Source organism: Streptomyces sp. Ncost-T10-10d, assembly GCF_900091955.1.
Classification (GTDB): domain Bacteria; phylum Actinomycetota; class Actinomycetes; order Streptomycetales; family Streptomycetaceae; genus Streptomyces.
Map to the genome: position 1 here is coordinate 1 of NZ_FMDF01000133.1, position 110,416 is coordinate 110,416.

The window sequence follows — 110,416 nt, forward strand, 5'->3', positions numbered from 1 at the left end:
TTGTTCTGGCTCCAGTTCATGGAGTTGTTCTGACTCCAGGGTCGGGGCGCAGGGGGCGCGCATCGGTGTGATTCATGCCCCTGTAGCAAGGTGATTCGGCCCCACACCGCGGCCACGGAACTGGTCGCTGCGATCCGAAGAGGGCACGTCGAGGACCTGCCGACCGCCCCACTGGCGAACGTCGCCGCCTGCGGGGCAGCGGGCCCGGACGTTGATGGCCTTTCAGTGCTGGATCAGGCCGCCGACCGGGACGGCAGCGACGTGGCCGGATGCCGGAAGCGTCTGTGCCAGGGCGAGGCCGATGTCGACCAGCGATGACCGGCGCAGGCAGGCTACGCCGGGAATCGGAGTCCAGACCGACCCGGGCGCCCCCCGTCGATCCTTGGTGGCGGGCCGTGGCTGCCCCGATCGCACACCCCTGGCGCCGTACCGAGCCGACGGACGTTGCTCCGGACAGCCTCGATCTCGGCCTCGATCTTGCAGGCGAACGGTGACGCGGGACAGGGACGAGAAATCACGAAGTCCTGATACCGGGCCCCACTCCTTCGGCTCAACGTGCGGGGTGGGGCTCCATGTGTCCGGACCCGCGCCATGAGTGCGCGTCGTACTGGTGGGCAGTATGACCGGGCCGCGTCGGGCTCACCGAGATCCGGCGGGAGCCGTGGCGCCGCAGGCACGGGGAGCGGCTCCGGGCGAGCGGCCCGCCCGCCCCCGGTCGACACCCCGCCGAGGGCAGGGCAGCATGTAGGGGCGGGCGCCTTCCGGCCTCCGGACTGCCGCCTGTGTGACGCGGTGGCCGGAGTTGAGGATCTTGAGTTGCCCGCCCGCCCGCCCGCCCCGCACGCCGCCGCGCAGTGCTCGCGGCGATGAGCGCCGACGCCACTGCGGTCGGCTGTTCCACGCCTCTCCGATGGGAGCACCATCATGCATCTGCACCCTCGACGCGCCGTGGTTTCTCTGCTCGCGTCCTCACTCGCACTGTCCGGCGCGATCGTCTTCGCGCCGACCGCCGGCGCAGTGCCTGCTGCGAGTTGCACGGTCACGCCCGCGGCAAACGGGACGTTCGTCACCATCTCCGGTGAGGGCTTCACCGCTCCGCGGAACCTCAACGACGGTGAGTCCACCGAGCCCTTGAACGTCGACGCGAACGGAAACTTCTTGCTGAAGCGCTTCCAGAAGAACGTCGACTACACCGTTCTCGCCGTCAACGAGGACCAGAGCAACATCTTCGTGAACTGCAGGATGGTCCAGCCCGACACCGGGACGGCCCAGCCCAGTTCGACCACGGGGACGGGCGACAGGAACGACCGGGTGCAGGGCCGCATAGCAGGAGACCTGGCCGGCCGCGACGCGGCCGAGACGAGCTGCAGCGAGCGGCCCATGCCGGACCGGAGCCAGAATCACACCGACGCCTACTGGGAAGCGTGGGTGCAGGCAGCGGATCGCGCCTTCGACAGGGCCTGCGCATAGGTTGAGCGTCGGTATGGCTCTGCAACAGGCCGGGTGAGTGGCGGCAAGGGCAGATCGATCGCCTCATTTGCCGCAGGCGCCCTCCTCGGAGCCGGCCTCCGGAGACGGTGAGGCCGGCTCCGAGTCTTGTACGGAGTCGGACGGCTCGGCCCATCCGGCAGGACCGGACGGGCCGAGCCGTTCCGTGTGTTCAGGGGTTCGCCCCTGTAGGCCGTTCGGGTGTTCGTCGACCAGGTGCGAATGCGAAGTAATCGGTCTCTCGTGCGAGAGGTCATACCAGAGCGGGACGGATGGCGGGCAAGTTCGACAACTGCCCGTCGCTCCTGCGTGATGGACGACTACTGTGTGTGTCCGGTGATCAACGGTGGGTTCATGTCTTTCGAGCCTGCCCGACCGAGAAACCGAGCCTGACCGACCACCGTAGGTGCCACCGCATGAACGCCGATTCCTGGTGCCCCACGTACCGAGGACACTGATGTCTCAACTTCGCGCACCCGAAGCGCGACCGGAACGCCGAGAGGGCGGACGGCACGGCCGACCGGGTGCCCGTTCCCACTCGGCCACGGCCAGGCCGCGCGCCGCCCAGCCATCCCCCGAGGCGCGTATTCGCCCCCAACTCCTGCGCGCCGCGATGCTGCCGACCGTTGCCGCGGTGCTGAGCGGAGCCGCAGCGGTCATCTTCACCGTCCGCTCCACCGGAGCCCGGCCGTCCACCGAACTGTGGACGGCACTGGGCGGGGCCGGTGCACTGGCCGTCGCCGCCGTGCTGGCCGCGTACTTGGCCGCCAACCGAGTCGCCACCACCGTCTTCCTCCGCTGCCTGGCGCTCCGCCGCACCAGCGCACTGGGCCGGGCCGAACTTCAGCGGGTGGTGGAACAGCTCCGCAACGGCGAACCCGTGCCCGCACGCAGACCCGCGCAGCCCGCCCCGCCCGGCAGCGACGCCTTCGAGCTGCTCGCGCAGGAACTCGGCCGCCAGCAGGAAGTCGCCCTGGTCGCGGTCATGGAGGCGTCCCGGCTCTCCGACCACACCGGCGAGGATCAGAAGGTCGAAGTTTTCGTCAATCTCGCCCGCCGACTGCAGTCGCTCGTACACCGCGAGATCCAACTGCTCGACGAGCTGGAGCACGAGGTCGAGGACCCCGATCTGCTCAAAGGCCTCTTCCATGTCGACCATCTCGCCACCCGCATCCGCAGGCATGCGGAGAACCTCGCCGTCCTCGGTGGCGCCGTCTCGCGGCGCCAGTGGAGCAATCCGGTCAGCATGACGGAGGTGCTGCGCTCGGCGATCGCCGAGGTGGAACAGTACCCGCGGGTCAAACTGGTCCCGCCGATCGACGGCACGCTGCGCGGACACGCCGTGGCCGACGTGATCCATCTTCTGGCCGAACTCGTGGAGAACGCCACCGTGTTCTCCGCCCCGCACACCCAAGTGCTGCTCCGTGCCCAGCAGGTCGCTGCGGGGCTGGCCCTGGAGGTCGAGGACCGGGGCCTGGGCATGCCGGGCAACGAGCAGAAGCGGATGAACGCCCTGCTCGCCGACCCCGACCAGGTCAATGTGTCCCATCTCCTGCAGGACGGGCGGATCGGCCTGTTCGTCGTCGCGTCACTCGCCCGACGGCACGGCATCGCGGTCAGGCTGCAGAGCAACATCTATGGAGGCACGCAGGCCGTACTCGTTCTCCCGCAGTCCCTGCTGGGCGTGGGCGGGGACGCTCCGGCCGAGGCCGACGCGGCTCCGGTCCCGCCCCCGGGGCCCGTACACCGTCCGCCGGCCGAGGGCGAAACCGGAAGCCACCGCAAGCCGAACCCGCCCCTGAATTCCGGACCGGGCGCCGGTCCGGGCCCGTCACCGGCCCCGCGGGCGAGCGCCAACCGGCAGCCGTACGTACCCACTCAACCGCTCCGCCTGCATCAACCGAGCCAGCAGGCGGGACGCGAGGGCGAAGCACCACCGCTCCCACTGCGCGCCGAGCGCCTCGACCGCCCCACTCCGGCCGATGCCCGTCCGGGAATCCGGCGCCCGGATGAAACCGCTACGGCGCTCCACTCCGAGCCCGGAGTCGTACGCGGCACCATGGGCAGGCCCCAACTCCCCAGGCGTGCCAACCAGGAGCACCTGGTTCCGCAGCTCAGGGAGGCACCGGCCCCGCGCACCGAGGACGAACAAGCCCTGCACGACCCGGGACTCATGGCAGCCTTCCGCCGGGGCATCGAACTCGCGGAGGCCCGTAGCGAATCCGAGGCGGACACCGAACGGGGCCCGGACACGAGCCGTGGAACGGCGGTCCCGCAGACCTGGCAGGCCCGGACCCCGCGCGGACCGCTGCCGGTCCGCGGATTCATCGCGACCGTCGCATCGCACCATCCGGTCCCGGATCCGGCCCTGGATCCGGCCCCGGATCAGGACGCGGCCCCGGCCACCGACACCCTCGAAGCGAATACCTCCAAGGAGTAGATGCACCATGGCGACCGATATGTCGTCCGGTCAGGTCTCGGATCTCGACTGGCTGCTGAGCGGACTGGTCCAGCGCGTGCCGTACACACGCAGCGCAGTCCTCCTCTCCGCCGACGGGCTGGTGAAATCCCTCCATGGCATGGACGCCGACAGCGCCGACCACATGGCGGCACTGGCCGCCGGCCTGTACTCGCTCGGCCGCAGTGCCGGCGCGCGATTCGGCGACAGCGGCGACGTAAGACAGGTGGTGGTCGAGCTCGACTCCACACTGCTGTTCGTCTCCACCGCCGGGTCGGGCACCTGCCTCGCCGTTCTCGCCGGCCGCGAGGCGGACGCGGCGGTGCTCGGCTACGAGATGACCATGCTGGTCAAGAGCGTCCGGCCCTATCTGACGACTCCGGCGAGACAAGCGGCCGGGACACCGAGCGTCACGGGGTTGTGAGGGTGTCGGGTCCGCAGGACGGGCCGTTGCTCGACGACGCGGCAGGTCGGCTCATCCGCCCGTACACCGTGAGCAACGGCCGTACCCGTCCGACGACCGTGCTCGACCTGCTCTCCCTGGTGATGGCCACCGGGACCGAGCCGCAGATCCATCTCGGTCCCGAGCACTCCGTCGCGCTGGGGCTGTGCGGTGGCCCCACCTCGGTGGCCGAGATCGCCGCCCATCTGCGGCTGCCCGCAGTCGTCACCAAGGTGCTCGTCTCCGATCTGGTGGACTGCGGGGCAGTCACCGCGCACCCGCCCGCCTTCCATGACATGCCCACCGACCGATCTCTGCTGGAGGCAGTGCTCGATGGCTTACGACGACAGCTCTGACGGCTTCGGCAGCTCCGCCGCGTACGAGAACAGCGCAAGCCCCGAAGGCTTCGGAAGCCACGCAAGCCGCGCAAGGCATGGCCGTCCGGAAGGCTACGGAGACCCCGGTGGCGCCTATGACTCCGGCGACACCTATGGCTCCGGTGGCTCCGAAGGTTTTCCCGTCGCGCTCAAAGTGCTGGTTGCAGGCGGGTTCGGCGTCGGCAAGACGACCTTCGTCGGCGCGGTCAGCGAAATCGCACCGCTGAGCACGGAAGAGCTGCTGACCCAGGTCAGCGCCGCCACCGACAGCCTCGACGGCATCGAGTCCAAGACCTCCACCACCGTGGCGATGGACTTCGGCCGCATCACGCTCGACGAGCAGCATGTGCTCTATCTGTTCGGCACCCCGGGCCAGGAACGCTTCTGGTTCATGTGGGACGAGCTCTCCCAGGGGGCGCTCGGAGCGGTCGTGATCGCGGACACCCGCAGGCTCGCGGAGTGCTTCGCCGCCGTCGACTTCTTCGAGCGGCGCGGCATCGGATTCATCGTCGCAGTGAACGAGTTCGACGGCGCCTACCGCTACGCACCCGAGGAGGTACGGGCCGCGCTCGACCTGGGGCCGGACGTACCGGTCGTGCTCTGCGACGCCCGGATCGCCAGCTCCGGCACCGGGACACTGGTCACACTGGTCCAGCACCTGATCAATGCCACCTCCGCCCCGGCCCCGTTGTCCGGCTTCGGAGCACACCCGTGACCCCGCATGCCGGCGGCCGGATGCTGCTCACGCCTGTCGACCGGGACGCGTTTGTGCGTACCGAGCGGCTACGGACCCTGGGCCTCGGGGAACGTGCCGATGCCTCGTTCGACAACTTCGACGCCTTCGCCGACCGGGTGGCCGAAGTGACCGGGGTGCCCTTCTCGATGGTCAACTTCATCGACGGCAACCGGCAGTTCCACGCCGGACTGCACATGCCGGCCGGCCCGCACAAGGGCTTCGACCTGGGCGCCACGGCCGCGGGCAGCGGCCGCGGCGGCCGGTATGTGGCCCTCGACCGCGGCTACTGCCCGCATGTCGTCGTACGGCGCAAGGCGCTCGTCCTGGAGGACGTCTGCGACTACCCACGGTTCGCCGGGAATCCGGTAGTCGACGAAATAGGCATCCGCTCCTACCTCGGTGCGCCCCTCATCGATCGCACGGGCATCGCCCTGGGCGCCGTCTGTGCGATCGACACCGTGCCCCGCCCGTGGGGCAGGGCAGGGCTCGACACGATCAAGTCCCTCGCGCAGGAACTCGTCGGCCACATTCATCGGCGGGAGGACAACAGCATCGGGATCTGACCGGGCGGCCCACGGCGGCCCGGTCCGTGAAGAGTCCTCGGCCGCGACCAGGCCTTGACCACGATGTGACCTCGACCGTCTTCAGGCCTCGACCGTCTTCAGATCTCGACCGTCTTCAGATCTCGACCGTCGTACTGTCCAAGAACGTCAGTACCACCGAGTCCGCACCTGCTCGCACCCGCACCGAGTCGCGCAGCGCCTCCGGATGAACGGTGTCCTGGGAGAGGGCGACGAGCGATACATGGATGCTCTGCCCGCCCGGGTGCGGTCGGCTGCGCAGATAGGGGATCGCGGAACGCGGTCCGTATGCATTGGACTGGACGTCACGCGCGACAGCGGCCCCCTCGGCACCGCCGTCCCAGCCGTACAGTGCGATCAGGGCGCTGCTCAGACCGTCGGCCGTACGGGCGAGCGCCCAGTCGGGACCCGACAGGGCGAACGGGCTCTCCGCATGAGCGACCGCGTGACCGCCCTCCCGCACCACCGCACCCTTGGGCGCTTCGACCCGGTGCACCCGGATCTCCCACGGGCCGTGCAGCACACTCGTCGTCTCGATCCGGTACGGGCGGTCGGCACCGGGCAGCCGGGCCGCGTACCAGGAGGCGGCGACGCGGTCCTCGCAGCGCAGCGGATGGATCCGGCGGCGCAGCGACGGCGTGCCGTCCGAGGCGACGAGTGCCAGATGGTTGTCGATAGAGCGTGTCACGGCGTGCGGGGCGGCTTCGGGGGCCGTCGCCGTCGAGTAGGCGAACTTCGCGTAGTGCGGATCGTCCGCACCCTCGGACGGGTCGGCCGCCTCGTCGTACGGCGGATTGTGGTCGCTGCCGTGATTGATGAGCCGCACGATGCCGTCGTCGCGGGTGCCGTGGAGCAGCCAGCCGGGTGCGGGCAGCGCGGTGTACTGGTCGGACTCCTCGACGGGCAGCGGGAGTTCCCGTGCCGTCCACACCGGATGGTCCGCCGGGAGCAGCAGCCCGAGGAAACCCTTGCTCGCCCAGTACGGTGAGGCGGGACCGGAGTACGGCTGGGTGCTCGGCAGGAACGTGTCGTACCAGCCGAGCGCCAGCAGCCCCCGCTCGTCCGGCACACCACGCTCCGCGAAGTGCCGCATCGTGCCCGAGGCGAGCCGGCGAGTGAGCCCCGGCGCGAGCGGGGTGCAGTCGGCCAGCGCCCCCATCCACACCGGTGCGAGTGCGGCGAACCGGTACGTCAGTGAACGGCCCTGGTGGACCGGCGCACCGTCGGAGCCGAAGAAGTGCGGGTAGTCCTCCAGGAACCGACTGAGCCGCTGCCGGTAGACCTCGGTCCTGCCCCCGTCGTCGGCGCCCGCGATCCGCGACCACAGCAGCGGGTACAGATGCATGGCCCAGCCGATGTAGTAGTCGAAGTTCCGGCCGTCGCCGTCGGTGTACCAGCCGTCGCCGACGTACCAGTCCTCGATCCTGTCCAGATTGCTCTCGATGTCGGAGCGGCTGTAGGGGGCGCCGACCGAGGCGAGGAACTGCTCGGACACCACCTGGAAGAGCCGCCAGTTGTTGTCCCAGGTACGCCCGCCGACGAACCCGGAGAACCAGTCGACGACCCGTTCCTGGACCCGGGCGTCCAGCCGGTCCCAGATCCACGGCCGGGTCTCGTGCAGTGCGACCGCGACCGACGCCGCCTCCACCATCTGCTGCGAACAGTCCGTCAGCCGCGGCCAGGACTCACCGCTGCGGGGGTCCGTGCCCGCCGCCAGGCCCGCTGTGTACCGCTCGATCAATGCGGGGTCGGCCGCCCCGCCCGCACCCGCGATCCGGCAGGCGGCGAGCAGGAACGACCGGGCGAATCCCTCGAGACCGTCCGAGACGACCCCCGACCAGCTGTTGCGGCCCGGCAGCCGGTACTGCGCGAAGCCGGGTGTCGCGTACGGCACCAGCGCGTCCAGCATCCGGTCGGCCGTCGCCTCCCAGTGGGCCCGGGTCCAGCCGGTACGGGAGGACAGGATCCGGTCGGGCGGCGGCAGTTGCAGATGCGGTGCGACGGACATGGTGGTGCTGCTCCTCGGAAGGGGTGCGAAGGGGTGGATTACTGGATGAGTTCGGCTCGGTGGGTGTGGCCGCGCGAGCCGCCGACGGCGACGGTGAGTACGGGCCTGCGGCCCGGTACGAGGCTCACCGTGTCATCGGTGTCCACCACCGACCGTACGTGGAACGGCAGCTCGACCGAGAGCGTGGTGAGCGTCCGGCCCGGGTCGGCGACCGCGACGGAGATGTGTCCGCCCCGGCGCTGCACGAGCACCGACGCCGGACCGGAGGCCGTGATCCCGGCCGCGGTCCCGGCGCCCCAGAAGTTCACCGCGGTCAGTCCTGCCCGGCGCACCTCCACGGCCTGCGCGGTGGCATCGTTGGCGACGATCCGGACCGGCCGGGAGTGCGACCAGACCGCGGTCGCCGCCGCCGATGCGCCGGGCAGCAGCACATAGGCGTACCGGGCGTCGGTGGGGGAGATGCCGTGATCGACCCGGAGCGTGAGATAGCGGCGGGTCACGGGATCGGTGCTGCCGCCCGTGTCGGCCCCGGTGTCGATGTCCCGCCAGGTGCCGGTGCGCTGCTCCCGCAGGGCATGCAGGGCGGTGTCTTCGGGGAAGACATAGCCGCCCACGCCGTCGACGTGTGCCCACCGTGCCCGGCCGAAGTCCTGGGACCAGCCCTGCTCGACGGGCTGACGGATCCCGTCGATCAGCAGCCGGTTGTCGCCGTCCGTGCCGAGATTGCGGTTCTCGACGATCGTCTCCACCGGCCGGCCGTCGCTCGCGGTGATGCCCGAGCCGAGCGCGATCACCGCGTTGTCCAGCAGGAACCAGGACTTCTTGGCCCGCAGGGTGGTGCCCTGGGGGCCGATCACCTCCATCGCGGCGGCCCCGTACCGGCCGTCCAGTACGGCCCCGCCCGCGACGGCGTTCGTCGGACGGTAGGTGGACGTACCGGCGCCCGTGCCGAGATCGGTCCGTTGCCGGGTGTCGACCGTGGTGCCGGGGAGCCGGTACGGATCGACGGTGGGCCAGAAGCCGTCGTTGAACTGCCCCAGGTCGTCGCCGTCGTACAGATACGTCATGCCGTCGCCGGTGTACCAGCCGTGCAGATTCTCGCCGTTGCCCGCCTCGTACGCCGAGATCTGCTTCGACGAGAGCGACAGCGCGCAGGCCCAGCCGGGACGGCGGTGCACGACGCGGTCCATGTCGGCGAAGACGAAGGTGCCGGTCGTACGAGCCCCGGCCTTCACGGTCCGGTCGTTCAGGACGGCTTTCGCCAGGGCGAGCTGGGGAAGCGTCGCGAGAGCCGTGAAGGGAGTGGTGCGATTACGGGTCAGCCAGCCCTTGACCAGCGCCCGCCAGCGCCCCGCGTACTCGGCGGGTGCGCCGGTCGCGAGGAGCAGGATCGCGGCGACGGCTGTCGCACCGTCGCGGTGGTCCCCGGCGCGCTCCCGGGAGATCGCCCGGCCGCGCACCGAGTCCATCATCAGCCCGTCGAAGATCACCGGAGCGAAGGTCCGCTCGACGGCCTCGTACATCACCGACACCTTCGGGTCGGCGACCGCCCACTCCGAGCCCGCCAGCAGCGCCAGCAGATAGGCCGTCCCGCCCAGCAGCACGACGCCGTACGAACCGGTGTACGCGACCACGTCGTGCTGGACGAACGAGCCGTCCTCGTAGAAACCGTCACCCGAACTCGTGTAACGGAAAAGGCTGTTGCGGCCCGAGTCGCGCACATCGGAGAGTGCGTCACGGGCGGAGGCCAGCTTGCCGGCGTCCTGCCCCAGCAGTCCGCGCAGCGCCACGATGACGGCCTTGTCGGTGCGGTTCGCGCCGGTCTCCGCGAGCGAGGGGGAGTTGGTACGACGGTCCGCGTCCGGGCAGAACCGGTCGACCACCGACAGATAGTCCGTCAGATCGGCTGCGGGAAGCCGGTCGCGGAGGATGACGGAGCAGTCCATCAGGGCACGCGGGGCGCCGATCTCCCAGAACCACCAGTTGCCGGTCTCGCGCTTCGCCGGGTTGTACGCGGTGTCGTACGTGAAGCGCAGCGCGGCCACGAGGGCGTCCGCCACCTCCGTGCTCCCGGCGAGGGAGGTGCCCGCGGTCGCCCAGGCGACCGCGATCGTGCGCAGCCGGGTGTAGCTCTGACCGAAGTTGCCCGGGTCGGTGAGCGGTGCGAGGTCGGGCCAGAGCGCGGTCCGTCCGGCGCCGCGGTCGAGGGCGTCCCAGAGCCCCTCGGCCGTGGTGGACAGGGCGGCGAGCGCCGCTGTGAAGTCGGTGTCGGCCGGGTCGAACTCGCCGCCGGTGAGCAGCGTTTCGGCGCGCCGGAGGAGGGTGTCGAAGTCGGCGGTCGCCGCGGCTTCGGCGGATGCGGCAGCGACGGGCCGCGCCTGCGCGGCGCCGGCCGATGTCATGAGCGTCGTCGCGGCCGTGACGGCCGTGGCGCCGCTCGCCGCGAGAAGGGTTCTTCTGCTGAGGTTCACAGTGGCTCCTTGTCGCCGGTGGTCAGTCCGACAGCGTGGACGGGTCGACGGAGGGCTTCGGCAGGTTCAGCGCGGCCAGCTCGGCCTTGCCGGTGGCGTCGACCGGGAACGCCCAGGTGTTCACGAAGAAGTCCGTGAGGTCGTAGCCGGCGACGCGGCTGGAGTAGGTGGCAAGGGCCCGGTAGCGCTTGTCGTTCTCGGTGTACTGGGACTGCGGGTTCTCCTCGCGCACCAGCTTGTGCAGCCGGGGCCAGAAGTCGTCGCCGAAGGCCAGCTCCAGCTGGCGCAGCGGGACGAGCTTCTCGTACGCGCCGAAGGACTTCTCGTAACTCAGCCCCGCCGTCCCGAACTTGCGCTGTGCGGACTGGAAGTAGGTGAGCCCCGTCGCCGCGTCGACCGTGAGGAGGTTGGACGGCTGCTTCAGGGTGCGCTGGGCGGCCAGCGAGTAGATGTTGACCGTGACCTCGGTCAGACCGCCGGGCTTGTAGGCGAACTGCTGGTGCAGATGACCGAGTTCGTGGTAAAGCCCCCAGCCGCGGGTCCGCAGCCCCTCGACGGTCGTGGCCCGGTCGAGATAGGCCCGCGGGAAGCCGTTGTAGCCGTGTGTGGCGTAAGCGCCGACACCGGCCGGCACCTTGCTGACCTCGGTGAAGTGGTACGGCCCCGCCTTGCGCCGGTGCACCGGCTTCGAGCCGTCGAGTCCGCTGATCCGGGCATGCGAGTCGATGATCGTCTCGACCAGCCCGAGCAGTGCGGCATGGTTCTCGCCGCGGTACAGCAGCGCACCCTCGCGGGTGAGCGTCATGATCGTGTGCGGCGCGTGGAGTTCGACATACGGCGAAGCGGTGAGCGTGTCCAGCTGCTGCTGGTAGTCGGCCTCCGAGGTTCGGCCCAGGGTGAAGACGGGCATGGGGACGGCGCCGGAGCGGACCAGCACACCGGCCCGCTCGCCACGGCCCGTCAGGGTGAGGTAGACCGGGCCGCCGTGCGGGTCCGTCACCGTGTTCGCGCCGGCGGTCAGCGGATAGCTGCGGGGCTCGGTGATCTCACCGTAGTAGTCCCACGCGCCGATCCAGAGGGTGGGCAGCAGATCGTCGTACGGCTGGACGGTGAGGGAGAGGGGCGTACCGGCCGGAACGTACAGGCCGGTGGGCTGGAACTCCGAGCCGCGCAGGGCCTGTCCGAGCCGCAGCCGTTCGGCCTCGGCAGCGGGCCGGGCGGTCAGCGTCAGGTGGACCGGGCGGGCCCCCTGCGAAACGGAGATGCCGGCCGTCGTGGCACGGGCCGTGCCGGTGCCCAGGGCGATCGCCGCTCCGGCTCCGGCCGCGGCGGCGAGAACGGAGCGCCGGCCGACGGGGGAGGAAGCGGAGGAAGGGGCGGTGGAGGGGCCGGCGGAGTCTGTGGGCATGCGCATGCGGAACTCTCCCTGCAGAAACGAGTGAGGGGCGGAAGCGTGCGGAACGGGTGTCTCGGCGCCAGCATGTAAGCGGTTGCTATTAAGCCGCAAGAGGAGTCAGGAAGTTACTGTGATTTTCTATGGCCAACTGTGGACAGGGGGGAAGTAACCGGTCACATCCGGGTGGGCCGGCCGGGCCGTGGGGCAACGGAATCGCGTACCACGATGTGGGTGCCGAGCCGCAGTGCACCCGTGGTCGGCTCGCGCCAGTCGTCCTCGTCCCCGCCGGTGACGGCCAGTCGTACCGCCTGCCGCCCCATCTCCTCCAGCGGCACATGGACGGTGGTCAGCCGCGGCCGCAGCTCCTGGGCCACCGGAATGTCGTCGTACCCCACCAGGGACACGTCCTTCGGTACCCGGACCCCGGCCTCCTCCAGGGCCTGCGCCGCGCCCGCCGCCACCATGTCGTTGGCGGCGAAGACGGCGGTGAAGTCCGCTCCCTCCCGCAGCAGTTCGGCCATCCTCCGGTATCCGAAGTTACGGCTGAAGGCACCGGGCTGGACCAGCTCGGGGTCCGGAGTGATGCCACGCAGCTCAAGGGCCCGCTGGTGCCCGGCCAGCCGGTCGCGGGTGGTGGAGAGCTTGGGCGGGCCGCCGAGGTAGAGGATCCGCTCGTGCCCCTGCATCAGCAGATGGTCGGTGATGGCGAAGGCGCCGCCCTCGTTGTCGTACTCGACCGCGACGGTCGGGGCCTGCTCGCCCAGCGGCGGCCTGCCGCACAGCACCAGCTTCGATCCGCCCGCGTCCAGCTCGCGCGCCCTGCGGGCCAGCTCGGTGGTGTAGCCGCGGTCCGCGAGGGAGCCACCGACCACGACCACCGCGTCCGCCCTGCGCTCATGCATCAGATCGATGAAGGCCAGCTCGCGCTGCGGGTCGCCCTGGGTGCAGCAGACCAGGCAGAGCCGTCCGCCGAGTGCCGCCTCCCGCTCCACGCCGCGCGCGATGTACGCGTAGAACGGGTCGATGACCTCGTTGACGATGATGCCGACGGTGCGGTTGGAGACGCCGGCCAGCGCACGGGCATGGGCGTTGACGACATAGCCGAGCTCGCGCATCGCGGACTCGACACGCTCCCGGGTCGCCTCGGCGACCGGGTAGTTGCGGTTCAGTACGCGGGAGACCGTGGCCGTCGAGACGCCCGCGCGCCGCGCGACATCGGTGACCGTCGCGCGCCGTTGTCCGTCCGCGGCTGTGCTCTGCCGGCGCATCCGGCTCACCCCCTGGTGGCTGTTGTGTGACGCCGAGCCTAGAGCCTGTGCCGGGGCGGACTTCATGCGATCCTCCCCAGGTCGGCCCGGTGCACCGGGTGGTCGAACGGTGTGCCCTGCGCGTACCGCGCCAGTTCGTCCACCGCGAGCGCACCGAGCCGTCCCACCTCGTTTCCCTGGGCGCCCGCGAGATGCGGGGTGAGGAAGACGTTCGGCAGGTCCCAGAGCGGGTGGTCGTCCGGCAGCGGCTCGGGCGATGTCACATCGAGGACGGCGTCCAGCCGCCCGCTGACCAGGTGCCCGGTCAGCGCCTCGGTGTCCACCAGCGGGCCGCGGGCCGTGTTGACGAGCAGGGTGCCGGGCCGCATCAGGCCGATCCGCCTGGCGTCGATGAGCCCGCGGGTCTCCGGCGTGTCGGGAGCATGGACGCTCACCACGTCGCTGGTCGCCACCAGGGTGTCCAGGTCGGTCGGGGTGACACCGAGCAGTTCCGCCTCGGCCGCGCTGACATATGGGTCGTACAGCAGTACCTCGGCATCGAGGACCCGGAGCAGCTCGATGACCCGGCGGCCGATCCGGGACGCCCCGACGATGCCGATGGTCAGGCCGTGCGTGCCGAGCCAGTGCTGGCGGTCGAGGTCGGCGCCGGTGCGGTGGGTGCGCCGGGTGCGGAAGAGCCCGGCCAGCGGAAAGACTCGTTTGGCGCCCAGGATGATCGCCGCCAGGGTGAACTCGGCGACCGGTACGGCATTGGCGGCGGCGGCCGAGGAGACGACGATCCCGCGGTCGAACGCGGCCGGGGACAGAAACGTTTTCACCGTGCCGGCCGCATGGATCACGGCGCGCAGCGCCGGTGCCCGGTCCAGCAGCGCCGCGTCGACGGGCGGGCAGCCCCAGCCGGTGAGCAGGACCTCGGCCGCATGCAGCGCCGCGGAGGCGTCCGGGGAGTCGAACTCGCTGATCACGAACGGGTCGATGAGGTCGGCGGTCTCCTCGAGACGAGCCCGCACCGGTGGCGGAAAGACGTCGTCGAGCAGTCCGGGGCTCATGGCCAGGACCGTGCGCGGCCGTCGCGGGGGCGGTGCCGCAGCATCGCTACCGGAATGAGCCGGTGCCTCTTCGGTGGTTCGCACCCTGCCTCCGGATAGTAATCGCGTTCTATGGAATGACCGGAACGCTAAGGAGCACGACGGTCGACCGTCAAGCTCACCGCCGCCCCAACTGTCCACTTGAGAAGTATTTTTGTTGATTCGTTGGGCTGGATTTGATGGCGGAGGACATCGGGTCTCAATGACATTTGCCCGGATCTCTTGACGCTTGGGTTAACCGCTTACTAACTTGCGGCCCCAGAAGGCTCACCATGCGCCACCCAGCCGAACAGGACGCACCATGGCTGAAACAGCACCCCCGTTGCCGCGGGAGAAGCGGCGGCAGAAGGCTGAAATACCCTCCCCGCCCGCTGCCCAGGCCGTTGTCGCACAGCACCGGCTGACGCTCTGGCAGCGGATCAAGCGGGACCGGGTGATGCTGCTGCTCACCCTGCCCGGCCTGCTGTACTTTGTCGTTTTCCACTACGTACCGCTGCTCGGCTATGTCGTGGCGTTCCAGGACTACCAGCCGTACCTCGGCTACATGCACAGCGTCTGGGTGGGGTTCGCCAACTTCTCGGCGGCGTTCGGTGAGCCGGCCTTCTGGTCCGCGACGTTCAACACCCTGGAGATCGCCCTCGTCCAACTGGTGTTCTTCTTCCCGATCCCGGTCGCCCTGGCCCTGCTGCTCAACAGCATCGCCAGCGACCGCATCAGGCGCTTCGTGCAGAGTGTCGTCTATCTGCCGCACTTCATCGGCTGGGTCATCATCGTCTCGATCTTCCAGCAGATCCTGGGCGGCGCCGGGCTCCTGCCCGACGTACTCGGCGGTCTGGGGCTGCCGCGCTACGACATGATGAGCGACCCCGACGCCTTCCCCTGGCTGCTGACTCTCCAGGTGGCCTGGAAGGACGCCGGCTGGGGCACGATCATCATCCTCGCCGCGCTGCTGAACATCGACAAGCAGCAGTACGAGGCCGCCGCGATCGACGGCGCGGGCCCGCGGCGCCGCCTCTGGCACGTGACCCTGCCGGGCATCGCCCCCGTACTCATCCTGCTGCTGATCCTCAACCTCGGGCAGATCCTCTCCGTCGGCTTCGAGCAGATCCTGCTCCAGCGCGACGCGGTCGGCCCGGACGCCGGTGAGGTCCTCGACACCTACGTCTACTACCACGGCATCAAGGACAACGACTGGGGCGTCGCCGCCGCCGTCGGGCTCGTCAAGGCGGTCATCGGCACCGCACTCGTCCTGGGCGCGAACAAGTTCGCCCACCGACTCGGCCACGAAGGGGTGTACCGCGGTGCTGACCGCTGAGAAGACGCGCGCCACATCGGAATCCACCGCACCGGCGCCCCGGCCCGCCACTGTCCGCAAGTCCGACGGCCGGCCCCCGTGGATGGAGCGGCCGACCCGTATCGGGCAGATCGCCAAGGCGGTCGCCGTCGTCGTGGTCGTCCTTGCCGTCGCCTACCCGCTGGTCGGCGTCATCGGCACGAGCTTCGCCTCGCAGACCGACATCATCAAGAGCTCCGGCCTCGTCCTGTGGCCGGACCACCCCACCCTGGACGCCTACCGCACCATCTTCACCGGCGGAGTCGTCACCCGCGCGCTGATCGTCTCCGTCGGCATCACGGTCCTCGGCACCCTCGCCAGCCTGCTCGTCACCGTCGGCATGGCGTACGGACTCTCCCGCCGTGACGTCACGGGCTCCCGCCTCATCCTGATGACGGCCCTTTTCACGATGCTCTTCAACGCGGGCATCATCCCGAACTTCCTCCTGGTCAAGGGGCTCGGGCTGTACGACACCTACGCGGCGCTCGTCATGCCCACCCTGGTCAGCGCCTTCAACCTGGTCGTCCTGCGATCCTTCTTCATGAACCTGCCGGAGGAGCTGTACGACGCCGCGAAGGTCGACGGAGCCGGAGACTTCCGCATCCTGGTGCGGATCGTCCTGCCGCTGTCCAAGGCCGTCCTCGCCGTGATCAGCCTCTTCTACGCGGTGACGTACTGGAACGCCTTCTTCAACTCGCTCCTGTACCTCAACGACTCCGACAAGTGGCCGCTGCCCATGGTGCTGCGCACCTATGTCCTGCAGGGCCAGAGCCTGAACGCCGCCTCGGCCGGCGAGGTGCTCGCACCGCAGCAGGCCGTACAGATGGCGGTTCTGGTGATCGCCGTCGTACCGATCCTCTGTGTCTACCCGTTCCTCCAGCGCTACTTCACCAAGGGCGTGCTCACAGGCGCCATCAAGGGCTGAGCGCAGCCACCGCCCCCCACTCCTTCCTTCCCCTCTCCCAAGGAGATTCAGGTGTCGAGCTCCACCCCCATCAACCGCAGAGCACTGTTCCGCATGGGCGCGGGCGTCGGTCTGGGACTGGCCGCCGCCCCGCTGCTCGCCGCCTGCGGCGACGGCGGCACGACCGCGAAGGCGGAGGCCAAGAGCGCCTCGCTGCTCCCCGACACCGCGGTCCGCAACATCGGCCTCAAGCCCGACCTGGCGGGCACCGCCGCCGGTGTTCCGCAGGGCTACTTCAGCTACCCGGCCAAGCCGCTGCGGGCCACGAAGGGCACGCCGCTCAAGGGAGCCGAGCCGATCAGCGCGACGATGGAGACCTTCTCCCCGCCGCCGCCCGCCCGCGGCAAGAACGCCGCCTGGCAGGAGATCGAGAAGCTCCTCGGCGGCCAGGTGGACATCACCGCCGTCCCCGCCGACGACTACGGCACCAAGTTCTCCACCATGGTCGCGAGCGACAGCCTGCCCGATCTCTTCATGTATCCCGAGGTCGGAGGCGTCGACAACAAGGCGGCCTTCCTCCAGGCCAAGTGCGCCGACCTGACTCCGTACCTCGCCGGGGACAGGATCAAGGACTACCCGAACCTGGCCGCGATCCCGAAGGGCGCCTGGCAGGCCGCCATCTTCGGCGGGAAGCTGTACGGCATCCCGATCGCGCGCACCGGCACCGGCGGCGCCGGCTTCTACCGCCATGACCTGTTCGAAGAAGTCGGTGTCACCAGTCTCGACCAGATCACAGACCTCGACAGGTTCGTCGAGGTCTGCAAGGAGCTGACCCGGCCCAAGAAGGACCAGTACGCGATCATCGCGGGCGCCACCACCATGCTTGCGATGTCCGCGGGCGCACCCTACTACTGGCGGCTCGACGCCAAGACGGGCAAGTTCACCACCGACCTGGAGACCCCGGAGTACCGCAAGGCAGTGGAGACGGCCCGGCTGCTGTACAAGGCGGGCTGTTTCTATCCGGGCACGCTTCAGATGTCCGGGGCGCAGAAGGCCCAGTACACGGACATGTTCAAGAACGGCAAGGGCGCCTACGTCTACGACGGCATGCCCACCTACCTGGCACCCGGCGTCGGCTACATCGCCTCCATGCAGGCGATCGACAAGAAGTACGACCCGCGCCCCTTCGTCCCGTTCGGCAAGGACGCCATCGCCTGGATGGACAACGTCAAGCTGGAGAACACCCATGTGAAGAAGGCGTCCGGGGACCGCGTCAAGGAGGTCCTGGCCCTGGCCGACTTCGCCGCCTCCCCGTTCGGCAGCGAGGAGTACACGCTCATCAACTACGGCGTCGAGGGCAAGGACTTCACCCGTGACGCCAAGGGCAACCCGGCCCTCACCAAGCAGGGCACCCAGGACGTCACCGTGCCGTGGAAGTTCATGGCCTCCGCCGTCCCCGCCATCTTCAGCGCCGACTCGGAACAGGGCGTCCGCCACGTCCACGACGCCTTCACCAAGATGATTCCGATCATGGAGCAGGACCCGACCCTGCAGTACTCGTCGCCCACCTGGGACTCGAAGGGATCCGGCAGCCTCTACACGTTCAAGCAGGACGCGCTCAAGGACATCATCTCCGGCCGCAAGCCCATGTCCGCCTACGACCAGCTCGTCAAGGACTACCTGGCCAAGGGCGGCGAGCAGGCCCGCGGCGAGTTCGAAGAGGCCTTCCAGAAGGGGAAGAAGTGACGACGCGACGCTCGGCCCTCAGACTCGGCGGCGCGGCGGTGGCAGCGGCCGTCGCCGTACCCGCTCTCGGCTCGACCGCCCTCGCACAGCCGCACGGCTTCGACCCGAAGCCCGGCTCCGACGGTGTCGGCGACCCGCTCTTCCCGACCCTCGGCAACGGTGGCTATCAGGTCGTCCACTACGACCTGACCTTCGACTTCACCCCGGTGACCTACGACTTCACTGCCCTCGTGAAGATCAACGCCAAGGCCATCCAGGACCTGTCCGCCTTCAACCTGGACACCGACGGTCACACCATCGACTCCGTCACCGTCGCCGGCCGCCCCGCCGACTGGGAGCTCTCGCCCGGCAAGAGCGGCCAGGAGCTCACCGTCACCCCCGCCCGACCGCTCCACAACGGGCAGGCGTTCACCGTCGAGGTGCGCTATCGGGGCAACGGCAAGGCGCCCAGACTCGGGCTGACCGGCTGGAAGTTCGGCACCGACGGCGGCTTCGCCTCCGCCGCCCAGTCGTCCCGCGCCGACACCTTCCTGCCCTGCAACGACACCCCGTCCGACAAGGCGACGTGGACCTTCCACATCAGCGCTCCGCAGGGCTATGTCGCCGCCGCGAACGGCGAACTGCTCCACAAGACCCCGCGCTCCGACGGCTCCACCGTCTGGCACTTCGCCCTGCGCGAGCGCATGGCGACCGAACTCATCGGCATCGCCGTCGTCAAGGGCACCTATCTGTACGGCACCAGCCACCGCGGACTGCCGCTGCGGCACATCGTCCCGCAGGGACAGGAGGACAAGTACGCTCCGATCGTCGCCCGTACCGCGGACCATCTGGCCTGGCTGGAGGCGAAGTTCGGCCGCTACCCGTTCTCCGTCTACGGAGTCCACATCTACGACGGCTACACCGACGCCCTGGAGAACCAGACCCTCTCCCTGTTCTCCACCAACTGGTTCAAGCTCAACGCCAACGGGCAGCCCGGCTACGAGACCACGATGGTCCACGAGCTCGTCCACCAGTGGTTCGGCGACTCCGTCACCCCGAACGACTGGCAGCAGGCCTGGCTCAACGAGGGCCCCGCCGTGTACTACGCAGGCCTGTACGGCGAGGAGCGTGGCTGGTCGCTCTTCGAGGACAAGATGAAGGCCACGTACGCGAAGCTCGACGCCATCCGCGCCACCGACGGCCCGCCCGGACTCCCGAAGGCGCTCGGCGGCACCAATATCTATGACGGTGGCGCGCTCGTCCTGTACGCCCTCAGTCTTCAGATCGGTCAGCGGCAGTTCGACCGGGTCATGCGTGAGTGGGTGAAGCGCTTCAAGGACTCCACCTACACCAGTGAGGCCTTCATCCGGCACACGGTCGACGTCACCGGCGACACGTCCCTCGACCCGTTCCTGCGCGACTGGCTCTTCGGAGCCGTGAACCCGCCCATGCCCGGCCACCCCGACTGGAAGGCCTCCGCGTGAACCGCCGCTCCCTGAACGTCGTACGAGGAACCGCCGCTGCCGCCACCGCCGCCTTCCTGGCCGCGCTCCTTGCCGCCCCGACCGCCCAGGCCGCACCCGGACCCCGCACCCTGTACGCGGCCCCGGACGGACACGGCACCTCCTGTACGGTCGCCCGCCCCTGTACCCCGGAAGGCGCCCGCGACCGGGCACGCACCGAGACCGGCCGCGACGTCCGCGTACTCCTGAAGAACGGTACGTACAAGCGCGACGAACCCCTGAAGCTCGGCGCCGCCGACTCCGGGAAGCACGGCCACACGGTCACCTGGACCGCGGCCCCCGGAGCCCGCCCCGTCCTCTCCGGCGGACAGGACATCACCGGCTGGCGGCAGAACGCCGAAGGCACCTGGACCGCCGACGTCCCGGCCGGTGTCTCCCCCCGCCAGCTCTTCGTCGACGGCAGGCGCGCGACCCGCGCCCGCGGCGCCGCCTGCGCGGCGAGCACCTGCGACGCCACCAGGACCGGCATGACCGGCGCCGTCGCCACCGGGATCGACCGGTGGCAGCGCCCCACCGACGCCGAAGCCGTCATCCGGGTCCGCTGGCGCAACTACCACTGCCGGATCACCGGCGTCAGCGGCGACGTCATGACGTTCGCCCAGCCCTGCTGGACCAACTCGGCGAGCGGCACCAATCGCACCGGACCCGCCTGGGACTCCACCGCGGTCGACTCCACCCGCTACAGCGGCGTCGCCTACTTCGAGAACGCCCGCGAACTGCTGGACGAACCGGGCGAGTTCGTGTGGAACTCGCAGGACCGCACCGTGACGTACCTGCCGCGCAAGGGCGAGAACATGCGCCGCGCGCAGGCCGTCACCCCGCACACCGAGCAGCTGCTCGTCGTCGACGGTGCCCATGACCTCACCATCAGCGGAATCGGATTCGCCTACGCGGCGTACCGCCAGCCGGACACCGACGAGGGCTACGCGGGTATGCAGGCCGGTCTCACCCTGACCGGAGCCACCGGCCCCGTCGACCATGCGGGCCGCTTCTACACCAAGCCGTCCGCCGCGGTCACCGTGCGCGGCGGACAGCACATCAGCATCGAGAACGCCCGGTTCAGCCGGCTCGGCGGGGCGGGCGCCATCCTGGAAGCGGGCACCAAGGACAGTTCCCTGACCCGCTCGTCCTTCACCGATCTGTCCTCGGGCGCGGTGTACGTGGGCGACACCGAGCCGATGCCCGGGGCGGCGCTCGCGGGGGAGCGGAACACGATCGCGTACAACACCATCACCCGCTCCGGCGTCGAGTACACCGACGCGGTGGGCATCTGGGCAGGTTACGAGGCGGAGCTGACCGTCGACCACAACAGCCTGGACCATCTTCCGTACTCCGGGATCTCGGTCGGCTGGGGCTGGAACCAGCCCGAGGCCCAGAAGTCCGTGCTGCGCGACAACAAGGTGACCGACAACCGCATCACCGATGTCATGGAGGTCGCCCAGGCGCAGCACGACGGCGGCGCGATCTACACCCAGGGCGCGCAGCCGGGCTCGGTCGTCTCCGGCAACTACATCAACCGCTCCGCCTTCGGGAACACCGAGCGCGACGGCAACGGTGTCTACCTCGACGAACAGTCCTCGCACATCCTCGTCGAGAAGAACGTCATCACCCGCATCGGCTACAAGTGGGTGTCGAACTGGGCGGACTACGGAATCCAGAACACCGCCCGGGGCAACTGGACCGACACCGCCGCGCCCGCCCTCGGCGGTACCGGCTCCGTCATGACGGACAACCTCACCGGCCTGGACCGGCTGCCGGCCGAGGCGGTGGCCGTCGCGAGCCGGGCAGGCGCCCACGGCGGCCCGGTCGAGCAGCTGCGTACCGACCTGGCCCGCACCGGCATTGCCACCCAGTCCTCCACCGAGGGCACGGCGGGCGCGGCACTCGCCCTGGACGGCGACACCAACACCGACACCCGCACCCTGTCCGAGGCGGGCGCCTGGTGGCAGGCCGATCTGGGCGGCGAGAAGCACATCCGCCAGATCGAGATCTGGAACAACTCCTCGTCCACGACCGCCGACTTCGACGTGGTCACGGACGACGGAACGATCCACGTCAGCGGGAAGGCACTGCGCCCGACTGTCCTGGACCTGGACAGCCGCACCCGCACGGTGAGGATCGTGACGTCCGGCACCGGACGTGTGGCGCTCTCCCAGGTGCTCGTCCACCCGTAGGGCCCGTACGCCCCCGATCCACCGGGCGGTCCCCGGGGACGCCGCCGGTCACACCCCGACCGGCGGCGTCGCCGTGCTCGCCCGCACCACCACCTCTCCCGCCACCCGTACCACCCGGGCCCGCCTCCCCGCGGACGGCTCCCGCAGCGCCAGCGCGATCACGTCCTCGCCCATCGAGGTCAGCGGCAGTGCCACCGTGGTGAGCGCCGGTGACAACTCGCGTACCAGCGGAATGTCGTCGAACCCGGCGAGCGAGACATCCTCCGGCACCCGCAGCCCCTCCTCCCGCAGCGCGGCGAGCGCCCCGACCGCCATCACATCGGTGACCGCGAACACACAGGTCGGCCGCGGCCGGCCGCAGGCCAGCAACCGCCGGGCCGCCGCATACCCGCCGTCGCGAGTGAACGAGCCCTCCACGACCCGGTCGAGCCCGATTCCCGACTCCGCGAGCCCTTCCCGGAAGCCGGTGAGCCGGTCGGAGACAGTGGTCAGCGCGGGCGGGCCGGTGAGCACCGCGAACGTGCGGTGCCCGAGCCCCACCAGCGTCCGGGCGAGCGCGGCCGCCCCGCCCGGTTCTCCGGCTGTACGGTGTCCACCCGCAGGCTGCGGTGCCTGCTGACGACGGCCACCCGCCCCCGCCCCTTACGTAAGGCTCCAGTTCGGCATTCAGGGCCCGCTCCCACGCCCGGTCCTGGAAGCCGGAGCCGATGAGCAGGATCGCCCGGGCGCGCTGAGCCCGCAGCATCGAGACGTAGGCGATCTCCCGGGCGGGTTCCCGGAAGGTGGAGGCCAGCATCACCAGCAGATCCTGCTCGGCCGCGGCGCGCATCACGCCACTCGACACGGCGGCGAAGTACGGATCACTGACGTCATGACAGATGACGCCCACCGTACGGTTGTTGGTCGAATTCGCGAGGGCCTGCGCATGGGCGTTGGGAATGTAATCGAGCCGCTCCGCCGCCGCCCGTACCCGCTCTCGCAAGTCATCGCGTACCCGGGTCGTGCCGTTGAGGGCGCGCGAGGCGGTGGCGGGGGACACCCCGGCCTCCCGGGCCACGGCGTCGAGCGTCACATGCGCCGCTGCGGGAAGGCCGCCGCGCGGCTCCGGTTGGTGCGATGTTCCCCGTTCACTCAACTCGACCCCCAAGGGCGCGGTGGTGGAAGGCCTCGAAACTTGTCGACGACCTATTGACCGTGCGTGCAGGCAGTCATTAGCGTGGCGAAAACCTTATCAGAAAGCGCTTTCTGAAAGCGCCTTCTCGTCATCGCAGGATCGCACAGCTCTCCACAACTGCACCCGAAGCGGCGGGAGTTCACAGTGAGCCAGAGCGCGTTGACCAAAAGTCCCCCTGAAGCGGAGGGAGTTGTCCGGCGGGCCGGTCCCTCGGCGGGGGAGCGGTTCGCGCAGGCGGCCGAGCAGAGCTGGCGGCCCGTCGCCCTGCTGCTGGCCTGTTTCGCCGTCTGGTGGGTGATTTCGGCGGCGGAGCTGGTGAAGCCGTATCTCGTGCCGTCACCCGGGGCGACCCTCGATGTCCTTACCGGCAAGGCCGGTTATCTCTGGCAGCACACCTGGGTGACCACATACGAAACGCTGCTCGGCTTCCTGATCGCCGTGGCCGTCGGTGTACTGGCGGCAGTCGTCATGGTGTACTCCTCGACCGTCGAGCGCACGCTCTATCCCGTTCTGTTGTTCGCCCAGGTCGTACCGAAGATCGCGATCGCGCCGCTGTTCGTCGTCTGGCTCGGCTTCGGTATCGAGCCGAAGATCCTCATCGCCGTGCTCATCGCCTTCTTCCCCGTCGTGATCTCCATGGTCACCGGCCTCAAGGCGGTCGACCCGGAGATGCTCCAGCTGTCGGCGACCATGGGCGCGGGGCCCTGGCAGACCTTTCTCAAGATCCGCTTTCCGGCCTCGCTCCCGCATCTCTTCTCCGGGCTCAAGGTCGCCGTCACCCTGGCGGTCACCGGAGCGGTCGTCGGCGAGTTCGTCGGCGCCAACGAGGGCCTGGGCTATGTGATCCTCCAGGCCAACGGCAACCTCGACACCCCGATGCTCTTCGCCGGGCTGCTCGTGATGTCACTCATCGGCGTCGTGCTCTTCGTCGCCGTGGAGATCGCCGAAATGCTGCTGCTCCCGTGGCACGCCAGCCGCCGGGACGCATCCGCCACCACCACGTACTGACTCCGTCATACCGACTTCGTCGCGAGAAGGGCCAGCCCATGCATGCGCGCAGACTCCTGATCGGTGTCGTACCCCTCGTCCTGGTGGCCACGGCCTGCGGTGGCAACGACGCGTCGACCACCACGAGCGACTCGGGCAAGAAGCTGGACAAGGTCACGCTGACGCTCAACTGGTATCCGTACGGCGAACACGCGCCGTTCTACTACGGCAAGCAGCAGAAGATCTTCGAGAAGCACGGCATCGACCTGAAGATCCAGGCGGGTCAGGGCTCGCAGAAGACGGTGCAGGCCACCGCCGCGGGCCAGACCGACTTCGGCTGGGCCGACACCCCGGCACTGCTCGCGGGTGTCGATCAGGGCGTTCAGGTGAAGAGCCTCGGAGTCTTCCTCCAGACCACCCCGGCGTCGGTGCAGTCCTTCGATGCCGAGGGCATCGAGTCGCCTGCGGACCTCAAGGGAAAGACCATTGCGGGGACCGCCGGTGACGCGCTCTCCAAGACCTTCCCGATCTTCCTGAAGAAGAACAACCTCGACGCGTCGGACGTCAAGGTCCAGAACACCGACCCGGCGGGCAAGATCGCCGCGGTGATCTCCGGGAAGACCGACGGACTTCTCGGCTACGCCAGCGACCAGGGCCCCACCATGCAGGACAAGGCCAAGAAGCAGGTCTCGTATCTGCGTTTCTCCGAGAACGGGCTGAACTTCTACTCCAACGGTCTGCTCGCCGGAGAGAAGATCCTCGCCACGAAGTCCGAACTCGCCGGACGCATGGTGCAGGCGGTCAGCGAGTCGTGGGCGGCCGCCGAAAAGGCCCCCGGGCCGGCGGTCGCGGCGATGGACGGAGCCTCGGAGCAGTTGCCGCCGACCACGGTCCTGGCCGAGCAGTTCAAGACGACGCTCACTCTGCTGCACACCTCGTCGACCGAGGGGAAGGCGCCCGGAGTGAACAACGAGGCCGACTGGCAGCAGACCATCGACGTCTTCGCCGAGGCGGGCCTGGTCAGCAAGCCGAAAGCCGTCGCGGAGTACTGGGACGAGAAGACGGCGCTGAAGGGATGACGATGCCGAAGCAGTACACGACGCGGACCGAGGCATCGGTTCCTGCCGCGGCGGCGGTCGGACTGTCCGATGTGGCGGTCCGGTTCCGCAGCAGGAAGCGCGATGTCACCGCGTTGCGCGAGGTCTCGCTCGATGTGGCGCCCGGTGAGTTCGTGGCGATCGTCGGACCGTCCGGATGCGGCAAGTCGACCCTGCTCAAGCTGGTCGCCGGACTGCTGAAGCCGTCCTCGGGCGAGGTCCGGCTCGGCGGCGAGCAGGTCGACGGGGTGCGGCACGACATCGGTTACGTGTTCCAGCGCGCCGCCCTCCTGGAGTGGCGCTCGGCGCGCCGCAACATCCTGCTGCAGGCCGAGATCCGGAAGATGCCTCCGGCGCAGGCGCGTGGCCGGACCGACGAACTGATCCGGATGACGGGCCTGGCCGGCTTCGAGGACGCGTATCCGCATGAACTGTCCGGCGGAATGCAGCAGCGTGTGGCGTTGTGCCGGGCGCTGCTGCACGAACCCCCGGTGCTCTTGATGGACGAGCCGTTCGGCGCGCTCGACGCGCTCACCCGCGAGCAGATGAACATGGAGCTGAACCGCATCTGGCGGGAGACCCGCACCACCGTCCTGCTGGTCACCCACTCCATCTCGGAGGCCGTCTATCTGGCCGACCGCGTGGTGGTGATGAGCCCGCGCCCCGGCACGATCTCCGAGATCATCGAGGTGGGTCTGGACGCGGAACGGGAGTACGGCGAGACGCTGGGCCGCCCGGAATTCCGGGACGCGGCCGCCCACATCCGTGACCTGCTGGGCGCGGTCTCCGCGCACGACTGACGGTGTCCTCGGCCCCCGGACGGGCTTGAGGGCCGAGCCCGTCCGGGGCGATGGAGGACAGAACGGCCGCTCTGCTCACTTCAGCCCGAACGCGTCCGCGAGCATCTCCGTCTGTGCGCCCAGCAACGTGGCGCCGCTGTGGCCCATGCCCACGTACTGCCCTGCGGCCTCCAGTCCCACCGAACCGTGCAGCTGTGCCCACGCCGGCACCGCACCCGCCCATGCCTGTGCCGACTTCCCGGTGTCCCCGGCCGCAGTCGGTGCGTACTCGGCCACCCATGCGCCCACAGCCTCGTCCGTGCACAGCCACGCGGTCATCTCCGCCACCACCGGAGCGACCTGGGCTCCCGGTGCCCCGTCGGCGAAGATCGTCAGGAAAGGCCCGAGAACGGCACGGGCCCGGTCCAGCGTGTCGTCCGGAGCGACATGGCCCGGCACGGGTGCGCCCTGGATCAGCAGATGGCGGTGCGGCTCCTCGAACGCCCAGGCCCGATAGGCATCGGCCGGCGTGTGCAGACACCCGCGAGCGCCCTGCGATACGGCCGACGCGCCGGTCGCCGCTGCCGCATCGTCGTAGGCATCCCGGATCAGTGCGCTCAGCAGATCGTCCCGGCCGGCGAAGTAGCGGTAGAGCGCCGGTCGTCGTCCCCAACCCCCTTGCCGACACATTGGTTTCGATGCTCGACCGGTACGGGGCGCTGCTCGCCGCCCACTGAACGCGCAGCGGCCCCGGGCTGCGGTACGCGCAACCCGGGGCCGCCGTGTGCACCTGCCCGCTCAGTACCGCAGCCGGGACAGATACGTGTAGCTCGCGAGCGCCGAGGCGAACGGATCAGCCGGCGCGTCGTGCTCCACCAGCCACTGCTTCACACCGCCCCGTCGTGCCGTGTCGAACATCGCCGGGAAGTCCAGCACCCCCGAACCGACGTCCGCGAAGTCCCCGTTGGGTGCCATGTCCTTCACATGGAGCGCCGGGAAGCGTCGCGGATGCCGTACGAAGAGCTCGCCGGGAGCCGAGGCTCCGCCGTTGGCCGCCCAGTACAGATCCAGCTCGAAGGCGACCAGCTCAGGGTCGGTCTCGGCGAGCAGAATGTCGTACAGGCTGACGCCGTCGACCACCTGATGGTCCGTCCCGTGATTGTGGTACAGCAGCTTCAGCCCGGACTCGCGCGCGGCGAGCCCCACCCGGTTGAACTCCCTGGCCACTTCGCGGTACCCGGCCGGACTGTGCAGCGAACCCGGCAGGCTGGGCACGACGATCCACTTGCCGCCCAGGGTGTGGATGTCCTCCAGGGCCTGGGGGAGCCCGGCCCCCTTCACGATGTCGTAGGCGACATGTTCGAGGACGGCCCGCAGCCGGGTCTCGTCGAGCATCCGCCGGATGTCGGCCGCGCTGTGGCCGTGCCGGCCGCTCACCCCGACCGTGGCATAGCCGATCTCCGCCAGCCGCTCCAGGGTGCCCCTGAAGTCCGTCGCCAACGGATTACGCATGGTGTACAGGTGCATGCCGATCCCCGACGGTGGGATGCGCCGGCGCCGGCGGGCCTCGGTGGCGGACACGGAGGTGGCGCCGAGCCCTGTGGCTGCGGCAACACCCACAGCCGTGCTCAGAAAGGTGCGTCGTGTGCGGTCCATGCGGGTCTGCCCTCTCAACTCACGTCGATGCGTACGGAACCGGTGGTGGTGTCGCCCTTGTCGTCGGTGACCGTCAGATGTGCGGTGTACGAGCCCTTTCGGTCGTAGATGTGCGTGGCCGTCTCACCCTCCGCCCTGGTGTTGTCACCGAAGTCCCAGTGGTACGAGGCGATCGTGCGCCCGGCAACCGGTTGGACCGCGCTGCTCAGCGTCACGGAGAGCGGAGCGGTGCCCGTCGTCGGAGCCGCCTTCACCGTGACTTTTGTCCCCGGTCGCTTCTCGACACCGGGACCGTTGAAGTGCAGCCAGTCGACAGCGAACAGGTCGGCCTTGTCGCTGCTCCACTCCGGGTTGCTGAACACCGCGTACAGCTTCACGCTGCCGCCGGGATCCGTCAGCGCCGTGGTCGGTGAGACGATCCTGCCCCAGTCACCGGTGTTCGGGACGGCCACCTTGCCGAGCAGGGGGCCCGTCGGCGAACCGGCCCGGAATTCGACACTCCCGCCGATCCCGCCGGAGGCCGCACCGACCGTCACCGAGCCGATGTTCTTCAGGTTCACCGGATCGAAGCTGATCCAGTCACCGTCCTCGATCTCGGTCAGCCGTTTACCGCCGGAGGCATCGGCCCTGCTCCCGATCACCGCACCGCCGTGCGTACCGCCGGTCGCCGTGAAGTGCTCCGCCTCACGGAACGCGGTGCGCAGAGTGAGCGAGGTGGAGCCGGTGAGCGCGGGTGCGCCAGGGGCGCCCTTGTCCTCGTACTGGGCGGTGATCCCGTAGTACAGGTTCTGTCCCGGGCCGTGGCTGTCCCCGGCGTCCGTGACGATCTCTCCCGCACAGCCGGTGTAGTTGTCGAGCGGATGCAGATGGGTGTCATGGCCGAGCTGTGACTGCACGACCACCCGTGAGCAGTCGATCGGTCCGCTCCGCCCGTCCTCCTTGTCCTTGACCTTGACGGTGAAGGGGATGGTGTCGCCGAAGCTGAACATCCCGCCGTTCGGGGGCTGCTTGATGGTGACCTCCGGACGGGTATTGCCGACGGTGATGTCCTGCACGGCCTGCGCCGTGAGACCGCCGGGCCCGGTGACCGTGAGCCGCGCGGTGACCAGTCCCTTCGTGCGATAGGTGTACGAGGGGTTCGCATCGGTCGAGTCGGTGGTGCCGTTCCCGTCGAAGTCCCATGCGTACGAGACCGGCCGGTCGCCGGGCAGTCCGGAACCGGCGCTGGAGAAGTCGACCGTCAGCGGCGCCGGACCGTTGTCCCGGCTTGCGGTGACCTTCGCATCGGGCAGCCGTCCGTCACCGACGTAGTCGATCCGGTAGATGCCGGCACCCTCGTTGCTGCCACCGCGGCCCGTACCGCTGCCGAGCCCGAAGTCGATGACGTACAGCGCCCCGTCGGGACCGAAGTCGGCATCGAAGGGCTGGTTCCACTGCATGTCCTGGAAGATGCCGTTGATGGACTGGAGTTCACCGGCCTTGACGGGAGTGAACCGCGGATCGTCGAACGACTGGTCCTTCTGCTGGAAGGAGAACGTTTTGAACCACCGGCGGGTCAGCTCGTAGTTGATCCACTTCCCCTCGAAGTACTCCGGGAATTTGGTGCGATAGGTGTTGTCCGGGTCGTAGTCGTAGACGGGACCGCTCATCGGGCCGCCGCCTCCGGTGCCGAGCTCCGGGAATTCGGCGGATGCGGAGTAGGCGTACCAGACGGTTGCGGGCTGGGCAGGTGGCAGTTCCCGCAGCCCGGTGTTGTTCGGTGAGTCATTGACGAGCGCCGCGCAGTCGAACTTCGGACCCGACTTCTTCGTCGTGAAGTCGTAGTCAGTGAAAGGAGTGTTGTTGCCTATGCAGTACGGCCAGCCGAAGTTCCCCGCCGCCGTGATACGGGTGTACTCGACGGTCCCCTCCGGCCCGCGATCGGCGACCGCCTCCTTGGCGTCCGGACCGTAGTCGGCGACCATCAGCGCGCCGCTCAGCGGATCGGTGGTGATCCGGAAGGGATTGCGCATCCCCATCGCGTAGATCTCCGGACGCGTCTTCTCCGTACCGGGCGCGAAGAGATTGCCCTCCGGAACGGTGTACGTACCGTCGTCCCTGGGGGTGATGCGCAGAATCTTGCCGCGCAGATCGTTCGTATTGCCCGCCGTGCCCTGGGCGTCCCAGGCGCGTCGGCCGGCGCCCTCGTCGATCGGGCTGAAGCCGTCCGAGGCGAACGGATCGGTGTTGTCCCCGGTCGCCGCGTACAGATTGCCTGCCTTGTCGAAGGCGAGCGAACCGGCCATATGGGAGTTGGCCCGGCCTTCGCCCCGCCAGGTCGGAATGGTCAACAGCCGCTTCTCCGACGCGGGATCGACTGTATTGCCGGTGACGGTGAACCGGGAGAGATTGAGTTGCTTCTCGGTCTTGTCGGAGTGCAGGAGATAGAGCCGGTTGTTCGTGGCGAAGCCCGGATCGAGGGCGAGGCCGAGCAGTCCGTCGGACTGACTGGTCATCTCCGGTGTGTACGCGAAGTCCAGCGCAGTCGACACCTTCATCGTCTGCTGGTCGATGACCTTCAGCTTCCCGGTGCGCTGGGCGAAGAACACCCGGCGGTCGGGGGCAACGGCCAGTTCGAACGGGTCGGCGAGGTCGCTGGTGGCCAGCGCGGTCCGCTGGAACGAACCGGTCCGCGTCGCGGTGCAGTCACCGGGCTTCGCACCCGCGGCCCATTCGATCCCGCCGAGAAGGTGCTGGACGAAGCCCTCCTCCTGGAACGCCGAGGACGCGTGCCCGCCCGCGGTGAACCAGGAGCGGCCGCCGTCGTAGTTCTGGCACCAGGACCACGGATGGTCCACGCCCTCGTCGAGCCCGGTGACGCCGTCGCGCACCTTGATCTGCGCGAGGGTGTGCACCTTGGAGGTGGGATTGGTGCGCCAGTTGTACCACTCCTCCGTACGCTCCCAGAGGTCCGGAAGGCCCTTGGTGGAGGGGTGCGCGTGATCGAGGACCTTGATCCGGCCGGTCTGCACGGCCGGGTGCTGGTCGAAGATGGCACCGACAAGACCCTCGTACCAGTCCCAGTCGCGCTCGCTGGCGGACGCGGCATGCAGACCGACCCAGCCGCCTCCCGCACGGATGTACTTCTGCAGGGCCTGGCGCTCGTCGGCGCTCAGCAAGTCACCTTTCTCCGGTGTGGAGTTGGTGTTGTTGAACACGACCGCCTGGAAACGGGCGAGATCGGTGTCATTGAAGACGGCGGAGTCTTCGGTCGCCTCGACCTCGAAGCCGTTCTCGGCGCCGAGCTTTTTGATCGCTTCGATCCCGGCGGGAATCGAGTCGTGAGGGAAGTTGGTGACCTCGGAGTAGACCAGGACCCGGAAGGAAGCCGCGTGGGCCCGGGGCGGCGAGGCCACCAGAAGACCGACGACCAACGCCAGCAGTGCGGTGACGGCGATGAGCGGCGACGGAAAGCGGTGACCTCGTAACGGGCGGCTTTGCAACGGGCGATGACTCATGGGCGCTCCCTGTGCGGTAGATGCCGACTGCGGGATGTAGAAAGCGCTTTCTGAAGTGCATCGCTCAGAGTAGGTTCAGGTCTTGATGGGGTCAATGGGCCGGGAGCGCACTCTGTGGCTTCGGGGTGACTTCGTGCTCCCGGCGCTGCCGGGGGAGAGCGCTTCCGAGGGCCACCGCACCGGTCATCGGCGGAGGAACCCGCCGATCCGCTCCCGCAGCCCCCGCGGATCCAGACCATGGGCGGCGAGGTGCTCGTCCATTTCCCCGTACTTGCGCAGCTCGGCCCGCCCCACCCCGAGGCCCAGCACGCGGTGCGGCAGCTCGGCGAGCGCGTCATTGGCCGCGGCCGTGGACGTGCCCGCCAGATACGGTTCGACGATCACCACATCGGCGGCCCCGTGATCACCGACCGCCCGCCGCAGCCCGGCCCCGTCGAAGGGGCGCACCGTCGTCGCGTACAGCACGGTCGCATCGAGGCCGTCGGTCGCCGCGAGGACATTGTCGAGCATCGGCCCGACCGCGATCACCACCCCGCCCTCACCCTCCCGCACCGTGGTGAAACCGGTCCCCGCGCCGACCGGCCGCGCCCGGTCGTTGGACTGCAGCGACAGCCGTACGTACACCCGGTCGTCCCCGGCCGCAGCCTGCCGCAGCAGCTCCTCGGCCTCGTCGGGGTGGCCCGGGACGTGCACCGTCCAGCCGTCGAGGGTGTCCATGAGGGCGACATCGCCCGGTGACATATGGGTGAAGCCGCCGGCCGGCCAGTCGTACGAGCCTCCGGCACTCACCAGCACCCCGCCCACTCCCTGATGGCCGAAGTCCAGCTTGACCTGCTCGAACGGCCGCTCGATCAGAAAGCTGGCGAAGGTGTGCACGATCGGCCGCAGGCCGGTGAGCGCCATCCCGGCGCCCGTCCCGATCAGCAGCTGTTCCCTGATTCCCACATTGATGACCCGGTCCGGATGGGCCCGTGCGGCCCGGTCGAAGCCGTCCCGGCTGATCTCGGCGAGCACCAGCGCGAGGCGGGGGTCCTCGTCCAGCAGCTGTGAGGTGGTCGAGATGAAGCGGTCACGCATCGTGTCCATGTGAAATGTCCCTCTCCGGTTTCGTTGCTTCTGTCTCTTCGGTTGTCGCCCGGTGCGTTCAGTTCTTGGGGGCGACACGGGCGACCACGGCCCGCGGCCGCCCGGGGTGTGGTGCCGTGAAGGCCGCGTACAAGGCCTCGTGGTCCCGTCCGTCGACGGAGTCGACCGACCAGCCCGCAGCCTCGAACCGGGCCGCGATGCCACCGGGCCGGCCGTAGGACGCCGACGCGTTGTCGATCACCACGGTGTGCAGCTGTTCCAGCCCGGCCGGGCCCGCGTAGGCGAGGGCCTCGTGATTGCTGCCCTCGTCCAGCTCGGCGTCCCCGATCAGCACCCATACCCTCGGGTCGTTCAGCCCCTGCGCCCGTAGACCGAGCACGCTCCCGACGGCCAGCGGCAGCCCGTGCCCCAGCGACCCGCTGCCGATCTCGATCCCCGGCGCCAGCGTCCGGTCCGGGTGATGCCCGAGCGGTGAGTCGTACGTCCCGAACCCGGAGAGCAGCTCCTCGCCGAAGAATCCGTGCGCGGCGAGGACCGCGTAGTACGCCATCGGACCGTGCCCCTTGGACAGCAGGAAACGGTCGCGGTCGGGTGCGTCGGCGGCGCCGGGTGTCACCCGCAGCACCCGGTCGTACAGCACCCAGAGGGCATCCAGCGTGGAGGTCGCGGCGGGGCCGTGCTTCTCGTCCCCTGTCATCAGGCTCATCAGCCGGTTCATGTCGCGGTAATCGCCCGTGGGGGCAGCAGCTGTGTTTGTCATGAACCCAGGGTTGAACATCAAGTTTGGTTGAGGTCAAGCCGGGAAAGGTGTTCGTGACCACCCGTCCAAGTGCGGTATTCTTCTCATGCGCGTTCGGCCAGGGGGAATCCCCAGGTCAGGCGAGTATCGGGACGTGGCGCAGCTTGGTAGCGCACTTGACTGGGGGTCAAGGGGTCGCAGGTTCAAATCCTGTCGTCCCGACTTTTAGGAGTCGCAGGTCAGAGGCCGTTTCAGAGCAATCTGAAACGGCCCTTTGGTCTTTTTTGGGAACTGGTTGGGGACCAATCTCCAACTCCCGAGACGCCTCTTGACCCGGCCAAGGTGCGCTCCAGGGCGCAAGTCGACAGCGCGGACGGAGCGCCCGCCGACCATGGCCAGGTGGATTCGGCCTCGTGGACAGCGGCGGCCTTGGCGTAGAGATTTCGAGGTCCGTCAGCACCGGGCCGATGGTCCTGAGCCGGCTCCCAGTTGTTCTCGGGAGGCGTCGCGCAGCGATTCCGCATCCAATGCCGAGCGGAGGCGATCGGCGAATGGAAGCTCTCCATGCCGGGTCAACCAGCAATCCGCCAGGCGCATCGCGTGGACTCTTTGGCTCGGGGAGAGTGCCGGGAGAGTGAGTAGATCCTCGATGACCAGACGTGCCTTTGGCAGCATGCCGTGCTCTTGGAGCCAGCGCAGGGAGGTGTCGATGGCGCGGGATCGCCGATCCTCGTCAAGGGCCGGATGGCGCAGGACACCGGAGAACACGGAGCGGACCTTCGTCGACCGGTCGGTGCTCAGACGGTTCAGAGCGATGTCGATGCCGATGCGTGCTTGTTCGACGGACAGGTCCGGGCGTGTGAGGAAGGAGGCGAGGACCGAGCGCTGGGCCTTGCCGCCGTGGCAGGCCAGCCACCGCAGGCTGGCGTCCGCGACGGACCGTGCTTGATCGCGCGTCAGCCCGTCGAGCTGGCTGAGCATGACGGCCATGAGCACGTGATCGTTCGGACGTGCGAGGAGCGCGGCACACCCGAGACGGATGGCACGCTGTAGCTGCGCGGACGGCAGGTCCGGCACGCGCAGGAGGGGCCCCAGCGCCGAACTGAACGCCTCGTGCTCCGGGTGGCTGTCAAGCCATGTGAAGGCGAGCGTGACGGCGGTCCGAGCCTGGTCCTGGGTGAGTTCCTCGTAGTGCATGAGCAGGCGGAGGAGTATGGCCGGGGCGGACTGGGCGTCAGGTTGCGACCTCAGCCGTTCCAGGAGGGGGGTGGCAGCGTCCGCCACGCTGTCGGCGGACAGCAGCGTGCCAATGACGCGGGAGAGTGCCGGGTGCTCGGCAGGACCCTCGGCGGCCCACGATCGGGCGACGGCGATCATCCTTGGACGCAGCTCCGGCGGGCACCCGTCCGTGGACAGGAGTCTGTGCAGGACCCGACCCGTGCTCGGGTACATCCGTCCCGCCTCCAGCCAATCCAGTGCGCTTCGGATCAGTGCTGCGCGGTCCGGGTCCGGGAGGCGGTCATGCTCGAGGAGAGCACACAGTTCCGGACCGACGTCCGAGCCCGGCCGTACATCGGCACGCAGCCACACGAGGCCGTGGTCCAGAAGTTTCCGGCAAGCGACCGCGTCGATGTCCGCACGCTGCAGAAATGCACGGATCACTGGTGCGACCCCGAGGGATCGGTACGGCGTGAGCCACGCCAATACGATCGCGACTACTTTCTGCAGCCGATGCCTGGAGTGGTCCATGCTGAGCAGGCGTTTCAACAGCGCAGGCGTATGACGCCAGTCGGGCCGGGGAGACACCCAGGCAAGGGTGCAGTCGACCACCAGGTCCTCGGCCTCCGGCGGAAGGTCGGGGCGCTCGAGCAGGGCGAGCAGAAGATACTCGGTGTCGGTCTGTCCGCCCCGGCGAACGAGCCACCCGACAGAAGCCTCGACAAGGCATGCGGGAGCAGGATCCATGCCTCTCAGGGCGGCGGTAAGGAACGGCCGAGCGGTGTGGTCGGCCTCGGCACGGGCGAGCCAGGGAGCAACGAGCGTGTTCCACACAGTGCGATCGAATCCTTGCCAGGGCCGGCTTGTCACCATCGTCAGCAGCGCCTGTCCGCCGTCATCACCGGCGTCCGCCAAAAGGTGTCCGAGCTGATCCGCCTGGGCCGTGAGCCATTCCTTGCAAAAGCGTTCCAGGGCAGCGAACCGATGAGTGGGGCCATGCGCTGCCATGTCGACAGCCAGCCGTCGGAGATGGCCGGTGAAAATGGAGAATGTACGCGCATGCTGCGTAAATGTGGCAAAGAGTGCACCGGCGGTGGCTGCGTCGATGCTCCATCCGGGAGAAGGCATCAGAGACTGCAGTAGGAGTTCGTCGGTGACGATGTCGTGGACCACGACCAGCTGACCGCCGACCTCATCGAGCCACCCGAGAGAGATCAGCGTGTCGACGACACGCCGCCCTCCGAACGGAACGGTCGACCCGCCGGCCATCGTGAGAAACGTGTCGATGGCCTGTTCGACGATCATCCGGGGCTGAGGGCTCGCTGCAACCGCCACGGTGAAGGCCAGCCGCTCGACGTCGGGGGAGGCGACATCCCAGGGGGAGGGGCTGAGCACGGGGTTCGCGGCGAGCGCGTCCCGCCGTATGCCCTCGCGCAGCCAGTCCAGCAGCTCGCCGGGCCGGATCGATGCCGCCACCCCCGGTGGGTGCTGGGCGAGCCCCTGCTCCTCGATCGCCCGCGCGATCAACAGTGCGATCACCGGGCGCCGCCCGCAGAGCTGGGACAGCGCCTCGTTCCCCCATAGGCGCACGGTTTCAGGTGCCGCGCGCCGAACCACTTGGGCGATGATCGCGGACTGGTGTGGCCAGTCCTCCCGGACATAGATCTCATCCAGCACTCGACCACTGCCGCGGAGCTGAACCGTGTGCAGAGACCCGGGCCGGACGGAGGCCAGGCACGTCACGGTCACACCACGCCGCTTGGCCTCCGGAATCAGCACTTCGGCGAGGACACGTAGGTCGACCTGTGGGCAGGCGTCGAGGTAGTCCAGTATCAGCAGCACGCGTCGGCGGCCGCAGGAGATGACGGATGTGGCGACATCGTCGACCGTCACAGCGCTGTCGGGCTGGACATGCAGGACTTGCCAGCCCGCGCGGTCTGCCCGGTGGGCGACCTCGAAGCATGTCCGCGTCTTGCCCGAGCCGGCTGGCCCGATCAGCAGCGCCCCTCGTGAGCGGGCGGTGCTGAGCCGGGCGAACAGGTGGTCCGGATGCGATGCGTGGTCCATCCCCGGATGGATGAAGGGAAGGTGCTCCTCGTCGAGATAACTGCGTCGTCCGAGCAGGCGCCGTACGACCTCGGCGTGGGTGAGTACGCGGTCGCGTACGGCTGGGTGGAGCGGAGGCGGCAGGAAGTCCCCCGCCGGCACTGGCTCCACCCCGTGCTCGGTCAGCAGGTGCGCGAATTCGGGATCGCGGGCTACCTGGGAGAGGCCAGTCGCGGTGAGGCTCGCTGCGCCGGACGGAACGTGGTGGCTCGTGCACACGCCAACGAGAACACCGTCGTGCGTGACGACCCCTGCCCCGGACACGCCCTTCCAGGGAGATCCGCTTGAATGCTGCGGCGCAGGGCTGCTGAGGGCCAGCTCCATCTCGTGGCCCCCCAGGAAGGAGCCCAGAAGGATCGCCCCGGTCAACTGACGCGTTGTCGGCACATCCTGACGCGACGCATAGTCGGGGAACCCGACCGCGATGAACGGTACCGACCCCACCGTTCGGGGCAGGATGCCCCACCGGGCGGGAGGGATGGCATGCCCGCCTTCCCCGAGAACCAGAAGGGCGAGGTCCACCTCTTTGATCCGGTGCCGCAACACCGTGGTGACCTGAACCTTCTGCGCCGACTGCCCTGGCAGTCTCACCTCATAGCTGTCACCGGGTCGGGTGAAGCCGTGGCCGGCGCAGATGGCCAGTCGTGAGGCGAGCATGAAACCGGAAGCGGCGAAACGAGGGACACCGTCGGATCCGCGGCGCACCACCATGGCCACGCGCTCCAGGGCCTGCTGCGCGGCGATCAGATCAGCCACGGCCGAGGCCACTTTCGTTGGACCGACTCATGATGACGTCAGTCCTCCAGAACGGCTCCACGTCCTGAATCCGTCAGGACCGAGCCGCCGTCGGCCGTCTCGGCCGCGAGTTCCAAAGACACGGTGTGTGTGGCGGAGGCGCCCCCGGTCGCCTTCCCGCCGGCGGACAGCACCCAGAACTTGACCCCGCCCTGGGTCTCTGCCGATGCCGTCACCGCGACCTGCACGTCCAGCTTCACCGACTGCACTCGAAGCCGGACCGGTTGGCCCTCGCCGTCCGCCATGGCCTGTGCCAACTCGCCACGCAGTGCCTTGATGGTCTCCGCCAGACCGATCTCCATCAGTCCCCCTCTTCCGGACCGCTGCCGCCACCATCGTGCCCGTGGGGTGATGGTGGTGGAGACGGCCTACGTGATCACCTGATCATGGTAAACGGTCGAGCCGAAGATGTTCGGGGGTCTGCGGCGATGTGGTCTGCGTCCGTATGCCGCCCTGGAATCCGCACCGGACAAGGCATTCGCGCGCCGCCACGACGAGGACATACGAGCCGAGGCGGGCCGAGGGGCCGCCCGGCGAACGAGCGGCCTGACCTTTCTGGGACCTGGCCATGGTGGGCCCGCGTGATGCCACGGTCCGGTACCGCAACCCCGCCAGGCGGCCCGTGCACCCGCACCGTCTCCACCGGGACTCACCTGGAACCCCCGGCTGCATCGACATCGACACCCTCCCCGTACGACGACTTCGGCGCCCAAGACCCCAACCGGGTCTTGGGCGCCGACGTCACGCCGGGCCCCGAATCGACCGACAGTGTCCGATTCTTGGAGAGGCCCTCACAAACTCAGGCGTGTCAGCTGTGGATGAACCACCAGTCGTCGGCCTGGTTCGGCTCGACGTAGTCCTGCCTCTCGCTGACGGTGACGTTGCCGGAGCAGCCGGCGCTCGAGTAACCGACCCAGTGCAGGTCCCACTTCCACCACCAGCCGCCGATGTAGTTGTCCTTGACGGGGGTGTTGAAGCAGGCGGTGGTGTACTGGCCGGCGTGGTTCCATCCGGCGACCTGGATGGAGTAGGTGCTGCCCTGGGTGTCGTAGAAGCGCAGCTGCTGGCCATTGGATCCGGCGAAGGCGGAGCCGGAGCCGAGCACCGCGAGGGCCGCGCCGGCGGCGGCTACGGTACCGATCCTGGCGAGCTTGGTCTTGATGGTCACGGGTTTTCCTTCCGGAGGCAGCCGTACGACATGACGAAGTGGTCGGCTTGGGGCGGGGTAACCATGCGTCGCCGAAGAGACGATGGAGGAGGAGCGACCGGTGGTGGGCTTCTCGCGGAAGCGTCTTACAGGCCGTTCCGGACGTAGTTGTCGCTGCCTTGGTTCCAGGGAACCAGGCGTCGTGGGTGCCATGGTCGGCGACCGGGCAGTCATCGGAGCGGGAGGGGGTGCAGCGGACGTCGCCCCACCACCAGCCGTCGAGGTTGTGTACTTTGTCGGTTCGGCATGCACGGTGAAGTCTTCAGCCGTATCGCGCATGATTCGGCCGATACGAGGGTCCATCACATCCTTCCGGCCCTCCAATTCCCCTTCTAGTGACCGGCCGTAGTGGCGAGGACATCGTCAACCGCTTTCATCTTCCTCTGATGCATCAGGTACAACTTGTCGAGGGTTTCGCGGTGTTGCCGGATCAGGGACTGTTGCTTCTCGGACTCGACGGACAGCCACACCTGGGGGAGCTGTACGGACTCCTTGCACGTGACGTCGGCGACCGCCGTTCGCTTCTCCAACGTGGAAATGGCAGGGCCGAGGAACCGTTGGTCAGCCATGGCGTCCATCGGGGTCGCATAGGAGAAGCCCGACGACTTCATGCAGGAGGACCACCGGGCGAAGACCGCCCGCACGCGCGCGTCCTGCGTCGATTCCCGGTTGGCGCGGCTGTTGATCAGGCTCGCGATCTCCGAGCCGGCGGGGTAGGTGAAGGGTGCGTGGATCCTGTCGTTCGCCTCCTTCGTGCAACCCCCCTTCGGAATCTGCCGTCCATGAAGAACAGGAAGGGGTGACGGGGGCGGCGCCGCTGTCCCCGCCGGCGCGTACGGAGTCGTCGTGCCATGGAGAACCAGCATGAGATCGTCGTCGATCCGCGTCCGCTTCTCCGGCGTCTTCCGAATCGGGAGATGGTAGCCCTCCGCCTCGGCCTCACGGCGCCTGATCAGGCCGTACCGCCGATCCGACGGTTGCTGTGCGGACGCGTCGTACACCGGTGCCTGGGCAACGATGCCGAACCTGCGGACGCACGCGTTGATCAGAGCGTCCTCGGCGGTCGAGATCCTGGCGTGCTGAGCCGCCGTGAAACTGTATGCCGCGAGCGGCAGACTGAAGGTCGGAGAGGGCGTTTCACGCGCTGCCGGGTTCTCCGGAGAAGCGGGCGCGACCGATGCCGAGCTCGTGGTTTCCCGAGGCACGGATCCGGATTCGGAGGTGCACGCGCTCATGCTGATGAGCGACAGGGCCGACAGCATGATCCGGAGGACTGGGGTCATCCTCACTGGAACTGGTAGCACGTTCCCGTGTAGGCCCACGTCATGGACGCGTTGTTGTTGTAGGTGTAGTGGAGCTGGTACGCCTTGGAGTTGGGGGCGATCGCGTCGCACGCCCCGCCGTAGTTGCTGTTGAAGTAGATGGTCGCCCACGTCTTGGAGGGCCACCCCATGGTGTTGGTGTAGCCGGAAGCCGCGTGGTTCTTGACGCTCTGCCCCAGGCCGGCGCCCGTGAGCCCGGGCCACTCGAACTTGTACGGCTCGAAGTTCGGAATGGGAGTGTCCCAGAACGTTTCGCCCGCGCCCCCGAAGTTGCTGTTGTAAAACAGGTTGAGGCAGTTGTGGTTGTATCCGTCATTGGGACACGCCGGCCCCACTCCCGCGGAAGCTGCCGGAGCAGCGGCGATGGTCCCCATCGTCACCGCGGCCACAGTGGTGAACAACGCAGCCGCACGCTTGATCCTACGCAAGATCTCCCCCTGATTTGATGTTGGTCGGAGCGATGGAACCGATCTTGCTCGTGCCCATTAACAGCTGTCTAACAGGGGTTGTTAGAGGCCGCCTGGCTGCGCGGACACCCGCCCGGAGCGCGTTCCCGATGGCGACCCCGCGCGCCTGCGGAGACCGCGCCGCTACGATGACGAGGTTCTTCGAGCGGGTCAACGGCATCGGTACGGCCGATGCCACACCGGCGGCCCAGAAGCAGGTCGCGGCGGACGTCATCGCGGCTTACGAACAGATCATCACCCGGACCCACGCGACGGGCATTCGGGTGTACGGAGCGACGTCGGCCCCGTTCGGAGCGCATACCCCTACGACGACCCGGACGGCTACCGGGAGGAGGTCCGGCAGACGGTCAACACCTGAGCACGAGCGGCCGCTTCGACAGCGTGCTCGACTTCGGAAAAGGTCGCACGCGATCCGCTCGATCCCCGCCGACTCAGGGCGTCGGCGACCATCTGTACCTCAACCGGTCGGGCTACCGGGCGCCGGCGGACGCGGTCCCGACCCGGCTGTTCTGGCCGGCACCGCTTCCCAGGTGCTTCGGCTGCAACCGACCCCGCGCCTTCGACGGCCCCGCCCGCGTACGGGCGCGGCCGTCGAAGGTTCTACCGGTCCGGTGTCCCGCGAGGCACCGCGCCCGGTGCCGGGGCGTAACCGGTGGCCCGAGTGGTGAACGTTCCCCGGCCCTGGGTCCGGCTGCGCAGCCGGGTCGCATAGCCGAACAGCTCGGCCAGCGGCACGGTCGCGGTGATCACGGACGTGCCGGCCCGCGCGGTCGAGCCCGAGACCCGGCCACGCCGTGCCGCCAGGTCACCGAGCACCCCGCCCACGGCGTCGTCGGGCACGGTGACCGTGACCTCCACCACCGGTTCCAGCAGCACCATCACGCTGTTGCGCAGCGCCTCACGGAGCGCGAGCCGGCCGGCCGTCCGGAACGCCATCTCCGACGAGTCCTTGGAGTGGGTGGCCCCGTCGGCCAGCGTGACCCGCAGTCCGGTCACCGGGTGTCCGCCGAGGGGCCCCTCCGCCAGGGCATCCCGGCAGCCGGCCTCCACCGCCCGGACGTACTCCTGCGGCACCCGGCCACCGGTGACGGTCGACCGGAACACGAAGTCCACTGCATCGCCAGTGCCGTTGTCTCCGGCGGCTTCCAGCGGCTCCACATCGAGGACGACATGAGCGAACTGGCCGGCACCTCCGTCCTGCTTGACGTGCCGGTACACCAGTCCGGACACCCCTCGGACGACCGTCTCCCGGTAGGCCACCTGCGGCCGGCCGACGCCGATCTCCAGCCCGTGAGCACGACGGATCTTCTCCACCGCGACCTCCAGATGCAGTTCCCCCATTCCGGACAGCACCGTCTGACCGGTCTCGGGATCGGTCCGGACCGCCAGCGAAGGATCCTCCTCGACCAATCGCGCCAGCGCCGACACCAAGCGTTCGGTGTCGATGCGTCTGCGGGCCTCGACCGCCACAGAGACGACCGGATCGGCAACGGAGGGCGGTTCGAGAACCAAGGGCGCCGCGGGTGTGCACAGGGTCGCCCCGGCACGGGCGGCCTTCAGCCCGATCACCGCGACGATGTCCCCGGCCACCGCCTGCTCCACGTCCGAGTGCTGTCCGGCCTGCACCCGCAGGATCCGGCCGATTCGCTCGTTGCGCCGCGCGCCCACGTCCAGCACCGCGTCCCCCTTCCGGATCGTTCCCGAATACACGCGCAGGTAGGTCAGCCGCCCCGTGGCCGTCGAGTTCACCTTGAACACCAGCGCGGCGAACGGTGCCGCCGGGTCGGCGGACCGCTCCTGCACCGCGCCGTCCAGGCTGCCGCGTACCGCCGGCACATCCAGTGGCGAGGGCAGGTAGGCCACGACGGCCTCCAGCAGCGGTTCGATCCCTCGGTTGCGGTAGGCCGAACCGCACAACACCACAACGCCCTCACCGGTACGGGTCAGGTCACGCAGGGCGGTGGACAGGGTCTGTGCGGAGACCGTCGACTCCGCACAGAACTCCTCCAACGCGACCGGATGGAGTTCCGCCACCGTCTCCTCGAGCAGTCGGCGGCGCCGGTGCGCCTCTTCCCACAGGGCGTCGGGCACCCGGCCCTCCTCGAACGTGCCGCGGCCGTCGGCCCAGACCAGCGACCGCATACGCAGCAGATCCACCACCCCGGTGAACCCGTCCTCCTTTCCGATCGGCAGCTGTGCCACCAGCGGGACCGTGTGAAGCCGCGCCCTTATCGACGCGACCGCCGTGTCGAGGTCGGCACCGGCACGGTCCAGCTTGTTGACGAACGCGATTCGCGGCACCCCGTGCCGATCGGCCTGCCGCCACACCGACTCGCTCTGCGGTTCGACCCCGGCGACAGCATCGAACACCGCGATCGCGCCGTCGAGCACCCGCAGCGAGCGCTCCACCTCGTCGGAGAAGTCGACATGGCCCGGGGTGTCGATCAGATTGATCCGGTGGCCGTCCCAGGCACAACTCACCGCAGCGGCAAAGATGGTGATCCCACGGTCGCGTTCCTGGGAATCGAAGTCGGTGACTGTCGTCCCGTCATGGACCTCGCCCCGCTTGTGGGTGGTGCCGGTGAGGTAGAGGATCCGTTCGGTGACGGTGGTCTTGCCGGCATCGACATGGGCGAGGATGCCCAGATTGCGAACGCCGGTCAGCGGACTGGTGAGATGACGGTGCAGGTCGGTACGCACGGCCCATGGCCTTTCGGGGTGATCCGGATCGGGTCGGCGCAATTCCCGGACGAACCGGCCTGTGGTCAGGCCCCGCAGAAACCCCTGATGCGGCGCACCGCATCGCGGCACAGCCGCCCGTGCGGCTCAACACCTGCAGGAATGGGGTCAGTTGTTCGTCACGGACATCCGATGCCAGCCGCGCAGCGGGCACCGGGCACACGAGGACACCAGGATCACCTCGTACCGCGACTGGGGGACGACAACAGCGGTGCGGTAACGCACGGCCGGTCTCCCCTCACTCGTCACGGTGCGCGCTGCGATGGTGTTGCAGCGTGCGATCGGTGGCGAGTGTAGTGAACCCGGTGCCGGCAGCTCACCGGGTTTTTCTGCCCGGCGCCGTGTCCGGCGACCCGCGCATCGGACCGGGTCGGCTTCTCCTGCCCGGCCATCGGCGGCTGGGAGATCCCGGACTCGGTCCCGGCGTGCAACCAGGTCGCCCTGATCCCTCATGTGACGTGCCCCGATCGGGCGTTGAAGGTCGCTGCGAATGATGAAACGATCCCGAGGAGCCGTCGGGGCAACGGAAGGACCACATCGATGAACGAAGACCACGGCCTCCCGGCCGCGCGGGTGTTCGATGCTCTGGGCGCCGAGTACGAGCGGGCGTTCGCCGGCTCGGCCACCCACCACGCCTCGCTGAAAAGGCTGTTGGAGCACATCGGACCGCACAGCCGGGTCCTGGACGTGGGCTGCGGAACAGGCCGGCCGACCGCGCAGACCCTGGTCGACGCCGGTCACGACGTGCTGGGTGTCGACGTCTCGCCCGTCATGGTGGACCTGGCGGCCCGACAAGTGCCCGGCGCATCCTTCGAGTGTGCCGATATTCGCGAACTTCCCCTGGACGAGGGGAGTTTCGATGCGGTCTGCGTGTACTTCTCGTTGCTGCAGATGTCCCGCGACGAGCAGTCCCGACTCCTGGGGAAGCTGGCGCGACTGCTGGTACCCGGAGGCCACCTGGTCGTCGCGACGGTGCCGCTGGACGTCGAGGACGTCGGCGTCGTCTTCATGGGACAGAAGGTGCGGGCGACCAGCTTCGGCGCCGACGAATTCGCCGAGCTGGTCGCCCGGGCCGGATTCACGGTCCTCTGGGAGCACAGCAGCCTGTTCACCCCGGCCTACGAAGCAGCGGTGGCCGAGCCCCAGTTGTTCCTGCACTGCCGACGGGCCTGACATACGGGGGCCTGCCCGGAGGACAGGCCCGTTGATCTGTCAGCGCTCGCGCAGCAGCACCCCGAGCCGTCGTGGGCGACGTACCCCGGGGCATCGCTGCACAAGAGCGCCCGGGCGCTTGCAGGCGTTCAGCGGGCCCTTCCAGCTGCGTAGCGCATGCCTGCCGCATCTGCGCCACTGCGCGGGCGAGACGGGTACGGGCTGCCCACCCCTGGTGACCATTGCGTTGACCGGCGTCATCGGATCCGTCGCCATGGTCTTGGCCAGCAGCACGCCGATCACCAGCGGGGCCAGGGTCACGGCCAGGGCCGTACCGGCGGTCGTGACGTGCTGCATGCGGGGGCGGGGCGGTGCGTCAGGAGCCATGGCCGTCATTCGACCAGCGATGGCCCGGTCAGGAATCGGACGACGTACTCAGTCCGGTCGTCCTTTCGTACTCACCGGTGCACGACGCCCGCCCCGCCGTCCTGATCGGGCGCAACGCTCCTACGCGGTGGTGCCGGGACCGGAGCCCGTTCCCGATGCGGCCTTGATGCCCTTGGTGATGTCGTCCATGACGGAGAGCTCCGGCGCCTTCGTGTTGATGTCGAAGCCGGAACGGACGACGATCAGCGTGTCCGTGGAGCGGGGGGACGGGAACGCCAGCGACTGGACGTACCCGTCGTCACCGCTCTTCGTCACCACTTTCCAGCGCACCAGATAGCCCCGCTCACCGGCCACGGTGACCGGCCCCGACTTGAGCTCCTGATGCGAGGTGATGCCTCCGTAGATCTTCTCGCCGTAGGACTCCGTCGCGTTGGCGGAGATGTCCTTCGTCGCCGTGGCCTTCGCCGTTGTGGTGTCGAGCTTCAGGGCCTTCGCCGGCATGGAGAACACCCCGCCGCGCACGCACTCCTGGGACGTGTCACCGGGACAGGCGTACTCGCCCGTGGTCACTCCCGCGCCCGCGATCCCCGACCTGCCCGTCCAGCCGTCGGGCACCGGGAGGCTGATCCCGCTGGCCAGGTCCGTGGCGAAGCCGTCCTCGGTCTGCGGTACCTGCTGCTCGGGTGCCCGGCTCTCACCGCCGCCCCCGGGAGCGCCCGGCCCGCGGCCGGGCGCACCGGAAGGTGCGGTGGACGGGGCAGTGGCCGCGTGCTCCTTCGAATCGCCGGAATCGTCCGACAGCAGAAAGAGGCCGCCCCCGATGGCGGCGAGTACCACCACACCTGCGGTGATGCCGATACGCAGCCGGCGGCGCCGGATCGCGGCGGGCGGCACGCGGAGATGGTCGGTCCACTGGTTGCCGTCCCACCAGCGTTCCTGAATGGGGCCAATTCCTGTATACCCGGGGTCTGGGTGCCAGCCGGGCGGGCTCATCTGGGTCACACGGCCCACCGTAGAACGGTTGCGTGAGAATCAGATGAATCCATGGGATCGGATGAACCGGGTGAATCGGGTGAACACGGTGGATCGCGCGAATCAGGTGAGGAAGCGCTCCGCCCACAGCCGCAGCATCTCGTCCCCGAACGCCGGGTCCTCGCGCAGCACGCTGGTGAGCGCCAGCCCTCGGTGCAGGACCAGCAGCGATTCGCAGAACATGGCGAAATCTTCGCGCGCCGCGACCTTCGGCCCGAAGATGTCTGAGATCACGGCGCGCTGAGCGGCGCCCACCTCCCGTTCCGCGGGCAGGAGAGCCGCTTTGAGGCCGGGATCGGTGCGGGCCGCGAGCCACAGCTCCAGACCCGCGAGAAAATGCGGTCCCGACATCGCGGTACGCAGCAGCGCGAGCCCGTGCTCCGGATGAGCGGCTCCCCCGTCCGTCTCGGCGCGGATGTGTGCGAGGCGCAACTCGGCGACATGGTGGGTCGCCGCCGCCAACAGGTCGGCCTTGGACGCGAAGTGGTGCAGCAGTGCACCCCGTGACACCCCGGCCCGTTCCTGCACCCGCTGAGTGGTCGTACCAGCGAAGCCGTGCTCCACCAGGCAGTCGATCGTGGCGTCGAGGAGCCGTTGCCGGGTCTCCTCCCTTCGCTGCTGCTGGGTGCGTCGGGTGGGCGGCGTGACGGCGGGCATGGCGCGAGCCTACGACACGGAAATGAACCAACAAACAGTCTGGACGGACTGTATGTGGCGGGTCTATGGTCCGGCACATGCTTGCTGCAGACCTGGTGCGCCGCGGTGCCGCGCGTTTCGCAGGACGTATCGCCGTGCATTTCGAAGACCGTTCCCTCACCTATGCGGAGGTGGACGAGGCCGCAAACCGCCTCGCCCATGTCCTGGCCGGACTCGGCGTCTCACGGGGCGACCGTGTCGGGCTGCTCCTGGGCAACGGGCTGTGGTCCGTCTCCGTCGACTTCGCCTGCCTCAAGGCCGGCGTCGCCCGCGTCCCCCTCAACGGCCGGCTCTCCGCTGCCGAACACACCCGTATGCTCCGGGACACTGGCGTCACACTGCTGGTGTACGGGCCCGAGCTCGCCGAGCGGGCGCTCGAACTGGGCTCGTCCGTGGCCGGGTTGAGGCTCGCCTGCCTGGGTGAGTCCAAGGATGCGGACCACCTCGACCTGATGGCCGCGATGCGCGGGGCGAGTGCCGCCGACCCGATGCTGCCCGCCGCGCCGGACGACGTCATCCTGATCCTCTACACCTCCGGCACCACCGGCACGCTCAAGGCGGCCCAGCACACCCAGGCGAGCTACGCCGCGATCACCGCGAACATCCTGTCCAATCTCGTCTCGCCGGGCCGGGACGATGTGATGCTGCATGCCGCGTCCCTCATCCACGCCAGTGGCACCTTCGTGTTGCCGTACTGGGTGCGGGGCGGCGCGTCCGTCGTCCTCGGTGGCTTCGACCCGGACGAGTACCTCGCCGCCATCCCCCGGTACGGGGTGACCGCCGTCAACCTCGTCCCCACCATGCTCGGCATGCTCTTCACCGAAGGGCGGGCCGAGCGCGCGGACCTCGCCCGGCTGTCCACCGTCGTCTACGGCGCGAGCCCGATGCCGCGCCCGCTCATCGAGCACGCACTGGACGCCTGGGGCCCCAGATTCGTCCAGTACTTCGGCCAGACCGAGGCACCGCTGTGCGTCACGGTGCTGGACAAGGACGATCACGCCGAGGGCGGCGCGCTGCTCGGTGCCGCCGGGCACCCCGCCGTCGATGTGCAGCTCGCCCTCACCGACGAGGGCGGCGCCCCGGTCGCGGCCGGTGAGATCGGCGAGGTGCGCGTCAAGGCCCCCTTCGCCATGACCGGTTACTACAACGAGCCCGGGCTGACCGCGCAGAGCCTCGGCCCCGACGGCTGGGTCCGCACCCGCGACCTCGCACGCTTCGACGACCGTGGCTATCTCCATCTCGTCGACCGCACCAGCGACATGATCATCACGGGTGGTTACAACGTCTACCCGCGAGAGGTCGAGGACGCGCTCGCGAGCCACCCCGCCGTCGCCCAGTGCGCCGTGGTCGGCGCCCCCGACCCCGTCTGGGTCGAGGCCGTCACCGCCTTCGTCACCCTGCGAGCGGGGGCCGAGGTCTCCGAAGCCGCCCTGCGCGAACATGTACGCGCCCGGCTGGCCGGGTACAAGGTTCCGAAGACCGTGCACTTCGTGGACACCATTCCGTACTCCCCGGTCGGCAAGATTCTCCGCCGGGCCCTGCGCGATCCCCTGTGGGAGGGCGAACGATGAGCGAGAATCCTGCAGTACGGATCGAGCGCGACGGCCCGGTGTTCACGGTGATCCTCAGCCGGCCCGAGGTCCGTAACGCCGTTGACGGTCCGACGGCGGACCGAATCGCCGATGCCTTCCGTCGGTTCGAGGCCGACCCGGAGGCGGCCGTCGCCGTGCTGTGGGGCGAGGGCGGCACGTTCTGTGCCGGCGCAGACCTGAAGGGAATCGGCACGGAACGCGGCAACAAGGTCCTGGCCGAGGGTGACGGGCCGATGGGTCCGACCCGGATGAGCCTGAGCAAGCCCGTCATCGCGGCGGTCGCGGGGCATGCGGTGGCCGGAGGGCTGGAGCTGGCCGTCTGGTGCGATCTGCGGGTGGCCGAGGACGATGCGGTGTTCGGGGTGTTCTGCCGCCGCTGGGGGGTGCCGCTGGTGGACGGCGGGACCGTGCGGCTGCCGCGTCTGATCGGCGAGAGCCGGGCCATGGACATGATCCTCACCGGGCGGCCGGTCCCGGCCGTCGAGGCGCACGCCATCGGGCTCGTCAACCGGATCGTCCCGCGGGGTGAGGCTCGCCGTGCCGCGGAGCAACTCGCCCGGGAGATCGCCGCGTTCCCGCAGCTGTGTCTGCGCCACGACCGGCTCTCGGTGCGCGAGCAGCACGGTCTGAGCGAGCCGGACGCCCTGGCCTCGGAGTACCGGCACGGCCTGGTGCCGCTGACCGCGGGGGAGACTCAGGCCGGTGCCGACCGCTTCGGGGGCGGAGCGGGCCGCCACGGATCCTTCACCGACTGAACGGCGGGTCGCGCCGCGCGACGAGGGCGGCCCGTGTGACCAGCACCTGGAAGACAAACCGACCGGGGCGGAAAATTCGACGGAGCCCGGGCGCTTCGGCACATACGCTCATCGGATGTCGACACACCTGTACCCCACCAAGCCTCGGCCCGGCGATCGTGTCGCCGTGCTGTCCCCGTCATGCGGTCTCCCCGGCATCCTGCCCCTGCCCTACGAGCTGGGACTGCGCAGACTGCGGGAGGAGTTCGGGCTGGATCCGGTGGAGTACCCGACGACGCGAAAGATGGGCTCCACCCCGCAGGAGCGGGCCGCCGACATCCACGCCGCCTTCGTCGACCCCGACATCAAGGCCGTGATCTCCAGCATCGGCGGCGACGACCAGATCACCGTCCTGCCGCACCTGGACCGCGACCTCCTGCGCGCCAACCCCAAGCCCTTCTTCGGATACAGCGACTGCACCAACCTGCTGGTGTTCCTGGGCAACCTGGGCATCGTCGGCTACCACGGCGGATCAGTGATGGTCGAGATGGGGCGCCCCGGCGCGATGCACCCCCTGACCGCCGACTCCCTGAGGGCGGCGCTCTTCACCCGTGGCGCCTTCGAGCTCACCCCGTCCAAGGAGACCAACGGGGCCGACGGCCGCTGGGAGGAGCCGCGTACCTTCGACTCCGAACCCGGGATGCTGCCCTGTGACGGCTGGATCTGGCACAACGCCGACGGCCGGGCCGTCCAGGGCGCGAGCTGGGGCGGCAACCTGGAGATCCTGTCCTGGCTGCTGATGGCCGACCGTGGGATCCAGCCGGTCGCCGCCTACGCGGGCCGGGTGCTGTTCCTCGAAACGTCCGAGGAGATGCCGTCCGCCGACGAGGTCTACCGGATTCTGCGGAACATGGGGGAGCGGGGGCTGCTGCGCCAGTTCCCCGCCCTCCTCATGGGGCGGGCCAAGAACTGGTCCTTCGACCGGCCCCTCGCCGTCGAGCAGGGGGAACGGTACCGCGAGGAGCAACGCAACGCGGTCATACGGGCGTTGAGCGAATACGCGCCCGAGACCATGGCCGTCTTCGACATCGACCTCGGACACACCGATCCGCAGCAGATCATCCCGTTCGGCGGGCACATCGACGTGGACGGAGTGGGCCGCCGCATCGTCGTCACATACTGAGAACGGACGTGTCGCGACGGCCGTCGGTGGCGGGTGCCGCACGACCGACCTTTGGTCCGACCATACGTGATGTGTGACATAGTTGGAGGTCGGCAGCAGGCATGACGGCAACCGGATGATTCCGGCCGAGGCAGGGGGTGACGGATGCCCGTCGAGTGGCAACCCGTACAGCAGTCCCGTACGCATGAACTCGTGCTCCAGAGCATCGAGCAGCGGGTGTTCGCCGGTGAGCTGAGGGCCGGCGACCGGCTGCCGCCCGAGCGTGAGCTCGCACCCGTTCTCGGGGTCAGCCGGTCCGCGCTGCGTGAGGCGCTGAGGGTGCTGGAGACCATCGGTGTGCTGGTCGCCCAGCCGGGCCGGGGGCCGGACGCCGGGGCGCGGATCGTACGCAACCCGGACGACGCCCTCGGCCGGCTGCTGCGTCTGCACTTCGCCCTCGGCAGCTACAGCCTTCATGACGTCCTGGAGGCGCGCGTCGTGCTGGAGAGGTCGAGCTTCGAGGCGGCCGCGCGGCACGCGTCGAAGGAGGACCTCGACGAGGCGCAGGCCCTGGTCGTGCGGATGGGGGAGCCGGGTGTCGGGGTTCCCGAGTTCAACGACCTGGACACCCGGTTCCATGTGCACATCGCCCGCAGCTCCGGCAATGAGCTGACCTCCACGCTCACCTCGGCAGTACGTGAGTCGGTGCGCCCGCTGATCCTGCGAGCTCTGGAGGAGGCCGAGGACTGGCCGGCCACGGCCGCCGCACTCAACGCGGAGCACACCGAACTCCTGCGGCTGATGCGCGCGGGTAAGGGTGCGAAGGCCGCCGACCTGGTCGAGCAGCACATCCGCAGCCTCCACGGCACGCTGGTCGACGAGAGCTCCGAGCGGCTGTAGGGGCGGTGAGTGGCGACGGGTTGGCGCGGGAAATTGTCAGGGGCATGACTAATCATGCCGCTCCCGGGCGTGCCGCATGGCGTGCCGCACCCTTCTCGTTCCGGACCGAGGCTAGTATGGTCGGACCATAAAAATGGAGAATCGATCGGAGAGACCCCATGCGCATCGGACTCTTCGCCACCTGTCTGGGAGACACGCTCTTCCCCGAGGCGGTGAAATCGACTGCGGTCCTGCTCGCCCGCCTGGGCCATGACGTGGTGTTCCCGCCGGGACAGACCTGCTGCGGTCAGATGCACGTCAACACCGGATACCAACGCGAACCTGTGCCCCTGGTGCGGAATTTCGCCGAGCAGTTCGGTGACGCGTCGATCGACGCCGTGGTCATGCCGTCCGGCTCGTGCGCGGGCTCGGTCCGCCATCAGCACGAGATCGTCGCCGAACGGTACGGGGACGCGGCGCTGCGCGCGGGTGTCGCCACCGTCAAGGCCAAGACGTACGAGCTGTCGGAATTCCTCGTCGACGTCCTGGACGTGACCCGGGTCGGGGCGTACTTCCCGCACCGGGTGACGTACCACCCCACCTGCCACTCCCTGCGCATGCTCCGGGTCGGCGAGAAGCCGCTGAAGCTGCTCCGCGCCGTCGACTCCATCGAGCTCGTCGAGCTCCCCGATTCCGACTCCTGCTGCGGATTCGGCGGCACATTCGCCGTCAAGAACGCCGAGACGTCCACGGCGATGCTCCAGGACAAGATGCGCAACATCGCCACCACAGGAGCCGATGTCTGCACCGCGGGCGACTCGTCCTGTCTGATGCATATCGGCGGCGGACTCTCCCGTATCGCCTCGGGCACCCGTACCCTGCACCTCGCACAGATCCTGTCCTCCACCCGCACCTCGCCGTACGTCCCGACGGAGGCCGCCCGATGAGCAGCACTTTCCTCGGCATGCCCGCGACCCCGCCACGTTCCCCGTACGGAACCGGAAATCTGCGCGGTGACCGGACGTTCCCCGAGGCCGCCCACGACGAACTGCGCAATGAACAACTGCGCCGCAATCTCGGCAGGGCCACTCACACGATCCGTGCCAAACGCCTGAATGTCACCGGCGAACTGCCCGACTGGGAAGAGCTGCGCGACGCCGGCTCGGCCATCAAGACCGACACCATGAACCGGCTTCCCGAACTCCTGGAACAACTGGAGCGCAAAGTCACCGAGCGGGGCGGCACCGTCCACTGGGCGCGCGACGGAGTCGAGGCCAACGAGATCGTCACCCGGCTGGTCAAGGCGACGGGCAGCGGCGACGTCATCAAGGTCAAGTCGATGGCCACCCAGGAGATCGGCCTCAACGAGCACCTCGAATCGGCCGGTATCACCCCGTACGAGACGGACCTGGCCGAACTGATCGTCCAGCTCGCGCACGACAAACCGTCGCACATCCTGGTGCCCGCGATCCACCGCAACCGCGACGAGATCCGGCAGATCTTCCTCAAGGAGATCCCGGGCGTCGACCCGGGCCTCGACAACGTACCCGCGCATCTCGCCGCCGCGGCCCGCGCCTATCTGCGCCAGAAGTTCATGACGACCAAGGTGGCGATCTCCGGCGCCAACTTCGGTATCGCCGAGACCGGCACCCTTTGTGTCGTCGAGTCCGAGGGCAACGGCCGCATGTGCCTGACCCTGCCCGACACCCTGATCACCGTCATGGGCATCGAGAAGGTGCTGCCGCGCCATCAGGACCTCGAAGTCTTCCTGCAGTTGCTGCCGCGTTCCTCCACAGGTGAGCGGATGAACCCGTACACCTCGATGTGGACCGGTGTGACACCCGGCGACGGGCCGCAGGACTTCCATCTGGTCCTGCTCGACAACGGACGCACCGCCGCGCTCGCCGACCGGATCGGGCGCGAGGCGCTCAACTGCATCCGCTGCTCGGCCTGTCTCAATGTCTGCCCGGTGTACGAACGGGCCGGAGGCCATGCGTACGGATCGACGTACCCCGGACCGATCGGCGCGGTCCTCACCCCGCAGCTCGCCGGTATGCACGCGGCCAAGGACGACCCCAACAGCTCTTTGCCGTACGCCTCCAGCCTCTGCGGTGCCTGCTTCGACGCCTGCCCGGTCAAGATCGACATTCCGTCGCTGCTGGTCGAGCTGCGCCACCAGCACACCGAGGAGTCCGGCACGACGGCGGAGAAGCTGGCCATGAAGGCCGCGGCCGGAGTGATGAAGAGGCCGAAGCTGTACACCGCCGCGCAGAAGGGTGCGGCGATCGGCCGCGTCATCGCCGGGCGGGACGGGAAGATCTCGCATCTGCCGCCGCCGTTCGACGGCTGGAGCGACAGCCGCGACACCGCCGCCCCGCCGAAGCAGACCTTCCGCTCCTGGCTGGCATCGGCCGAAGGTGCCGCGACGATGCGGGCCGCTGCCGACGAGCACGAGAAGAACCGGAAGAACCAGAAGGAGGAGGAGAAGTGACGACCGCTCGCGAAACGGTGCTGGGCAGGATCAGGGACGCCCTGGCTCTCGCCCCGATCCAGGACACCACCGTCCGCCGTGCCTACCGCACCGGTCGCACCCTCCCCGACGACGAGCGCCTGGCCCTCTTCACCGACCGGCTCGTCGACTACAAGGCACAGGTGCACACCTGCACCGCAGACCGCACGGCACAGGTCGTCGCCGAGGTGCTGCGGGAACGCGGCGCACGGCGGATCGGTGTGCCGGCCGGACTCGACGCGGCGTGGCTCAACGCGTACGGCGGTGAGGTCCAGCAGGACTCCGCCGACATTCCGGCGCCCCGGCTCGACGCATTGGACGGGGTCGTCACCGCCTCGGCCGTCAGCTGCGCGGAGACGGGCACGATCTTTCTGGACGGCTCACCCGACCAGGGGCGGCGGGCGCTGTCCCTGGTCCCCGATCTGCATGTGTGCGTCGTCGATCTGTCGACGGTCGAGACGGGGGTTCCGGAGGCGGTGGCCCGGCTGGTGCCGGAGCGGCCCACGACGCTGATCAGCGGTCCTTCGGCCACGTCCGACATCGAACTGGAGCGGGTGGAGGGCGTGCACGGTCCGCGCACACTGGCCGTGGTGATCAGGACAGACGTGTAGGGGCGGGCGGGATTGCGCGGCCCCGGGGCCGCGCAACCCCGATGCTCACCCGTGCGTGACCGTCAGCGGCTCGAAGCCGATACATGTCGTCGCCGCGTCCTCCGTCCAGCAGACCTCCACCGTGTCCCCGTCCACATTCACCCCGCTCACCACCGCATCGAGTGGCGCCGCGTCGGGCTCCGCGGTCAGCGAGGCGAGCGCCACCAGCACCACCGTGCCGTCGGCAGCCGCGGACAGCCGGGGCACCACCGCCCAGCGCGTGTACGCCGTGCCCTGCGGGGCCCGTATCCCGTCCCGCGTCTCCCAGCCGTGCAGACCGTGCAACGCGGAGGTCACCGCATCGTCGCGGCCGGTCGCCCAGCCCGTCTGCTCCACCCGGGCCCCTGCCGGTGCGCCGAGCACGCGGTGCACCCGCAACTCGTGCCGGCCGCGGACCACGGTGACGCTCTCGACCCGCATCCCCGGCACCATCGGCGCACCGGATGTGAACACCGGGCGGTGCCAGGAGGCGGCCCAGCCCCAGCCGTCGCCCCCGCCGGCGCCCAGCGGACGGATGGCACGGCGACCGCTGCGCACCCCGGCGACAACCACGGCCAGATGGTTGTCCGCCACGTTCGCCTTCGACGTGGGGCCGGTCACCGTGGAGTACGACTGACGGCTGTACAGCGGATCGTCCTGCACACCCGACTCGCCCTCGTGCGGGCGCACATGGTCGCTGCCGTGGTTGTGCAGCCGTACGATCCCGTCCGCCCGGGTGGACTGCACGAGGAGTCCGGGCGCCGGCAGTGCGAGCACCCGGTCGGGGCCCTCGCTCGGCGCGGGCTCCTCGGTCGCGGTCCACAGCGGATGACCGTCCGGGGCGAGCAGCGAGACGAAGGCCTTGGACGCCCAGTACGGCGAGGCGGGGGCCGAGTAGTTCTGCAGCGTGGCCTCGTGCGGGCCGTGCCAGCCCAGGCTCAGCAGCCCGTCCGTACCGGTCGCACCCCGGTCCAGGAAGTAGCGCAGCGACCCGTTGATCAACCGACGCGAGGCGCCGGGCGTGAGCGGCGTGTGCCCGGTGACGGCTCCGAGCGCGACCGACGAAGCGGCCGCGAAACGGTAGGTCAGCGAGCGGCCGAAGTGGATCGGCGCACCGTCGCCGCCGAACAGCAGAGAGAAGCCCTCCAGATGTTCGCGCAGCCGGTCGCCGTAGTGCGCGGACAACTCGGCGTCACCCGACAGATGCGCGTCCAGCACGGGGTAGAGGTGCAGCGCCCAGCCGTTGTAGTGGTCGAACGCGCGGCCGTCGCCGTCCGAGTACCAGCCCTGCCCGCGGTACCAGCCCTCCAGCAGGTCGAGGGCACGCTCCTTCGCACGGGCCGTCTCCGCGTCGCCACGGCCCACGGAGTCGAGGAACGCGGCCACGGAGTAGGGGAACAGATACCAGTTGTTGGGAGCGGGGGTGTGCCGCAGCGCGCCGCGCAACCACTCCTCGGCACGGTCCCGCACGTCGGACTCCAGCCGGTCCCAGAGCCACGGCCGGGTCAGCCGCAGACCGATGGCGACCGACGCGGACTCGACCATCGGCTGGCCGAAGACGGTGTGGTCGCGGATCAGCGGCCAGGACTCGGCATCGTCCCGGCCGGGGGTGCGGGTACCTGCGGTGAGTCCGTCGGCGTACCGGTCGAGCCAGCCGTGCGGGTCCTTGCCGTCCGCGCCCGCCACCCGGAAGGCGGCGGCGAGGAACGTACGCGCGTATCCCTCCAGACCGTCGGAACGCACCCCGGATGCGGACGGCCGGCCCGGCAGGTCCAGCAGCGCGCCGCCCGGAGTGGCCCACTGCCAGGCGGCCTTGAGCAGTCCGTCCGCAGCTGCCTCCCAGTGCGCGCGGGTGTAGCCGGTGTGCGGGCTCAACGCCCGGTCATCGGCGGGGAGTTCGAGGGGAGAGCCCAGGTGGGGTGCGGTCATGCGAGGAATGCCAGCCTTTCGCGTCGTACGGGGTGGGCGAATCCGTCGCCCGCGGCCCAGCGGCCGGCCTCGCCGACTGCCAGATCGACCAGTCGCCGCCACTCATTGCCCTGCGAGCCCGCGAGGTGTGGGGTGATGGTCACGTTGTCGCACTCCCAGAGGGGGTGTGCGGCGGGAAGGGTGTCGGGTTCCGTGACGTCGAGGACCGCCCGGATCCGGTCCTGCCGCAGGACGTCGACGAGCGCGTCCTGGTCGACGACGGCGCCCCGCGAGGTGTTGATGAGCACGCTGTCGGGGCGCATCGAGGTGAGCAGTTCACGGCTGACGAGCCCGCGGGTGGCCGGCAGCAGAGGGGTGTGGACGCTCACCACGTCGCTGCGGGCGAACAGTTCACCGAGGCCGACGGGCCGGACGCCGAGAGCGGCGGCCTCCGCCTCGGAGACGTACGGATCGTGGAGCAGCACCGGCAGGTCGTACGGCCGCAGCAGTTCGATGACGCGCCGGCCGATCAGCGAGGCGGACAGAATACCGACGGTGCGGCCGTAGTTCCCGACCTCCGTCGAGGTGGCGAGCCAGTTGTCGCGGCGGCGCTCGGTCCGGTAGCCGCGGGCCCGTTCCAGGACCCGTTTGCCGGAGAGCAGGATCATGGCGACGGTGTACTCCGCCACCGGCAGGGCGTTGGCGGCGGCCGCCGACGACACCTCGATGCCGCGTTCCCAGCAGGCTTCGGTGATGTGTCCGCGGATGGTGCCCGCGGTGTGGACGACGGCGCGCAGATGCGGCGCCGCGTCCAGGGCCGCCCCGTCGAGCGGCGGACAGCCCCAGCCGGTGACCAGGACCTCCACGTCGGCAAGTACGGCGCGGGCTTGGTCGGTGGTGAAGTCGTCGAGAACGGGCAGGGGAGCGAGGTCGCACACCTCGCCGAGCGCGGCCAGGGACCGTGCGTCGAGGAGGGCGGCCGCGGCGTCCGGCTTCATGGCGACGGCGGCGCGTGGCCGGTTCCGCGGGCCGGGGGAGATCTGGGCGGTGATGGGCATCTTTCTCCTGGTACGGGGGTGGGGGGTGGTGGCGCGGCTACTTGACGGCGCCCGCCGTGAGCCCCGACTTCCAGAACCGCTGGAGCAGGGCGAAGGCGAGGATCAGCGGCAGGACCGCGAGCAGCGAACCCATGATCACGGCGGGGTAGTACTCGGGGGACACGGTGGCGGAACTGTTCCAGATGTACAGCCCGAGACTGACCGGATACAGGTGCTGGTCGGAGAGCATCACCATGGGCAGGAAGAAGTTGTTCCAGATGGCGGTGAGCTGGAAGAGGAAGACGGTGACCAGGCCCGGCCCCAGCATCCGCAGGGAGACCCGGAAGTACGTGGTGAGCTCGCCGGCCCCGTCCACCCGCGCCGCCTCCAGCACCTCGTCCGGTACGTACCCCTGACTGAATATCCGGCCGAGATAGACACCGAACGGATTGAAGAGCACGGGGATGAAGACGGACCAGAAGGTGTTGACCAAACCGGTGCGGGACGCCATCAGATACAGCGGCAGCGCGAGCACGGTCTGCGGCACCATCACCGCCGCCAGCACCAGACCGAACAGCTTCTCCTTGTGCGTGAAACGGTACTTGTCGAAGGCGTACCCGCAGGCGACGCTCACCAGCGCGCCGAGTGCGGCGCCGAGAACCGCGTACAGCAGGCTGTTGCCGTACCACCGTCCGTACAGTCCGCCGTCCATCGCGAACAGGTCCTTGAGGTTCTGCCCGAAGGAGAAGTGGTCCAGGGACAGCACATTGCTGCCGAACAGGGCGTCGCGGTCCTTGGAGGCGGCGAGCACGAGCCACAGCACCGGCAGGAGTGTGTACAGAACCGAGATGCCGACGACGAGATTGACGGCGGAGCGGCCGAGGAGCCTGGGCCGCAGGGTGGCGGCGGTGCGGATGGTGCTCGTCGCGCTCATCGGGCGTCCTCCTCGGGGGCGTTGGTGCGGTTGGTCCAGCGGGTGACGCCGTAGGAGAGGGCGATCGTGCAGATGAGCAGGACGACCGAGGCGGCCGCGGCGAGCCCGTAGTTGTTGCGGGTGAACGCCGCGTCGTAGATGTACATGCTGGGCGAGAACCGCGAATTGATCATCGGTGTGGCCTGGCTGAGCAGCATCGGTTCGGTGAACAGCTGCAGGGCGAAGATCAGGGTGAACATCGCGACCATCACGATCGACGAACGCACCAGAGGGGTCTTGACCTGGAGTGCCGTACGGACCGGTCCGGCACCGTCGACCACCGATGCCTCGATGACCTCGCGCGGCACGGCCTGCAGGGCGGCGTAGAAGACGACCATGTTGTAGCCGAGGTTGCTCCACAGGGCGATGTTCACGATCGACGGCACGACGGTGTGCACACCGAGGAAGTCGATGGTGATGTCGGCCTTGGCGAACAGGTCGATCACCGGGCTCAGCCCCGGCGTGTACAGGTACAGCCAGATGACGGCGGCGATGATGCCGGGCACCGCGTGCGGCAGGAACAGACCGAGCTGCGCCCAGGACCGCAGCCGTACCACTCCGGAATCCAGCAGAAGTGCCAGCGCGAGCGCGCCGATCACCATCAGCGGGATGTAGATCAGGCAGTACAGGACGACGGTGCCGAGCCCGCTGAGGAACGTCGGGTCGGTCAGCACGGCGGTGTAGCTGCGCAGTCCGACGAAGACCGTGCGTTCCGGGCCGAAGCCGAGCCCGGGCTGGTCGTCGCTGAAGAAGCTGAGCCATACGGCCGTCCCGACGGGGATCAGGAAGACCGTCACAAGGAGCAGGAAGAACGGGGTCATCAGAGCGCCGCACGCGCCGAGTTCACGGCGCCTGGCAGACCTGCGGGTGGAGCTTGCCGGCACTGTGGCCGACGGAGTCCGCGACGGGCGCGCGGCAGGGCTCAAGGAAGTGGAAGCGGGCGTGGTGAGGGGGCCGGTCATGGGTGTCACCTGCCTCTCTGCTGCTGGGAAGGGGGACGGGGGGCTCGGTTCAGCTGCTGTGCTCGGTGGTGGCGAGGCCCAGTGCCTTGAGGTCCGGCATGGTGCCCCGCTGGGTCGAGCGCACAACGTCGATCAGTGAGCCCTGGCCGCCTCCCACCCTGGCGAAGCCGTCCTGCATCACCTTCTGGGAGGCGGTCATCCGGGGGCCCCAGGTCCAGCCGTCCCTGATCTTGTGGGCCTCCTGCTCGAAGAAGGTGTAGATGTCCTGGCCGCTGTAGTAATTGCGGTCGAAGGCCTTGCGGCCCACGGCGACGAGGCCCGGGGCGGCCGGATACTGGCTGCTGGTGCCGCTGGAGAGCCGGGCGCGCAGCGCGTCGGGGTGGGACACCTGCCACTCGATGAACTCCAGCGCGGCCTCCGGGTGCTTGCTGTGGGAGGTGACCGCGAAGGTGGACCCGCCGTGGGTGCCGAGCGCGGAATCGGACTCCTTCCACTGGGGCAGGGGCGCGATGGCCCACTTGCCCTTCTGCCCGGGCCGGGCGTTCATCTGCGCCCCGGCGTCCCAGGCGCCGCTGAGCCGGACGAGGACCTGACCGTTGCTGACCTGGGCGTCGTACTGGCGGCTGTCGACCGCGTTCATGAAGACCAGGTCCTGGTCGATGAGCCGCTGCCAGTACGAGGCGACGCGGCGGCTGGGCCCGTCGGCGAGCGACACGTTCCAGGCGCCCGCCCGGGTGTCGTACCACTGGGCGCCGGCCTGCCAGGCGAACGCGGCGAACTGTGCGGCGCCGTCCGTGGCGAAGGTCGCCAGCCTGCGGCCGGGGGCCTTGCGGTGCACGGTGCGGGCCACGTCCTCGAAGTCGTCCCAGGTGCGCGGTATTTCGAGCCCGTACTGCTTGAAGAGGTCGGTGCGGTAGTGCATCACCATCGGTTCGACGTCCAGCGGAACGCTGAAGACACGCTTCTCGAAGGTGGTCAGGCCGAGCGCCTGCGGCAGCAGCTTGGCACGCAGGCTGCCGCTCACCATGTCGGTGATCTCACGGGCGACACCGTCGATGGCGAAGCCGGGCACCTGGGGGTACTCGATCGTCGCGACGTCCGGCGCATTGCCCGCCCGTGCGGCGTTGCTGAGCTTCGCGTAGCCGCCCTGACCGCCCGTGGGGATCTGCTGGAAGTCGACCTGGACGGTGTCGTGGGTGCGGTTGAACGCGTCCACGACTTCCTGGCTGCCGCGCAGAGCGGACCAGAAGGTGATGTGCGTAGCCTGTTTCCTGTTTCTGCCGACTGTGCTGCTGGTGTTGCTCGTGCTGCCCGATCCTGATGATCCGTCGCTGCCGCTGCAGGCGCTGAGCGCGCCTGTCAGAGGCAGGGCGGCGATCGTGGCGAGCACGGATCGACGACTCTGTCGACCGGGCATGTGCGCCTCCCGCGGCTCCTGATTCGGGTCACGGGGAATCCTGATCGGCTGATCGGTAGTGGTCAATAGATCGCTCAGAAGAAAATTAAAGCGGTCAAACGCTCATCCGGCGGGAAGGGTGAGGGCCTGCGCGGATCCACGCACCTTGAGCGTGGGCAGCAGCTCCGTGCGGCGTACCGGGCCGCTCGCGCCGACGGCCCCGGACAGCCGGTGGAGCAGCAGTTCGGCCGCGGCCCGCCCGATCTCCGTCTTCGGTGGCGCCACCGCTGTCAGAGGGGTGCTGCCGAGGGCCGCGACCACATCGTCGTACGCCACGACCGAGCAGTCCCGCGGCACTTCGACACCGCTCTCCGCCAGCCGCTGCACCAGCATCAACGCGTCCACATCGCCGTGCAGCACCGCCGCCGTGGCGCCCCGCTCCCGCAGCAGCGCGGCCAGGTCGAGAGCGGTGCGGCCGTCGGTCGCGGGGGCGGCGGGGCGGCGGATTCCACCGCGGCCCCGCCTCCCGCGGCAGGGGAGTCGGGGCCGGGGCCGGGCACCGCCTGCGGGGAACTCAGCACCACCGACCAGTCCTCCACCTCCGGGCGGGCCGCGGCGATCTCGGCGAACGCGGCACGGATGCTGCGCGCCGTCGGGCTGTCGTCGCGGGCGGCCAGCACGATACGGCGATGTCCCAGCGACACCAGATGCTCCACGGCGAGATGCGTCCCGTACCAGTGATCGGAACAGACGGAGTCCAGGGCGTGCAGCGCGCTGCCCGGCCGGGGCCGCCGTTCCATCAGCACGGTCGGCACCCCCAGGCCCGCCAGCCAGCCGTAGTCCAGCTCCTCCGAGCAGGCATTGCGCCAGCGCGGCGCGATCAGCAACCCGCGCGCCCCGTCCGCCAGTGCCCTTTCCACCAGCGGACGTTCGGCGCCGGCCGACTGGGGTGCGATGTGCAGGGCGATCCGCATCCCGGACTCCTCCAGGACGGTCCGGGCGCCGTGCAGGGTCTCGTACAGGTACGAATGCCGCTCCGGGACGACCAGGGCGACCGCCCCGCCGTCCCCGCCGGGCTCCTCGCTCCTCGACGCCGGGACCGCGGCGGGCGGCTGCGCCTCCCGTACCGGCCGGGCCACCCCGTGCCCGCGCCGCAGCCGTCCGGCCCGCGCCAGCTCCTCGACGTCCCGCCGGATCGTGACCACCGAGACGTCGAGCTCGGCCGCGAGCACGCTGACCTTGACCGCGCCGCGCGACTCCACCACCGACAGGATTCGCTGCCGCCTGAGTTCAACCGGCTCCCGCATGCTGTTGGCCCCCTCGCCGTACCGCTGCGCGTTGTTCGTTTGAACGCTTCCTGTGAGCGCTTGGGTCGCAGCATAGCGATCACCTCTCCGCTGTCCACGCGCGTGGACGGTCCCGTACGTCCCATCGCCCCCAGGAGGCACTCTTGCGAGCCTTGCGCAACGGCACCTAACGTCAACGAACTTGAGGCCGGCAGGAGAAGGGAGGGGCATATGGAGATCAAGAAAGTAGTGGTTCGCGAGGAAGAGGCGAAGAACCGCGAACGGCAGACGATCGAGAAACGCCCGACGCGCTGAGCCGGCACATACCGGCGCAATCGACACGCAGGGCGATCGGCGTCCGAGGCAGCTGGTGCACAGGGGTCGGACATCACCTACAAGGGCGGGCGTGGGGTGCGTCCCGGCGTCCGCCCCGTGCCATGGGAGGCGCAGTGCGAATTCATCTGGTGACCATGCCGTGGCAGCCGCTCGAACTCCCCTCTCTCCAAGTGGGACTGCTGCACTCACTGCTGCACCGCACCCGCCCGGACGACGAGGTGCGTGAGTTCCACGGCTCCTTGCGCTGGGCGGAGTACCTGCTGGAACGCTCGCAGGGAGCGCTGCGACCCGGCGATCACGTCGCGGTGGGGAGCGAATCGATCTTCGACGGCCTCGGGGACTGGGTATTCTCCGGTGTCCTGTACAAGGATCCCGAATGGGGTGTGGCCCGGCTGAAGGACTATGCCTCGCGGCGCGGGATCGATATCGGCACGGCGGCCGCGATGCGCACCCATGCGGCGGAATTCATCGACGAGAGCGCGAGCGCCGTGCTCGCCGGCCTTCCCGATGTCGTGGGGTTCACCTCCACATTCATGCAGAATGTCTCCTCGCTGGCGCTTGCCGCAGAACTCAAACGACGCCGCCCCGGACTGGCCGTCGTATTCGGCGGCAGCAATTGCGACGGCCCGATGGGGCATGCCCTGCACCGTAATCACCGATTCGTCGATCATGTGGTGCGGGGCGAGGGGGAGTATGCCTTCCCCGCCCTTCTCGCCCATCTCGAAGCGGGCACCGCACCGGACGATGTGCCCGGGCTCTGCTGGTGGGACGGGGAGGAGTCACGGGCCAACGAGGAGTCCCGTCGCACGGTGGCGCCCGGCGACATCCCCTCACCCGACTACGACCTCTGGCAGGAGGCCCTCGACGCCTCCCCGCTCGCGGAGTACGTCCATCCGAAACTGGTGGTGGAGGGCGCCCGCGGCTGCTGGTGGGGCGAGAAGCACCACTGCACCTTCTGCGGACTCAACGGATCGGCGATGGCCTTCCGCTCCAAGCCCGGCGGACAGCTGTGGAACGAGGTCGACCGCCTCGTGCGACGCCACCGCATCCTGGACCTCGTCACCGTCGACAACATCATCGACATGGCGTACTTCAAGGATTTCCTCCCGCTCGCCGCCGACAGCGGCTGGGACCTGCGCATGCACTACGAGGTCAAGTCCAACCTCACGCCCGAACAGCTGGAACTGCTGAGCCGGGCCGGCTCGGTCCACATCCAGCCGGGTATCGAATCCCTCAGCAACAAGGCTCTCGACCTCATGAACAAGGGTGTCAGCGGGGCCCGTAACATCCGTACGCTCCGCGAGTGCGAGAACCACTCGCTCACCTGCTCCTGGAACTATCTCTACGGCTTCCCGGGGGAGAGTGCCGAGGACTACACCTCCGTCATCGACCAGATGCCCGCGCTCGTCCATCTCCAGCCGCCCGGCGGCGCCCACCGCATCCAACTGGAGCGGTTCAGCCCCAACTTCGCCAACCCGGCGCTCGGTTTCCAGCAACGACGTCCTGCCGAAATGTACCGCCATGTCTATGATCTGCCCCAGGAAGAAATGACCGATCTCGTCTATCTCTTCGACACCCCGCCCGCCGGCATCGGCGGCGAGACCGAAGAGCGACTGAAGACCGCAGCCCGCGCCTGGTACACCGGATACCCCGCCTCCACCCTGGTCCTGGAACAGCCCGGCAGCCCGGACGGCGAAGACGTGCTCCTCGTCCACGACCGACGGCACGGCTGGCCGCGCCGCACCCACCGGCTGGCCGGCTGGCGGGCCGCTGCTCTGCGCCATCTGGAGGCGGGCCGCACCCGGTCCGCCCTGCACCGGCTGCTCACCGCCGACGGAGGCCCGCCGTCCGGCGAGGCGCTCGGCGAATGGCTCGATCACGCGGTCTCCCTGGGACTCCTCTACGACGACGGACGGTCGTACGTGGCGCTGCCCACCTGGCACGTTCCGGTCCGCTCGGTCGAGTGCGCCCAGGAGCCGGACGCCCACACGGTCGAGCCCGCCCCGGCGCAGGAGGCCCGCTCGGTCGAACGCACCCCGCTCCCGGGGGAGAGGGTCGCCGGATGAGCACCCTGCCCGCACCCCCGGCCCGTATGGCCCTCTCCCTGCCTGCTCTGCATGTGCCGTACCGGATCGACGGACGGCTGGTGATGGTCGACGAACCGCTGCGGCTGGGCGCGGGCGGCCAACGGGCGGCGGCCGCGGCCCAGTTCCTGCGCGAGTGCCAGAGCCACGACCTCGTCGTGCACTGGACTCCGGCGACCGACGACCCCCTGTTCACCGGCTCCACGAACGAGGTGTCCGCGACAGCCGGCCTGCTGCGCCACCTCCCCGCCCCCGGCCCGCTGCCCGGCGAGCCGCCGGAACTGGCCGTCTGGCGGGACCGTCATGCCTACGGGCAGCTCTACCACCGGCGCGGGCCGGACTTCGTGACGGTCATGGACCGCAGGGAGCCATCGGCCGCAGCCCGCTTCACGATCGAGCACCCCGATCTGCTGGCCACCTTCCTCACCGTCCTGGACGCCACTCCCGTGGCCTGCCTGAGCACGACCGGCCGGGAAGCGGTGGACCTGCTGACGACGGAACGCCTCGCGTGGGTGACGGACGGCTGGGTGGTGGCCCTGCCACCGCGCATCCGCCGGTGGCCCGTCCCCTGCACAGACATCTGAACGATGGAGCCGCCGCCCGACCCCCCTTCCTCTCTTCCTCGTACGGCCTTTGCCGGTGGGGGGAGCGACCACCTCGCGCGTCCCGGACACTCTCTGCTGCGCCACCGCCCGTTCGCGCTGCTCTGCGGAGAACAGATCGCCAGCTCGGTGGGACGCCAGGTCACCACCCTGGCGCTCGCGCTGCTCGCGGTGACCCGGCTGGACGCGGGGCCGCTCGGCGCGTCCGCCCTGATGGCGTTGAGCTATCTCCCCGGGGCGCTCCTCAGCCCGTTCGCCGGTGTGCTGGTCGACCGGGCACGTCTGCGCGGCCTGACCGTGCTCCTCACCGTCCTGCAGGTGCTGGTTGTCGGGTCCGTACCCCTGGCGGACCTCTTCGGCCGCCTCACCCTGCTCCAGCTGTACGCGGTGGCCACCGCGTCCGGCGCGCTGACCTCCATGCTCGCGGTCGCCCTGCAGGCGGCCCTGCCCCGCGTCGTGCATCCCGGACAGCTGCTGTCCGCCAACTCCGCACTGACCGGGGCCCGCACCACCGGGCAGATCGGCGGACCGGCACTGGGCGGAGTGCTGGTGGGTCTGGCCGGGGCCTCCACGGCGCTGCTGGCCGGCTGCGTGGCGTACGGCGTCGAGGCGCTGCTGCTCCTCGCCCTCCCCGCCACGCTGAACACCCCGGCCGAGCGCAGCCGTCCCGAGGCGGGCTCCCGAACGGCCGCGCTGCGCGCCGGACTGGCCGTGGTACGTGGGGAGAGGCTGCTGCGCCGGCAGGTGCTCGCAGGGGCCGGATTCAATCTCGGCAGCGGAGCCGTGGATGCGCTCTTCGTGCTCTACGCCACCCGCGAGCTCGCCCTTCCCGCCTGGCAGCTGGGGACGGTGTACGCCGCGTTCAGCGTCGCGACCGTCCTCGGGGTGCTGCTGGCCGGCCGGTTCGCCGCCACCACCGGGCTGGCCCTGGCGACCCGGATCTGCGCGGTGGTGGCGGCCCTCGCCATCTTCCTGGTTCCGGCCGCCTCCCTGGGAGTCGGCTTCCCGGCGCTGCTTTCGTACCAGTTCCTCTTCGGTCTTTCGGCCACGGTCTGGGCCATCTCCATGACCACCACCCAGCAACTCATCACGCCGCCCGAGCTCCAGGGCCGGGTCGCCGGGGTTCTCCAGGCCGCACTCATCGGCACGGTGCCGATCGGCGCACTCGGCGGCGGCGCGCTGGCCGGCTGGCTGGGCAGCATCCCGGTGCTCACGGGCGGGGCGACGGTGGCGCTCCTGGCTGCCGCCTGCCTCTGGCTCCCATAAGCGGGCCTACCATCTGTTCTTGGCATGGACACTCTTACACTCTGGCAACTGGCCGCGCTCGCAGCGGCATCAGCCCTCGTCGGCTTTTCGAAGTCGGCCGTCAGCGGCGCCAACACGATCAGTCTGGCGGTCTTCGCGGCCGTACTCCCGGCTCGCGAGTCCACCGGAGTACTGCTCCCGATCCTCATCGCGGGCGATGTGCTCGCCGTCCTCATCTACCGGCGGCACGCCCACTGGCCGACTCTGCTGCGGCTCTTCCCCGCCGTAGCCGTCGGCGTGGTGGCGGGAACGGTCTTCATGTTGTGGGCCGACGACGCGGCCGTACGCACGTCGATCGGCGCGATCCTGCTGTTCATGGCAGGTGTCACCGTCTGGCGGCGGAGGCCCGCGGTCACCGGCAGGGAGGCCATGGAGGAGTCCGGTGCACCACCGATGCGAGGCACCGGCAGGTTCAAGGCCCGCTCATACGGGGTGCTCGGCGGTTTCACCACCATGGTCGCCAATGCGGGCGGCCCCGTCATGTCGCTCTATCTGCTCTCCGCCGGCTTCCGGAAGCTCGGCTTCCTGGGGACGTCGGCGTGGTTCTTCCTCATCGTCAACGTGTCCAAGGTGCCGTTCAGCGTGGGCCTGGGCCTCATCGACGCACAGTCGCTGCTGCTGGACGCCTGCATGCTGCTGTTCGTCCTCCCCGGCGCCTACATCGGCCGCAAGTGTGTGGACCGCATCAATCAGAAGCTCTTCGAGCAGCTGGTGATCGGCGCGACCGTCCTCGGCGGACTCCAACTGCTCCTGCGCTGACCGTGCACAGCGTTCCTTACCACCACCGCACACACGCCTCAGCCCTCCCCGACAGCGGTTCGCTGCGACCGGGGAGGGCTGAGAACAAGGCGTGGACGGGGCGGGGTCAGACGATGCCTTCCTCGATCTCCGCCTGCTCACGGGCGTTCCCGTACGCCGAAGGCGTGCTGTACGAACGGCGCGCGACGAACCACCACACGGTGGCCAGGACCAGCACCGCGACCAGCGCGATCGACGCGTAGTTCATCGAGTCGACCGTCACGGGGGACGACTGCGGAAGCAGGAACAGGACGGTCACGATGGCGACCCACACCACGGCGATCCAGCCGATCGGCTTGCTCCAGCGGCCCAGGTGCCAGGGGCCGCGTTCGAACCGGTCGCCGGAGCGCAGCTTCAGGAAGATCGGGATCGCATAGGCGGGCGTGATGCCGATGACATTGATCGCGGTCACCGCACCGTAGGCGGTGGCGGAGTACAGCGACGGCAGCGCGAGTACCCCGGCGATCACGACCGACAGCCACACCGCGTTGACGGGCGTCTGGGTGCGCGAGCTCACCTTGTGCCACAGCGCCGAGCCCGGCAGTGCGTTGTCGCGGCTGAACGCGAACACCATCCGGCTGGCGGCGGCGACCTCGGCGTTGCCGCAGAACAGCTGCGCCGCGATCACGATCAGGAGCATGGCCGTGGCCCCGGAGGTGCCCAGTGCATCGATGAGGATCTGCGCCGGAGGCACCCCGGTTGCGCTGTCCTGGGTGCCCGCGTAGTCCTGGATCGCGAAGGTCAGCCCGGCGAGCAGTACGAAACCGGCGACCCAGGAGACCCAGATCGCGCGGACGATGCCCTTGGCGGCCGTCACGGAGGCGTTCGACGTCTCCTCCGACAGGTGGGCGGACGCGTCGTAGCCGCAGAAGGTGTATTGCGCGAGGAGCAGGCCGATCGCCGCCACATACAACGGGTTGTGCCAGCCCGTGTCATTGACGAACTCGGTGAAGACGAACGACGGCGACTGGTGGTGCGAGGGCACGATGGCCAGCACGGCGACGATCACCGCGACACCGGCGAGATGCCACCAAACACTGATGGAGTTGAGCACGCTGACGAGGCGGACACCGAAGAGATTCAGCACGGCGTGCAGCAGCAGAATGCAGACAAAAATGATCATTGTCTTACCCGGTGTGGGGGTGAATCCCCACTGCAGATTCATCAGCGCACCGGTGAACAGCGCGGCGCCGTAGTCGATACCCGCGATCGCACCGAGCAGCCCGAGCAGATTCAGCCAGCCGGTGTACCAGCCCCACTTGCGCCCGCCGAGCCGGTCGGCCATGTAGTACAGCGCCCCCGAGGTCGGGTAGGCGCTGGTCACCTCGGCGAGTGCCATGCCGACGCAGAGCACGAAGAGGCCGACACCGGCCCAGCCCCAGAGCATCACCGCCGGGCCACCGGTCGACATGCCGAAGCCGTACAGGGTCATGCAGCCGGACAGGATCGAGATGACGGAGAAGCTGATGGCAAAGTTGCCGAAGCCCCCCATGCGGCGGGCGAGCACCGGCTGATAGCCGAGTTCGCGCAGTCGCTGCTCCTCGTCCATGGGTGGGTTGGCCTCCGCACCCGACTGGGTCGGGGTGGATATGGACATGGGAAAAACCTCCATGAGCGGGATGGGGAAGGGACGGAAGGGATCGGCTCGAAATGGCGAGGGAGGCCGCACGGCATCACGGCGCCATGACTCAGCCGTGCGGCCCCCGCCCGGGGTCGCGGGACACGGCGAGACAGCGGCTCCGGGCGCGCAGGAAAACCTCCTCGGCGCCACCCGGGGCCTTGGGATCACGGGTGCGGTACACCCAGGGAACCGAGGTGAAATAGGGGCCGAGCTCCTGGAACACCGGTGCGGCGTCAGCGAATTGGAGTGCGCCCCACAGGGCGTGGGCCAGATGGTTCAGGTCGAGCAGGGAGTGGGAGATCGGGGCCGTGCGACGGAACCAGAGCTCCAGGGCGCGGGCCGCGTCCCGCTCGGCGTCCTCGGTGACCCAGTGGAGATCCAGGGCCTTCTCGTGACCGTGCTCACGGCGGTAGCGCTCGACCCGCACATACAGCGGCAGTACATGCAGCGCGGAGCCGTCGGGGGCGGAAGAGGCCGCCCACTGAACGAAGTTGACCGCTTCCGAGAGGGATCCGCCGGCCTTTCGCGCATACACGAACTGGAGCATCCGGTGGTAGGCCTCGCGGTTGTACGGATCGCGCTTGTCGGCCTCGGCCAGCAGCCCCCACGGGCCGGGGAAGAGCATCGGTCCCGGCGGATGCAGCCGGTGCTCCTCCAACTGCTGCCGCTCGTCGAGCTGGGACAGGGCCAGCAGGCACACCCACGGCACCGGGTCCGCGGGCGAGGTGTGCGCGGCAGTGCGGCAGGCTCCCCACGCTTCCTGCCACAGCTCCTGTGCACGGGGATGGCCCTCGCGGTGGGCCCGCACGGCCCGTTCCACGACGACCCGTGCGTGCATCACGGCAGCGGCGACGCTTCGGGGCTCCTCGGCCAGCCAGGCCTGCACCGCATCGGAACCGGCGGCGATCGCCCCGAGTACCTGTGTGCGCTGGGTCCACAGGGTCCAATCGGGCGTACTCTCCAGTAGATTTCGCATGGAAAGCCAGCGCCCGGTGCGCAAGTCCTGTAACGCGACACGCAATTCGTTGTCATGGCCGGCCGGGTGATAGACCGGCCGGAAGTCACTGTTGGCCATGGACTCGTCCTGCCCCCGTTCGACGGGACAGCATGCGACGGATGGGGGATCTTCTCAGCACGTCACGCAACCCGGCGGTGGCATGGAACCCGTGCAGAAGCGGAAGGCCCGGGAGTCGAGATGTCGGTGTTCGGGGCGGAGTGTCGGTCTCATCAATCCTCAAGGACGTGGGGGGCTAAGCAGCTGTTGAAAAACGAACTGCTCGAAAGCGTCCGGTTGTTGTTCGGCGGTGAGTGTAAGGCCAGTTGCCCCGAACTCCGGACCGATTCGCGGATCTTACTCAAGTCATCTGATTCATACGGACGTTGACCGGCATCCGGTCGTTCCGGGCGTGTTCCCGTGCAGCCCTTGACGTACGCGGTGGTCTGCACCACTCTGGGCGTCGGAGATCAGTGATCACGATTCCGTTCAAGCCGCACAGCTTCCGCGCAACTGGAGTGTCGATGACAGGCCCGGTACTCGCCGTGGACCAGGGCACATCGGGAACCAAGGCTCTGGTTGTCTGCCCCGAGCGTGGCGTGATCGGTTCCGGTTCTGCGCCGGTGCGGCCGCGTCACGGCGCCGGCGGAGCGGTCGAGGTCGACCCCGCCGAACTGCTGGACTCGGTCGTCGACGCCGGGCGACGGGCGCTGCACGAAGCGGGTGAGCCGGTGGCGGCCGTCGGCCTCGCCAACCAGGGCGAGACGGTGCTCGCCTGGGATCCGGACACGGGGCGGCCGCTCACCGACGCGATCGTCTGGCAGGACCGGCGGTCCGCCCCGCTGTGTGCCGAACTCACCTCGCACGAAGAGCAGTTGAAGCAACTCACCGGGCTTCCGCTCGATCCTTACTTCGCCGCACCGAAGATGGCCTGGATCCGCCGTGAGCTGACCCGCGAGGGCGTCGTCACCACCAGCGATTCCTGGCTCGTCCATCAGCTGACCGGGGCGTTCGTCACGGACGCGGCGACCGCAGGACGCACCCAACTGCTCGACCTCGACCAGGTCGGCTGGTCGCCCGCGGCACTGGACATCTTCGGCCTCGGCGACGAACGCCTCCCGGCCGTCGTCGACTCCGACGGGACCGTCGGTACCACTGCCGCCTTCGGTGGTGAACTCCCGCTGACCGGACTGCTCGTCGACCAGCAGGCCGCCCTGCTCGCCCAGAACGCCCTGGACCCGGGCAACGCCAAGTGCACCTACGGAACCGGTGCGTTCCTGCTCGCCCAGACCGGGCCCGCGCCGCGTCGCGGCTCCACCGGACTGGTCAGCTGCGTCGCCTGGCGGCTCGGCGGCCGTACGAGCTACTGCCTCGACGGACAGGTCTACACCGCCGCGTCCGCCGTCAACTGGCTCACCGACCTGGGAGTGATCTCCGGCGCGGTGGACCTCGACCCGGTCGGTGCCACCGTCCCCGACTCCGCCGGCGTCACGTTCGTACCGGCGCTCGCCGGACTCGCCGCCCCGTGGTGGCGCGGCGATCTGCGCGGATCGGTGACCGGCCTCGGCCTCGACACCACCGCGGGCCACCTGGTGCGCGCCCTGTGCGAGGGCATCGCCGCGCAGGTCGTCGAACTCACCGAAGCGGTCGCGACCGATCTGGGCTCCCCGCTGACCTCGCTCCGCGTCGACGGCGGCCTGACCCGCTCCGCACTGCTCATGCAGACCCAGGCCGATCTGCTGCAACGACCCGTCGAGGTGTCCGCGCTGCCCGACGTCACCGCACTGGGCGCAGGAGCCGTCGCCCGCCTCGGCCTCGACCCCCGGCTCCCGCTCCGGCAGGCCGTACCCGAATGGAAGCCCGCCGCCGTGTACGAGCCCCGGATCGGCGCCGACGAGGCGGCCGAACGGCTTGCCGGATTCCGTTCGGCCGTGCAGATCCTGCTGGAACAAGCCTGATATTCCCGTTCCATCTGCGCGCCGACCGGCCGACCGGGTCGATCCGCACGGCACGACCGTGTGGATCGCGGCACGCTGACCGTACGTCAGGGAATCAGCAGCCAGTCCGAACCGATAGCCGCCAGAAGACCGACGGCCAGCAGCCAACTGCCGAGCCGGGTACGGCCGTTCCTGCTGAGCTCGATCACGATCCCGCACAGGATCAGCGCCAGCCCGTACACTCCGACCACCAGCACGGAGGACCGGCTGGCGATCCGCAGCGCGAGAACGACCGCCATCGCAGCCATGCCGACCGACGAGAGAACGATCCGCAGCCGTCTCGCCTGACGAGGTGTCAGCCTCTGATTCCCGGTCTCGGCAGTGGCTTCGGCAACAGCCTCGGCAACAGCCTCGGAATCGGTCTCGGGAACGATCTCCGAAGCGGCCTCGGAATCGGGTTCCGAAGCGGCCTCGGAATCGGGTTCCGAAACGGCCTCGGGACCGGCTATCGGGGTGTCCACGGCCTGGTCCTGGTCAGAAGTGCTCATGACGCCGGATCGTAATGGCTGCGGGCCGCCCTGTTCGCCGCTCCGGGCAGCAGGCGGCGAAAGTGACGTAGGTTCGGTGCATGCCCGGCCACATCCTGATCCTCGGCGGTACGACCGAAGCCCGGCAGCTCGCCGCCGAGCTGACCGGGCCCGGCGGCGACGCGACGGTGCGCATCACCACGTCGCTGGCCGGCCGGGTCACCCGGCCCCGGATGCCCGCCGGCGGCGTACGCATCGGAGGCTTCGGCGGCCCCCAGGGCCTCGCCGACTGGCTGCGTACCCACAGTGTGGACACCGTCGTCGATGCCACCCACCCGTTCGCCGGCAACATCAGCGCCAATGCCGCCGCGGCCGCGCAAGCCACCGGCACCGCACTGTTCGCGCTGCGCCGCCCCGGCTGGACGGCAGGCCCCGGTGACCGCTGGCACCCGGCCGACGACCTCGCGCACGCCGCCGCTCAACTGCCCGCACTGGGCCGCCGGATCTTCCTCACCACCGGCCGCCTGGGCCTGGCCGCCTTCGCCACCGCCCCGGGCGGCGACACGCTCCACTTCCTCGTACGATCCGTGGAGCCCCCCGAACCACCGCTGCCCCGCGACACCGACGTACTCCTCGACCGTGGCCCGTACACCGTCGAAGGAGAGACGGTGCTGCTGCGCGACCGGGCCATCGACGTCCTCGTCACCAAGGACAGCGGCGGCCCCGCCACCGCGGCGAAGCTCACCGCGGCCAGGAACCTCGACCTGCCCGTGGTCGTGGTCCGCCGCCCGCCACCGCCCGAAGGCGTACCCGTCGTGCACGATGTGGCGTCGGCGCTCCAACTGCTGTGCCAGGAAGAATGATTCAGCCGCGACGCAGCAGATACGTATCCATGATCCAGCCCTTTCGGGCGCGCGCCTCGGCCCGCAGTTCCTCGATCCGGTCCGACACCTCGGCGAGGCGCCCGGAGACCAGGATCTCGTCCTCGGTCCCCACGTACGCGCCCCAGTAGATGTAGAGGTCCTGGTCGAGATGGCGGGTGAACGCCTGCCGTGCGTCGAGCATCACGACCACGTCGTCGACCCCCTCGGGCCAGCCCTCGGCCAGCCGTCGGCCGGTCGTGATCTGCACCGGCCTCGCCACTCGGTTCAGCCCCGTGCGGTGCTTGGCCAGCAGCGCGGAGACACTGCTGATCCCGGGGACCACCTCGTGGTCGAAGGCGACCGAACCCCGGTCGAGGATCTCTTCGAGGATGCCGAGCGTGGAGTCGTACAGCGCGGGATCGCCCCACACCAGGAACGCTCCGCACTCGTCCGCACCGAGATCTTCCGCGATGAACCGCTCGTACAGATCCGCACGGCGCCTGCGCCAGTCGTCCACAGCGGGTGAGTAGTCCGACGTCCTGCGGTCCCGCTCCGGATCCCGTGCCTCGACGAGCCGGTACGAGGCGTCCTTCACATGCACATCGAGGATGTCCCGCCGCAGCCCGGTCAGGTCGGACTTCTCCTCACCCTTGTCGAGGATGAAGAACGCATCCGCCCGGTTCAGCGCCTTGACGGCCTGGAGGGTCAGATGGTCGGGGTCGCCCGCGCCGATACCGATGACATAGATCTTTCTCACCGCACCGAGTCTGCCCCATGTCCCACCGCCCCGGGCGTCCGGGCTACCGGCCCCGGGGCCGCAGACACGGTGCCTCGCCGGCCGCGTCGACGGGCCGCACACGCGCCGCGTCCGCGCCACAGGCCTTCTCCGCCTCGACCCGCCCGGCCAGCTCCTCGGCCCAGCCGATCAGCCCGTCGACCCCGATCCCGTGAGGGCGGGTGGTCCCGAACCCCGCGAGCGCCGCCGCGCCCCGTCGCAACAGCCGGGCACCGCCCGTCGTATTGCCGCGCGCCGCGTGGGTCAGCCCCACGGCCAGCTGCGCAAGACCGCGCCACAACTCTCGTTCCGCCATCGGGCCCGACTTCCACGCATCCTCGAACACCTCGTGCGCATGGAACGGCATCCCCGCGTCCAGCAGCCGTTGCGCCTCACGCAGCGTCTCCTCGGGGGTACGGGTCACACCCTCCGGCTGCCGATCCACTCCCGGTGCCCCGTACGGCAGGGGGCGTCCCAGCCCGTCACGGGGGCGCGCATTGCGCGCGCGGCCCTCGGCGTCGCGGTCCCTGCGAGTCTCGTCCACCCCTCGATTGTGCCCCGCACCTGCGGCGAACTGTCTGAACCTCTGTCCGTGGACCCCCGCGCACGACTAGTGTCGACAGTCATCCGCACCACTTTGGGGAGGGTAGGGATGAAGCAGTCCCGGCCGCTGTACGAGCGCGAACCGGAGCTCGCCGCTGCCGCACAAGCCGTGGACGCCCTCTGCGGCGCCCAGGCGGCGGGCCGGCTGCTGATCTTCAGCGGCGAGGCAGGCATCGGCAAGACAGCGCTGCTCGCCGAGATCCAGGCGATGGCCGCCGACCGCTGCACGGTCTGGTCCGCACGCGGCGGCGAAACGGTCACGTCCGTGCCGTTCCACGTCGTACGCCAGCTGCTGCAGCCCGCACTCGACCAGTTCCCGCCCGACGAGGTAAGGGCCTTGTTCGGAGCCTGGTACGAGATCACCGCGCCCGCACTCGGACTCACCGAACCGAGCGGTCCCCAGCCCGATCCGCAGGGTGTGCGGGACGGACTCGACTGGGTCGTCTCCCGGCTGGCATCCGGGCTGAGCCACCGTCCGCTGGTGCTCATCATCGACGACGCACACTGGGCGGACGGCGAATCCCTCGCCTGGCTCGCCTCGTTCACCGCACGCCTCGGCGAACTGCCCGTCCTGGTCGTCCAGGCCCACCGGCCGGAAGAACTGGCAGCGCGGCAGAAGGAGAGCGGGTCGGGCGGCGCCCATCCCTCCCAGGTCCGGGTCGCGCTGCGCGCCCTCACCCCGGACGCCACCGCGGAGCTGGTCCGCGCGGGCCTCGGCGAACACGCCGACGACCCGTTCTGCCGCGAGGTGTGGGCCGTCACCGGCGGCAACCCCTACGAGGCGGTCGAACTCGTCGCCAAGGTCCAGGACCGCGAACTGGCGCCCCTGGAGGAGTCGGCCGGGCTGCTGCGCGAACTCGGCGCAACGGCCCGCGGCAGCGGACTCGTCGCCCGGCTCGAACGGCTCGGTACCAACGCCAACCGGTTCGCCTGGGCCGCCGCCGTGCTCGGCACGGACATCTCGCAGGATCTCGCCGCCACCCTCGCCGGAATGAGCCCCGCCGAGGCCGCCGACTGCACGGCGCGGCTGCGCGAAGCCCGTATCGTCACCGGCTTCGACCCGCTGGAGTTCGTCCACCCGCTGATCGCCACCGCGGTGTACCGCTCCATCCCGCCGGCCACCCGCACCGCCATGCACGGCCGGGCCGCCTGGGCGATCACCCGTGCGGGACTCGGCGCCGCCGCGGCCTCCCGGCACCTCCTCGAAGTACACCCCGACGACGACCAGGAACTGGTCGAGCAGCTCCGCGAAGCAGCCCGACAGCACCTCGCGGTCGGTGCCCCGGAGGCCGCCCGCCGCTGCCTCGAACGTGCCCTGCAAGAACCACCGCACCATCGGGTCAAGGCCACTCTGCTGTACGAACTGGGCTGCGCCACGCTGCTCAGCTCCCCGGCCACCACCGTCCAGCATCTGCGGGCCGCCCTTGAGATGCCCGGACTCTCCGACGACCAGCGGATCGACGCCACCTTCCGGCTCGCGGCCGCGCATTCCCACAACAACCAGCTGAAGGAAGCGGCACGCGCCCTCGCCGCCGAAGCCGCACACACCGCCCCCGGCCCCGGCCTGATGCGGCTCCAGGCCGCCCACTTCCTCTGGGAGGGCATGCAGGCCGCCGAGGACGACGGACCCGCCCGTTCTGCCAGGCTCGCCCGGAACGCCGACCATCTGCACGGCCGCGACAACGCCGAGCGCGCCCTGCTCACCATCCGCGCTTTCGACGCGATGATGCGCGGCGAGAACTCCCAGCTCATTGTCGACCTCTGCGAACGTGCCCTGGTCGACGGCCATCCCGCCCGCGGGCTCGGCTGGACCGATACCGAGTGGGGCTTCGAGCTCCCGACCCTCGTCGGCATCACCTACGCCTTCACGGACCAGCTCGACCGGGCCGAGGAACTCTTCGGCGAGGCCGTCCGCGCCTTCGAGATCTCAGGCTGGAGCGGTGCACATCTCGCGTTCGCGCACACCCTGCTCGGGCTGGTCCACCGCCGTCGCGGCCGGCTGGCCGAGGCGGAGGGCTTCCTCCGCGAAGGACTGCGCCTCGCCGACCGTGTCGGCAGTGGACTTCCCGTCCACTGGGACGCGGCCTGTCTGCTGATCGACACACTGGTCGCCCGCGGCCGTGTCACCGAGGCGCGCGAGATCGCCGACCGTTACGACTTCGGCTCGCCCTACCCCAGCGCGATGGTGCTGCCCGACGCACCGTGCGTACGCGGACGGCTGCTGCTGGCCGAAGGCCGTACGAAGGAAGCGGTCACCGAACTCGAAGCGGCCGGTCAGGCCCTCGAACCCCGCGGCAGGTTCAACGGCGTATGGGCTCCCTGGGCCGGCGATCTCGCCCGCGCACTGGCCGAGGAGGACCCGGGCCGCGCCGCTCAACTCGCCACCTCGGCCCGGGTGCACGCCGAACGCTTCGGCACGGACACCGCGATCGGTGAGGCCCTGCGCTGTGTCGCCCTCTTCGCCCGCGCCGAGGACGCCACCCATCTGCTGGCCGAGTCGGTCCGCCACCTGGAAGCGTCCCCGTCCGCGTACGAACACGCGCTGGCCCTCGTCGACCACGGCATCGCGATCGGCTCCCCGCGCGAACTCGCCAGGGCTCACAAACTGGCCACGGCGTGCGGCGCCGAATCCCTGGCAGACCGCGCCCACCAGGCACGGGCGTCGATCCGGTCCTCGGAGTGAGGTAATGTTTGTCCTGCGCAGCCGCCCGGAAACGCCGGGGGGAATCGCAGCGGGACGTGGCGCAGCTTGGTAGCGCACTTGACTGGGGGTCAAGGGGTCGCAGGTTCAAATCCTGTCGTCCCGACTGGAGACAGTCGCAGGCAAAGGCCGGTTTCGGAGAAATCCGAAATCGGCCCTTGGTCATTCCTGGGGACCAGTCGGGGACCAGCCTCCTTGACCGGCGTCAGCGGGCGGAAAAGGGAAGGCGCCCGGCTGCGGGAGCCCCGTCGACGACCCGCGGCCGGGGAACCGTGCCGCCCGTGATCCCGCCCGGCCGGATCCCCTCCGCCCCGCCCGGCCGGATCCCCTCCGCCCCGGCCGGGCAGCCCGCCGCCCCCTGCCGTCGACCGGTGGGCCCCAGCGCTCTTTGTCTCGTCGTGGACCGAGGGAACCTCACGGCACCGCGGCCCGGCGCCGGGACCGCGACCGGCGCTGTCCCGAAGAAGAGCCCGTCCGGTCTGCTGCAGCCCCGGCCCGGCTCGGCCGTCCCTCAGCAGCGCATCTCCGCACCCTCCTGCACGATCGTGGAGCAGGAGAAGGTGGCGCTGGACCTCGTACGCCGGGCACTGGCGCTGGACGAGACCGAACTGCGTGGCCCGAGGGCCCAGCGCGGCCTGGGCGCGGACGCGGGGGGCGAGTTGGCCCGCTTCCACGAACTCAAGACCTGTCGCGGTGTCGAGCAGGACACGATCCAGCTCGCCCCCACGGAGTTCCAGCGGGCGGTCGAGAGCGACGACTTCTTCCTCGCGGTCGTCTCCGGCGTGGAGGCGGGAACGGCGCCGGTCACCGTACTGATCATCCTGGAGCCGCTGAAGCACCTGCCCTGCCGGCCGAGCGGCAATGTGCTGGTCTCCGGCATCCGGAATGCGCAGAGCTTTGTCCACCCGTTCGAGAACATGGTGTGGATCCCGGCCATGACAGCGACGACAACGAAGCGACGCCGGCATCCGGAACTGCCCCCTACCGTGGGGGCCGAAGTGCCGCAGGGATGGCGGCGGAGGAGGGAATGTACGAGGATGCGCAGGGTTCCGCCGGAGATGTTCCGGTTCACCACGGGCGAGAAGGCCGACCTGAACGGGGCCGTACTCGAAGCCTTTGGCGTGGCCGGCGAATACCTGGAGACCACGCTCGGGCTCGACGGCGTACGCGAGCGGCTGCGTGCGGTGGGCTGGATCGCGGATCTCGGGGACGAGGAGCTGCACGACGCGCTGAAACGGCTGGTGAGGTGGGAACTCCTCGACGTGGTCCACAACCACGCCGAGAACTACCGTACGGCCGAGGAGTACGAACGGCGCAACCTGCACTACTCGTTGACCCGCCGGGGCGAGGCCGCGCTCGCCGGGCTGCGGCACGCCCTGGAGGTGCTGGCATCGACGGGGGCGCTGCAGACCGCGGTGCTGGAGGCGATCAGCGATCGGCTCGACGAACTGACCGTACTGTCCGGTGAACCCGCCGTTGCCGACCGCCGGATCTTCAGCACCCTGCGGGAGTTGGAGGGGCATTTGGAGGCCCTGGTGGAGAACACCAAGGCTTTCAACGGCCAGTTGCAGCGGCTCCTCCGCGCCGAGGGCGTGGACCTGGACGTGTTCCGTGAGGTGAAGGCAGCCACCGTCGCGTACCTCCAGGAGTTCCTGGTCAACCTCGACCGGCGCGGCGAGACGGTGGCCGCCGCCGTGGCCCGCGTGGAGGAGCGGGGCATCGCGGTGCTGCGCGAGCGGGCTCTGCGCGGCGCCGAGCTGCCGCCGGTGCCGGGGGAGGACCCCGCAGCCGGCTGGCTGGAGAGCCGACGGGCGCGCTGGGCGGGCCTGCGGGCGTGGTTCCTGCCGGACGACGGGGCGCGTCCCCGGATCGAGCAGTTGCACGATGTCGCCCGGCGCGCCATCGTCTCCCTCCTGCAGGTCCTGGAGCGGATCAACGAGTCCCGGCGCCGCTCCACCAGCGCCGTGCAGGACTTCCGGGAACTGGCACGCTGGTTCGCGGCGGCTCCCGAGGAGGACGACCTGCACCGGCTGTGGGCGGCGGCCTTCGGTCTCGGCCCGGCGCGTCACGCCCACCTCGCCCACCCCGACCCGGAGCTGATTCCTTCGTCCCAGTCCTGGTTCGAGGCGCCGCCGGTGGAGGTGTCGGCGCTGCTGCGGACGAGCGGACGGACGGAGCGCTTCACCCGCACGGGCAAAGTGAGGAACGTCGCGGCCGTGAGGGCCGAGCGCGCCGAGCGGGCACGTGCGGAGCGAGCGGAGCTCGCGCGAGCCTGGCAGGAGCTGGAGACGGACGGCCCCGTACGGCTCTCCTCCCTCGGCACGCTGGATCCCGCGGCCTTCGACCGCTTGCTGGACCTGCTGGGCCGGGCCCTGGCTGCTCCGCCGGACGCCGGCGGTCTGCGACGCGCCACGACCGGGGACGGCCGGGTGGAGATCGCGCTGTCGCCGCCCCCCGACGCGCGTACCGCCGTACTGCACACCGAAAAGGGGACGCTGACAGGCCCGGACTACGTCGTCCACATCCTGGCCGCGGGTGGAGCGGCCGCCTTCCCGTCGGCCCGCGCCGCCATGGGACGGGAGGAGACCGGATGAGCACGCTCGCCAACCAACTGGCCTCCGCAGAAAGGGAGGAGGTCGCTCGCGCCATCCGTCTCCTCCTGGCCCGCCCGCTGCTCACCGAGGCCGTCGATCCGACCGGTTTCGAACTGGTACGGCGCCGTCGTGCCCCGCTGGCCCGGTGGTTCGACTACACCTGCGGGTGGAGCCTGGTCGTGGAGCCCCGCCGCGGATACGCCCGCCTCACCAAGATCCGTGCGAACCCCGACGGCTCCCGTCCGGCGCGCAGAGCGCGGTCCGGCCGGGCCCCGTTCGACCGTCGGCGCTACGTCCTGCTCTGCGTCACCGCGGCCGAGCTGCTGTCGATGCCGATGACGACCATCGGCATGCTCGCCGACCGCGTCGTCCAGGCGACCGCGGCCGACCGGGCACTGCCGGTTTTCGACCCGGTCCACCGGCCGGAGCGGATGGCGTTCGTCGACGTCCTCAAGTTGCTGGAGTCGTACGACGTGCTGCGCGCCGTGGACGGCACGACCGAAGCGTACGTCGACTCCGCGGAGGCGAAGGTCCTGTACCGGGTGGACACCACGCTGCTGATGCGGCTGCCCGCCGCGCCGGTCGGTGCCTCACGGCTCGCCGTGATCCCGGACGACGTGCCCACACGGTTCGAGGACCTTCTCGCCGACCTGGTGCGGGAGCGCCGCTACGGCGGCACCGCCGCCGACGGGACGGCCGACGGGGCGCCCGGCGAGATTGCCACCACTGATGCCCAACGGAACCTGAGATCGCGTCACTCGGTGCTGCGCCGCCTCTTCGACGATCCCGTGCTGTACCGGGCCGACCTCGCCGAGGACGAGCTCGCCTACGTCACCTCTCTGACCGGCCGCCAAATCCTGCGCCGATCGGTCGAGCAGGCCGGCTTCCTCCTGGAGGAACGGGCCGAGGGCTTCCTGCTCGTCGACCCGGACGGCATTGCCACCGACGTCCGCTTCCCCGACGACACTTCCACCGCCCGAGTCGCCGCGCTGCTTCTCCTCGCCCCGCTCTGCGCGGCGCCCGCGGGGATGCTGCCCGAACAGCTGGCCGAGGCCGGAGCGGAACTGCTGCGGCGCTTCCCTGGCTGGGCCAAGGCGTACCAGTCCGAGGACGGCCCGGCACGGCTGGCCGACGACGCCGTACGCGTCCTGCTCGACGTCGGCCTGGCCGGGAGAACCCGGGGCCGCGTCGTCGCACGACCGGCCGCGTACCGCTACCGCTTGACGGAGACAACGACTCCGGGACCGAAGAACGACCCGAAGAGCACTACCACTTCCCGTGGCGGCGCTACGGAAGGAGACATCCAGTGAGCGTGACAGAATTGCCCTTCCAGCTACGGTCCGAGGAGACCGCCGAGCTGCCGCTCGTTCGAGCGGCGGACGCCGCCCCCAGCCGCTGGCAGCCCCACCGCGCGGGCATCCTCAATGTCTGGCGCTACTACGACGAGACCTTCACCTTCCACCAGGGGCGGCTGCTGCTGCGCGGCCAGAACGGCTCCGGCAAGTCCAAGGCCCTGGAGTTGCTGCTCCCCTTCCTCTTCGACGCCAGCCTCCGCCCCAACCGCCTTTCCACGTTCGGTGGTTCGGAACGCACCATGCACTGGAACCTGCTTGGCGCGGGGGCCTCCTCCAAGACACGCGTGGGGTACGTGTGGATGGAGTTCCGCCGTGTCGGCGACGACGGCACCGAAGAGTGGTTCGGCTGCGGTGCGCGCCTGCACGCGAGCGTGCACACCAGCACAGCACACGCCGAGTACTTCACCACCGGTTCCCGGATCGCCCACCCCGAGGGCGTACCCCTCGTCAACGAGGTGGGGCAGCCCCTGACCAAGGCCGCTCTCGCCGAGGCTCTTCGCGACCGCGGCGAGGTGCACCCGTCAGCCACCGACCACCGCACCGCTGTCCGACGTGCACTCTTCGCCGGCATGGCGGAGCAGCGGTACGAGTCGCTGCTCTCCGCGCTGCTCCAGCTGCGCCAGCCGAAGCTGTCCGAACGGCTCGACCCGTCCTTGCTGTCGACCCTGTTGTCCCGCGCACTGCCCCCGCTCGGCGAGGGGGAGATCACCGAGCTCGCCGAGGGCTTCGAGCGTCTGGATCGACAGCGCGACCACCTCGACCGGCTCGACGCCGAAGTCACGGCGGCCGAGACCGTTGCCTCCCGACAGCGTGCCTACGCCCGCCGGGTCCTGCGCGCCGGCGCGGCCGGGCTGATCTCCGCGACGACCGATATGGACGGCCGCACCCGTGCCGCCCGCCTGAGCGGCGAGGCACTCGACGAAGCGCTCGTGGAGCGCGCGTCGACCCAGACCCTGCGTGACGAACAGGATCTGCGGGCACACGCCCTGGACGAGACCGTCGAGGGGCTGCGCGAGCGCGACGCGTACAAGAAGGGGGAGGAGCTCGACCGGCTCCGCCGCGACACCGCGGATCTGGTCGCGGCCGCGAAGGAGCGGCGTGCCACCGCTGAATCCGCCGAGACCGGCGCGGAGAAGGACCGGAAGCTCGCAGCCGAGACCGCGGGGTACGCCCGCACCCTCGACGAGCACGCGCGTGAAGCCGCGGACGAATCACATCGGTCGGCCCGGGCCGCGGGCATGGAGTCCGTCCATCACGAGGTGAGCACGATCCTCGACTCGGGATCGGCGGCGCTCCTCACCGATGGCCCGGGGGCCGGGACGGGTGGCCGATGGCCGGAGAGCTCCGGTGCCGTCGCTCGTACGGTGGGCGAGCACGCGGCCCGCAAGGCCCGTCGGCTGCTCCGAGGCGCGGTCACCGCGCGACGCGAACAGGTCATGCACATCACCGAGGCGATCGAGGAGCACGACCGCGCGGTACGGGATCGAGGTGCGGCCGAGGGCCTGCTGGACGAGGCGCGCACCAGGCTGGGGGAGGCGATCGTTCACCGGGACGAGACCGCCGGAGCCTGGGACGACGCCGTCGCCGGGCAGGCGGACCTGCTGCTGGCCTGGGCTGCGGGCTGCACGGAACTACGCATCGCCGACCCCGCCGAACTGGCGGCCAGGGCGGCGGTCGAAGCGGACGTGCGCGCGCTGGTGGACGCCGCGGCACGGCCGCTGGACCAGGAGATCACCACGGCGCGGGCCGGTGTCCGAGCCGCACGCCGGGGGCTGGGAGAGGAACGGGACAGGCTCGACGAGGAAGCGCGTCGGCTCAGTGGTGAGACCGACCTTCCGCCGCCCGCCCCACCCACCCGCACCACCGTCCGCACAACGGCGGCGGGAGCGCCGTTGTGGCGGCTCGTGGCCTTCCGCGAAGGTGTTCCGGTCACCGTCCAGGCCGCGGTGGAAGCCGCACTGGAGGCATCGGGCCTCCTGGACGCATGGGTCAGCCCCTCGGACGGGATCATGTTGCCGGGTCACGACACCCGTGCCGAGCCCGCTCTGGCCGCAGCTGCCCCGGGGCCCAGCCTGCTTGACGTGTTGCGGCCAGAGGAGGACATCCCCGTACCGGTCGGCACCGTTGCTCACATCCTCGCCGGTGTCGCGTACGGCACCACCTTGCCCGGCGGCCACCCGGCGGCCGTCTCCGCCGAAGGGGCCTGGCGCCTCGCGCCGGCCACCGGGACCTGGAGCAAGCCGGAACCCGCTTTCATCGGTGCTCTCGCTCGGCAACGGGCCCGCCGACGCAGGATCGCCGAATTGACCGGGCGCATCAAGGAAACGGACGCCGCCCTCGCCGCCCTCGACGATCAGCTGAACGAGCTCGACGCCCGAGCCACCACGTTGGAGATGGACCGGGCCGCGCGGCCCGGCCACCGGGAACTCGACGCCCGTCGACGGGGCTGGGACCGGGCCGAGGAGATGATGGCGGCCCGGGACGAGGTCGTACGTGACGCGACCACGCACCTTGCCCGGCGCGAGACCGGGGTGGCGCACGCGCTGCGCACGCTGAGCCGCCGGGCCGCCGAACACGGACTGCCCACCGACCGTGAGCGGTTGCGCAGCCTCTCCAGCGATGTCGATGGATTCCGTGACCTCGCCGACAGTTGGGTCGACGCCCGTATCACTGCGGCCACCGCCGCCGAAGGTGCTCGTCAGACGGCCACGCAGGCGGACCGGTCACGCCGCATCGCCGACGAGAGGGTCGGGGAAGCGGCTGCCTTCGAGGCGAAGGCCGCTGGGACGACTGCGCGTCTGGAGGCGGTGGAGGCGACCGTCGGTGAGGACTACCGGCAGATCGTCGTGCGCGTCGAGGAAGCGCGCGCCGAGCGGGACCGCTGCCGGAGCGAAGTCCGCCGAGCGACGCGACTCCTGGTGGACCTGGAAGGCCGCATCGGCGGGTTGCGGGCCACGAGCTCTCAGGACGCCGATCTACGGGAGACGGCCGTCGCGGCCCGGGACGACGCGGCACACCGTTTCCGGCACCTGTGCCTCGTCGGCCTGGCAGAGGACGCCGGAATCGCGCTGGAACTCGACGCCGGGGACGGCACCAGGGCCACCCTGGAGGCCGCCCGCGCCACCGCGGCCCAGTGGCCCGGCCTCCCCCACGCGCCGCGGAATCTCGGCGACGCCGCGACCCGTCTCTCCGAAGCCGTTCACGAGGCCCGTGGACACCTCGGCGTCCGTGCGGACCTGGCTCTGGAGCCCGACGACGACGTCCAGCTCTTCACCGCCACTCTGGACGGCGTACGCGTCGGGGCGGCCGGGCTGCTCACCACGCTCACCCAGGAACGCGACCGCAGTCGCGGCGACATCAGCACCGCCGAGCGGCGTCTCTTCGACCAGATCCTCACCGGTGACATCCGCCGTCACCTCGCCGCCCGGATCCGCCGGGCCGGCGAACTCGTCGAGCACATGAACGGGCACCTGGAGCGGGTCCGTACGGCCTCCAACGTCGCGGTCCAACTCGTCTGGGACGTCCGCCCGGACCTCCCGGACAGTACCCGCACCGCTCGCCGGCTGCTCCTGAAGGACCCCGCCCGGGTCACCGAGTCGGACCGGGAGGCCCTGCATACCTTCTTCCGTGCCCGTATCGAGGAGGCCAAGGGCAACGACACGGCCGCGAGCTGGGAGGAGCACCTCGGCGAGGTGCTGGACTACACCGCCTGGCACAGCTTCACCGTCCGTCTCGACCGGGCGGACGGAAACGGCTGGCAGCCGCTGACCAAGAGGCTGCACGGGGCTCTCTCCGGCGGAGAGAAGGCCATCGCCTTGCACCTGCCGCTGTTCGCGGCCGTCGCCGCCCACTACGAGGACGTGCCCCTGGCGCCCCGCCCCATCCTGCTCGACGAGGTCTTCGTCGGCGTCGACACCGTCAACCGAGGACAGGTCTTCGCCCTGCTGACCGCACTCGACCTGGATCTCGTGATCACCTCCGACCACGAGTGGGGCACCTATCGCGAGCTTCCTGGCATCGCCGTCCACCAGCTCCTTACCGACGGCGGCGACGACGCCGTCACCAGCGCGCGCTTCGTCTGGAACGGCACCGGCATGGAGGCGGGATGACGACCACGGACGCGACGACCGGCACGGAACCGCACCCGGGCGAAGCCACCCTGCGTCGCCGCGAGCTCCGCCCTCTCTGGCAGTCGGTCCACGGCCGCCTCTCCTCCGGACGCCCCGTCACACGCGTACGCATCGGACCGTTGGACGAGACCCAGCGGGAGGCACTCGCAGACCTCCTCGGTCTGGACCACCTGCCGGAAACCCGCCCCTTCGTCGCCCTGAACCGATTGGAGGAGGCGGTCGCCGAACTCTCCGGCCGCACCGTACGAGAAGTCGTTGTCGCGCTCGTCGGCCCACTCGGAGACAGAGCTGGTGAGCGCCGCCGCCTGGACGACGAACGTGCTGGGCTGTGGGGTTGGCTGGCCGGTCACGACACCGTAAGGGCGCAGCCGGTGCTCGCCGACTGGGCTGCATCCTGCCGAGCCGCGGGTCTGGTCGGCGGCTCGGCGGAACGTACCCGCACGCAGCTCACCGATGCGCTCAAGGTGCTCGCCGAACTCCCCGGTCCGGGCGAACCCCTGCCCGTCTTCGCCGCCCGGGTCCTGAACGGCCACGCGCACGCCCTCGACGACGGCACACCTCTTTCCACCCTCGTCCTCCGTGCCCTCGCGACCCTTTACGACACCGTCCCGCCCCAGTCCGCAGCGGAACGGCGGGCCCTGTGGAGCCGCGCGGGTGTAGCCGACGACGAGTTGTCCGCCACAGTCCTCGTCGGCGGACTGCGCCCGTCCGGCGACGGTCTGCTCGCCCGGCTGGCCGCGGCGTGCGCAGAGGCCGGTCAGGCCGCGAGCCTGACCCTCGCCCACGTCCGGACCCCAGGCCGGTTCGCCCTGCCCGCAGGCTCCGTACCCGTCGTGCGGGTAGTGGAGAATCCCAGCATTCTGGCCCTGGCTCTACGCCGTTTCGGTTCCTCCTGTCCGCCGCTCGTCTGCACATCCGGCTGGCCCAACAGTGCGGCTGTCCAGCTCCTGCGCATGCTCGCGGATCAAGGTGCCGCTCTCCGATACCACGGTGACTTCGATGGTGAGGGCATCCGTATCGCCGCATACGTCCTGGACAAGACACCGGCGCACCCCTGGCGTATGACGGCCGAGGACTACCGTGCCGCGGTCGTCCGCAACCCGCACGGCCCTCGGCCCGGGCGTATCACCGAAGCGCCGTGGGACCCCGAGCTGGCCGGGGCCATGGTGGAGCATGGGACTGCCGTGGTCGAGGAGCTGGTGGCCGATGTGCTGTTGGAGGACCTCGCTTGTACGGCTCAGCAGGAGCGCCCCTCCAGGTGGTAGCCCAGTGGGCGTGTGTCGGCTTCAGGGACCGTTGCCGTCGACTTCACCGTCAACCCTGCCCACCAGCACGCCGCCGGCGCCCGCAAGAGGGGGCTGCGGACGAGGGCGAACTGGAAGATCCGGGCCGCTCGCGGACGCCCTCTTCTGCTTGTCGGCTGCCGGCATCCATGCCCTGACCGCACAGACGGGGCGAACGTTGTTCGGTGTGATGTCATCGGTCGTCAGGGGCGGGTGGCGGTGATCCCTTCGGCACGGATGATCTCCTCGAAGCGGCCTTCGGCGCTGAAGGCGAGCAGGGCTTTGCGCAGATCGCGTTCGAAGGCGTCTTTGTGGTCGCCGAATTGGGCGGGAGCGGACGACCGCGCCGCCAGGCTCGATGATGCGGTCGCGGTCCATCCGGTGGCAGGGTCGGCTCCGGTGGCGGTGCTGTCGTAGCGGTCCCTGAAGGCTCGGGCAACGACCTGGTCGTCAAGGCACCTTCACCCAGGACCCGTCCTGATCCGAGAGCAAGGTTCCGGCGCGCCAGGCACGGCCGAGGAGTCTGAGATTCCTGTTGTGGGTATTCATGATTTCCTTGTGATCCATATCACAGGAGGTGATCGACTGGGTCTGTGCAATGATTCACCGGTGCCGGAAAAGATCCGGCTGCGTCACGATGAAACCGCAATAACTTCTCCCTGGCTCGGCAAGTCGTAACACTGGAGACGGCACATGCCCACGATGGTGGTTATTGGATATCGGGATGATCTTGACGAGGCGCTACGACGTCGGGATGTGGATCCCTTCTACATCGTTCCGACTCCGATCATCTCGCCGGAGAAGAAAAAATTTCGCTGTGTCGCCGACATGGAGAACGTCCAGGAAGTTCTCCGCTCGGTGCTCTCTGTACAGGCGGAAGACCTGGCAGGCGTGCTCAGCGTCCATGAGATGGGTGTATTCCCGGCGGCATATCTGCGCGGGCAATTAAATCTTCCGGGGAACGCGGATTCCCGTAAGGTCCTCGCCTTCCGGGACAAGTACCTCCAGAAGAGCCTGCTGCCGCCGGAGGTGCGGCGCGCGCGGTGCCGGTATCTGCCCGTGGGTACGCCCTACGAGGAGCCGGCCGCCGAGCTGGGCACCCCTTTCGTCGTCAAGCCGGCCACCGGGGCGGGCGCCCTGCGCACCGGCATCGTCCGCTCGCCCGAGGAGTACGCCCGAGCGCTCGAGCCGTTCTCCGGACGCTCGGACGTCGAGGTCGTCGCCGAGTCGTTCGTCGACGCGCCCGAGGTCTACCTCGACGGCGTCTGGCAGCACGGCGTGCTCCAGTGGTCGTCTCTGAGCAGTAATCACATCTCCCCGCTCAGCGCCGTGCAGGGTGGCGTCCTGGCCGCGCATGTGCGCGACCGACAACGATGTCCGGACCTCTTCGGGCAGGCGGAGGCCATGGCCCGCCGGGTGCTCGCCACCCTGGAGGCGCCCGACTGCGTCTTCCATATGGAGGCGTTCCATCAGCCCGACGGGCTGACGTTCGGCGAATGCGCCGTCCGGCTGCCGGGAGCCCTGTCGCCCCGGGTCAATCAACTGACCTACGGCGTCGACCTCCTCGACATCGAGATCGCCCTCGCCCTGGGGGAGGCGCCCGAGCCGCCGTACGGCCACCGGCCACCGGACCGCTTCCACGGTTATCTGCTCCTGCGCCCCCCGCGTGACGGCACGCTGGCTCAGGAGGACTTCGAGCGCGCCTTCTCCTTCGACGAGCTGCACTACCCCTCCGCTCCCGATGCGCCGGTCGGTCCTTACGGCCGCGTCGGACACGCCATCGTGTCCGACGCGGACGAGTCGAGGCTCAGGCGCACGATCGACGAGATTGCACGCTTCAACGAGGCAGGCGGCGCCCGCGGCGGCTCGTCGCTCGCATGACGGCGGCCCGGCCGGATCCGGCCCAGGGTGCGGCGAATCGTACGCAGGCGCCCTACGGGTCACCGGTCCTGTAATTACATGGCGCCGCAAGCCCTGACCGGCTCGGCGAATATCTCCCGGCGCGCAGAGGCAGAAGTTCGCGAAGCGAGTAATTGCAAAAACCTGCATTGTGGTCCATATCGCACGATCCGCCGCCATGTGGCTGTGTAATGATGCATCGGATGTCAGGGGGTGGATCCCGCCGCTCATCGCGACGTAACACGACAGTAATTCGTCATTTTGGCAGTGGTGACTTTGGAGACGGCGCATGCCCACGATAGTCGTTGTCGGATACCGGGAAGATCTCGATCAAGCCCTGCGGCGCCGAGGCCTGGAACCCTTTTACATCGTGTCGGCACCCCTGCATTTACAGGACAGGAAGAACTATCGCTGCGTCGCGGACATGGAGAACGCGCAGGAAGTCTTCCGGGCGGTTCTCTCCGCCGGTCTCGGTGACCTGGCCGGCGTCATCAGCGTCCATGAATTCGGAGTCTTCGCGGCGGCCTATTTGCGCCGGCAGTTGCATCTTCCCGGAAACTCCGATTCCCGGGGAGTTCTCTTCTTCCGGGACAAGTACCTGCAGAAGAACCGGCTCCCGCCGGACGTCCGGCGCGCGCGGGCCCGTTATGCGTCCCGGGCCACGCCCTACGCGGAACTCGCCGAGGAACTGGGGAAGCAGTTCGTCGTCAAACCCGCCATCGGCGCTGGGGCGCTGCGCACCGAGGTCGTCCGCTCCGCCGAGGAGTACCACCGCGCGCTGGAGCCGTTCCCGGGTGAGTCGGACGTCGATGTGGTCGCCGAGTCGTTCGTCGACGCCCCCGAGATCTACATGGACGGGATCTGGCAGGGCGGCGACCTGCACTGGCGCTCCCTGACGCGCTATCACAGCTCGCCGCTGAGCGCCGTGCACGGTCGGGTCCTCGCGGCCCATCTGCTCGACGAGCGGCTGCACCCGGACCTGTTCGAACAGGCGGAGGACCTCACCAAACGGGTGCTCAGGACCCTGGAGGCACCGGACTGCGTGTTCCATCTGGAGGCGTACGTCGAACAGGACGGGCTGACCTTCGGCGAATGCGCCATTCGCCTGCCGGGCGCGCTCTCCCCTCAACTGGTCCAACTCACCTACGGAGTCGACCTCTTCGACGCCGAGATCAGCTTGGCGCTCGGACTGAGTGTCTCCCTCCCCCCGGCGGTCCGCCCGCCGGAGCGCTTCCACGGCTATCTCCTGCTACGGAGCCCCGGCCACGGCAACCTGACGCGCGAGGACTTCGCGCGCGCCTTCACCTTCGACAAGCTCACCTATTCCTCCTCACCGGACACCTCACCCGGACCCTACGGCCGCGTCGGCGAGGCGATCGTCTCCGACTCGGACGAGCGGCGGCTCAGCCGCACGATCGCAGAGATCGTCCGGTTCAACGAGACCGGCGGGAAGTAGGGCCCCGGCGCGGACAGGCCCACGTCCCAGCGCCGCAGCGACTCCCACCGGCACATCGCCCGCACGTGGACCGCCACTCGCCGGCCTGAACCGGCGGCGACCGCGTGCCGCACACCGCCCGCGGCGGGCACCGCCCCGCCCCGGACTCACCGGGCCTCACCGTCATGCCCCCAGCCGTCCTCGGGCGGACATCACCCACCCCTCCTCCAGTACGTGCGCGCTGATCCACCCAGTTCAGTCCCACCTCGATCGGGGGTCCTCACTGTCATGTCGGACATACGTCACGCCACAAGCGTCACGACGCTTCCGCATCTGCTCGAACGCGCCGCACAGGACACCGCACGCGGCGTCACCTTCGTCGACGGTCCGTTCGTCTCCTACGCCGAACTGCGCGAAGGCGCCCTGAGAATCGCCCAGGGCCTGCGCAGCCGGGGCACCGCACCGGGGGACCGCGTCCTGGTCGCGGCCGGCGACCCCGAGAGCTTCCTCCGCGCCTTCTGGGGCTGCCTGCACGCGGGCGCCGTGCCCTGTCCGATCGCCCCGCCCGCCGATCCCTCCCGCCTGCGCCCTCAACTGGAGCACCTGCGCAGCCTCCTCGGCGACCCGCTGGTCGTCGTACCCAAGGCGCACGATGATCTGCCCGACATCGGGCTGACCACGGTGACCGTGGAGGAGCTGGACGCCGCCCCGGCCGAGCCCGAACACATCCACGCGGCCGCCCAGGACGACCTCGCCCTGCTGATGCTCACCTCCGGGTCGACCGGATCGAGCAAGGCGGTCCGGCTCACCCACGCCAACCTTCTCGCGGCGCAGGCCGGGAAGTCGGGGGCGCTGGACCTGGGGCCCGCCGACACCATGATGAACTGGATCTCCGCCGACCACATCGCGGCCATCGAGGCGCACCTGCTGCCGATGCGCAACGGCGCGAACCAGGTCGTCGCCACCCCGGCCACCGTGCTGGCCGAACCGGTCGGATTCCTCAGGCTCCTGACGGCTCATCAAGTACGGGTGGCGTTCACCCCCAACTTTCTCTTCGGCCAGATCAACCAGGCCCTCGCGCGAACGGTCGGGGCCGTGCCCGGCATTGATCTCTCGCGGATCCGGTACATCATCTCCGGCGGCGAGGCGACAGTGACCGCCACCGTACGGTCGTTCCTGGACGCCCTGGCCCCCTACGGACTGCGCTCCGACGTGGTGGTGCCCGCGTTCGGGATGACCGAGACCTGCGCGGGCAGCGTGTTCAACCGCGAGTTCACCGACCGCGACCTCGGTGAGGAGTTCCCGCCGCTGGGCCACCCGGTCGAGGGGCTGTGCATCCGGATCGTCGACGGCGCCGGCACGGTGCTCTCCTCCAGCGACCGTCCGGCCTCGGCCGGGTCCGGCGAGGTGCAGCTGCGCGGACCCATGGTGACCGGCGGGTACTTCGGCAACCTCACGGCCACCGCCGAGGCATTCACCGACGACGGCTGGTTCCGCACCGGCGACCTGGGCCGGCTCGATGCCGACGGGCGGCTGACCCTCATCGGCCGCACCAAGGACTCCGTCATCGTCAACGGCGTCAACTACTACAGCCACGACCTGGAAGCGGTCCTCGACGAACTCGACGGCGTCCGGCGCGGACAGGTCACCGCCTTCCCGATCCGACCCGAGGGCGCCGACTCCGAACAGCTCGCCGTCGCCTTCGTGCCGGCCGGCGACCCGGCCGACGAGACGACCCTCTACCGCACGCTCGTCGCGATACGCAGCTCCACGGTGATGCACTGGGGGTTCCGTCCCCAGCTGATCCTGCCCGTCGCCGAGAGACAGATCCCGCGCGGCAACCTCGGCAAGGTCCAGCGGTCCCGGCTGCGCACGGCCGTCGAGTCCGGGACGCTGGACGCGGCGGCCCGGCGCGCGCAGGAGGTGACCGGCCGCTTCCTCGGCGGCCACGTGGAGCCGGCGGACGAGGCGGAGACCGCCCTGGCCCAGGTGTTCGCCGAGGTGCTGAACGTCGAGCGGGTCCCGGTCACCGCGAGCTTCTTCGACCTGGGCGGCACCTCGCTCGACGTCCTGCGGCTCAAACTCAACGTCCAGACCGCGTTCGGCCTCGACGACCTCCCCATGGCGACGCTCCTGCAGGCCCCGAGTGTGCGGGCGCTGGCGGCCCGCCTGACCTCGGCGTCCGGCGCGGGCGGCGACGCCGCCTACGACCCGCTGGTGCCGCTCCAGGTCACCGGCGAGGGGACCCCGCTGTTCTGCGTCCACCCGGGCCTCGGCGAGGTACTGGTCTTCGTCAACCTCGCCAAGTACTTCACCGGGGAGCGGCCGTTCTACGCGCTGCGGGCCCGGGGCTTCGGGCAGGGGGAGTCGCACTTCACCTCCTTCGACGAGATGGTCGGCGCGTATGTCGCGGCGATCCGCCGGACCCGCCCGAGCGGCCCGTACGCCGTGGCGGGCTACTCCTACGGCGGAGCCGTGGCGTTCGAGATCGCCAAGCGCCTGGAGGCCGACGGCGAAAGGGTCGACTTCGTCGGCATCTTCAACCTTCCCCCGCGCATCTCCGGCCGGATGAACGAGATCACCTTCACCGACGGCGCGATCAACCTGGCACTGTTCCTCGAACTCATCAACCCCGCCGACATTCCCGAACTGACCACCACTCTGCGTCCGTTGCCCGAGGCCGACCAGCTCGCCCACCTCGTCGAGCACGCCCCGCCCAGGCGGCTGGCCGAACTCGACCTGAACGTCGAACGGTTCGGCGCCTGGGTGCACCTGGCGCAGAGCATGGTGCACCTGGGGCGCGACTACGAGCCGTCCGGCACGGCCGAAAGGGTGCGGGTCTTCTACTGCACCCCGCTCAAGGGCACCAAGCAGGAGTGGCTGGACGGTCAGCTGCGCGACTGGGACGAGTTCGCCCGCGAGACGAACAGCTACATCGAAGTGGACGGGGAGCACTACACGCTGATGAGCCCCCAGCACGTCCAGAGCTTCCAGGCGACCCTGCGCAGGGAACTGACCCGCGCGCTGGACCGATGACCTGCCGGGCCACCTCCGACACGACCAGGAGCGACTGACCATGCAAGGCAAGAAGATTCTCGTCACCGGCGCCACCGGACAGGTCGCGCGACCCGTGGCCGAGGCGCTCGCCGTCGGCAACGAGGTGTGGTGCCTCGGCCGGTTCGGCGATGCCGAGGCCCGCAAGGCGCTGGAGACCGCCGGCGCCCGTACCGTCGTCTGGGACATGGCCACCGACGAACTCGACGGGCTGCCACAGGACTTCACCCATGTGCTGCACTCGGCCGTCCACCGGGGCGACGGCCACGACTTCGAGGACACCGCCCGCGTCAACGCGGTGAGTACCGCGCGCCTGATGACGCACTGCGCCGACGCCGAGGCCTTCCTCTACGTGTCCTCCGGAGTCGTCTACAACCGGGCCGACGCGACACACCGCTACCGGGAGAGCGACCCGCTCGGCGGCGCGGCCCCCTGGCTGCCCACGTACCCCGTCGCCAAGATCACGGCCGAGGGCGTGGCACGCGGTCTTGCCGAGAGTCTGCGACTGCCGACGGTGATCGCCCGGCTGAACATCGCCTACGGCCCGTACGGGCACGGCGGCGTGCCGCTGATCCTCTTCGAGCAGCTGCGGAGCGGCCGGGCCTGCGCGGTGCCGCGCGAGGGCCAGAACTACTGCAACCTGCTTCACACCGATGATGTCGTCCGTCAGGTGCCGCTGCTGTGGGCGGCCGCCCGGACGCCCGCTCAAGTGGTGAACTGGGGCGGAGACGAAGAAGTCGGCATGACCGACCTCATCGGGTACATGTCCGCTCTCACCGGCGTCCCGGCCCGGCTCGACCGTGAGTCGCCCAGTCGCGAGACGGCGATCTTCGACCACCGCGTCCGCCGCGACCTCATCGGCGACTGCACCGTCGACTGGCGGCCGGGCATCGCCCGCACACTGGCCGAAATGTTCGAGGAGTACCGCGACCGCATCGAGGCATACCTCGCCGCCGACGAGGGCGAGACGCCCGGTGCCTCCGGGGGAGTGGAGGACGGCGATGCGTAGAGAATCGGATGTCACCGAGCTGCGGCGCGTCCTGTGCGCCGCGCTGGAGTCCGGCCGGCCGGTCGGCGCGCCGGGCCGACTCGGTCTGCACCACGAGCGGTTCGCGCGGGCCGACGCGTCTGTCCCGCATCGCCCCACCTTGATCGGGGGAGTCCCCCAGGGCCCGAGCAGTCCCGCTCCCGGCCTGTTTGCGGTGGAGGAACTCCTCTCCCGGGTGAAGGAGTTCGGGCTGGAACAGATTCTCGTGCCGTACGTGCGCCGCACCGACGACACCGGGCCGCTGCGCGAGGCCGGGTTCGTCGCCGCCGCCGCCGGAAGCGATGGACTCGTACGGCTGCCCGGCGAGGTGACCGACGTGCTGCGCGGCCGGGTCGGCGAGCAGCGGCTCGGCGAACTGCGCGCACGCCACGACGAGTACCGGGAGCTGAGCTGGGAGCTGATCCGGCTCGGCGACCTGGCTCGGCAGCCCGCGGCGCGCGAGGCGTTCGCCGCCCTCCATCAGCAAGAGGGCGGGCGCGGCGCGCTCTGGAGCGCCGAGGCGCTCGACGCCCTGGCCCAGGGGTCCCTGGCGGACCGCACCGACCTGCTCGTGCGCCGCCGCGGCGGCGACGTCGTACAGGCCGGGCTCCTGGTCCGCTCGCACAACGGGCGCGGGATCTACAGCCTCACCCAGGCCCTGGCCCCAGACGCTCCGGCCGCGCGGCAGGCCCTGTACGAGGCGTCCCTGTACGAGCTGTATCTGCACGCCCGGCGCACCGGCCTGGGGTGGGTCCACCTGGGGCCCGGCGACGCCGAGCGGATGCGGGCCCTGGGCGCCGACCAGTTCGTCCCCCTCGACCACTGGCTGCGTGCCCCCGGCGTGGACGCCGAGCCCGAACAACCCACGGAAGCCGAGGTGTCGGCCTTCGCCACCGAACCGGTCGCCGCGGTGCCGGTCCCGGGACCGGCGCGCTTCCGCGGCCGGCCCAAGTTCGACCTGCTCGACCTCTCCGGCAATACCAACCCGTTCCTCGGGGCGGACGGGCGTTACCCCGAACTCGACACGGCCGAGTTGGCCCGTACGTATCTGACGACCGTCGGACGGCTGCCCGGACACGAGGGCCTCGGTGAACTCGGCGCCGAGTACGCCCTGTTCACCAGCGGGGCCGTCGACGCCGTCATGCTGCTCCTCGCCGCGCTGGCCTCACCGGGCGAGGCGGTCTGCGTCACCCCTCCGACCTTCGAGCTGTACGCGCACTTCGCCCGTGTGCTGCGGCTGCCCGTCGTCGAGGCACCGCTGCTCGGCGACGACCTGGCGCGGCTGGACGTCGAACGGATCCTGGCGGCCGACCCGCGCGTGACGTTCCTGTGCGACCCCAACAACCCGGTCGGCACCAGGCTCGACCCGGAGCAGGTGCTCGAACTGGTCACCCGCAGCCGGGGCCTGGTCGTGATCGACGAGGCGTATGTGGAGTTCAGCGCGGGGCCCTCGTACGCTCCGCTCATCGCCCGGCACGACAACCTCATCGTGCTCAGGACGCTCTCCAAGGCGTGGGGACTGGCCGGGGCCCGCTGCGGTGTCGCTCTGGCACAGCCGGGGCTCGTCGACGCCCTGCGCCGGGTCCAGGTGCCCTTCGGGTTCACCAACGCCTCGCAGTGGGCGGTACGCGACCGGCTCACCGACTCCGCGCGGGTGCTGGACAGCGTCCGGCGCATCCTGTCGGAGCGGGACCGGATGGCCCGTGCGCTCGCCCGGCACCCGGCCGTGGAGCGGGTGTTCCCCTCCGAGGCCAACTTCCTCCTGGTCCGCACGCACCAGTACGAACGCGTCATGGAGCAGCTGCGCGGCGCCGGGATCATGGTCGCCGACACCGCCCGGCTGGTCCCCGGCACCTGCCGTGTCTCCATCGCCGACGAGTGGGCCGGCGACACCCTGCTCGACGCCTTGTCCCGTGTGCGGTGAACCGCCCGCCGACCGTCGCGCCACCAGCACCCCGAGACCGAAAGGACCGGCCCGTGGGTAACCGCCCCCAGACCGACCACCCGGTGCACGACCGCCCGCTGACCAGCGAGGTCGTCGCCGAGAACTACGACCGCTGGAGCCCGCCGCTGCATGCGGACTTCGCCGCGAATGAGCACAACGGCCGCGTCGGCCGCACCCTGCTGGTCGACACCGAAAGCCTGCGCGTCTGGGAGACGCGCCTCGAACCGGGCGAGCGCCTCCCCGTCCACCGCCATGTCCTCGACTACCACTGGATCGCTCTCACCGACGGTCGCGCCCGCCAGCACATGGGCGACGGAACCAGCCGGGAGATCTCCTATGCGCGCGGGCAGACGAGGTACTTCAGCGTCGTCGACGGCGGACATCACCTGCACGACCTGAAGAACATCGGCGACGAGGTGCTGTCCTTCCTGACCATCGAGTCCAAGGACGGCCCGAACGAGCCGATCGACCTTCCGCAGGACCCGTGACGGCGGCCGCGGGGCCGTGTCGCAACCACCGTCGCCAGGGAGGCTGAACCACCGTGATCGTGCTCGGATACAACGGATTCACCAGGGGCGCCGAGATCTTCGGGCGCCTGTTCGGGGCGACCGGCGTCGCCCGCAACCTGCTCGTGGGCCACGACGCGTCGGCGGCCCTCGTGGTCGACGGCGAACTGGTCGCCGCCGTCGAGGAGGAACGGCTCAGCCGCGTCAAGAAGACCTCCGACTTCCCCGCCCACGCGATCCAGTGGTGCCTGGACTTCGCCGGCGTCTCCCTCGACCAGGTGGACGTGGTCGCCTTCCCCTGGCGCTTCTCGCCCGAGGTGGCCGACGAGATGATCGGCCAGGTCGCCTCGGGCGGTCTGTCGCCCGCCGAGAAGTTCGACGTCCTGCGGCGCACCGGCGAGTTCTACACCGACATGGTCAGCCGTGAGGCGGTCCACGACGACTTCGTCCAGCGCACCGGCCATGAGCTCGACCCCAACAAGCTGGTCCTGGTACCCCATCATCTGGCCCATCTGACGTGCGGCGCCTATCTGGCCGGGGGCGGGGACGCGGCGTTCCTGGTGAGCGACGGCCGGGCCGAGACCCTGTCCTCGGTGACGGGCGAAGTGCGCGACGGCGTGGTGCGCGTCTTCGACGACAGCACCATCCCGATGGCCAGTTCGCTCGGCGTGGCCTACGGACGGATCACCCGCTACCTCGGCTTCGTGCCCAACAACGACGAGTACAAGGTGATGGGCCTGGCCGCCTACGGCCCGTCGCCGCGTCGCAACCCCCTGCTGGAGCGCTGCGTACGGCTCCACGAGAACGGCACGTACACCATATCCATCCCCATGGACGTGACGGCGTACTACGCGCTGTTCGACGACCTGTTCGACGGAGACAGCGAGAAGCGCGAGGAGTTCGACTTCCGGGTGAAGGTCGCCGCCATGGCCCAGCACATGGTGGAGGCCGTCACCACGCACCAGGTGCGGGCGCTGACGGCCGCCTCCGGTCTGGACACGCTCGTCTTCGAGGGCGGTCTCGCATTGAACTGCGTGGCCAACACCAAGATGCTGGAACGCTCGTCGTTCACCGGCATGGAGGTCAGTTTCGGCGCGAGCGACCCGGGGGTCGCCATCGGCGCGGCCGTGTACACGGCCGGGCTCAGAAACCGCCCCGCCGACGCTGCCACCACGCCCTACCTCGGGCCCTCCTACGACGAGCCGCACATCCTGGAGGCACTGGAGGAGTACGCCGACCGCGTCGAGTGGCAGGAGGAGGCCGACGTCGAGGCGGTCACCGAGCGCACGGCGCGGCTGCTGTCCGAGAGGAACGTCGTGGCCTGGTTCCAGGGGCGCACCGAGTACGGGCCGCGAGCTCTGGGCAACCGCAGCATCCTCGCCAACCCGGCCTTCCCGGAGATCAAGGACATCATCAACATCCGGGTCAAGCACCGCGAGCCCTTCCGCCCGTTCGCCCCGGTCGTCCTGGAGTCCGAAGCGCCCCGGGTGTTCGACCTGGGCAAGAAGACCTCGTCGCCGTACATGACGTTCGTCTTCCCGGTCCGCGAGGAGTACCGCGAACGGATCCCCGGAGCCTGCCACGTCGACGGCACCGCGCGCGTGCAGACCGTCGACGACCGCCAGAACCCGGTCCTGGCCCGCCTTCTGCGCGCTTTCACGGACCGGACCGGCGTGCCCTGCCTCCTCAACACGTCCTTCAACGTGGCCGGTGAGCCCATCGTCTGCTCGCCGCGCGACGCTCTGGAGTGCCTCCTCGCCACGGAGATCGACCATCTGGTCATCGACCGCTTCGTGATCACCAAGAAGACCGGCTGACCCCGGCGTCCCGTTCCCGCGGCGAGCCGGGCGGATACGAGGCCTTCGGCGGCCGACACACGCGCCGACCGGCCCCGCCCGCGCTCGCCGCAGGCCCGGAACCACCAGCCCGTCACGTCCTGCGCCAGAACTCACCTACCGCATCATCGCTGACGAAGGCGCCATCGACGCGGCCACCGTCGGCTACCTACTGCCCGTGGTCTCGCCGGTGTTGGGCGCGACGGTCCTCGACGAGAAGATCGGCCTGCGGGCTGTGGCGGGAATGCTCGTCGTGCTCGCCGGTGTGGCCATGACCCGGCGACGTCGACGGACGTCGCCGCCGGCCGCCGCGGCGTCACACAGAGCTGAGCGTCCCCGACTTGCCGGCTTCGGCTCGCGCCGCTCTTCCCCGGGGTGACGCCCCGGGCCCATTACGCTGGGGCATATCGCTCAAAGCGGTACAAGTGTGTGTGAAGAGGCGCGATGCCCTACGGGAGGCATGATGAGCCAGCAGCCGGTCCTCCTGCCCTACGCCGACCCGGCCTTCGTGGCGGATCCCTTTCCGCTCTACCGACAGCTTCGCGATGACGGGCCGGTACGACGCGCCGTCATCGCGGGTGGCCTGGAAGCCTGGCTGGTCACGCGGTACGAAGACGGCCTCGCGGCCCTGTCCCACCCGCAGCTGAGCAGTGACGTCCGCGATGCGTCGGATCCCCGGCTCATCGAGCGGCTGCCCGCCGCCGACCGCGAGTCCATGCTGCGCAACATGCTCCGCTCCGATCCGCCCGATCACACCCGCCTGCGCCGCCTGGTCTCCAAGGCGTTCACCGCGCACAGGGTGGCGGAGCTGCGGCCCCGCGTCCAGGGGATCGCGGACCGACTGCTCGACGAGATCGTGCCGTCCGGCCGCGCCGACCTCATCGAGTCCTACGCGCTGCCGCTTCCGGTCACGGTGATCAGCGAACTGCTCGGGGTGCCCGTGGCCGATCGGCACGACTTCCAGCAGTGGACCGACGACATGATCCTGCAGGGGACCGAGCCGCCGGACCCGGCCCGGGTGGACGGGGCGTGGCGGCAGATGCGCTCGTACCTGACCACGCTCCTGGAGGCGAAACGAGCCCGGCCCGGGGACGACCTGCTCAGCGCGCTGATCGTTGCCAGGGACGAGGAACAGCGGCTGGACGAGGACGAGCTGATCGCCATGGCCTTCCTGCTGCTGGTGGCCGGATACATCACCACGGTCAACCTGATCGGCAGCGGCATCGCCGCACTGCTCGCCCACCCCGACCAGCTTCGGATGCTGCGGGACGATCCGGCGCTGCTCCCGGGCGCGATCGAGGAATTCCTGCGCTACGACGGACCCGTCAACCCCGGCATCGCCAGGTTCGCGCGCGAGGACATCACCATCGCCGGGGTGAACATCCCTCGCGGCGCGACCGTGCTGGTCGCCTCCGCCATCGCCGACCGCGACCCGGAGCACTTCCCCGAACCCGACCGCCTGGACATCGCCCGGCAGGACAACGCCCACCTCGCGTTCGGACACGGCATCCACTACTGCCTGGGTGCGCCGCTGGCGCGGCTCGAGGGTCAGATCGCCATCGGCACCGCCCTGCGTCGCCTTCCCGGTCTCGCCCTGGCCGTTCCCCCGGACGAGCTGCGGTGGCGGCCGGGCGGATTGCGCGGCCCCGAACAGCTGCCGGTCACGTTCACATTCGATGACGCGACCGTCGGCAGCCGTTCCTGAACCACGTGTCGGCTGATGGGGCGTCCCAGAACGAACGGCAGCGACCGGACGCGTTGCGCGTCCACCGCTCAGAGTGATCGGGCGAGCCGGAACCCGAGGTCGTCGATACGGAAGCTCGGGTGACTCTTGCGGCGGCACGACGCCCGGCACCCTCGGGGGCGATCGTATCCACCTCCACCACGGAACACGCGGTACGGGCCGTAGACCCGGGGATCGTAGACATCCCAGCACCACTCCCACACGTTGCCGATCATGTCGTGCAGGCCCCACGCGTTCGGTGCCTTGGCCGCGACATCGTGCACCCGGCCGCCGGAGTTCCCGCGGTACCAGGCGATCTCGTCCAGCTCTCCGTAGCGTGCACCGGAGGTCCCGGCCCTGCACGCGTACTCCCACTCCGCCTCCGACGGGAGCCGGTAGCCGTCGACCTCCCAGTCGCAGATCACATCCTGCCCGTCGGGGTCGTCGCCGATCGAGTAGCAGGGTTCGAGTCCCGTCTCCCGCGAGAGCAGGTTGCAGAATCGAACGGCTTCCTTCCAGGACACCTCGGTCACCGGTGTCCGCGGCCCCGCCGAACTCGCGGGCGCCTCGCCCCGAACGGCGCGGTACAGCTCGCGGGTCACGGGATGCGGCGCCAGCCGGAAGGCGGCGACCTCGACGTTCCAGTTCGTCCGCGTGCCCTCGTCCCGCAGGACGATCTCCCCGGCAGGGATGCCCCTCATGCCCTCGGCGATCGCCTGTCGGAGTAAGGATTCAGGGCTCATCGCAGCTCCTCGTGTGCGCCGGCGCATCAGGCCGACGCGCCGGCCTGTCGGCAGCCCGGAGGGCGGACCGTGCCTCCGGACTTCAGGACGAGTGACGATACAGACCCGGCGGTGCTCACGTCCGGCTCGGCGAGCACGGCCTCCAAGGCCGGCAGGACTCCGTGGATGTCGGACAGTACGGCTACTCGATTCAGCATGGTCACAACTGTGGGGTGAGAGCCGCCCAGAGGCGTGAGCGTTCGCCTGACGCGTAGCCGAAGCCGAGGCTGCCGCAGCGTGCATGGTGGCCGAGCGCGGCGCACCGCGGCCAGGCGGATGACCTCGGGGCCACCTCCGGACCCGGTGCAGGGTGATGCACATGCGCTGGGCGGACGCTGGGGTCATGTCTCATCACCTCAGTGGGCCCGATCTGCGGTCCCCCGTGGACGATGCCCGGCTCGACCTGACGGACCTCTTCGCGTTCTGCGTCCCCGGGGACCGCACCGTACCGATGGATATTTTGGGTGGTACGTTCAAATTCAAGGCCTGGAGGGGGAGCAACAGGGAGCACAGGTGAAGGAGAGCGGGCGCACGGCGGCATGGGCGGGTTGGCTGCTCGTCGTTCCGGCCCTGGTCTCGGGCGTACTGCTGAACATCCTGGCGCCCCAGCCGTACATGGGACTCCCGCTCCTGGCCGCGGCGCCGCTGATCGCCGGAGCGATGCTGTCGTTCCGGGCCGGCGTTCTCGTCGCGAGCCTTGCCTGTGCGGTCTCGGTGGGGCTGGATTACGTCCAAGGGCGTTCCGCTTCGGAGAGTTTCGTCGATCTCGCCGTGATCGGCCTCATCGGAATTCTGGCCCTCGCGGTCAACCTGCTGTTGCGGCGTCAGGGGCGGGATCTCGCGAGAGCGCGGGTCATCGCCGAGGCGGTGCAACTGGCGGTTCTGCCGGATCCGCCGTCGCGGGCCGGGCCGCTCGCCGTCGCCGCCGGATACACCGCCGCACAGGCCGAGGCCAGAATCGGCGGCGACCTCTTCGCGGTGCAGGAGACTCCGTACGGCGTGCGCATGATCATCGGCGATGTGAAGGGCAAGGGACTCCAGGCGGTCGCATCCGTTTCGGTGGCGATCGGTGCGTTCCGTCAGGAGGCCGAGAACGCCCCCACGCTGGCCGACCTGGCGCAGCGCCTGGACGACGCGCTCAGCAGGGAGTCGGGCCGCTGCGGAAACGAGACATCGGGCGAGGACTTCACCACGGCCGTGCTGGCCGAGGTCCCCGGTGACGGCGAGCTGCTCCGCCTGGTCAACCGTGGCCATCCGGGCCCGTACCTGATCCACGACGGCGCGATCGTACGGCTCGACGCGACTCGTCCGCAGCTGCCCCTGGGCATGGGGCTGGGGGCGGTCCCGGCACCCGACGGCGAGGCACTCACCGATGTCTTCCCGCTGCCGCCCGGAGCGCTGCTGCTCCTGATCACGGACGGCGTCACCGAGGCACGCAACCGGACGGGCACCTTTTACGATCCGTGTGCGTCCGCCGTGCTCATCGGCGCCCGCTTCACGGACCCCGGCGACCTGGTTCACGCGGTGACCGTGGATGTCGCACGCTGGAGCGGCGACGGTCACCAGGACGACATGGCCATCCTCGCCGTCGCCCGGCGCGGCGGCCACCGGCTCGGCTGAAGCGGACTTTGCCTGCGAACCCCGGGCACAGGGCTGAGGGGCAGGGCTACGAGCCGTCTCCGGTGGCCGAGACGGACAGTCGGTGCGCGGGAGGGTGCTCGATCGAGAGATCCGGGCGCCAGGCCGCGAGTACCTGCGCCGAGGGACCGAACAACGGACCCGGCAGAGCGTCGAGCCCGGTCCACTGCCAGGTGCTGATCAGATGGGGCTCGGTCACCTGCGGGCTCCCCGATTCCAGGGTCACCACGGCAGCCATCGACACACGGTTGATCCCTGCGACCACGTCGTGGAGCATGGCGAAAACCGTCACGCTGTCCACGTCGACCTCCAGGCCCGTCTCCTCGCGGAGCTCACGCACGGCGGCCGCGGCGATGGACTCATTGGTCGGGTCGACCTTGCCGCCGGGAAGCTCCCAGGTTCCGCTGTGGTGCCTGCCGAGCAGCACGCGCCCCTGGGTGTCCTGCACGATGACGCCCACGCCGAGCGCCGCCTGCGCCAGCGGCGGACGGGCGTTGCGGGAGAGGGTGTCCGTGGGGATGGTGTCCATGGTGCTCCTAGCAGGTGGGCGTGGGGTGCCGCGGGCGCGAGGCCTCGGCGTACCGGTGTCCCCGGAAGCCTACGTACCACCGCACGCGGGCCCATCGAGGTGGCCCGCTTCCCGGCCAAGGCGCGGTAATCGCCGCGGCCGGTCAGCTGCGTTGGCGGGTGAGCCGGCCGTACTCGCTCGCATACCGGCCCGGATGGAGCCGGCTCGTTGCCCCGCTCAGGTCCATCAGCCGCTTGATCCACCGCTGGACGGTCCGCGCCCCGAGACCGGGTTCCTCGGCCACACTCGCAACGGTGGGCCGGCCGGCAGCAGCGAGAGGACCTACAGGGCCGGTGCCCGCTCGTCCTTGACGGAGGAGAGCGGGCACCCGCGCGACAACTGCCCTTCAGAGCTGGGTGGTTCGGTCCGTCAGACGGCCAGCCGCAGCGATGTCGCCGAGATGCCCAGCCGTACCGTCTGCCCCCATGTCAGCTCCAGCGCGTCCGTCTCCATCCCGTCGCCGAACACCACCACCCGGTCGGACTCCACGGTGAGCCTCAGCCCCTGTCCGCGCCCCAGTTCGCCCGCGACCAGTGAGGTGCCGGTCGCCGGTGACGGCCAGGCCTCGCGTACGAACCAGAGCAGCCGCGGGTCGGTGGGTGCGGGGAGCCGCAGGGCGCTGTGGCGTTCCTGCCACAGTGAGCGAAGCCAGCCCGTGGCGCCGGTGCCCGTGCCGACCAGGACGCCGGAGGAGGCCTGTGGTTCGGTGGGGGCATCGGGCGCGTCGGGGCCGAGCCGGTAGCGGGCGGTCTGGTGGCCGGGCGGGCCGAGGTAGATCTCGTTGAGGGCCAGGAGACGCTGGGTGTCGTCGGCGACCGCCTCGACCATGGTGAGTTCGTCCGCCGTGCCGCCGGGGGATGCGGCCGCCCGGAGCAGGGTGGCCGCATCGGAGGGCCGGTGGCGTACGAGCACGCCCGGATTGCGTCCGGGGTCGGTGTCGATGCCGACGACGGGCTGGCCGGACAGGTACTTGGCGGCGTTGGCGACGAGTCCGTCCTGTCCGACGACGACCACCACGTCCTCGGGCGCGAACAGGAAACGGTCGAGATCGGCGCGCTCCACCCGTGACTGACGCCACTGGAGCGGTACGGCTGCCGCTACATCGGCGAGTGCCTGCCGGGTCTGCCGGTGCCGCAGGGCCACCTCGTCGATGGACCGGCCACGGCTGGAGAGGAAGAACGCGGCCTGGCCGTGCGTACCGTGCCGGGCCAGCAACTCGTCGTACTCGGTGGTGCGGTGGACCAGCACAGCGCGCGGGGCGAGGCTCATGCCCGGGGCTCGGGGCCGGTCCTGCCGAGCTTGCTGAGCAGGCCGGTGAGGACGTCGGGGGAGAGGGTGAGGCTGTCGATGCGCGGCAGGTTCTCGGCGAGCCTGGTCGCTGCCAGGGCGTGCAGGGTCGCGGCGTCCACCTCGCCGTGCACCCGCAGCCAGGCCGCCTGGGACTCCGCGCGTGCTGCGCCGACCTCGCGGGCGGCCTCGGCCTCGGCCCGGGCCAGCCGCACCTTGCGTGCCGCCTCGGCCTCGGCGCGCACCCCGTCGGCAGCGGCGTTCTCCTCGGCCTCGCGGCGGGTGTTGGTGCCGCGCTGCTCGACCAACTGCTCCTCGCGACGGGCCAGTTCGATCTGGCTGGCGAGCTCGTTCTCGGCGATGGCCCGTTCCCGTTCCACGGCCACGGCTCGGCGCTCGTAGGTGGCCCGGTCGGCCTCCTGCTGGATCTGCTCGCGGGCGGGGGTGCGCAGCGCGCGTTCCACCTCGGCCTCGGGACGGATGGCGACCACCCGTACCGCGACCACGTCGATACCGGTGGCGGGCAGCCGGGGTTCGGCGGCAAGCCCTGCTGCGACGCGGTCGCGTACCGATGCGACTCCGTCGACCAGGGCCTCGGCCAGCGCTGTTCTGGCCAGCACGTCCAGGGTGTGCTGCTGGGCGGTCTCCGTGAGCAGCGTGGCGATCTGCTCCAGCGGCGCGCCGCGCCAGACGCCGGTGTCGGGGTCGACGGAGAAGTCCAGGCGGGCGGCGGCCTCGGCCGGGTCGCTGATCCGGTACGTCACGGTGGCCTGCACGGTGACGTCCTGGAAATCGGATGTGCGGGCGTGGAAGGCCATGGCCAACTCCCGGTCACTGACCGGAACTTCCGAGAGTGCGGCGGTCAGTGACCGGTACCAGAAACTCAGCCCCGGTCCGTCGTGGGCGAGTCGGCCGCGCTTGTGGTGGCGGATGTGGGCCGTGGGTGCGGAGCGCAGATGGCGCCAGCCGAAGCGCCTGGTGATGTCGGCCATGTCGGAGTCCCCCTCATTCTCGTCATGAAGACGATAATGGCGGACGATCGATATCGTCAAGAGGACGAGAATGATCGTCCGCCGTGTCGGCCGGGTGGGATGAGCCGAGTGGGCAGAAGCGCGGGCGGCCGGTGGCTCCCTGAGGAGCCACCGGCCGCCCGGATGATGCGCCGCCCCCGTCCCCACGGTGCGGCGCGAGCGGGCCGTCGTCATCCGCTCGGACAACGGCCCACGTCTCTGGGGGCTAGGGCGCGGACGCCTCCAGTCCAAGTGCGGGAAGGATGGCGTTCTCCACGAAGCGGGTGAGATATGACTCATCCGCGAACTTCCCCTCCAGCAGTGGCCGGGCACGCATCACGCCCAGCAACTGCACGGAGACGAACTCGGCCGCGGGAGTGTCCGCCGGAATCTCGCCGCGCTCCGCTCCGCGCCGGACCATCGCTTCGATCGCCGCGATCTCCGGCAGGATCAGCGCCTCGCGCAACGCGCACAGCAGTTCGGGGCTCTGCAGTGCGGCATGGCTGAGCGCGTGCATCAGCGGGGTGTCGCGGCCCGAGCCCGCACCGATGGCCCGGGCGACCTCGCGCAGATCCCCTGCCAGGGTGCCGGTGTCGATGTGCGGAAGCAGTACCCGCCGGGTGCCGTGCAGTGCCGCCACGACCAGTTCGGGCTTGGAGCCCCACTGCCGGTAGAGCGTGGACTTGCCGCAACGTGTCCGCGAGGCGACCCCTTCCATGGTCAGGGCCTCGTAGCCGGACTCTCTCAGCATGTCGAGCACGGCCGCGTAGAACTCCTGCGCCCGCTCCGGCGTGATCTTCGAGCGGCGTGGCGTGTGTGCCGGTGTCTGCGCGGCTTCCTGCGGCGACATGCGTTTTCCCTCTCAGCGATTGTGCGACGAGGTCCATCGATACGCCAGTGTACCGAAACGCGCGTGTACCGATACGTTCACGTATCGGTACACTGGCGTATCGATTCGGTGTGGAGTGGACCATGCCGTCGCAACACTGCTTCGTCAGCAAAGGGGCACCGGGTGATGTACGCCGGTAGCGAGCCCGCAGATCAGGAGCCGGACAGTTCTGCCCGACCGCCCCTCGTCCGCGAGCTTCTTCTTGTCGTAGGGCTCTTCGTGATCTACAAACTCGGCCGGCAGGCCGCGAACGGTCACGTCGAGGAGGCGTATCGCAACGCCGGCAACGTCTGGGACTTCGAACGGTCCGTGCACCTGCCCGGCGAGGGCACGGTGCAGAATCTGCTGCTGCACAACGAGACGCTGATCCACCTCGCGAACACCTACTACGCGACCGTGCACTTCCCGGCCACGCTGCTCTTCCTCGTGTGGCTCTACTGGCGCCGCCCGCGCCACTACGTCTGGTCGCGCCGCATCCTCGCCGCGCTCACCGGCGCCGCGCTCGCACTCCATCTGCTGTTCCCGCTCGCCCCGCCGCGGCTGCTGGCCGCCGCCGGACTCGTCGACACCGGCCAGGTGTACGGACCGACGGTTTACGGAGCGACGCCGGCGACCGACTCGATGGCGAACCAGTTCGCCGCCATGCCCTCCCTGCACTTCGGCTGGGCGTTGATGGTCGCTGTCGGGCTGATCGTCGCCACCCGCACCCGGTGGCGCTGGCTGTGGCTGCTGCATCCGCTCATCACGCTGCTGGTGATAGTCGGCACGGCCAATCACTACTGGCTCGACTCGATCGTGGTCTCCGCGCTCCTCGCGGTGGCGTTCGCGGCGCTGCCGCTGAAGCGCACGATGCCGGTACGGGCTCGTATCCCGCGGCCCGCCACGGGATACGAGCCCGCGCTGACGGCCGTGCCCCGGCCCGCCGAACCCGCTGTGCCGACCGCCGGCGCCGAGCCGCAGACCCACTCCGCCCGCTCGTACGCAGCGTCCGGGACGCGGCGATGAACGCCATCCTGATCGCCGTCGCACTGTCGCTGGTCTCCGCCGCCGCGTACGCCTCGGCCGCGGTGGCGCAGGCCCGGCTCGCCGGGCGCACCGAGCCGGACGCCGGGGTCCTGGGGCTGCTCGGGCGCGGCGCCTGGTGGTCGGCGGTCGGACTGAACGCCGGTGGCGCGCTGCTGCATGTCGCGGCGCTCAAGTACGGCCCGCTCACCCTGGTCCAGCCGCTCGGCGCCCTCACCCTGGTCGCCGCAGTCCCGCTGGGCGCCAGGGCCGCCGGACGCCGGGTCACCAGGATCGAATGGCGTGGCACGGTCCTCACGCTGCTCGGCCTCGGCGCTCTGCTGATGACCGCGGGCGGCACCGCCCCGCACGAAACGCTCAGTCTCCCCGAAGCCCTGGCTGTCGGCGCCGGGACCATGGCCGTCGTCGCCGGACTCTGCCGTCCGGGAGCACGTTCCGGCCTGCGACACGCGGCGGCGTCCGGCATCACCTCCGGGGTCGCCTCCGCACTCACCCAGACCCTGACCGTCTCCGTCACCGAGCACACCGGCCCGCTGTTCAGCTGGCGCCTGGTGATCGTCGCGCTTCTCGTCTCCGCCTTCGCGATGGGCGGGTTGCTCCTCTCCCAGACCGCCTACCGGGGTGGCCTGGGCGCGCCGCTGGCCGTCGTCACGCTCGCCAATCCGGTGGCCGCGGCCGCCATAGGACTGGCCCTGCTCGGTGAACACTTCCAGGGCGGAACGATCAGCCTGATCCCGGCAGCGCTCGGGACGGCAGCGGCGGTACGGGGCGTGATTCTGCTCAGCCGCGCCCAGGCGGAGGCATCGACCGTCGCCGACCGGGCCACGGCCGGGCCGAAGTCCGGGGCCGGATCACCGTCTCGCGTCGTGATCGGAAGCAGAGGGCCGATGGACCAGCCGACGCTGCGACCGGAGCTGGGCCGGACCCCGGTGGGCGGACCGTAGCGAGTGGAGTTGATGCCCGCCGTCCGCCGGGGGCATGCCGCGACGACGTGACATCTGCCCACCGAACTGTCACGTACGGAAACAACCCGCCTACGGACTCGGCCGCTCGTCCTGGGCCAGTGCCCGCGTCAGCCAGCCGATCCAGAAGTTCTCCAGATCGATGCCGCCACGCAGCACCAGATGCCGCAATCGGTCCTCGTCGGAGTTCCGCTCGGGCGGGAAGTCCCGCTTCTCGATCTCCAGGTACTCCGCCAGCTGCCGACGGTGCAGCCCCAGATGACGGCGCAGTTCCGCATCCAGGCCGGGCGCCCCGACGACTGCCGCCGCCCGCATCCGCAGCAGCAGCGGATCCCGGATCTGCTTGGGGTCCTCGGAGCGGGCCACCCATGCGGACAGCGCCTCGCGGCCCGCGGGCAGCACCTCGTACTCCTTCTTCTGCCCACGGGCGGGCTGCTTCGACGGCAGCGCCCGGATCTGTCCGGCCTGCTCCAGCTTCCCCAGCTCGCGGTAGATCTGCTGGTGCGTGGCGGACCAGAAATAGCCGATCGACCGGTCGAACCTGCGGGTCAGCTCCAGCCCCGACGACGGCTTTTCGAGCAGGGCGGTGAGGATCGCATGCGGGAGTGACATGGGGTGCATCCTAAGGACGGCCGGGCAGTGGCCCCGTGACGGAGGGGCCGGGCCGGTCGGGAACTCCCGGGCCGGGGTTCCCGTGTACGTCACAGCGAAGCGGCCAGCTCCGTGCCCTGGCGGATCGCGCGCTTGGCGTCCAGCTCGGCGGCCACATCGGCGCCGCCGATCAGATGCGCCGGCCGGCCCGCGGCGAGCAACTCCTCGTACAGCTCGCGGCGCGGCTCCTGGCCCGCGCAGAGCACCACCGTGTCGACCGGCAGGAGCCGCTGTTCGCCGTCGACCGTGAGGTGCAGTCCGTCGTCGTCGATCCGGTCGTAGGCGGCGCCCGGAATCATCGTGACACCGCGGTGCCGCAGCTCGGTGCGGTGGATCCACCCGGTCGTCCTGCCCAGCCCCTCACCGACCTTGCTGTTCTTGCGCTGGATCAGATGGACGGTGCGCGGCGTCTTCGGACGCTCCGGTGCGCAAAGACCGCCCCGGTCGCGGTAGTCGGTGTCGACGCCCCACTGCCGGAAGAACACCTCGGGGTCGAGACTTGCCGCATCGCCCGAGTCGGTCAGGAACTCGGCGACATCGAAGCCGATCCCGCCCGCCCCGATGATCGCGACCCGGTCGCCGACCTGCGCCCCGTCACGCAGGACGTCGAGGTAGCTGACCACGCTGGGGTGGTCCACGCCCGGTATCGCGGGGGAGCGGGGCACGACACCGGTGGCGAGGACGACCTCGTCGAAGTCGTGGAGGACATCGGCCGTGACCCGTGTACCGAGCCGCAGCCCGACCTTCTCCTCCGCGAGCCGGGTACGGAAGTAGCGCAGTGTCTCGTTGAACTCCTCCTTGCCGGGAACCCTGCGCGCCACGTTCAGCTGGCCGCCGATCTCCTCGGCCGCGTCGAAGAGCGTCACCTCGTGCCCGCGCTCGGACGCTGCGACGGCGCACGCGAGGCCGGCGGGTCCGGCGCCGACGACCGCCACCCGCTTGACCGTGCGGGTCGCGGACAGGGTGAGTTCGGTCTCGTGGCAGGCGCGAGGATTGACCAGGCAGGAGGTGACCCGTCCGCTGAAGATGTGGTCCAGGCAGGCCTGGTTGCAGCCGATGCAGGTGTTGATCGCATCGGCGCGGCCCTCGGACGCCTTGACGACGAAGTCGGGGTCGGCGAGGAACGGCCGGGCCATCGACACCATGTCCGCCCGCCCCGAGGCGAGGATCTCCTCGGCGACCTCGGGCGTGTTGATGCGGTTGCTCGTCACCAGCGGTACGGAGACGGCGTCGCGCACCTTTTCGGTCACCCAGGTGTAGGCGCCGCGGGGCACCGAGGTGGCGATGGTGGGGATACGCGCCTCGTGCCAGCCGATTCCCGTATTGATGATCGTCGCGCCGGCGGCCTCGATCTCGCGTGCGAGCTGCACGACCTCCTCCAGTGAGGAACCGCCGGGCACCAGATCCAGCATCGAGAGCCGGTAGATCAGGATGAAATCACTGCCGACGCGCTCACGGACCCGGCGCACGATCTCGACGGGGAACCGGATGCGGTTCTCGTACGAGCCGCCCCAGCGGTCGGTGCGGTGATTGGTGGCGGCGGCGATGAACTCATTGATCAGATAGCCCTCGGAGCCCATGATCTCGACACCGTCGTACCCGGCACGCCGCGCGAGCTCGGCGGCCCGGGCGAAGTCCTCGATGGTCTCCTCGACCTCGTCGTCGTGAAGGGCGTGCGGGGTGAATGCGCTGATCGGCGCCTGGATCGCGCTCGGCGCGACCAGGTCGGGATGGTGTGCGTACCGGCCGAAATGCAGGATCTGCATGGCGATCCGGCCACCCGCCTCATGCACGGCGGCGGTGACCCGCGCATGCTGCTCGGCCTCCGCCCCGTTGGTCATCTTGGCGCCGCCGGGGAAGGAGCAGGCGCGGGTGTTGGGAGCGATGCCGCCGGTGACCATCAGGCCGACGCCGCCCCGGGCGCGTTCCGCGTAGAAGGCGGCCATTCGCTCGAAGCCGCGCTCGACCTCCTCCAGACCGATGTGCATCGACCCCATCAGCACCCGGTTGGGGAGAGTGGTGAACCCGAGGTCGAGCGGGCTCAGCAGATTCGGGTACGGGCTCATGAGGCGGCTCCTCGCGCAGTGTCGTCGCGCCAGTTGTAGTCCACCGGATCGCTATTGTGCAACAAGTTGCATAATGGCGTTCGTCGCAGAGCCGGGCGTGCGGTCGTCCCCCGGACGGCGTAACACCAGGACACGTCGGCGCTCCGGGGCACGGAAGGTGGAAGCGTGGCACTTGTCCGCCACGGCACGGGTGGCGCGTCGAAGCCCACCGACCCCCGACCCTTGCGGAGACTCTCATGGCCTGCCTCGACCGGCGTGACCTCGGCCTGCTCGTCCTGCGCGTCGGTACCGGCGCGGTACTGGCCGCGCACGGCACCCAGAAGCTGGCCGGCTGGTTCGGTGGCGCAGGCATCGAAGGAACCACCGCCGCGATGGAGGCCATGGGCTTCCACCCGCCCAAGCACAGCGCGGTCGCCGCCGGACTCGGTGAGGC

At 69.8% G+C, this 110,416-nt stretch carries 82 protein-coding genes, 2 tRNA genes and 4 pseudogenes; 47 read left to right on the plus strand and 41 right to left on the minus strand.

Annotated features, from left to right (window positions below; all coding sequences use genetic code 11):
• Positions 1–222: 222 nt before the first annotated feature.
• A pseudogene (locus GA0115254_RS46345) lies at positions 223–363 on the minus strand (NUDIX hydrolase); the annotation flags it as partial.
• 561 nt (positions 364–924) lie between these two features.
• Here GA0115254_RS46345 and GA0115254_RS21540 point away from each other — a divergent pair.
• The 6 genes from GA0115254_RS21540 to GA0115254_RS21565 all read left to right on the plus strand — a co-directional run bounded on the left by GA0115254_RS21540 (position 925) and on the right by GA0115254_RS21565 (position 6,064).
• A complete protein-coding gene (locus GA0115254_RS21540) occupies positions 925–1,470 on the plus strand; it encodes a hypothetical protein (protein ID WP_141720889.1) in 546 nt (181 codons plus the stop codon).
• Between the two features lie 475 nt (positions 1,471–1,945).
• Positions 1,946–3,928 carry a sensor histidine kinase gene (locus GA0115254_RS21545; protein WP_093896932.1) on the plus strand — a complete coding sequence of 661 codons (1,983 nt, stop codon included), beginning with the start codon at positions 1,946–1,948 and terminating at the stop codon, positions 3,926–3,928.
• Positions 3,929–3,935: 7 nt separating this feature from the next.
• Positions 3,936–4,370 carry a roadblock/LC7 domain-containing protein gene (locus GA0115254_RS21550; protein ID WP_093896933.1) on the plus strand — a complete coding sequence of 145 codons (435 nt, stop codon included), beginning with the start codon at positions 3,936–3,938 and terminating at the stop codon, positions 4,368–4,370.
• A 2-nt stretch (positions 4,371–4,372) separates the two neighbouring features.
• Positions 4,373–4,744 carry a DUF742 domain-containing protein gene (locus tag GA0115254_RS21555; protein ID WP_093896934.1) on the plus strand — a complete coding sequence of 124 codons (372 nt, stop codon included), beginning with the start codon at positions 4,373–4,375 and terminating at the stop codon, positions 4,742–4,744.
• Complete coding sequence (locus GA0115254_RS21560) at positions 4,722–5,480, plus strand: GTP-binding protein (RefSeq protein ID WP_093896935.1); 759 nt, start codon at positions 4,722–4,724, stop codon at positions 5,478–5,480. Before GA0115254_RS21555 ends, GA0115254_RS21560 begins: the two co-directional genes overlap by 23 nt.
• Positions 5,477–6,064: a GAF domain-containing protein gene (locus tag GA0115254_RS21565; RefSeq protein ID WP_093896936.1), complete on the plus strand. Its 588-nt coding sequence runs from the start codon at positions 5,477–5,479 to the stop codon at positions 6,062–6,064. The genes GA0115254_RS21560 and GA0115254_RS21565 overlap by 4 nt, the downstream gene beginning before the upstream one ends.
• 115 nt (positions 6,065–6,179) lie before the next feature.
• Here the strand turns inward: GA0115254_RS21565 and GA0115254_RS21570 are convergent, their stop codons facing one another.
• The 5 genes from GA0115254_RS21570 to GA0115254_RS21590 form a co-directional block, all read right to left on the minus strand.
• On the minus strand, positions 6,180–8,090 hold the full coding sequence (locus tag GA0115254_RS21570) for a DUF2264 domain-containing protein (protein WP_093896937.1): 1,911 nt from the start codon (positions 8,088–8,090) through the stop codon (positions 6,180–6,182).
• A gap of 38 nt (positions 8,091–8,128) precedes the next feature.
• Positions 8,129–10,561 (minus strand): polysaccharide lyase 8 family protein, encoded by a 2,433-nt coding sequence (locus GA0115254_RS21575; protein ID WP_093896938.1) that lies wholly within the window; start codon positions 10,559–10,561, stop codon positions 8,129–8,131.
• Positions 10,562–10,583: 22 nt separating this feature from the next.
• Positions 10,584–11,969 (minus strand): M60 family metallopeptidase, encoded by a 1,386-nt coding sequence (locus GA0115254_RS21580; protein ID WP_370740921.1) that lies wholly within the window; start codon positions 11,967–11,969, stop codon positions 10,584–10,586.
• A 161-nt stretch (positions 11,970–12,130) separates the two neighbouring features.
• Positions 12,131–13,225 (minus strand): LacI family DNA-binding transcriptional regulator, encoded by a 1,095-nt coding sequence (locus GA0115254_RS21585; RefSeq protein WP_093896940.1) that lies wholly within the window; start codon positions 13,223–13,225, stop codon positions 12,131–12,133.
• A gap of 62 nt (positions 13,226–13,287) precedes the next feature.
• Positions 13,288–14,274, minus strand: a complete 987-nt coding sequence (locus GA0115254_RS21590; RefSeq protein ID WP_176740236.1) for a hydroxyacid dehydrogenase — start codon at positions 14,272–14,274, stop codon at positions 13,288–13,290.
• Between the two features lie 340 nt (positions 14,275–14,614).
• Here GA0115254_RS21590 and GA0115254_RS21595 point away from each other — a divergent pair, with 340 nt between their 5' ends.
• The 5 genes from GA0115254_RS21595 to GA0115254_RS21615 all read left to right on the plus strand — a co-directional run bounded on the left by GA0115254_RS21595 (position 14,615) and on the right by GA0115254_RS21615 (position 21,972).
• Positions 14,615–15,628, plus strand: coding sequence for an ABC transporter permease (locus tag GA0115254_RS21595; RefSeq protein ID WP_093896942.1), 1,014 nt, complete (start codon positions 14,615–14,617; stop codon positions 15,626–15,628).
• Between the two features lie 82 nt (positions 15,629–15,710).
• Positions 15,711–16,571 (plus strand): carbohydrate ABC transporter permease, encoded by an 861-nt coding sequence (locus GA0115254_RS21600; RefSeq protein ID WP_093897001.1) that lies wholly within the window; start codon positions 15,711–15,713, stop codon positions 16,569–16,571.
• 51 nt (positions 16,572–16,622) lie between these two features.
• Positions 16,623–18,296: a type 2 periplasmic-binding domain-containing protein gene (locus GA0115254_RS21605; RefSeq protein ID WP_093896943.1), complete on the plus strand. Its 1,674-nt coding sequence runs from the start codon at positions 16,623–16,625 to the stop codon at positions 18,294–18,296.
• On the plus strand, positions 18,293–19,759 hold the full coding sequence (locus GA0115254_RS21610; protein WP_093896944.1) for a M1 family metallopeptidase: 1,467 nt from the start codon (positions 18,293–18,295) through the stop codon (positions 19,757–19,759). The genes GA0115254_RS21605 and GA0115254_RS21610 overlap by 4 nt, the downstream gene beginning before the upstream one ends.
• Positions 19,756–21,972, plus strand: coding sequence for a right-handed parallel beta-helix repeat-containing protein (locus tag GA0115254_RS21615; RefSeq protein WP_093896945.1), 2,217 nt, complete (start codon positions 19,756–19,758; stop codon positions 21,970–21,972). Before GA0115254_RS21610 ends, GA0115254_RS21615 begins: the two co-directional genes overlap by 4 nt.
• Before the next feature lie 48 nt (positions 21,973–22,020).
• On the opposite strand, the pseudogene GA0115254_RS47710 reads toward GA0115254_RS21615, so the two are convergent.
• Positions 22,021–23,044, minus strand: a pseudogene (locus GA0115254_RS47710) (LacI family DNA-binding transcriptional regulator).
• Between the two features lie 246 nt (positions 23,045–23,290).
• Between GA0115254_RS47710 and GA0115254_RS21625 the strand changes: the two are divergent.
• Genes GA0115254_RS21625 through GA0115254_RS21635 form a run of 3 tightly spaced genes read left to right on the plus strand, consistent with a single transcriptional unit; the run spans position 23,291 to position 26,030 of the window.
• The gene (locus tag GA0115254_RS21625) at positions 23,291–24,154 is read left to right on the plus strand and encodes an ABC transporter permease (protein WP_093896946.1); all 864 of its coding nucleotides are present in this window, start codon (positions 23,291–23,293) and stop codon (positions 24,152–24,154) included.
• Between the two features lie 38 nt (positions 24,155–24,192).
• Positions 24,193–25,212: an ABC transporter substrate-binding protein gene (locus GA0115254_RS21630; protein WP_093896947.1), complete on the plus strand. Its 1,020-nt coding sequence runs from the start codon at positions 24,193–24,195 to the stop codon at positions 25,210–25,212.
• Complete coding sequence (locus GA0115254_RS21635) at positions 25,209–26,030, plus strand: ABC transporter ATP-binding protein (RefSeq protein WP_093896948.1); 822 nt, start codon at positions 25,209–25,211, stop codon at positions 26,028–26,030. The genes GA0115254_RS21630 and GA0115254_RS21635 overlap by 4 nt, the downstream gene beginning before the upstream one ends.
• 75 nt (positions 26,031–26,105) lie before the next feature.
• Here GA0115254_RS21635 and GA0115254_RS21640 read toward each other — a convergent pair whose 3' ends face one another.
• The 5 genes from GA0115254_RS21640 to GA0115254_RS21660 all read right to left on the minus strand — a co-directional run bounded on the left by GA0115254_RS21640 (position 26,106) and on the right by GA0115254_RS21660 (position 33,008).
• Positions 26,106–26,699 (minus strand): TetR-like C-terminal domain-containing protein, encoded by a 594-nt coding sequence (locus GA0115254_RS21640; protein ID WP_176740237.1) that lies wholly within the window; start codon positions 26,697–26,699, stop codon positions 26,106–26,108.
• Positions 26,700–26,807: 108 nt separating this feature from the next.
• Positions 26,808–27,665 carry a sugar phosphate isomerase/epimerase family protein gene (locus tag GA0115254_RS21645; RefSeq protein ID WP_093896949.1) on the minus strand — a complete coding sequence of 286 codons (858 nt, stop codon included), beginning with the start codon at positions 27,663–27,665 and terminating at the stop codon, positions 26,808–26,810.
• Positions 27,666–27,679: 14 nt separating this feature from the next.
• Positions 27,680–31,162, minus strand: a complete 3,483-nt coding sequence (locus GA0115254_RS21650; RefSeq protein ID WP_093896950.1) for a ThuA domain-containing protein — start codon at positions 31,160–31,162, stop codon at positions 27,680–27,682.
• Between the two features lie 183 nt (positions 31,163–31,345).
• Positions 31,346–32,248, minus strand: a complete 903-nt coding sequence (locus tag GA0115254_RS21655) for a transketolase family protein (RefSeq protein WP_093896951.1) — start codon at positions 32,246–32,248, stop codon at positions 31,346–31,348.
• A 58-nt stretch (positions 32,249–32,306) separates the two neighbouring features.
• Complete coding sequence (locus tag GA0115254_RS21660; protein ID WP_093897002.1) at positions 32,307–33,008, minus strand: thiamine pyrophosphate-dependent enzyme; 702 nt, start codon at positions 33,006–33,008, stop codon at positions 32,307–32,309.
• Between the two features lie 127 nt (positions 33,009–33,135).
• Here GA0115254_RS21660 and GA0115254_RS21665 point away from each other — a divergent pair.
• Positions 33,136–33,209, plus strand: a tRNA-Pro gene (locus GA0115254_RS21665).
• 231 nt (positions 33,210–33,440) lie between these two features.
• Here GA0115254_RS21665 and GA0115254_RS21670 read toward each other — a convergent pair.
• From GA0115254_RS21670 to fusA, 6 genes are all read right to left on the minus strand, one after another.
• Positions 33,441–37,079, minus strand: a complete 3,639-nt coding sequence (locus GA0115254_RS21670) for a S1 family peptidase (RefSeq protein ID WP_093896952.1) — start codon at positions 37,077–37,079, stop codon at positions 33,441–33,443.
• Positions 37,080–37,105: 26 nt separating this feature from the next.
• On the minus strand, positions 37,106–37,408 hold the full coding sequence (locus GA0115254_RS21675; RefSeq protein WP_093896953.1) for a trypco2 family protein: 303 nt from the start codon (positions 37,406–37,408) through the stop codon (positions 37,106–37,108).
• A gap of 506 nt (positions 37,409–37,914) precedes the next feature.
• Complete coding sequence (locus tag GA0115254_RS21680; protein ID WP_093896954.1) at positions 37,915–38,274, minus strand: hypothetical protein; 360 nt, start codon at positions 38,272–38,274, stop codon at positions 37,915–37,917.
• A 371-nt stretch (positions 38,275–38,645) separates the two neighbouring features.
• Entirely contained in the window at positions 38,646–39,635 is a 990-nt protein-coding gene (locus GA0115254_RS21685) for a hypothetical protein (protein ID WP_141720890.1), read from the minus strand.
• Entirely contained in the window at positions 39,599–40,063 is a 465-nt protein-coding gene (locus GA0115254_RS21690; protein ID WP_141720891.1) for a hypothetical protein, read from the minus strand. Before GA0115254_RS21690 ends, GA0115254_RS21685 begins: the two co-directional genes overlap by 37 nt.
• Positions 40,064–40,702: 639 nt before the next feature.
• The gene (gene fusA, locus GA0115254_RS21700; RefSeq protein WP_093896957.1) at positions 40,703–42,802 is read right to left on the minus strand and encodes an elongation factor G; all 2,100 of its coding nucleotides are present in this window, start codon (positions 42,800–42,802) and stop codon (positions 40,703–40,705) included.
• A 579-nt stretch (positions 42,803–43,381) separates the two neighbouring features.
• On the opposite strand from fusA, the gene GA0115254_RS21705 reads away from it, so the two are divergent.
• On the plus strand, positions 43,382–44,014 hold the full coding sequence (locus GA0115254_RS21705; RefSeq protein WP_093896958.1) for a class I SAM-dependent methyltransferase: 633 nt from the start codon (positions 43,382–43,384) through the stop codon (positions 44,012–44,014).
• A gap of 39 nt (positions 44,015–44,053) precedes the next feature.
• Here GA0115254_RS21705 and GA0115254_RS21710 read toward each other — a convergent pair whose 3' ends face one another.
• From GA0115254_RS21710 to GA0115254_RS21720, 3 genes are all read right to left on the minus strand, one after another.
• On the minus strand, positions 44,054–44,380 hold the full coding sequence (locus GA0115254_RS21710; RefSeq protein WP_093896959.1) for a hypothetical protein: 327 nt from the start codon (positions 44,378–44,380) through the stop codon (positions 44,054–44,056).
• Between the two features lie 120 nt (positions 44,381–44,500).
• Positions 44,501–45,373 (minus strand): DUF2510 domain-containing protein, encoded by an 873-nt coding sequence (locus GA0115254_RS21715; protein WP_093897003.1) that lies wholly within the window; start codon positions 45,371–45,373, stop codon positions 44,501–44,503.
• A gap of 102 nt (positions 45,374–45,475) precedes the next feature.
• Positions 45,476–46,069 (minus strand): TetR/AcrR family transcriptional regulator, encoded by a 594-nt coding sequence (locus GA0115254_RS21720; protein ID WP_093896960.1) that lies wholly within the window; start codon positions 46,067–46,069, stop codon positions 45,476–45,478.
• A gap of 77 nt (positions 46,070–46,146) precedes the next feature.
• On the opposite strand from GA0115254_RS21720, the gene GA0115254_RS21725 reads away from it, so the two are divergent.
• The 7 genes from GA0115254_RS21725 to GA0115254_RS21755 all read left to right on the plus strand — a co-directional run bounded on the left by GA0115254_RS21725 (position 46,147) and on the right by GA0115254_RS21755 (position 53,595).
• Positions 46,147–47,679: a class I adenylate-forming enzyme family protein gene (locus GA0115254_RS21725; RefSeq protein WP_093897004.1), complete on the plus strand. Its 1,533-nt coding sequence runs from the start codon at positions 46,147–46,149 to the stop codon at positions 47,677–47,679.
• The gene (locus GA0115254_RS21730) at positions 47,676–48,455 is read left to right on the plus strand and encodes a crotonase/enoyl-CoA hydratase family protein (protein WP_093896961.1); all 780 of its coding nucleotides are present in this window, start codon (positions 47,676–47,678) and stop codon (positions 48,453–48,455) included. Before GA0115254_RS21725 ends, GA0115254_RS21730 begins: the two co-directional genes overlap by 4 nt.
• Before the next feature lie 115 nt (positions 48,456–48,570).
• Positions 48,571–49,617 carry a S66 family peptidase gene (locus GA0115254_RS21735; RefSeq protein WP_093896962.1) on the plus strand — a complete coding sequence of 349 codons (1,047 nt, stop codon included), beginning with the start codon at positions 48,571–48,573 and terminating at the stop codon, positions 49,615–49,617.
• 144 nt (positions 49,618–49,761) lie between these two features.
• Complete coding sequence (locus GA0115254_RS21740) at positions 49,762–50,496, plus strand: FadR/GntR family transcriptional regulator (protein ID WP_093896963.1); 735 nt, start codon at positions 49,762–49,764, stop codon at positions 50,494–50,496.
• 158 nt (positions 50,497–50,654) lie between these two features.
• On the plus strand, positions 50,655–51,422 hold the full coding sequence (locus GA0115254_RS21745; protein WP_093896964.1) for a (Fe-S)-binding protein: 768 nt from the start codon (positions 50,655–50,657) through the stop codon (positions 51,420–51,422).
• Positions 51,419–52,966 carry a lactate utilization protein B gene (locus GA0115254_RS21750; RefSeq protein WP_093896965.1) on the plus strand — a complete coding sequence of 516 codons (1,548 nt, stop codon included), beginning with the start codon at positions 51,419–51,421 and terminating at the stop codon, positions 52,964–52,966. Before GA0115254_RS21745 ends, GA0115254_RS21750 begins: the two co-directional genes overlap by 4 nt.
• A complete protein-coding gene (locus GA0115254_RS21755) occupies positions 52,963–53,595 on the plus strand; it encodes a LutC/YkgG family protein (protein ID WP_093896966.1) in 633 nt (210 codons plus the stop codon). The genes GA0115254_RS21750 and GA0115254_RS21755 overlap by 4 nt, the downstream gene beginning before the upstream one ends.
• 45 nt (positions 53,596–53,640) lie before the next feature.
• Here the strand turns inward: GA0115254_RS21755 and GA0115254_RS21760 are convergent, their stop codons facing one another.
• The 6 genes and pseudogenes from GA0115254_RS21760 to GA0115254_RS21785 form a co-directional block, all read right to left on the minus strand.
• Positions 53,641–55,542, minus strand: a complete 1,902-nt coding sequence (locus tag GA0115254_RS21760; RefSeq protein WP_176740239.1) for a DUF2264 domain-containing protein — start codon at positions 55,540–55,542, stop codon at positions 53,641–53,643.
• Positions 55,539–56,579, minus strand: a complete 1,041-nt coding sequence (locus GA0115254_RS21765) for a hydroxyacid dehydrogenase (protein ID WP_093896967.1) — start codon at positions 56,577–56,579, stop codon at positions 55,539–55,541. Before GA0115254_RS21765 ends, GA0115254_RS21760 begins: the two co-directional genes overlap by 4 nt.
• A 37-nt stretch (positions 56,580–56,616) precedes the next feature.
• On the minus strand, positions 56,617–57,492 hold the full coding sequence (locus GA0115254_RS21770; RefSeq protein ID WP_093896968.1) for a carbohydrate ABC transporter permease: 876 nt from the start codon (positions 57,490–57,492) through the stop codon (positions 56,617–56,619).
• Positions 57,489–58,493: a carbohydrate ABC transporter permease gene (locus GA0115254_RS21775; protein WP_093896969.1), complete on the minus strand. Its 1,005-nt coding sequence runs from the start codon at positions 58,491–58,493 to the stop codon at positions 57,489–57,491. Before GA0115254_RS21775 ends, GA0115254_RS21770 begins: the two co-directional genes overlap by 4 nt.
• A gap of 49 nt (positions 58,494–58,542) precedes the next feature.
• Entirely contained in the window at positions 58,543–59,910 is a 1,368-nt protein-coding gene (locus GA0115254_RS21780) for an ABC transporter substrate-binding protein (protein WP_093896970.1), read from the minus strand.
• Positions 59,911–60,012: 102 nt separating this feature from the next.
• A pseudogene (locus tag GA0115254_RS21785) lies at positions 60,013–61,196 on the minus strand (substrate-binding domain-containing protein).
• Positions 61,197–61,624: 428 nt separating this feature from the next.
• On the opposite strand from GA0115254_RS21785, the gene GA0115254_RS21790 reads away from it, so the two are divergent.
• Genes GA0115254_RS21790 through GA0115254_RS21805 form a run of 4 tightly spaced genes read left to right on the plus strand, consistent with a single transcriptional unit; the run spans position 61,625 to position 66,261 of the window.
• A complete protein-coding gene (locus tag GA0115254_RS21790) occupies positions 61,625–63,577 on the plus strand; it encodes a RiPP maturation radical SAM C-methyltransferase (protein WP_093896971.1) in 1,953 nt (650 codons plus the stop codon).
• Positions 63,574–64,179 (plus strand): DUF5825 family protein, encoded by a 606-nt coding sequence (locus GA0115254_RS21795; RefSeq protein WP_176740240.1) that lies wholly within the window; start codon positions 63,574–63,576, stop codon positions 64,177–64,179. The genes GA0115254_RS21790 and GA0115254_RS21795 overlap by 4 nt, the downstream gene beginning before the upstream one ends.
• 3 nt (positions 64,180–64,182) lie before the next feature.
• Positions 64,183–65,463: an MFS transporter gene (locus tag GA0115254_RS21800; RefSeq protein WP_093896973.1), complete on the plus strand. Its 1,281-nt coding sequence runs from the start codon at positions 64,183–64,185 to the stop codon at positions 65,461–65,463.
• A gap of 24 nt (positions 65,464–65,487) precedes the next feature.
• Positions 65,488–66,261, plus strand: coding sequence for a sulfite exporter TauE/SafE family protein (locus tag GA0115254_RS21805; protein ID WP_093896974.1), 774 nt, complete (start codon positions 65,488–65,490; stop codon positions 66,259–66,261).
• 106 nt (positions 66,262–66,367) lie between these two features.
• Here GA0115254_RS21805 and GA0115254_RS21810 read toward each other — a convergent pair whose 3' ends face one another.
• Together GA0115254_RS21810 and GA0115254_RS21815 are read right to left on the minus strand one after the other, a co-directional pair.
• A complete protein-coding gene (locus GA0115254_RS21810) occupies positions 66,368–67,897 on the minus strand; it encodes an amino acid permease (RefSeq protein WP_093896975.1) in 1,530 nt (509 codons plus the stop codon).
• A gap of 91 nt (positions 67,898–67,988) precedes the next feature.
• Positions 67,989–68,996: a hypothetical protein gene (locus GA0115254_RS21815; protein WP_093896976.1), complete on the minus strand. Its 1,008-nt coding sequence runs from the start codon at positions 68,994–68,996 to the stop codon at positions 67,989–67,991.
• A gap of 443 nt (positions 68,997–69,439) precedes the next feature.
• Here GA0115254_RS21815 and GA0115254_RS21820 point away from each other — a divergent pair, with 443 nt between their 5' ends.
• Positions 69,440–70,873, plus strand: coding sequence for an FGGY family carbohydrate kinase (locus GA0115254_RS21820; protein WP_093896977.1), 1,434 nt, complete (start codon positions 69,440–69,442; stop codon positions 70,871–70,873).
• Positions 70,874–70,959: 86 nt separating this feature from the next.
• Here the strand turns inward: GA0115254_RS21820 and GA0115254_RS21825 are convergent, their stop codons facing one another.
• Complete coding sequence (locus GA0115254_RS21825) at positions 70,960–71,400, minus strand: hypothetical protein (protein ID WP_093896978.1); 441 nt, start codon at positions 71,398–71,400, stop codon at positions 70,960–70,962.
• An 80-nt stretch (positions 71,401–71,480) separates the two neighbouring features.
• Between GA0115254_RS21825 and GA0115254_RS21830 the strand changes: the two genes are divergently transcribed.
• Positions 71,481–72,242 carry a cobalt-precorrin-6A reductase gene (locus GA0115254_RS21830; protein WP_093896979.1) on the plus strand — a complete coding sequence of 254 codons (762 nt, stop codon included), beginning with the start codon at positions 71,481–71,483 and terminating at the stop codon, positions 72,240–72,242.
• A gap of 1 nt (position 72,243) precedes the next feature.
• Here GA0115254_RS21830 and cobF read toward each other — a convergent pair whose 3' ends face one another.
• Together cobF and GA0115254_RS21840 are read right to left on the minus strand one after the other, a co-directional pair.
• Positions 72,244–72,999: a precorrin-6A synthase (deacetylating) gene (gene cobF / locus GA0115254_RS21835; RefSeq protein ID WP_093896980.1), complete on the minus strand. Its 756-nt coding sequence runs from the start codon at positions 72,997–72,999 to the stop codon at positions 72,244–72,246.
• 43 nt (positions 73,000–73,042) lie between these two features.
• The gene (locus GA0115254_RS21840; protein ID WP_093896981.1) at positions 73,043–73,561 is read right to left on the minus strand and encodes a DUF309 domain-containing protein; all 519 of its coding nucleotides are present in this window, start codon (positions 73,559–73,561) and stop codon (positions 73,043–73,045) included.
• 108 nt (positions 73,562–73,669) lie between these two features.
• Between GA0115254_RS21840 and GA0115254_RS21845 the strand changes: the two genes are divergently transcribed.
• The 14 genes from GA0115254_RS21845 (at position 73,670) to GA0115254_RS21915 (ending at position 99,089) form a co-directional block, all read left to right on the plus strand.
• A complete protein-coding gene (locus GA0115254_RS21845) occupies positions 73,670–76,303 on the plus strand; it encodes an ATP-binding protein (protein ID WP_093896982.1) in 2,634 nt (877 codons plus the stop codon).
• Between the two features lie 50 nt (positions 76,304–76,353).
• Positions 76,354–76,427, plus strand: a tRNA-Pro gene (locus tag GA0115254_RS21850).
• 292 nt (positions 76,428–76,719) lie between these two features.
• Complete coding sequence (locus GA0115254_RS21855) at positions 76,720–78,915, plus strand: TIGR02677 family protein (RefSeq protein ID WP_093896983.1); 2,196 nt, start codon at positions 76,720–76,722, stop codon at positions 78,913–78,915.
• A complete protein-coding gene (locus GA0115254_RS21860; protein ID WP_093896984.1) occupies positions 78,912–80,225 on the plus strand; it encodes a TIGR02678 family protein in 1,314 nt (437 codons plus the stop codon). The genes GA0115254_RS21855 and GA0115254_RS21860 overlap by 4 nt, the downstream gene beginning before the upstream one ends.
• Positions 80,222–84,379, plus strand: coding sequence for a TIGR02680 family protein (locus tag GA0115254_RS21865; RefSeq protein WP_176740241.1), 4,158 nt, complete (start codon positions 80,222–80,224; stop codon positions 84,377–84,379). Before GA0115254_RS21860 ends, GA0115254_RS21865 begins: the two co-directional genes overlap by 4 nt.
• Positions 84,376–85,665, plus strand: coding sequence for a TIGR02679 family protein (locus tag GA0115254_RS21870; protein WP_093896985.1), 1,290 nt, complete (start codon positions 84,376–84,378; stop codon positions 85,663–85,665). Before GA0115254_RS21865 ends, GA0115254_RS21870 begins: the two co-directional genes overlap by 4 nt.
• 774 nt (positions 85,666–86,439) lie before the next feature.
• Positions 86,440–87,564: an ATP-grasp domain-containing protein gene (locus GA0115254_RS21875; RefSeq protein ID WP_370740917.1), complete on the plus strand. Its 1,125-nt coding sequence runs from the start codon at positions 86,440–86,442 to the stop codon at positions 87,562–87,564.
• Positions 87,565–88,006: 442 nt separating this feature from the next.
• A complete protein-coding gene (locus tag GA0115254_RS21880) occupies positions 88,007–89,038 on the plus strand; it encodes an ATP-grasp domain-containing protein (protein ID WP_370740918.1) in 1,032 nt (343 codons plus the stop codon).
• Between the two features lie 267 nt (positions 89,039–89,305).
• Positions 89,306–92,053, plus strand: a complete 2,748-nt coding sequence (locus GA0115254_RS21885; RefSeq protein ID WP_093896988.1) for a non-ribosomal peptide synthetase — start codon at positions 89,306–89,308, stop codon at positions 92,051–92,053.
• A 40-nt stretch (positions 92,054–92,093) separates the two neighbouring features.
• Positions 92,094–93,080, plus strand: coding sequence for an NAD-dependent epimerase/dehydratase family protein (locus tag GA0115254_RS21890; protein ID WP_093896989.1), 987 nt, complete (start codon positions 92,094–92,096; stop codon positions 93,078–93,080).
• The gene (locus GA0115254_RS21895; protein WP_093896990.1) at positions 93,073–95,022 is read left to right on the plus strand and encodes a pyridoxal phosphate-dependent aminotransferase; all 1,950 of its coding nucleotides are present in this window, start codon (positions 93,073–93,075) and stop codon (positions 95,020–95,022) included. Before GA0115254_RS21890 ends, GA0115254_RS21895 begins: the two co-directional genes overlap by 8 nt.
• A 53-nt stretch (positions 95,023–95,075) precedes the next feature.
• Positions 95,076–95,531 carry a cupin domain-containing protein gene (locus GA0115254_RS21900; protein WP_256102723.1) on the plus strand — a complete coding sequence of 152 codons (456 nt, stop codon included), beginning with the start codon at positions 95,076–95,078 and terminating at the stop codon, positions 95,529–95,531.
• 53 nt (positions 95,532–95,584) lie between these two features.
• The gene (locus GA0115254_RS21905) at positions 95,585–97,366 is read left to right on the plus strand and encodes a carbamoyltransferase family protein (protein WP_093896991.1); all 1,782 of its coding nucleotides are present in this window, start codon (positions 95,585–95,587) and stop codon (positions 97,364–97,366) included.
• Between the two features lie 481 nt (positions 97,367–97,847).
• The gene (locus tag GA0115254_RS21915) at positions 97,848–99,089 is read left to right on the plus strand and encodes a cytochrome P450 family protein (protein ID WP_093897008.1); all 1,242 of its coding nucleotides are present in this window, start codon (positions 97,848–97,850) and stop codon (positions 99,087–99,089) included.
• A 68-nt stretch (positions 99,090–99,157) separates the two neighbouring features.
• Here GA0115254_RS21915 and GA0115254_RS21920 read toward each other — a convergent pair whose 3' ends face one another.
• Positions 99,158–99,850 (minus strand): formylglycine-generating enzyme family protein, encoded by a 693-nt coding sequence (locus GA0115254_RS21920; protein WP_256102724.1) that lies wholly within the window; start codon positions 99,848–99,850, stop codon positions 99,158–99,160.
• Positions 99,851–99,948: 98 nt separating this feature from the next.
• Positions 99,949–100,047: pseudogene (locus GA0115254_RS43320) on the minus strand (metallophosphoesterase); the annotation flags it as partial.
• A 355-nt stretch (positions 100,048–100,402) separates the two neighbouring features.
• Here GA0115254_RS43320 and GA0115254_RS21930 point away from each other — a divergent pair.
• Positions 100,403–101,509 carry a PP2C family protein-serine/threonine phosphatase gene (locus GA0115254_RS21930; protein ID WP_370740919.1) on the plus strand — a complete coding sequence of 369 codons (1,107 nt, stop codon included), beginning with the start codon at positions 100,403–100,405 and terminating at the stop codon, positions 101,507–101,509.
• A 46-nt stretch (positions 101,510–101,555) separates the two neighbouring features.
• Here the strand turns inward: GA0115254_RS21930 and GA0115254_RS21935 are convergent, their stop codons facing one another.
• The 5 genes from GA0115254_RS21935 to GA0115254_RS21950 all read right to left on the minus strand — a co-directional run bounded on the left by GA0115254_RS21935 (position 101,556) and on the right by GA0115254_RS21950 (position 105,242).
• Positions 101,556–102,056 carry a nucleotide triphosphate diphosphatase NUDT15 gene (locus GA0115254_RS21935; protein ID WP_093896993.1) on the minus strand — a complete coding sequence of 167 codons (501 nt, stop codon included), beginning with the start codon at positions 102,054–102,056 and terminating at the stop codon, positions 101,556–101,558.
• A gap of 142 nt (positions 102,057–102,198) precedes the next feature.
• Entirely contained in the window at positions 102,199–102,339 is a 141-nt protein-coding gene (locus GA0115254_RS47715; protein WP_176740242.1) for a hypothetical protein, read from the minus strand.
• A gap of 125 nt (positions 102,340–102,464) precedes the next feature.
• The gene (locus tag GA0115254_RS21940; protein WP_093896994.1) at positions 102,465–103,364 is read right to left on the minus strand and encodes a hypothetical protein; all 900 of its coding nucleotides are present in this window, start codon (positions 103,362–103,364) and stop codon (positions 102,465–102,467) included.
• Positions 103,361–104,374: an SPFH domain-containing protein gene (locus GA0115254_RS21945; protein ID WP_093896995.1), complete on the minus strand. Its 1,014-nt coding sequence runs from the start codon at positions 104,372–104,374 to the stop codon at positions 103,361–103,363. Before GA0115254_RS21945 ends, GA0115254_RS21940 begins: the two co-directional genes overlap by 4 nt.
• A 244-nt stretch (positions 104,375–104,618) precedes the next feature.
• Entirely contained in the window at positions 104,619–105,242 is a 624-nt protein-coding gene (locus GA0115254_RS21950) for a TetR/AcrR family transcriptional regulator (protein ID WP_093896996.1), read from the minus strand.
• A gap of 165 nt (positions 105,243–105,407) precedes the next feature.
• Between GA0115254_RS21950 and GA0115254_RS21955 the strand changes: the two genes are divergently transcribed.
• Together GA0115254_RS21955 and GA0115254_RS21960 are read left to right on the plus strand one after the other, a co-directional pair.
• Positions 105,408–106,286 carry a phosphatase PAP2 family protein gene (locus GA0115254_RS21955; protein ID WP_370740920.1) on the plus strand — a complete coding sequence of 293 codons (879 nt, stop codon included), beginning with the start codon at positions 105,408–105,410 and terminating at the stop codon, positions 106,284–106,286.
• Positions 106,283–107,248 carry a DMT family transporter gene (locus tag GA0115254_RS21960; RefSeq protein WP_093896998.1) on the plus strand — a complete coding sequence of 322 codons (966 nt, stop codon included), beginning with the start codon at positions 106,283–106,285 and terminating at the stop codon, positions 107,246–107,248. The genes GA0115254_RS21955 and GA0115254_RS21960 overlap by 4 nt, the downstream gene beginning before the upstream one ends.
• A gap of 90 nt (positions 107,249–107,338) precedes the next feature.
• On the opposite strand, the gene GA0115254_RS21965 is transcribed toward GA0115254_RS21960, so the two are convergent.
• Together GA0115254_RS21965 and GA0115254_RS21970 are read right to left on the minus strand one after the other, a co-directional pair.
• On the minus strand, positions 107,339–107,878 hold the full coding sequence (locus GA0115254_RS21965; protein ID WP_093896999.1) for a PadR family transcriptional regulator: 540 nt from the start codon (positions 107,876–107,878) through the stop codon (positions 107,339–107,341).
• Between the two features lie 89 nt (positions 107,879–107,967).
• Entirely contained in the window at positions 107,968–109,983 is a 2,016-nt protein-coding gene (locus GA0115254_RS21970; RefSeq protein WP_093897000.1) for an NADPH-dependent 2,4-dienoyl-CoA reductase, read from the minus strand.
• A 236-nt stretch (positions 109,984–110,219) separates the two neighbouring features.
• Here GA0115254_RS21970 and GA0115254_RS21975 point away from each other — a divergent pair.
• Positions 110,220–110,416 (plus strand): DoxX family protein (locus GA0115254_RS21975; protein ID WP_141720892.1); only part of this gene is annotated, 197 nt, incomplete at its 3' end.

Excerpts from the sequence above, each read along its gene's own strand:
- GA0115254_RS21540 (WP_141720889.1), top strand. The coding sequence starts at position 925 with ATGCATCTGCACCCTCGACGCGCCGTGGTTTCTCTGCTCGCGTCCTCA.
- GA0115254_RS21545 (WP_093896932.1), top strand. The coding sequence starts at position 1,946 with ATGTCTCAACTTCGCGCACCCGAAGCGCGACCGGAACGCCGAGAGGGC.
- GA0115254_RS21550 (WP_093896933.1), top strand. The coding sequence starts at position 3,936 with ATGGCGACCGATATGTCGTCCGGTCAGGTCTCGGATCTCGACTGGCTG.
- GA0115254_RS21560 (WP_093896935.1), top strand. The coding sequence starts at position 4,722 with ATGGCTTACGACGACAGCTCTGACGGCTTCGGCAGCTCCGCCGCGTAC.
- GA0115254_RS21570 (WP_093896937.1), bottom strand. The coding sequence starts at position 8,090 with ATGTCCGTCGCACCGCATCTGCAACTGCCGCCGCCCGACCGGATCCTG.
- GA0115254_RS21580 (WP_370740921.1), bottom strand. The coding sequence starts at position 11,969 with ATGCCCACAGACTCCGCCGGCCCCTCCACCGCCCCTTCCTCCGCTTCC.
- GA0115254_RS21585 (WP_093896940.1), bottom strand. The coding sequence starts at position 13,225 with ATGCGCCGGCAGAGCACAGCCGCGGACGGACAACGGCGCGCGACGGTC.
- GA0115254_RS21590 (WP_176740236.1), bottom strand. The coding sequence starts at position 14,274 with ATGAGCCCCGGACTGCTCGACGACGTCTTTCCGCCACCGGTGCGGGCT.
- GA0115254_RS21595 (WP_093896942.1), top strand. The coding sequence starts at position 14,615 with ATGGCTGAAACAGCACCCCCGTTGCCGCGGGAGAAGCGGCGGCAGAAG.
- GA0115254_RS21600 (WP_093897001.1), top strand. The coding sequence starts at position 15,711 with ATGGAGCGGCCGACCCGTATCGGGCAGATCGCCAAGGCGGTCGCCGTC.
- GA0115254_RS21630 (WP_093896947.1), top strand. The coding sequence starts at position 24,193 with ATGCATGCGCGCAGACTCCTGATCGGTGTCGTACCCCTCGTCCTGGTG.
- GA0115254_RS21635 (WP_093896948.1), top strand. The coding sequence starts at position 25,209 with ATGACGATGCCGAAGCAGTACACGACGCGGACCGAGGCATCGGTTCCT.
- GA0115254_RS21640 (WP_176740237.1), bottom strand. The coding sequence starts at position 26,699 with ATGTGTCGGCAAGGGGGTTGGGGACGACGACCGGCGCTCTACCGCTAC.
- GA0115254_RS21645 (WP_093896949.1), bottom strand. The coding sequence starts at position 27,665 with ATGGACCGCACACGACGCACCTTTCTGAGCACGGCTGTGGGTGTTGCC.
- GA0115254_RS21650 (WP_093896950.1), bottom strand. The coding sequence starts at position 31,162 with ATGAGTCATCGCCCGTTGCAAAGCCGCCCGTTACGAGGTCACCGCTTT.
- GA0115254_RS21655 (WP_093896951.1), bottom strand. The coding sequence starts at position 32,248 with ATGGACACGATGCGTGACCGCTTCATCTCGACCACCTCACAGCTGCTG.
- GA0115254_RS21660 (WP_093897002.1), bottom strand. The coding sequence starts at position 33,008 with ATGACAAACACAGCTGCTGCCCCCACGGGCGATTACCGCGACATGAAC.
- GA0115254_RS21675 (WP_093896953.1), bottom strand. The coding sequence starts at position 37,408 with ATGGAGATCGGTCTGGCGGAGACCATCAAGGCACTGCGTGGCGAGTTG.
- GA0115254_RS21705 (WP_093896958.1), top strand. The coding sequence starts at position 43,382 with ATGAACGAAGACCACGGCCTCCCGGCCGCGCGGGTGTTCGATGCTCTG.
- GA0115254_RS21710 (WP_093896959.1), bottom strand. The coding sequence starts at position 44,380 with ATGGCTCCTGACGCACCGCCCCGCCCCCGCATGCAGCACGTCACGACC.
- GA0115254_RS21715 (WP_093897003.1), bottom strand. The coding sequence starts at position 45,373 with ATGAGCCCGCCCGGCTGGCACCCAGACCCCGGGTATACAGGAATTGGC.
- GA0115254_RS21720 (WP_093896960.1), bottom strand. The coding sequence starts at position 46,069 with ATGCCCGCCGTCACGCCGCCCACCCGACGCACCCAGCAGCAGCGAAGG.
- GA0115254_RS21725 (WP_093897004.1), top strand. The coding sequence starts at position 46,147 with ATGCTTGCTGCAGACCTGGTGCGCCGCGGTGCCGCGCGTTTCGCAGGA.
- GA0115254_RS21730 (WP_093896961.1), top strand. The coding sequence starts at position 47,676 with ATGAGCGAGAATCCTGCAGTACGGATCGAGCGCGACGGCCCGGTGTTC.
- GA0115254_RS21735 (WP_093896962.1), top strand. The coding sequence starts at position 48,571 with ATGTCGACACACCTGTACCCCACCAAGCCTCGGCCCGGCGATCGTGTC.
- GA0115254_RS21740 (WP_093896963.1), top strand. The coding sequence starts at position 49,762 with ATGCCCGTCGAGTGGCAACCCGTACAGCAGTCCCGTACGCATGAACTC.
- GA0115254_RS21745 (WP_093896964.1), top strand. The coding sequence starts at position 50,655 with ATGCGCATCGGACTCTTCGCCACCTGTCTGGGAGACACGCTCTTCCCC.
- GA0115254_RS21750 (WP_093896965.1), top strand. The coding sequence starts at position 51,419 with ATGAGCAGCACTTTCCTCGGCATGCCCGCGACCCCGCCACGTTCCCCG.
- GA0115254_RS21760 (WP_176740239.1), bottom strand. The coding sequence starts at position 55,542 with ATGACCGCACCCCACCTGGGCTCTCCCCTCGAACTCCCCGCCGATGAC.
- GA0115254_RS21765 (WP_093896967.1), bottom strand. The coding sequence starts at position 56,579 with ATGCCCATCACCGCCCAGATCTCCCCCGGCCCGCGGAACCGGCCACGC.
- GA0115254_RS21770 (WP_093896968.1), bottom strand. The coding sequence starts at position 57,492 with ATGAGCGCGACGAGCACCATCCGCACCGCCGCCACCCTGCGGCCCAGG.
- GA0115254_RS21775 (WP_093896969.1), bottom strand. The coding sequence starts at position 58,493 with ATGACCGGCCCCCTCACCACGCCCGCTTCCACTTCCTTGAGCCCTGCC.
- GA0115254_RS21780 (WP_093896970.1), bottom strand. The coding sequence starts at position 59,910 with ATGCCCGGTCGACAGAGTCGTCGATCCGTGCTCGCCACGATCGCCGCC.
- GA0115254_RS21795 (WP_176740240.1), top strand. The coding sequence starts at position 63,574 with ATGAGCACCCTGCCCGCACCCCCGGCCCGTATGGCCCTCTCCCTGCCT.
- GA0115254_RS21800 (WP_093896973.1), top strand. The coding sequence starts at position 64,183 with ATGGAGCCGCCGCCCGACCCCCCTTCCTCTCTTCCTCGTACGGCCTTT.
- GA0115254_RS21805 (WP_093896974.1), top strand. The coding sequence starts at position 65,488 with ATGGACACTCTTACACTCTGGCAACTGGCCGCGCTCGCAGCGGCATCA.
- GA0115254_RS21810 (WP_093896975.1), bottom strand. The coding sequence starts at position 67,897 with ATGTCCATATCCACCCCGACCCAGTCGGGTGCGGAGGCCAACCCACCC.
- GA0115254_RS21815 (WP_093896976.1), bottom strand. The coding sequence starts at position 68,996 with ATGGCCAACAGTGACTTCCGGCCGGTCTATCACCCGGCCGGCCATGAC.
- GA0115254_RS21820 (WP_093896977.1), top strand. The coding sequence starts at position 69,440 with ATGACAGGCCCGGTACTCGCCGTGGACCAGGGCACATCGGGAACCAAG.
- GA0115254_RS21825 (WP_093896978.1), bottom strand. The coding sequence starts at position 71,400 with ATGAGCACTTCTGACCAGGACCAGGCCGTGGACACCCCGATAGCCGGT.
- GA0115254_RS21830 (WP_093896979.1), top strand. The coding sequence starts at position 71,481 with ATGCCCGGCCACATCCTGATCCTCGGCGGTACGACCGAAGCCCGGCAG.
- GA0115254_RS21845 (WP_093896982.1), top strand. The coding sequence starts at position 73,670 with ATGAAGCAGTCCCGGCCGCTGTACGAGCGCGAACCGGAGCTCGCCGCT.
- GA0115254_RS21860 (WP_093896984.1), top strand. The coding sequence starts at position 78,912 with ATGAGCACGCTCGCCAACCAACTGGCCTCCGCAGAAAGGGAGGAGGTC.
- GA0115254_RS21870 (WP_093896985.1), top strand. The coding sequence starts at position 84,376 with ATGACGACCACGGACGCGACGACCGGCACGGAACCGCACCCGGGCGAA.
- GA0115254_RS21880 (WP_370740918.1), top strand. The coding sequence starts at position 88,007 with ATGGAGAACGCGCAGGAAGTCTTCCGGGCGGTTCTCTCCGCCGGTCTC.
- GA0115254_RS21885 (WP_093896988.1), top strand. The coding sequence starts at position 89,306 with ATGTCGGACATACGTCACGCCACAAGCGTCACGACGCTTCCGCATCTG.
- GA0115254_RS21890 (WP_093896989.1), top strand. The coding sequence starts at position 92,094 with ATGCAAGGCAAGAAGATTCTCGTCACCGGCGCCACCGGACAGGTCGCG.
- GA0115254_RS21895 (WP_093896990.1), top strand. The coding sequence starts at position 93,073 with ATGCGTAGAGAATCGGATGTCACCGAGCTGCGGCGCGTCCTGTGCGCC.
- GA0115254_RS21915 (WP_093897008.1), top strand. The coding sequence starts at position 97,848 with ATGAGCCAGCAGCCGGTCCTCCTGCCCTACGCCGACCCGGCCTTCGTG.
- GA0115254_RS21920 (WP_256102724.1), bottom strand. The coding sequence starts at position 99,850 with ATGAGCCCTGAATCCTTACTCCGACAGGCGATCGCCGAGGGCATGAGG.
- GA0115254_RS21935 (WP_093896993.1), bottom strand. The coding sequence starts at position 102,056 with ATGGACACCATCCCCACGGACACCCTCTCCCGCAACGCCCGTCCGCCG.
- GA0115254_RS21940 (WP_093896994.1), bottom strand. The coding sequence starts at position 103,364 with ATGAGCCTCGCCCCGCGCGCTGTGCTGGTCCACCGCACCACCGAGTAC.
- GA0115254_RS21945 (WP_093896995.1), bottom strand. The coding sequence starts at position 104,374 with ATGGCCGACATCACCAGGCGCTTCGGCTGGCGCCATCTGCGCTCCGCA.
- GA0115254_RS21950 (WP_093896996.1), bottom strand. The coding sequence starts at position 105,242 with ATGTCGCCGCAGGAAGCCGCGCAGACACCGGCACACACGCCACGCCGC.
- GA0115254_RS21955 (WP_370740920.1), top strand. The coding sequence starts at position 105,408 with ATGTACGCCGGTAGCGAGCCCGCAGATCAGGAGCCGGACAGTTCTGCC.
- GA0115254_RS21960 (WP_093896998.1), top strand. The coding sequence starts at position 106,283 with ATGAACGCCATCCTGATCGCCGTCGCACTGTCGCTGGTCTCCGCCGCC.
- GA0115254_RS21965 (WP_093896999.1), bottom strand. The coding sequence starts at position 107,878 with ATGTCACTCCCGCATGCGATCCTCACCGCCCTGCTCGAAAAGCCGTCG.
- GA0115254_RS21970 (WP_093897000.1), bottom strand. The coding sequence starts at position 109,983 with ATGAGCCCGTACCCGAATCTGCTGAGCCCGCTCGACCTCGGGTTCACC.